Source organism: Pseudomonas sp. PDM22, assembly GCF_014851965.1.
Classification (GTDB): Bacteria; Pseudomonadota; Gammaproteobacteria; order Pseudomonadales; family Pseudomonadaceae; genus Pseudomonas.
The window spans coordinates 281,653-393,307 of the sequence record NZ_JACVAR010000003.1; the positions used below are offsets into that span (position 1 = coordinate 281,653).

The 111,655-nt window shown below is 66.2% G+C and carries 105 protein-coding genes, 1 tRNA gene and 1 other RNA gene (2 of these 107 running past the window's edge); 37 read left to right on the forward strand and 70 right to left on the reverse strand.

The genetic code is table 11. From position 1 onward, the window contains the following. Both gcvT and IB255_RS12200 read right to left on the reverse strand, forming a co-directional pair. Positions 1–875: the 5' portion of a glycine cleavage system aminomethyltransferase GcvT gene (gene gcvT / locus IB255_RS12195; protein ID WP_081519538.1), read on the reverse strand. It extends 208 nt beyond the left edge of the window; only the first 875 of its 1,083 coding nucleotides appear in the window; its start codon is at positions 873–875; the stop codon falls past the left edge of the window. 112 nt (positions 876–987) lie between these two features. Further along, positions 988–2,607, reverse strand: coding sequence for an ABC transporter permease (locus IB255_RS12200; RefSeq protein WP_192210419.1), 1,620 nt, complete (start codon positions 2,605–2,607; stop codon positions 988–990). Between the two features lie 173 nt (positions 2,608–2,780). Between IB255_RS12200 and IB255_RS12205 the strand changes: the two genes are divergently transcribed. Continuing rightward, a complete protein-coding gene (locus IB255_RS12205) occupies positions 2,781–3,119 on the forward strand; it encodes a hypothetical protein (RefSeq protein WP_081519536.1) in 339 nt (112 codons plus the stop codon). A 15-nt stretch (positions 3,120–3,134) separates the two neighbouring features. On the opposite strand, the gene IB255_RS12210 is transcribed toward IB255_RS12205, so the two are convergent. The 6 genes from IB255_RS12210 to IB255_RS12235 form a co-directional block, all read right to left on the reverse strand. After that, positions 3,135–4,136, reverse strand: coding sequence for an extracellular solute-binding protein (locus tag IB255_RS12210; RefSeq protein ID WP_192210420.1), 1,002 nt, complete (start codon positions 4,134–4,136; stop codon positions 3,135–3,137). Between the two features lie 120 nt (positions 4,137–4,256). Further along, positions 4,257–5,474, reverse strand: a complete 1,218-nt coding sequence (locus tag IB255_RS12215; RefSeq protein ID WP_151189021.1) for a 2-octaprenyl-3-methyl-6-methoxy-1,4-benzoquinol hydroxylase — start codon at positions 5,472–5,474, stop codon at positions 4,257–4,259. A gap of 50 nt (positions 5,475–5,524) precedes the next feature. Next, entirely contained in the window at positions 5,525–6,007 is a 483-nt protein-coding gene (locus IB255_RS12220; RefSeq protein WP_081519533.1) for a DUF4442 domain-containing protein, read from the reverse strand. Positions 6,008–6,011: 4 nt separating this feature from the next. Then, entirely contained in the window at positions 6,012–7,196 is a 1,185-nt protein-coding gene (gene ubiH, locus IB255_RS12225) for a 2-octaprenyl-6-methoxyphenyl hydroxylase (RefSeq protein ID WP_192210421.1), read from the reverse strand. Position 7,197: 1 nt separating this feature from the next. After that, a complete protein-coding gene (gene pepP / locus IB255_RS12230; RefSeq protein WP_081519531.1) occupies positions 7,198–8,532 on the reverse strand; it encodes a Xaa-Pro aminopeptidase in 1,335 nt (444 codons plus the stop codon). 8 nt (positions 8,533–8,540) lie between these two features. Next, positions 8,541–9,095: a UPF0149 family protein gene (locus IB255_RS12235; protein WP_081519530.1), complete on the reverse strand. Its 555-nt coding sequence runs from the start codon at positions 9,093–9,095 to the stop codon at positions 8,541–8,543. A gap of 182 nt (positions 9,096–9,277) precedes the next feature. On the opposite strand from IB255_RS12235, the gene IB255_RS12240 reads away from it, so the two are divergent. The 4 genes from IB255_RS12240 to IB255_RS12255 all read left to right on the forward strand — a co-directional run bounded on the left by IB255_RS12240 (position 9,278) and on the right by IB255_RS12255 (position 10,662). Continuing rightward, positions 9,278–9,487 (forward strand): TIGR02449 family protein, encoded by a 210-nt coding sequence (locus tag IB255_RS12240; RefSeq protein ID WP_017521390.1) that lies wholly within the window; start codon positions 9,278–9,280, stop codon positions 9,485–9,487. After that, complete coding sequence (locus IB255_RS12245) at positions 9,484–9,813, forward strand: cell division protein ZapA (RefSeq protein WP_045213134.1); 330 nt, start codon at positions 9,484–9,486, stop codon at positions 9,811–9,813. Before IB255_RS12240 ends, IB255_RS12245 begins: the two co-directional genes overlap by 4 nt. Before the next feature lie 31 nt (positions 9,814–9,844). After that, positions 9,845–10,023, forward strand: a non-coding RNA gene (gene ssrS / locus IB255_RS12250) — 6S RNA. A gap of 9 nt (positions 10,024–10,032) precedes the next feature. Next, positions 10,033–10,662: a 5-formyltetrahydrofolate cyclo-ligase gene (locus IB255_RS12255; RefSeq protein WP_081519528.1), complete on the forward strand. Its 630-nt coding sequence runs from the start codon at positions 10,033–10,035 to the stop codon at positions 10,660–10,662. Positions 10,663–10,686: 24 nt separating this feature from the next. Here the strand turns inward: IB255_RS12255 and IB255_RS30940 are convergent, their stop codons facing one another. Next, positions 10,687–10,821, reverse strand: coding sequence for a hypothetical protein (locus IB255_RS30940; protein WP_128082560.1), 135 nt, complete (start codon positions 10,819–10,821; stop codon positions 10,687–10,689). Positions 10,822–11,144: 323 nt separating this feature from the next. Between IB255_RS30940 and IB255_RS12260 the strand changes: the two genes are divergently transcribed. Beyond that, positions 11,145–11,606: an EVE domain-containing protein gene (locus IB255_RS12260; RefSeq protein ID WP_138519763.1), complete on the forward strand. Its 462-nt coding sequence runs from the start codon at positions 11,145–11,147 to the stop codon at positions 11,604–11,606. A gap of 44 nt (positions 11,607–11,650) precedes the next feature. After that, entirely contained in the window at positions 11,651–13,510 is a 1,860-nt protein-coding gene (locus IB255_RS12265) for a diguanylate cyclase (RefSeq protein WP_081519526.1), read from the forward strand. A gap of 40 nt (positions 13,511–13,550) precedes the next feature. On the opposite strand, the gene IB255_RS12270 is transcribed toward IB255_RS12265, so the two are convergent. From IB255_RS12270 to IB255_RS12285, 4 genes are all read right to left on the reverse strand, one after another. Beyond that, the gene (locus tag IB255_RS12270) at positions 13,551–14,675 is read right to left on the reverse strand and encodes an ABC transporter permease (RefSeq protein ID WP_192210422.1); all 1,125 of its coding nucleotides are present in this window, start codon (positions 14,673–14,675) and stop codon (positions 13,551–13,553) included. A 1-nt stretch (position 14,676) separates the two neighbouring features. After that, positions 14,677–17,412 (reverse strand): ribosome-associated ATPase/putative transporter RbbA, encoded by a 2,736-nt coding sequence (gene rbbA / locus IB255_RS12275; RefSeq protein WP_192210423.1) that lies wholly within the window; start codon positions 17,410–17,412, stop codon positions 14,677–14,679. After that, on the reverse strand, positions 17,409–18,482 hold the full coding sequence (locus IB255_RS12280; RefSeq protein ID WP_192210424.1) for an HlyD family secretion protein: 1,074 nt from the start codon (positions 18,480–18,482) through the stop codon (positions 17,409–17,411). The genes rbbA and IB255_RS12280 overlap by 4 nt, the downstream gene beginning before the upstream one ends. A 220-nt stretch (positions 18,483–18,702) precedes the next feature. Continuing rightward, the gene (locus tag IB255_RS12285; RefSeq protein ID WP_081519522.1) at positions 18,703–19,116 is read right to left on the reverse strand and encodes a flagellar basal body-associated protein FliL; all 414 of its coding nucleotides are present in this window, start codon (positions 19,114–19,116) and stop codon (positions 18,703–18,705) included. A gap of 162 nt (positions 19,117–19,278) precedes the next feature. Between IB255_RS12285 and IB255_RS12290 the strand changes: the two genes are divergently transcribed. Further along, positions 19,279–20,256, forward strand: a complete 978-nt coding sequence (locus IB255_RS12290; protein WP_081519521.1) for an NADPH:quinone oxidoreductase family protein — start codon at positions 19,279–19,281, stop codon at positions 20,254–20,256. A gap of 310 nt (positions 20,257–20,566) precedes the next feature. Here the strand turns inward: IB255_RS12290 and IB255_RS12295 are convergent, their stop codons facing one another. The 7 genes from IB255_RS12295 to IB255_RS12325 all read right to left on the reverse strand — a co-directional run bounded on the left by IB255_RS12295 (position 20,567) and on the right by IB255_RS12325 (position 29,020). Further along, entirely contained in the window at positions 20,567–22,090 is a 1,524-nt protein-coding gene (locus tag IB255_RS12295; protein WP_192210425.1) for a malonate--CoA ligase, read from the reverse strand. A gap of 9 nt (positions 22,091–22,099) precedes the next feature. Further along, positions 22,100–23,434 carry a malonyl-CoA decarboxylase gene (locus tag IB255_RS12300; RefSeq protein ID WP_151189013.1) on the reverse strand — a complete coding sequence of 445 codons (1,335 nt, stop codon included), beginning with the start codon at positions 23,432–23,434 and terminating at the stop codon, positions 22,100–22,102. 29 nt (positions 23,435–23,463) lie between these two features. Continuing rightward, entirely contained in the window at positions 23,464–24,924 is a 1,461-nt protein-coding gene (locus IB255_RS12305) for an amidase (RefSeq protein WP_192210426.1), read from the reverse strand. Positions 24,925–25,100: 176 nt separating this feature from the next. Then, a complete protein-coding gene (locus tag IB255_RS12310) occupies positions 25,101–26,096 on the reverse strand; it encodes an extracellular solute-binding protein (RefSeq protein ID WP_412548121.1) in 996 nt (331 codons plus the stop codon). Between the two features lie 60 nt (positions 26,097–26,156). Further along, positions 26,157–26,963 (reverse strand): ABC transporter permease, encoded by an 807-nt coding sequence (locus IB255_RS12315; protein ID WP_177429495.1) that lies wholly within the window; start codon positions 26,961–26,963, stop codon positions 26,157–26,159. Further along, positions 26,963–27,889 carry an ABC transporter permease gene (locus IB255_RS12320; RefSeq protein WP_081519515.1) on the reverse strand — a complete coding sequence of 309 codons (927 nt, stop codon included), beginning with the start codon at positions 27,887–27,889 and terminating at the stop codon, positions 26,963–26,965. Before IB255_RS12320 ends, IB255_RS12315 begins: the two co-directional genes overlap by 1 nt. A gap of 12 nt (positions 27,890–27,901) precedes the next feature. Further along, positions 27,902–29,020: an ABC transporter ATP-binding protein gene (locus tag IB255_RS12325; protein WP_081519514.1), complete on the reverse strand. Its 1,119-nt coding sequence runs from the start codon at positions 29,018–29,020 to the stop codon at positions 27,902–27,904. Between the two features lie 233 nt (positions 29,021–29,253). Between IB255_RS12325 and IB255_RS12330 the strand changes: the two genes are divergently transcribed. Next, entirely contained in the window at positions 29,254–30,174 is a 921-nt protein-coding gene (locus tag IB255_RS12330; protein WP_081519513.1) for a LysR substrate-binding domain-containing protein, read from the forward strand. Between the two features lie 67 nt (positions 30,175–30,241). Here the strand turns inward: IB255_RS12330 and IB255_RS12335 are convergent, their stop codons facing one another. The 4 genes from IB255_RS12335 to trxA form a co-directional block, all read right to left on the reverse strand. Next, positions 30,242–31,210, reverse strand: a complete 969-nt coding sequence (locus IB255_RS12335; RefSeq protein ID WP_081519512.1) for a CDP-6-deoxy-delta-3,4-glucoseen reductase — start codon at positions 31,208–31,210, stop codon at positions 30,242–30,244. 110 nt (positions 31,211–31,320) lie between these two features. Beyond that, a complete protein-coding gene (gene ubiD / locus IB255_RS12340; RefSeq protein ID WP_081519511.1) occupies positions 31,321–32,787 on the reverse strand; it encodes a 4-hydroxy-3-polyprenylbenzoate decarboxylase in 1,467 nt (488 codons plus the stop codon). 105 nt (positions 32,788–32,892) lie between these two features. Beyond that, on the reverse strand, positions 32,893–34,155 hold the full coding sequence (rho, locus tag IB255_RS12345; protein WP_015475046.1) for a transcription termination factor Rho: 1,263 nt from the start codon (positions 34,153–34,155) through the stop codon (positions 32,893–32,895). Between the two features lie 238 nt (positions 34,156–34,393). After that, positions 34,394–34,720: a thioredoxin TrxA gene (gene trxA / locus IB255_RS12350; RefSeq protein ID WP_081519510.1), complete on the reverse strand. Its 327-nt coding sequence runs from the start codon at positions 34,718–34,720 to the stop codon at positions 34,394–34,396. 190 nt (positions 34,721–34,910) lie between these two features. On the opposite strand from trxA, the gene ppx reads away from it, so the two are divergent. Continuing rightward, on the forward strand, positions 34,911–36,413 hold the full coding sequence (ppx, locus tag IB255_RS12355; protein ID WP_081519509.1) for an exopolyphosphatase: 1,503 nt from the start codon (positions 34,911–34,913) through the stop codon (positions 36,411–36,413). A gap of 289 nt (positions 36,414–36,702) precedes the next feature. Here ppx and ppk1 read toward each other — a convergent pair whose 3' ends face one another. After that, positions 36,703–38,907 carry a polyphosphate kinase 1 gene (gene ppk1, locus IB255_RS12360; RefSeq protein ID WP_081519508.1) on the reverse strand — a complete coding sequence of 735 codons (2,205 nt, stop codon included), beginning with the start codon at positions 38,905–38,907 and terminating at the stop codon, positions 36,703–36,705. 21 nt (positions 38,908–38,928) lie between these two features. Next, positions 38,929–39,951 carry a porphobilinogen synthase gene (gene hemB / locus IB255_RS12365; protein ID WP_081519507.1) on the reverse strand — a complete coding sequence of 341 codons (1,023 nt, stop codon included), beginning with the start codon at positions 39,949–39,951 and terminating at the stop codon, positions 38,929–38,931. A 233-nt stretch (positions 39,952–40,184) separates the two neighbouring features. Here hemB and IB255_RS12370 point away from each other — a divergent pair, with 233 nt between their 5' ends. Beyond that, on the forward strand, positions 40,185–40,745 hold the full coding sequence (locus tag IB255_RS12370) for a DedA family protein (RefSeq protein ID WP_026079304.1): 561 nt from the start codon (positions 40,185–40,187) through the stop codon (positions 40,743–40,745). Between the two features lie 13 nt (positions 40,746–40,758). Here IB255_RS12370 and IB255_RS12375 read toward each other — a convergent pair whose 3' ends face one another. Further along, positions 40,759–41,997: a sterol desaturase family protein gene (locus IB255_RS12375; protein WP_081519506.1), complete on the reverse strand. Its 1,239-nt coding sequence runs from the start codon at positions 41,995–41,997 to the stop codon at positions 40,759–40,761. Between the two features lie 139 nt (positions 41,998–42,136). On the opposite strand from IB255_RS12375, the gene elbB reads away from it, so the two are divergent. Beyond that, on the forward strand, positions 42,137–42,790 hold the full coding sequence (gene elbB, locus IB255_RS12380) for an isoprenoid biosynthesis glyoxalase ElbB (RefSeq protein WP_081519505.1): 654 nt from the start codon (positions 42,137–42,139) through the stop codon (positions 42,788–42,790). A 57-nt stretch (positions 42,791–42,847) separates the two neighbouring features. Here the strand turns inward: elbB and IB255_RS12385 are convergent, their stop codons facing one another. From IB255_RS12385 to IB255_RS12410, 6 genes are all read right to left on the reverse strand, one after another. Next, on the reverse strand, positions 42,848–43,318 hold the full coding sequence (locus tag IB255_RS12385) for a YaiI/YqxD family protein (RefSeq protein ID WP_081519504.1): 471 nt from the start codon (positions 43,316–43,318) through the stop codon (positions 42,848–42,850). A 74-nt stretch (positions 43,319–43,392) separates the two neighbouring features. After that, on the reverse strand, positions 43,393–45,294 hold the full coding sequence (locus IB255_RS12390; protein ID WP_081519503.1) for a cytochrome c/FTR1 family iron permease: 1,902 nt from the start codon (positions 45,292–45,294) through the stop codon (positions 43,393–43,395). Between the two features lie 128 nt (positions 45,295–45,422). Further along, a complete protein-coding gene (locus IB255_RS12395; RefSeq protein WP_081519502.1) occupies positions 45,423–46,052 on the reverse strand; it encodes a LysE family transporter in 630 nt (209 codons plus the stop codon). 169 nt (positions 46,053–46,221) lie between these two features. Beyond that, the gene (locus tag IB255_RS12400; protein ID WP_081519501.1) at positions 46,222–46,980 is read right to left on the reverse strand and encodes a TerC family protein; all 759 of its coding nucleotides are present in this window, start codon (positions 46,978–46,980) and stop codon (positions 46,222–46,224) included. A gap of 29 nt (positions 46,981–47,009) precedes the next feature. Then, positions 47,010–47,573: a mechanosensitive ion channel family protein gene (locus IB255_RS12405; RefSeq protein WP_081518722.1), complete on the reverse strand. Its 564-nt coding sequence runs from the start codon at positions 47,571–47,573 to the stop codon at positions 47,010–47,012. Then, complete coding sequence (locus tag IB255_RS12410; protein WP_081518723.1) at positions 47,573–49,483, reverse strand: ATP-binding cassette domain-containing protein; 1,911 nt, start codon at positions 49,481–49,483, stop codon at positions 47,573–47,575. The genes IB255_RS12405 and IB255_RS12410 overlap by 1 nt, the downstream gene beginning before the upstream one ends. Positions 49,484–49,530: 47 nt before the next feature. On the opposite strand from IB255_RS12410, the gene IB255_RS12415 reads away from it, so the two are divergent. Then, positions 49,531–49,995, forward strand: coding sequence for a TIGR02444 family protein (locus IB255_RS12415; RefSeq protein ID WP_081518724.1), 465 nt, complete (start codon positions 49,531–49,533; stop codon positions 49,993–49,995). Positions 49,996–49,998: 3 nt separating this feature from the next. On the opposite strand, the gene IB255_RS12420 is transcribed toward IB255_RS12415, so the two are convergent. The 3 genes from IB255_RS12420 to IB255_RS12430 all read right to left on the reverse strand — a co-directional run bounded on the left by IB255_RS12420 (position 49,999) and on the right by IB255_RS12430 (position 53,065). Next, positions 49,999–51,204, reverse strand: coding sequence for an AlgP family protein (locus IB255_RS12420; RefSeq protein WP_192210427.1), 1,206 nt, complete (start codon positions 51,202–51,204; stop codon positions 49,999–50,001). A 651-nt stretch (positions 51,205–51,855) separates the two neighbouring features. After that, a complete protein-coding gene (locus IB255_RS12425; RefSeq protein WP_081518726.1) occupies positions 51,856–52,323 on the reverse strand; it encodes an Rsd/AlgQ family anti-sigma factor in 468 nt (155 codons plus the stop codon). A gap of 256 nt (positions 52,324–52,579) precedes the next feature. Next, a complete protein-coding gene (locus IB255_RS12430; protein WP_151189002.1) occupies positions 52,580–53,065 on the reverse strand; it encodes a disulfide bond formation protein B in 486 nt (161 codons plus the stop codon). Between the two features lie 116 nt (positions 53,066–53,181). Here IB255_RS12430 and IB255_RS12435 point away from each other — a divergent pair, with 116 nt between their 5' ends. Continuing rightward, on the forward strand, positions 53,182–54,267 hold the full coding sequence (locus tag IB255_RS12435) for a PQQ-dependent sugar dehydrogenase (RefSeq protein WP_081518728.1): 1,086 nt from the start codon (positions 53,182–53,184) through the stop codon (positions 54,265–54,267). A gap of 48 nt (positions 54,268–54,315) precedes the next feature. Here the strand turns inward: IB255_RS12435 and IB255_RS12440 are convergent, their stop codons facing one another. From IB255_RS12440 to IB255_RS12465, 6 genes are all read right to left on the reverse strand, one after another. Beyond that, positions 54,316–55,548, reverse strand: coding sequence for a heme biosynthesis HemY N-terminal domain-containing protein (locus IB255_RS12440; RefSeq protein WP_081518729.1), 1,233 nt, complete (start codon positions 55,546–55,548; stop codon positions 54,316–54,318). Continuing rightward, a complete protein-coding gene (locus tag IB255_RS12445) occupies positions 55,545–56,657 on the reverse strand; it encodes a uroporphyrinogen-III C-methyltransferase (protein WP_081518730.1) in 1,113 nt (370 codons plus the stop codon). The genes IB255_RS12440 and IB255_RS12445 overlap by 4 nt, the downstream gene beginning before the upstream one ends. Before the next feature lie 27 nt (positions 56,658–56,684). Next, the gene (locus tag IB255_RS12450; protein ID WP_192210428.1) at positions 56,685–57,443 is read right to left on the reverse strand and encodes a uroporphyrinogen-III synthase; all 759 of its coding nucleotides are present in this window, start codon (positions 57,441–57,443) and stop codon (positions 56,685–56,687) included. Then, positions 57,440–58,378, reverse strand: a complete 939-nt coding sequence (gene hemC / locus IB255_RS12455; RefSeq protein WP_081518732.1) for a hydroxymethylbilane synthase — start codon at positions 58,376–58,378, stop codon at positions 57,440–57,442. Before hemC ends, IB255_RS12450 begins: the two co-directional genes overlap by 4 nt. Positions 58,379–58,491: 113 nt before the next feature. After that, positions 58,492–59,238, reverse strand: a complete 747-nt coding sequence (gene algR / locus IB255_RS12460) for an alginate biosynthesis regulator AlgR (RefSeq protein WP_017521347.1) — start codon at positions 59,236–59,238, stop codon at positions 58,492–58,494. 4 nt (positions 59,239–59,242) lie between these two features. Beyond that, the gene (locus IB255_RS12465; protein ID WP_081518733.1) at positions 59,243–60,313 is read right to left on the reverse strand and encodes a sensor histidine kinase; all 1,071 of its coding nucleotides are present in this window, start codon (positions 60,311–60,313) and stop codon (positions 59,243–59,245) included. A gap of 232 nt (positions 60,314–60,545) precedes the next feature. Between IB255_RS12465 and argH the strand changes: the two genes are divergently transcribed. Both argH and IB255_RS12475 read left to right on the forward strand, forming a co-directional pair. After that, positions 60,546–61,940, forward strand: a complete 1,395-nt coding sequence (gene argH / locus IB255_RS12470) for an argininosuccinate lyase (RefSeq protein WP_081518734.1) — start codon at positions 60,546–60,548, stop codon at positions 61,938–61,940. 12 nt (positions 61,941–61,952) lie between these two features. Continuing rightward, complete coding sequence (locus IB255_RS12475; protein ID WP_081518735.1) at positions 61,953–62,666, forward strand: hypothetical protein; 714 nt, start codon at positions 61,953–61,955, stop codon at positions 62,664–62,666. 4 nt (positions 62,667–62,670) lie between these two features. Here the strand turns inward: IB255_RS12475 and IB255_RS12480 are convergent, their stop codons facing one another. The 3 genes from IB255_RS12480 to gabD form a co-directional block, all read right to left on the reverse strand. Beyond that, a complete protein-coding gene (locus IB255_RS12480) occupies positions 62,671–63,867 on the reverse strand; it encodes an HDOD domain-containing protein (protein ID WP_081518736.1) in 1,197 nt (398 codons plus the stop codon). A gap of 258 nt (positions 63,868–64,125) precedes the next feature. After that, entirely contained in the window at positions 64,126–65,406 is a 1,281-nt protein-coding gene (gabT, locus tag IB255_RS12485) for a 4-aminobutyrate--2-oxoglutarate transaminase (protein ID WP_045213232.1), read from the reverse strand. A gap of 201 nt (positions 65,407–65,607) precedes the next feature. Further along, positions 65,608–67,059 carry an NADP-dependent succinate-semialdehyde dehydrogenase gene (gene gabD / locus IB255_RS12490; protein WP_081518737.1) on the reverse strand — a complete coding sequence of 484 codons (1,452 nt, stop codon included), beginning with the start codon at positions 67,057–67,059 and terminating at the stop codon, positions 65,608–65,610. Positions 67,060–67,716: 657 nt separating this feature from the next. Here gabD and IB255_RS12495 point away from each other — a divergent pair. The 5 genes from IB255_RS12495 (at position 67,717) to IB255_RS12515 (ending at position 71,204) form a co-directional block, all read left to right on the forward strand. Continuing rightward, positions 67,717–67,793: transfer RNA gene (locus IB255_RS12495), tRNA-Arg, on the forward strand. 203 nt (positions 67,794–67,996) lie between these two features. Next, positions 67,997–68,590: a hypothetical protein gene (locus tag IB255_RS12500; RefSeq protein ID WP_081518738.1), complete on the forward strand. Its 594-nt coding sequence runs from the start codon at positions 67,997–67,999 to the stop codon at positions 68,588–68,590. A gap of 284 nt (positions 68,591–68,874) precedes the next feature. After that, positions 68,875–70,113, forward strand: a complete 1,239-nt coding sequence (locus tag IB255_RS12505; RefSeq protein WP_081518739.1) for a metal-dependent hydrolase family protein — start codon at positions 68,875–68,877, stop codon at positions 70,111–70,113. Positions 70,114–70,150: 37 nt separating this feature from the next. Further along, a complete protein-coding gene (locus IB255_RS12510) occupies positions 70,151–70,735 on the forward strand; it encodes a MarC family protein (RefSeq protein ID WP_081518740.1) in 585 nt (194 codons plus the stop codon). Positions 70,736–70,769: 34 nt separating this feature from the next. Further along, complete coding sequence (locus IB255_RS12515) at positions 70,770–71,204, forward strand: MarR family winged helix-turn-helix transcriptional regulator (protein ID WP_081518741.1); 435 nt, start codon at positions 70,770–70,772, stop codon at positions 71,202–71,204. 67 nt (positions 71,205–71,271) lie between these two features. Here the strand turns inward: IB255_RS12515 and IB255_RS12520 are convergent, their stop codons facing one another. Both IB255_RS12520 and IB255_RS12525 read right to left on the reverse strand, forming a co-directional pair. Next, positions 71,272–71,997, reverse strand: coding sequence for a hypothetical protein (locus tag IB255_RS12520; RefSeq protein ID WP_081518742.1), 726 nt, complete (start codon positions 71,995–71,997; stop codon positions 71,272–71,274). 78 nt (positions 71,998–72,075) lie between these two features. Beyond that, entirely contained in the window at positions 72,076–72,261 is a 186-nt protein-coding gene (locus tag IB255_RS12525) for a hypothetical protein (RefSeq protein WP_081518743.1), read from the reverse strand. Between the two features lie 176 nt (positions 72,262–72,437). Between IB255_RS12525 and IB255_RS12530 the strand changes: the two genes are divergently transcribed. Next, the gene (locus tag IB255_RS12530; RefSeq protein ID WP_081518744.1) at positions 72,438–72,872 is read left to right on the forward strand and encodes a CBS domain-containing protein; all 435 of its coding nucleotides are present in this window, start codon (positions 72,438–72,440) and stop codon (positions 72,870–72,872) included. 16 nt (positions 72,873–72,888) lie between these two features. Here IB255_RS12530 and IB255_RS12535 read toward each other — a convergent pair whose 3' ends face one another. Then, on the reverse strand, positions 72,889–73,626 hold the full coding sequence (locus IB255_RS12535) for a metallophosphoesterase (protein WP_081518745.1): 738 nt from the start codon (positions 73,624–73,626) through the stop codon (positions 72,889–72,891). Between the two features lie 365 nt (positions 73,627–73,991). Here IB255_RS12535 and IB255_RS12540 point away from each other — a divergent pair, with 365 nt between their 5' ends. After that, entirely contained in the window at positions 73,992–76,208 is a 2,217-nt protein-coding gene (locus IB255_RS12540; protein ID WP_081518746.1) for a TonB-dependent receptor, read from the forward strand. Positions 76,209–76,222: 14 nt separating this feature from the next. Next, positions 76,223–77,299: an ABC transporter substrate-binding protein gene (locus tag IB255_RS12545; RefSeq protein WP_081518747.1), complete on the forward strand. Its 1,077-nt coding sequence runs from the start codon at positions 76,223–76,225 to the stop codon at positions 77,297–77,299. A 395-nt stretch (positions 77,300–77,694) separates the two neighbouring features. Here the strand turns inward: IB255_RS12545 and IB255_RS12550 are convergent, their stop codons facing one another. Continuing rightward, positions 77,695–78,426: a class II aldolase/adducin family protein gene (locus tag IB255_RS12550; RefSeq protein WP_081518748.1), complete on the reverse strand. Its 732-nt coding sequence runs from the start codon at positions 78,424–78,426 to the stop codon at positions 77,695–77,697. A 339-nt stretch (positions 78,427–78,765) separates the two neighbouring features. On the opposite strand from IB255_RS12550, the gene IB255_RS12555 reads away from it, so the two are divergent. The 7 genes from IB255_RS12555 (at position 78,766) to IB255_RS12585 (ending at position 85,688) form a co-directional block, all read left to right on the forward strand. Next, a complete protein-coding gene (locus IB255_RS12555) occupies positions 78,766–79,920 on the forward strand; it encodes an LLM class flavin-dependent oxidoreductase (RefSeq protein WP_081518749.1) in 1,155 nt (384 codons plus the stop codon). A 17-nt stretch (positions 79,921–79,937) separates the two neighbouring features. Continuing rightward, entirely contained in the window at positions 79,938–80,993 is a 1,056-nt protein-coding gene (locus tag IB255_RS12560; protein WP_192210429.1) for an ABC transporter substrate-binding protein, read from the forward strand. Positions 80,994–81,078: 85 nt separating this feature from the next. Next, positions 81,079–82,134 carry an ABC transporter substrate-binding protein gene (locus tag IB255_RS12565; RefSeq protein WP_081518751.1) on the forward strand — a complete coding sequence of 352 codons (1,056 nt, stop codon included), beginning with the start codon at positions 81,079–81,081 and terminating at the stop codon, positions 82,132–82,134. After that, on the forward strand, positions 82,121–83,332 hold the full coding sequence (locus IB255_RS12570) for an MFS transporter (RefSeq protein ID WP_192210430.1): 1,212 nt from the start codon (positions 82,121–82,123) through the stop codon (positions 83,330–83,332). Before IB255_RS12565 ends, IB255_RS12570 begins: the two co-directional genes overlap by 14 nt. Positions 83,333–83,335: 3 nt before the next feature. Next, positions 83,336–84,094, forward strand: a complete 759-nt coding sequence (locus IB255_RS12575) for an ABC transporter permease (RefSeq protein WP_192210431.1) — start codon at positions 83,336–83,338, stop codon at positions 84,092–84,094. Next, positions 84,091–84,852, forward strand: coding sequence for an ABC transporter permease (locus tag IB255_RS12580; protein ID WP_192210432.1), 762 nt, complete (start codon positions 84,091–84,093; stop codon positions 84,850–84,852). The genes IB255_RS12575 and IB255_RS12580 overlap by 4 nt, the downstream gene beginning before the upstream one ends. Before the next feature lie 41 nt (positions 84,853–84,893). Continuing rightward, the gene (locus IB255_RS12585; protein ID WP_151188984.1) at positions 84,894–85,688 is read left to right on the forward strand and encodes an ABC transporter ATP-binding protein; all 795 of its coding nucleotides are present in this window, start codon (positions 84,894–84,896) and stop codon (positions 85,686–85,688) included. A gap of 468 nt (positions 85,689–86,156) precedes the next feature. Here IB255_RS12585 and IB255_RS12590 read toward each other — a convergent pair whose 3' ends face one another. After that, on the reverse strand, positions 86,157–87,815 hold the full coding sequence (locus IB255_RS12590) for a SulP family inorganic anion transporter (RefSeq protein ID WP_192210433.1): 1,659 nt from the start codon (positions 87,813–87,815) through the stop codon (positions 86,157–86,159). A gap of 472 nt (positions 87,816–88,287) precedes the next feature. Between IB255_RS12590 and IB255_RS12595 the strand changes: the two genes are divergently transcribed. Continuing rightward, entirely contained in the window at positions 88,288–88,659 is a 372-nt protein-coding gene (locus tag IB255_RS12595; protein ID WP_081518756.1) for a multidrug/spermidine efflux SMR transporter subunit MdtJ, read from the forward strand. Then, positions 88,653–88,982, forward strand: coding sequence for a multidrug/spermidine efflux SMR transporter subunit MdtI (gene mdtI, locus IB255_RS12600; protein ID WP_024766311.1), 330 nt, complete (start codon positions 88,653–88,655; stop codon positions 88,980–88,982). The genes IB255_RS12595 and mdtI overlap by 7 nt, the downstream gene beginning before the upstream one ends. 163 nt (positions 88,983–89,145) lie before the next feature. Here mdtI and IB255_RS12605 read toward each other — a convergent pair whose 3' ends face one another. The 12 genes from IB255_RS12605 to flgB form a co-directional block, all read right to left on the reverse strand. After that, complete coding sequence (locus IB255_RS12605) at positions 89,146–90,192, reverse strand: hypothetical protein (protein WP_081518757.1); 1,047 nt, start codon at positions 90,190–90,192, stop codon at positions 89,146–89,148. Positions 90,193–90,333: 141 nt separating this feature from the next. Then, positions 90,334–91,248 carry a flagellar hook-associated protein FlgL gene (gene flgL / locus IB255_RS12610; RefSeq protein WP_081518758.1) on the reverse strand — a complete coding sequence of 305 codons (915 nt, stop codon included), beginning with the start codon at positions 91,246–91,248 and terminating at the stop codon, positions 90,334–90,336. Positions 91,249–91,271: 23 nt separating this feature from the next. Continuing rightward, complete coding sequence (gene flgK / locus IB255_RS12615) at positions 91,272–92,639, reverse strand: flagellar hook-associated protein FlgK (protein ID WP_081518759.1); 1,368 nt, start codon at positions 92,637–92,639, stop codon at positions 91,272–91,274. After that, positions 92,636–93,676: a lytic transglycosylase domain-containing protein gene (locus tag IB255_RS12620; protein WP_151188982.1), complete on the reverse strand. Its 1,041-nt coding sequence runs from the start codon at positions 93,674–93,676 to the stop codon at positions 92,636–92,638. Before IB255_RS12620 ends, flgK begins: the two co-directional genes overlap by 4 nt. A 266-nt stretch (positions 93,677–93,942) precedes the next feature. Next, on the reverse strand, positions 93,943–95,046 hold the full coding sequence (locus tag IB255_RS12625; RefSeq protein ID WP_081518761.1) for a flagellar basal body P-ring protein FlgI: 1,104 nt from the start codon (positions 95,044–95,046) through the stop codon (positions 93,943–93,945). A gap of 30 nt (positions 95,047–95,076) precedes the next feature. Next, on the reverse strand, positions 95,077–95,739 hold the full coding sequence (flgH, locus tag IB255_RS12630; RefSeq protein WP_192210434.1) for a flagellar basal body L-ring protein FlgH: 663 nt from the start codon (positions 95,737–95,739) through the stop codon (positions 95,077–95,079). Between the two features lie 2 nt (positions 95,740–95,741). Further along, positions 95,742–96,527, reverse strand: a complete 786-nt coding sequence (gene flgG, locus IB255_RS12635) for a flagellar basal-body rod protein FlgG (protein WP_081518763.1) — start codon at positions 96,525–96,527, stop codon at positions 95,742–95,744. Between the two features lie 27 nt (positions 96,528–96,554). Beyond that, positions 96,555–97,283, reverse strand: a complete 729-nt coding sequence (gene flgF, locus IB255_RS12640) for a flagellar basal-body rod protein FlgF (protein WP_151188981.1) — start codon at positions 97,281–97,283, stop codon at positions 96,555–96,557. Positions 97,284–97,292: 9 nt separating this feature from the next. Beyond that, positions 97,293–98,480 (reverse strand): flagellar hook protein FlgE, encoded by a 1,188-nt coding sequence (flgE, locus tag IB255_RS12645; protein ID WP_192210435.1) that lies wholly within the window; start codon positions 98,478–98,480, stop codon positions 97,293–97,295. 36 nt (positions 98,481–98,516) lie between these two features. After that, positions 98,517–99,185 carry a flagellar hook capping FlgD N-terminal domain-containing protein gene (locus IB255_RS12650; RefSeq protein ID WP_081518766.1) on the reverse strand — a complete coding sequence of 223 codons (669 nt, stop codon included), beginning with the start codon at positions 99,183–99,185 and terminating at the stop codon, positions 98,517–98,519. Further along, on the reverse strand, positions 99,185–99,613 hold the full coding sequence (gene flgC / locus IB255_RS12655) for a flagellar basal body rod protein FlgC (RefSeq protein WP_081518767.1): 429 nt from the start codon (positions 99,611–99,613) through the stop codon (positions 99,185–99,187). Before flgC ends, IB255_RS12650 begins: the two co-directional genes overlap by 1 nt. Positions 99,614–99,617: 4 nt before the next feature. After that, positions 99,618–99,983, reverse strand: coding sequence for a flagellar basal body rod protein FlgB (gene flgB / locus IB255_RS12660; protein ID WP_081518768.1), 366 nt, complete (start codon positions 99,981–99,983; stop codon positions 99,618–99,620). Between the two features lie 86 nt (positions 99,984–100,069). On the opposite strand from flgB, the gene flgA reads away from it, so the two are divergent. Then, positions 100,070–100,867: a flagellar basal body P-ring formation chaperone FlgA gene (flgA, locus tag IB255_RS12665; protein ID WP_168190521.1), complete on the forward strand. Its 798-nt coding sequence runs from the start codon at positions 100,070–100,072 to the stop codon at positions 100,865–100,867. 56 nt (positions 100,868–100,923) lie between these two features. Here flgA and IB255_RS12670 read toward each other — a convergent pair whose 3' ends face one another. The 7 genes from IB255_RS12670 to IB255_RS12700 all read right to left on the reverse strand — a co-directional run bounded on the left by IB255_RS12670 (position 100,924) and on the right by IB255_RS12700 (position 107,971). Then, positions 100,924–101,985, reverse strand: coding sequence for an ATP-grasp domain-containing protein (locus IB255_RS12670; RefSeq protein ID WP_192210436.1), 1,062 nt, complete (start codon positions 101,983–101,985; stop codon positions 100,924–100,926). Positions 101,986–102,172: 187 nt separating this feature from the next. Further along, positions 102,173–103,102 (reverse strand): phosphatidate cytidylyltransferase, encoded by a 930-nt coding sequence (locus IB255_RS12675; protein ID WP_081518771.1) that lies wholly within the window; start codon positions 103,100–103,102, stop codon positions 102,173–102,175. A gap of 1 nt (position 103,103) precedes the next feature. Beyond that, on the reverse strand, positions 103,104–103,733 hold the full coding sequence (locus IB255_RS12680; RefSeq protein ID WP_081518772.1) for a lysophospholipid acyltransferase family protein: 630 nt from the start codon (positions 103,731–103,733) through the stop codon (positions 103,104–103,106). Between the two features lie 14 nt (positions 103,734–103,747). Beyond that, complete coding sequence (locus IB255_RS12685) at positions 103,748–104,194, reverse strand: hypothetical protein (RefSeq protein ID WP_081518773.1); 447 nt, start codon at positions 104,192–104,194, stop codon at positions 103,748–103,750. Beyond that, entirely contained in the window at positions 104,184–105,524 is a 1,341-nt protein-coding gene (locus IB255_RS12690) for a phosphatase PAP2/dual specificity phosphatase family protein (protein WP_081519172.1), read from the reverse strand. Before IB255_RS12690 ends, IB255_RS12685 begins: the two co-directional genes overlap by 11 nt. Positions 105,525–105,532: 8 nt before the next feature. Next, positions 105,533–107,290, reverse strand: coding sequence for a bifunctional alpha/beta hydrolase/class I SAM-dependent methyltransferase (locus IB255_RS12695; protein WP_081518774.1), 1,758 nt, complete (start codon positions 107,288–107,290; stop codon positions 105,533–105,535). Positions 107,291–107,353: 63 nt separating this feature from the next. After that, positions 107,354–107,971 (reverse strand): CDP-alcohol phosphatidyltransferase family protein, encoded by a 618-nt coding sequence (locus tag IB255_RS12700; protein ID WP_081518775.1) that lies wholly within the window; start codon positions 107,969–107,971, stop codon positions 107,354–107,356. A gap of 306 nt (positions 107,972–108,277) precedes the next feature. Between IB255_RS12700 and lafA the strand changes: the two genes are divergently transcribed. From lafA to IB255_RS12715, 3 genes are all read left to right on the forward strand, one after another. Beyond that, the gene (lafA, locus tag IB255_RS12705; protein ID WP_081518776.1) at positions 108,278–109,117 is read left to right on the forward strand and encodes a lateral flagellin LafA; all 840 of its coding nucleotides are present in this window, start codon (positions 108,278–108,280) and stop codon (positions 109,115–109,117) included. A gap of 292 nt (positions 109,118–109,409) precedes the next feature. Beyond that, the gene (locus IB255_RS12710) at positions 109,410–110,249 is read left to right on the forward strand and encodes a winged helix-turn-helix domain-containing protein (protein ID WP_168190522.1); all 840 of its coding nucleotides are present in this window, start codon (positions 109,410–109,412) and stop codon (positions 110,247–110,249) included. Next, on the forward strand, positions 110,237–110,725 hold the full coding sequence (locus IB255_RS12715) for a hypothetical protein (protein WP_139791590.1): 489 nt from the start codon (positions 110,237–110,239) through the stop codon (positions 110,723–110,725). The genes IB255_RS12710 and IB255_RS12715 overlap by 13 nt, the downstream gene beginning before the upstream one ends. A 6-nt stretch (positions 110,726–110,731) precedes the next feature. On the opposite strand, the gene IB255_RS12720 is transcribed toward IB255_RS12715, so the two are convergent. Next, positions 110,732–111,655: the 3' portion of an OmpA family protein gene (locus tag IB255_RS12720; protein WP_081518778.1), read on the reverse strand. It continues 120 nt past the right edge of the window; 924 of the gene's 1,044 nt are visible here — the last part of the coding sequence; its start codon lies off the right edge, out of view; it ends in the stop codon at positions 110,732–110,734.

The following is a 111,655-nucleotide window of genomic DNA, read 5'->3' on the forward strand; positions in this document are numbered from 1 at the left end:
AGCACGCCGCGCTCCTCCAGCACCAGGCCGACCAGCTTGGGCGCATCACCGGCAGCCTTCTGCGCTTCCAGGGCCTTGCGGCCGATGAAGTCGCGGTCTTCGGGGTCCCAGGCAATGGTCCAGCCCATGTTGGCGGCCAGCGGGGTGACGTCTTCGTCCATGTCCTGGCCGTAGAGGTTCATCCCGGCTTCCAGGCGCAGGGTATCGCGTGCGCCCAGGCCCGCCGGGGAGATACCGGCGCCGACCAGGTCGTTGAGGAAGCCTTGCGCCTCAACGGCCGGCAGCATGATTTCCAGGCCGTCTTCGCCGGTATAGCCGGTGCGGGCGATGAACCAGTCACCGTCGGCCTTGCCCTGGAAGGGCTTGAGTTCGCGGATCAGCGCGGCGCGCGAGGGGGTGACCAGTTCGGCGGTCTTGTCGCGGGCGTTGGGGCCCTGCACGGCGAGCATCGCGAGGTCCGCGCGCTCGGTCAGGGTGACGTCGAAGCCTTCGGTGTGGGCCTGCATCCAGGCCATGTCCTTGTCGCGGGTGGAGGCGTTGACCACCACGCGATAACCGTACACGCCGAGGTAGACGATCAGGTCGTCGACCACCCCGCCGCGTTCGTTGAGCATGCCGCTGTACAGCGCCTTGCCCGGAACCTGAAGTCGTTCGACGTCGTTGGCCAGGAGTCGCTGCAGGTATTCCTTGGCCTGCGGACCGGTGACGTCCACCACGGTCATGTGGGAAACGTCGAACACGCCGCAATCGCGACGTACCTGGTGGTGCTCTTCGACTTGCGAACCGTAGTGCAACGGCATGTCCCAACCGCCGAAATCGACGATCTTGGCGCCGAGGGCGACGTGCAAATCATAGAGCGGCGTGCGCTGTCCCATGGGTGTTCTCCTTCCGGGCGAGGCGGGTGCGGAGCGCGAGTACGGCCCGCACGAAACGCGCGCATTGTAGTCGCATGGCAGGACTCTGGACAGCTTGTCCGACGGCCGATTCTCAGGGCCGCGAAGAACCGCTCTGGCGCGCGGAGCGACGGATCAGGCCGATCACCGGGAACAGGCCAACCAGCACCAGCGTCAGCGCAGGCAGCGCGGCGCGCGCCCACTCGCCCTCGCTGGTCATCTCGAAGACGCGCACGGCCAGGGTGTCCCAGCCGAACGGGCGCATGAGCAAGGTCGCCGGCATCTCCTTGAGCACGTCGACGAACACCAGCAGCGCGGCGCTCAGCGCACCCGGCAGCAGCAGCGGCAGATAGACGCGCAGGAACAGGCCGGCGCCGCCGACACCCAGGCTGCGGGACGCTTCCGGTAGCGACGGGCGAATCCTGGCGAGCGCGCCTTCCAGCGGGTTGTAGGCCACCGCCATGAAACGGATCAGGTAGGCCACCAGCAACGCCCCGAGACTGCCCAGCAGCAGCGGCTTGCCGGCACCGCCCAGGGCGCCGGAGAGCGGGATCACCGCGTGAGTGTCCAGCCAGCTGAAGGCCAGCATGATCGCCACCGCCAGCACCGAGCCGGGCAGCGCATAGCCGAGGTTGGAAATACCCACCGCCGAGCGCACCGCCGGCGTCGGCGACAGGCGCCGGGCGAAAGCCAGCAGCAGCGCCACGGCCACCGTCAGCACCGCCGCGAAGCCGCCCAGGTAGAGGCTGTGCAGGATCAGGCCCCAGTAGCGCTCATCGAGGTCGAAGCGGCCCTTCTGCCAGACCCAGACCACCAGCTGCAGCACCGGGATGACGAAGGCGCAGGCGAACACCAGCAGGCACCAGGCGCTGGCGGCGAACGCCTTCCAGCCGTGCAGCCTGTAAAGCGCCGCGCCGCGCGGACGCTCGTTGGGCACGCCGCTGCGGCCACGGCTGTAGCGCTCGCCGAGCAGCACCAGCATGACGAACAGCAACAGCAGGCTGGCCAGCTGGGTGGCGCTGGAGAGACTGTAGAAGCCGTACCAGGTCTTGTAGACAGCAGTGGTGAAGGTATCGAAGTTGAACACCGAGACGGTGCCGAAATCCGCCAGGGTCTCCATGATCGCCAGCGCCAGCCCAGCGCCGATGGCCGGCCGGGCCATCGGCAGGGCGACGCGCCAGAAGGCCGCCAGCGGCGACGACCCGAGCACCCGCGCCGCTTCCATGAGCCCGCGTCCCTGGGCGAGGAAGGCGGTTCGCGCGAGCAGGTAGACATACGGATAGAAGACCAGCACCAGCACCGTGATCACGCCGCCGGTGGAGCGTACGCGCGGCAGCCGCAGGCCGCTGCCGAACCACTCGCGCAGCAGCGTCTGCACGGGGCCGGAGAAGTCCAGCAGACCGACGAAGACAAACGCCAGCACATAGGCAGGCACCGCGAAGGGCAACATCAGCGCCCAGTCCAGCCAGCGCCGGCCGGGGAATTCGCAGAGGCTGGTGAGCCAGGCCAGGCTGACGCCCAGCACGGTCACGCCAACGCCCACGCCGGCCACCAGCACCAGGGTATTGCCCAGCAGGCGCGTCATCTGGGTTTCCCACAGGTGCGACCAGATTTCGCGGTCGATCTGGGCCCAGCTCAGCAGCAGGACGCTGATGGGCAGCAGGACCAGGGCGGCGACGGCGAAAGTGATGGGGTACCAGCGGTTGGCGCGCATGCGTTGGGTGTTTCCAGAACATCAGGGGGTCGTGGGAAGTGCCGCCGGGCTGCCGTCGGAAATTTCCCTCATTGAAATCGAATTCGCCCGATCCTCACCTGGCAGGGATAAAGCGCAAGGTACAGCGGTCGAATCGGCCACTCTGCCACCGCCGTCCCCAAGGAAAAAGTCCCATGTCGTCACTCTGCCGCCTGTCCGGCCTGCTGCTGTTGCCGCTCTGCAGCCTGGCCCTGGCCGACGAACCCACCCCTGTCGAATCCTGCCTGGCCATGGCCATCGGCAAGGTCGCCGCGGACCCGCAGCTGCAGGAGCGCTGGCAGCAGACCTGGATCGAGCCGGGCTCGATCCGCGAGGAAGCCTATGAAGGCTCGGTCGACGGTCAGACGGCGAGCAAGCGGCTGGTCGCGCAACTGCGTCGGGGCGAGCAGTCCGACGGCGAATTCATCTGCCTGCTGAGCGGTGAGGGCAAGGCACTCTCCGTCAGCCATTCGGACGATGCCGGCGCCCGTTGAGGCGCCGGATTCCGGTCAGTTCCAGCCGGCGCGATCCATCAGCTTGATCGCTTCGGCCTGACGCTTGCCGGCGATTTCCACCGGGATGCTGTCGGCCTTGAACTCACCCCAGGCCGCCACTTCCTGCGACGGCGCCACTTTCGGGTTGGCCGGGAATTCCTGGTTGATGCCGGCGAACAGCGACTGGGCGTCCGGCCCGGTCATCCACTCCACCAGCTTCTTCGCGGCTTCCGGGTGCGGCGCATGCTTGGTCAGGCCGATGCCCGACAGGTTGACGTGCACGCCACGGTCGCCCTGGTTCGGCCAGAACAGCTTCACCGGCAGCTGCGGATAGTCCTTGTGCATACGGCCGTAGTAGTAGGTGTTGACGATGCCGACGTCGCACTGGCCGGCGGCGATGGCCTGCAGCAGCGCGTTGTCGTCGGAGAACACGTCGGTCGCCAGGTTGTTCACCCAGCCCTTGAGGATTTCCTCGGTCTTTTCGGCGCCATGGGTCTCGATCAGGGTCGCGGTCAACGACTGGTTGTAGACCTTCTTCGCGGTGCGCAGGCACAGGCGGCCTTCCCACTTCGCATCGGCCAGCTCTTCGTAGGTCGACAGTTCCTCGGGCTTCACCCGCTGGGTCGAATAGGCGATGGTCCGTGCGCGCAGCGACAGGCCGGTCCAGCTGTCGGTGCCGGAGCGATACTGCGGAGGGATGTTGGCATCCAGGGTCGGCGAATCGAAAGGCTGCAGGATGCCCATCTTCTCGGCCTGCCAGAGGTTCCCGGCATCCACGGTGAGCAGCAGGTCGGCCGGGGTATTGGCGCCTTCGGCCTTGATCCGCGCCATCAGCGGCGCTTCCTTGTCAGTGATGAACTTGATCTTCACCCCGGTCTTCTCGGTGTAGGCGTCGAACACCGGCTTGATCAGCTCGTCGATGCGCGAGGAGTAGACCACCACTTCGTCGGCGGCCTGGGCGGTGCTACCGAGGGCGGCCAGCAGGAGGGTGGCGAGAAGACCTTTGCGCGCGAGCATGGGCGTGTCCTTTACGGGAAAGATATCCCTCAAATGATAAGGAACCTCATTTGCTAACGAGCCGCGCGTTTGTGTCGGGGTGTTTCGATGGGGTGCGGTTTGGGGTCGCGGGCGCCCTGATCACACCCGCGCCAGATTCGGCAAGTCCCCCGACAGCCCCAGCGCCTGGCGCACGAACACGCCCTTGGCCTCATGGTGCTTGTCCACCAGGCGCAGCCCGGCGTTGCGCAACCAGCGCACCGCCAGCGGGTCGGCCTGGAACAGGCGCTGGAAGCCTTCCATCGCCGCCATCATCGCCAGGTTGTGCGGCATACGGCGACGTTCGTAGCGGCTCAGCACACGTTCCTCGGCAATGTTCTCGCCACGGGCGTGGGCATGCTCGATCACCTCGGCGAGCACCGCGGCGTCCAGGAAGCCCAGGTTCACGCCCTGCCCGGCCAGCGGGTGGATGGTGTGCGCGGCGTCGCCGATCAGCACCAGCCCCGGCTCCACGTAGCGCTTGGCGTGGCGCTGGCGCAGCGGGATGCACAGGCGGCGGTCGGCATGCTCGATGGCGCCCAGGCGCTGCTCGAAGGCGAGGCCCAGAGCCTTGCAGAAGCCTTCGTCGTCCAGCGCCATGAGCTTTTCCGCCTGCTCCGGGGTGGTCGACCAGACGATCGAGCACCAGTGTGCGTCGCCTTCCTTCGCCAGCGGCAGGAAGGCCAGCGGGCCGTCGTCGGTGAAACGCTGCCAGGCGGTGGCCTGGTGCGGCTTCTCGCAGCGCACGCTGGTGACGATGGCGTGGTGCAGGTAATCCCACTCGCGGGTGGCGCAGCCGGCCAGGCGGCGTACCGCGGAGTTGGCGCCGTCGGCGGCGACTACCAGGGGTGTACGGATTTCGCGGCCGTCGGAAAGGCTCAGCAGCCAGTCGTCGCCGGAGTGGCGCAGCTGCTCCAGGCGCGCATTGGGCAGCAGGCCGAGGGCGGAGTCATGCAGACGCTCCAGCAGGGCGTCCTGTACCACGCGGTTTTCGACGATGTGGCCGAGCATCTCGGCATGCACGCTGGCGGCGCTGAAGTGGATCTGCCCGGTCCCCGAGCCGTCCCACACCTGCATCTCGCAGTAGGGCTCGGCGCGCCGTGCGGCGATGCCGTCCCAGGCGTGCAGGCGCTGGAGGATGCGCCGGCTGGCCTCGGACAGCGCACTGACGCGCGGTTCGAAGGGCGCTTCGCGGTCGAACGGCTTGACGCTCAGCGGCGAGCCGTCCAGCAGCAGGATATCCAGCCCGCTGCCTTCCAGGGCCAGGGCCAGCGCGCTGCCGACCATTCCCGCCCCGACGATAACCAGATCCGCGTGCATGTGCGTTCCTTCTTCAGCGGCCCGCGCAGCACCTGCGCGGGCATCGAAATTCAAGCGGCCTGCCGCGCGCGCGGCTTGAGCCGGACGTACAGGGTCTTCTGCACCCGCGCCACCAGAGTGCCTTCGCCGTCACGCACTTCGGCGTGCAGGCGCGGCAGGTATTTCTCGCCCGTGGCGGTCTGCTCGCGGATGTCGTCAAGCAGGTGCTGGTCGATACGGAAATCGGCATACACCGGCCCTTTGCCGGGGCTGACGAATTCGATGTTGGCCGCCTTGTCCCAGACGATGTAGTCGCGCCCCAGGTTCTCCATCAGCATCAGCATGAAGAACGGGTCGGTCATGCTGTACAGGCTGCCGCCGAACTGCGTGCCGACGTAATTGCGGTTGAACAGGTTCAGGCCCATCTTCACGCGGATCTCGCGGAAATCCGCGCTGATGTGGCGCACTCGCACTCCGGCGCCGAGGTAAGGCGGGTAGAGGTTCAGGCCGATGCGCAGCAGGCGGGCGCGGTGCGGACTCTTGCGTGCTTGCATCGACTCAGACCGGTCGGGCGCCCAGGCCCATGGCCTGGCGGGCGAACCAGCGCTTGGCCGGTGGCAGCAGGTCGAGGCCGAGCAGGCCGATGTTGCGGCCGGTGGCCAGCAACGGCTGGGCATTGGAGAACAGGCGGGTGACGCGGTCGGAGAAACCGACAGTCATCTGCTGGTCCAGGCGCTGGCCATCCAGGTAGCGCTGCAGCACGGCGAAATCGCCCGGCGCGGCTTCTTCCTGCAACAGGCAATCGCCCAGGGCCTTGGCATCGCGCAGCGACAGGTTGAAGCCCTGCCCGGCAATCGGATGCAGGCTGTGGGCGGCGTTGCCCAGCACGACGAGGTGCGGGCGAATCTGCTCGTCGGCCTCGGTCAGGCTCAGCGGGTAGCCATAGCGCACGCCAACCTGGCGCAAGGTGCCCAGGCGATAGCCAAAGGCGTCCTGCAGTTCGGCCAGGAAGGCCGCGTCGGACAGCTCGCGCAGGCGCTCGGCGTCACTGCCGTTGCGGGTCCAGACCAGCGCGCAGCGGTTTTCCGGTAGCGGCAGCAGGGCCAGCGGGCCGTTTTCGGTGAAGCGTTCGAAGGCCTGCCCGCGATGGGCCTCGGACGGGCTGATGTTGGCGATCAGCGCGGTCTGCCCGTAGGACGAGGAGCGCACGTTGATGCCCAGCTGCTCGCGCAGCCCGGAGCGGCCGCCGTCGGCCAGCACGGCGAGGTCGCAGTCGAGCTGCGAGTCGTCGTCCAGGGTCAGGCGGTAGCCGTTGCCCAGTGCATCCATCCGGCGCACTTCGGCCGGGCAGCGCCAGCTAACCACTTCCGGATCGAGCGCATGCCACAGGCACTGGCCGAGCCAGGCGTTCTCCACCACGTAGCCGAGAGCGGGAACGCCCTCTTCCACCGCCGTCAGGCGCGCGGCGCCGAAGCGGCCGCGGTCGGAGACGTGGATCTGGGTGATGGGTTCGGCGCGCTGCGATATCTGTTGCCAGAGCCCCAGGCGCTCGTAGATCTGTCGGCTGCCGAAGGACAGCGCCGAGGAACGCGCGTCATAGCTGGGCTGATAGGCATCGCCGGGGGCGAAGGGCTCGATCAGCACGATCTGCCAGCCGCGCGCGCGGGCGCCGGCCTGGAGGATCAGCGCAAGGCTTGCGCCGACGAGTCCGCCACCGATGATGGCCAGTTGCGTACGTTGCATGTCAGGCGGCCTGGGCCTTGGCCTCGGCCATCAGCGCTTCGATCTCGGCGACGGTTTTCGGCACGCCATTGGTCAGCACTTCGCAGCCGGTCTTGGTCACGACCACATCGTCCTCGATGCGCACGCCGATGCCGCGCCACTTCTTCGGCACGTCGGTGTTGTCCGGGGAGATGTAGATGCCCGGCTCGACGGTCATCGCCATGCCCGGTTCGAGCACGCGCCATTCGCCGCCGACGCGGTACTCGCCGACATCGTGCACGTCCATGCCCAGCCAGTGGCCGGCACGGTGCATGTAGAAGGCCTTGTAGGCTTCGCGCTCGATCAGCTCGTCGACGTCGCCCTTGAGCAGGCCCAGCTCCACCAGGCCAGCGGTGATGACCCGCACGGTGGCCTCGTGGGCTTCGTTCCAGTGGCGGCCCGGAGCGATGTAGTCGAAGGCCGCCATGTTGGCATCCAGCACCAGCTGGTAGATGGCCTTCTGCTCGGGGCTGAAGGTGCCGCTGGCGGGGAAGGTGCGGGTGATGTCGCTGGCGTAGCAGTCGATCTCGCAGCCGGCGTCAATCAGGATCAGGTCGCCGTCCTTGATCTGCGCGTCATTCTCCCGGTAGTGCAGGATGCAGGCGTTGCGGCCGGTGGCGACGATGGAGCCGTAGGCCGGCATCTTCGCGCCGCCCAGGCGGAAGGCGTATTCCAGTTCTGCTTCCAGGTGGAACTCGTAGAGGCCCGGACGGCAGGCCTGCATGGCGCGGATGTGCGCACCGGCGGAGACTTCCGCGGCATAGCGCATCACCTTCACCTCGCCGGCGCTCTTGTACAGGCGCTGGTCGTGCAGCAGGTGGTCGAGGGCGACGAACTCGTTCGGCGGCTGCGCACCCTGGCGCGCCTTGGAGCGGATCACGTTGATCCAGTCCATCAGCCGGCGGTCGAATTCCTGGTTGGCGCCCAGCGCGTAGTACACGCGGTCGCGGCCCTCGATCAGGCCGGGAAGGATGTCGTCGATATCGCCGATGGGGAAGGCGTCGTCGGCGCCGAAGGTGCCGATGGCACCGTCCTGGCCGGCGCGCAGGCCGTCCCAGAGTTCACGCTCCGGATCGCGCTCGCGGCAGAACAGCACGTACTCGCCATGCTCGCGGCCGGGGATCAGCGCCATCACCGCTTCCGGCTCGGGGAAGCCGGTGAGGTACTGGAAATCGCTGTCCTGGCGGTAGACGTGCTCGACGTCGCGGTTGCGGATGTACATCGGCGCCGCCGGGAGAATGGCGATGCTGTTGGGTTCCATCTGCGCCATCAGCGCCTTGCGACGACGGGCGTATTCCGACTTGGCGATACGGATCATGCGCGACCTCAATGCAGGGAGGGTTTCTCGGCCGGTGCCGGCACCTTGCCGAATTCGGAGAACAGCAGTAGCGGGGCGACGCGCAGGTACTCCTGCACTTCCATGTAGTCGGCCTCGCCGTCTTCGGATTCTTCCAGCTGGCCGCCGACCTGGGCGATGGCGGCGATGTCCTGCAGCACTTCGTCGGCTTCGTCGGACAGGCTGGGGGAACGCAGCGCCAGGCCGAAGCCGGCGAGGAAGCCCTGGCACCACTGGCCCAGGGCCACGGCGCGCTCGGCCAGCGGCGCATCGTCATTGGGCAGCATCAGCACCACGGCCATCTCGCCCTGGCTGAAATCCTGCTGGACCATGCCCAGCAGGCCGCCCAAGGCCGCGCCCAGGCGCTCGCCCGGCTCGCCGCCGAGAAGTTCACCGGCGGCCTGCAGCCATTCGCCCTGGTCGAAACCAGACCCGGCGCAGACGCGGCCGAGCAGGTGGCCGTGCAGTTCGGCGGGGGAAATGGGCAGGGCGGCCTCGGCGAGCAGGGCGGCGAAGGCGGTATAGGCGGAGCTGGAAGTGGACATGATCGAACCCGGGTGACGGCTAGGCGCCATCAGGCGCCGCGCATAGAATATGGTCCGTTATCCTAGCACCGGCGCACACCGCAAGACCATGTGACGACGCGCCGGGCAGCCGTGCGTTGACCCACCCCCACGGCAGTCCTATATAGTTCTCGATTACTTAAGCAACTCCCAAGCGAGAGCCCATGGAAGACGCCGACCTGCACGCGCTGATCGCCAAGTTCGACCTGCTGCTCCAGCGCCTGGAACAGCTAAAGGCCGAGAACCGGCTGCTGCGGGCGAACGAGAAAAGCTGGCGGGAAGAACGCGCCCATCTGATCGAGAAGAACGATTTGGCTCGGCAGAAGGTCGAAGCGATGATTTTGCGTCTTAAAGCCCTGGAGCAGGACTCATGAGCCAGTCGAATACCCTGAACGTCCAAATCCTCGACAAGGAGTACTGCATCGCGTGCCCTGCGGACGAGCGCGTCAACCTGGAAAGCGCCGCGCGCTATCTGGACAGCAAGATGCGCGAGATCCGTTCCAGCGGCAAAGTGATCGGTGCCGACCGTGTCGCGGTGATGGCGGCCCTGAACATCACCCACGACCTGCTGCACAAGCAGGAGCGCGTGGAGCACGACAGCGGCTCCACCCGTGAGCGCGTGCGCGAACTGCTCGAGCGCGTGGATCGCGCCCTGACCACAGACACCCCTACCACCGATAAAGACCAGGGTGAAGTCTGACCAGGGAAATTTCCTTGGGGTATAATCGCCTCGCTCCCTGGTGTGTTTGCCAGTCGGTGATGTCCCTGAGCCGATAATTGCAACAACGGGGGTTGCCAGTTGGGCTGGTGTGCATGTCCGCACGACGGAAAGCCTTAAAGCCTACTGCAACCACCACCTTGAACTCTCGGGTTCAAGGGCTAACCCGACAGCGGCATGTCCGGGGAGCTTTACCCTTCCATGATTCACTCCGATGGTCTTTCCCGCCCTGCCCTGCGCCGCCAGCTGCGCCAGGCCAGACGCGCGCTCACTCCCCTTCAGCAACGCCTCGCCGCCCAGGCCCTGTATCGCCAGCTCGCGCAGCACCCGCTGTTCCGCCGGGCGAAGCATATCGCCCTGTACCTGCCGGCTGACGGCGAAATCGACCCGCGCCCGCTGATGAAGGCTGCGCAGAAGCGCGGCAAGGCGACCTACCTGCCGGTGCTCTCCGACTGGCCGCGCACGCACATGACCTTTCAGCAGGTAGGCATCGGCGAGCGCTGGGTACGCAACCGCTTCAACATCGCCGAACCGCAGGCCGACCGCGGGCGCCAGCGCCCTGCCTGGGCGCTGGACCTGCTGCTGCTACCGCTGGTCGGTTTTGACCCGCAGGGCGGCCGCCTGGGGATGGGCAAGGGGTTCTACGACCGGACCCTGGCCTACCTGGGCATGCGCAAAAATTGGCAGAAACCGACGCTATTGGGCCTGGCGCACGAGTGCCAGAAGGTCGACAAGCTGGAACTGGCGAGCTGGGATGTGCCGCTGATGGGCATAGTGACGGACGGCGGCTGGTATGGCCGTCTCGCGACGGCATCGCGTTCCTTGCGATAACCGTGGCGGCAGCAATCCCCTGGATCAGGGCTGCTGGGTGACCTGCACCGGGGCGTTGCCCTGGCGTTGTTCCCACAGGCTCTGGGTGTAACCGGTAGTGACGACACCCAGACCGAAAAGTATTACCAACACCCACAAAAGATCAGGCTTGCGTTTCATCGATTGCCTCCCCCTTCCAGGCAAACTGTCAACGATGGCCGGCGGTGGTTTTTTTATCCGTCCGGCAGGCCAAGCTAAAAACGGCGGCATTCTCCGACAATGAAAAGCTTCTCGCAATTCTGACGCCAACCGATCGTCGGAGGAGCAGTCGCCCCCAAAACTTCCGGCACTTTCAGGCAATGTTCATGCCGGTATTCCTACATCTTCTTCCTACAATTTGTTTCCGGCGAGCCGGCAGCTTGTCGCAGGGAAACGCCTACCCGCCTACCCTTAGCCAAATCAGAAAAGATCATTACCCGCCACGCACAAGGAGACCCTCGCGGATGGCACGCGCTTACTGGCTGATGAAATCCGAGCCCGACGAACTCTCGATCCACGACCTGCAGCGCCTGAAAACCGCGCGCTGGGACGGCGTGCGCAATTACCAGGCACGCAACTTCATGCGCAGCATGCAGCCGGGCGACCTGTTCTTCTTCTACCACTCCAGTTGCCCCGAGCCGGGCATCGCCGGCATCGCGCAGATCGACGGCGAGCCCTACCCCGACCCGACCGCGCTCGACCCGAAAAGCCACTATCACGACCCCAAGGCCAGCGACGAGAAGAACCCCTGGACGGCCCGCGACGTGAGCTTCGTCGAGGCCTTTCGCTCGGTGCTGCCGCTGGGCACGCTCAAGGCGCAGGCTGGATTGGAAGAATTGCCCCTGGTGCAAAAGGGCAGCCGCCTGTCGGTGATGCCGGTCACTGCCGAACAGTGGGCGATCGTCGTCGGCCTGGCGCACAAGTAGAGGCACTGTGCTATTAGGTTACTGAAGCCCCCGGAATTCGCCGCATGCACCGCCTTCAGTCCTCACTAGCTTCCTACCTCGGGCTTGGCGGTCTGCTCTGCGTGCTCCTGCTTGCCAGTGCCTGGCTGGGTGAAGAACTGGCGAGCAGCGAGCGGCAGCGCGTACAGGAGCGCCTGACCTACCAGGGGCGCAGCCTCGCGCACCAGCTGGAAGCCAACCTCCACGAGCAGGTCCAGGGCCTGGACCTGCTCGCCCAGCTGTGGACCCACCACGGCCGCATGCCCCGCGCGGAATGGGAGCTGGACGCGCGCTTCTACGTGCGCAGCTTCCCCGGCTACCAGTCGATCCAGTGGGCCGACCCGGAGCTGCGCATCCGCTGGCTGGAACCCCTGCAGGGCAACGAGGCGGCGCTGAACTTCCGGCTTTCCCCGCAGCACCCCAACTACGCGACGGCGATGTCCGCCCGCGACAGCGGCAAGCCACGCCTGAGCGACAGCGTGGAGCTGGTCCAGGGCGGGCGCGGCTTCGTGCTCTACACCCCGGTTTACCTGCGCGATGCCAACAACCAGCTGCAGTTCGACGGCTTCATGCAGGGCGTCTTCCGCGTCGGCCCGCTGATGGACAACCTGCTCAGGCAGGCGGACAACCACCTGTTCAGCGTGCGCCTGCTGGAGCACGGCCGGCCACTCTACGTGCGCGACCAGCCCGCCGGCGATGCCGAACAGACCCTGCAGGTGCCGCTACGACTGCTCAACAACCGCAGCTTCGAGCTGGAGCTCAGCCCCACTCCGGCTCTCGTGCAATCACTGTCCACGCCGTTGCCGATGGTGGTGTTCGGCAGCGGCGTGGCCATCAGCCTGCTGCTGGTGGCGGCGCTGTTCCTCGCCCGCGAGAACGCCCGCCGAGCCACCGCGCTGAGCGCCAGCAACCAGTTGCTCAGCCAGGAAGCGGAGCAACGCCAGTCGGTGGAAGCACATCTGCGCGACAGCCGCGAACGGCTACAACTGGCGCTGGACCTCACCGACTCCAGCCGTGACGCGCTGTTCATCTTCGACCTGCAACAGCGCGAGCTGCTGCACATGAACCGCGCCACTTACAACGGCCTGGGCTACAGTGCCGAGGAGTTCCGCCACCTGCTGCGCGATGACCCGGAGCGGCTGATCCCCGGCTTCCACGCCTGGCTCCAGCTGGTGCAGCAGGCGCATCGGTTGAACCTGTCGATGATCTTCCAGCGCGAGATGCAGCGCCGCGACGGCAGCCTGCAGCCGGCGGAGATCAATACCCAGCTGATCCACCAGGGCGACCGCGACTACCTGATCGCCGTGGCCCGCGACAACAGCGAGCGCCTGCAACTGGAAGCGCAGCTGCACAAGCTCTCGCAGCAGGACGGCCTCACCGGCCTGTTCAACCGCCGCTATTTCGACCGCCAGCTGCAGAGCGAATGGCGCCGCCTGCGCCGCGCCGACGCGCCGCTGGCGGTACTGATGCTCGACGTCGACCATTTCAAGCGCTTCAACGACTGCCTCGGCCACCTGGCCGGCGACGACGCACTGCGGCGCCTCGCCAGTTGCCTGCAGGAATGCCTGCAACGCGAAGGCGATGTGGCTTGCCGGTATGGTGGCGAAGAGTTCGTCATCATCCTCACCGACACCGGGCTGGAAGGCGCCAGTCATGTCGCCGCGCGCGTCCACCAGCGCGTGGCCCAGATGGGCATCGCGCACCCGTCCGCTGAGCTGGGACGACTGACCGTGAGTATCGGCCTGGCCATCGCCACGCCGGGGCAGGACGCCGAGCCGGATCAGCTGATCGCCCAGGCTGACCAGGCGCTCTACGCGGCCAAGCACAAGGGCCGCAACCAGACGTGCGTGTGGCCGGTGGATATGGCCGAGCGCACGCTTTCCTGACCCCTCAGGCCCGGCATGGACTCTCCACTGTAGGAGCGTGTCAGGCCATCTGCCCGATGGTCCGACGGAAGCGCCAGAGCGCGCCGAAGAAGAAAGCCGCACCGATCCCGACGATGGCCAGCAATTGCGGCCAGACGATCGACAGGTCCGCGCCGCGATAGAGGATCGCCTGGGCCAGGCTGACGAAGTGCGTGGTCGGCGCTGCCAGCATGATGTTCTGCACCAGCTCCGGCATGCTCTCGCGCGGCGTGGTGCCGCCGGAAAGAATCTGCAGCGGCATCAGGGTGAGGATCACCAGCAACCCAAGTTGCGGCATCGAGCGGGCCACGGTGCCGATGAAGATGCCCATGGAGGTGGTGGCGAACAGGTGCAGCGCCGCGCCCAGCAGGAACAGCCCCACCGAACCGCTGATCGGAACGTCCAGCCAGCCGCGCACCACCAGTTGCAGCGAGATCGCCGCCGCCACCAGCACCACGGTGCCCATGGACCAGACCTTGGCCATCATGATCTCGAACGCGGTCAGCGGCATCACCAGCAGGTGTTCCACCGTGCCGTGCTCGCGCTCGCGGATCAGCGCGGCGCCGGTGAGGATGATCGACAGCATGGTGATCTGGTTGATCACCTCCATCACCGCGCCGAACCAGGCCTGGGTCAGGTTCGGGTTGAATTCCATACGCACCGCCAGCTCCGCCGGCATAGCCGCCTCGGCGCGGTAACGGCTGACGAATTCACTGACCTCGGTGCCGACGATGTTCTGGATGTAGCCGGCGCCGGAGAAGGCCTGACCGGTCTGCGTAGCATCGACGTTGACCTGGATCGCCGGCTGCCGCCCGGCCAGCACGTCGCGCTGGAAGTCCGGCGGGATGTCCAGGGTGAAGGTGTACAGGCCGACGTCCATGCCGCGGTCCATCTGCGCGTGGCCGATCATTTCCGGCACCCGGAAATACGGCGGCTGGAAGGCGTTGACGATGCGCGAGGAGAGCTGCGACTGGTCCTCGTCGACGATGGCGATCGGCGCGTGGTGCAGGGTTTCCGGCACGCCGGTGGCCGAGCTGTAGACGCCCAGGGTGAAGGCCCAGGCAATCAGGATCAGCATTGCGTAGTCGCGGCCCAGGCTGCGGAATTCCTTGATGCCGAGGTTGAAGATGTTCGCCAGCTTGTTCATCTCAGACCTCCTGCTTCTTCAGGCAGGCCACGCTGAGCAGCGTCAGCACCACCACCATCGCCAGCAACGGCAGGTAGTAGACCCACAGGTCGGCAAAACCCAGCGCCTTGGAGAAGGCGCCTCGGCTGACGATCAGGAAGTGCGAGGTCGGGTAGAGCTGGCCGATCACCGCTGCCGCACCTTCGAGCGACGACACCGGATGGATCAGCCCGGAGAACTGGATCGCCGGGATCATGGTGGCGATCGCGGTACCGAACACCGCAGCGATCTGGCTCTTCATGAAGGTCGAGAGCAACAGGCCGAGGCCGGTGCTGGTCACCACGTAGAGGAACGCACCGATCAGCAGCGCCAGGAAACTGCCCTTGAGCGGCACCTGGAACAGCAGCACGGCCATGGCCAGCATCAGCACGAAGTTGATCATGCCCATGCCGATGTAGGGCAGCTGCTTGCCGAGCAGGAACTCCAGGCGCGTGACCGGGGTGACGTAGAGGTTGGTGATCGAGCCCAGCTCCTTCTCGCGCACCACGCCCAGGGCGGTAAGCATCGCCGGAATCATGATCAGCAGCAGCGGGATCACCGCCGGCACCATGGCCTTGAGGCTCTCCACGTCCGGGTTGTAGCGGAAGCGCACCTCGGTGCTCGCCGCCGCGCTGGCGGCGCTGCTGCCACTCTGCCGCGCGAGGTCGGCCAGGTAGCTGGCGTGCAGCCCCTGCACATAGCCGAGCACGGTGTTGGCGCGGGTCGGCATGGCGCCGTCGATCCACACGCCTATGGCCGGGTCGGCGCCGCGCTTCAAGTCACGGCCGAAATTCGGTGGGATCTCCACGGCCAGGCTGATGTCACCGCTGCGCAGGCGCCGCTCCAGCTCCTCGGGGTTCTGGATCGGCGCCTTCTCGATGAAGTAGCGCGAGCCGGAAATGTTCAGCGCATAGGCCTGGCTGGTGGTGGTCTGGTCGCGGTCGAGCACCGCGTAGCTGAGGTCCTCGACGTCCATGTTGATGCCGTAGCCGATGATGAACATCAGCAGCGCCGTGCCCACCAGCGCCAGGGTCAGGCGGATCGGGTCGCGGCGCAGTTCCATGGCCTCGCGGCGTGCATAGCTGAACAGGCGCAACCAGCTGAAGCGGTCGCTGCCCTTGTAGCGGGCGGACTCGGCGGGCTGCTCGGGAGCCGGCGTGGCGTCGGCCACCGGAGCGCTGCCGGCGGCCTCTTCCAGGTAGGCGATGAAGGTGGCTTCCAGGGTCGGCAGGCCACGCTTGTCGATCAAGCCCTGCGGTGTATCGCTGTCGAGCACCTTGCCGGCATGCATCAGCGAGATGCGGTCGCAGCGCTCGGCCTCGTTCATGAAGTGGGTGGAGATGAAGATGGTCACGCCGTCGTTGCGCGACAGCTCCACCATCAGCTCCCAGAAACCGTCGCGGGCCACCGGGTCGACGCCCGAGGTGGGCTCGTCGAGGATCAGGATTTCCGGTTTGTGGATCACCGCCACGGCCAGCGACAGGCGCTGGCGGATACCCAGCGGCAGGCTGTCGGGCAGCTCGCCCTTGACCTTGCCCAGGTCGAAGCGCTGGAGCATCTCCTCGACGCGCGGGCCGATCTGCTCATGCGGGATGTGAAACAGCTTGGCGTGCAGTTCGAGGTTCTGCAGCACCGTCAGCTCGGCGTACAGCGAGAAGGCCTGGGACATGTAGCCGACGCGCCGACGGGTCTCCATGTCATTGGCGTTCACCGGCTGGCCGAACAGCGCGCAGGTACCCTCGCTGGCGGGCAGCAGGCCGGTGAGCATCTTCATGGTGGTGGACTTGCCGCAGCCGTTGGAGCCGAGGAAGCCGAAGATTTCCCCGCGCTCGATGCGGAAGCTGACGCGGTCCACCGCGACGAAATCGCCGAAGCGGCAGGTCAGCCCCTCGGCCTCGATGGCGATCTGCGGCGCGCCGTCAGGCTGCGGCCGCGGTGGAATCACCAGCTTGTGGTGACCGGCGCGCTTGCTCTCGGGCAACAACGCGATGAAGGCTTCTTCGAGATTCTGCGTACCGGTGTGCGCGCGCAATTCGGCGGGCGTGCCAGTGGCGAGCACCTTGCCGTCGTCCATCGCCACCAGGTGGTCGAAACGCTCGGCCTCCTCCATGTAGGCGGTAGCCACCAGTACGCTCATGCCTTCGCGGCCAGTGCGGATGCGCGCGATCAGCTCCCAGAACTGGTTGCGCGACAGCGGGTCGACGCCGGTGGTGGGCTCGTCGAGGATCAGCAGGTCAGGGTCGTGGATCAACGCGCAGCACAGCCCGAGCTTCTGCTTCATGCCGCCGGAGAGCTTGCCCGCCGGGCGCTCGGCGAAGGGCGCAAGGCCGGTGCTGTGCAGCAGGTCGGCGATGCGCCGCTCGCGCTCGGCCTTGTCGTGGCCGAACAGGCGGCCGAAGAAATCGACGTTCTCGAACACCGAGAGCGTCGGATAGAGGTTCTTGCCCAGGCCCTGCGGCATGTAGGCGATGCGCGGGCACACGGCGCGGCGGTGGCGCGCATCGCGCATGTCGCCGCCGAGCACCTGGATTTCGCCGTCCTGCATCTTCCGCGCACCGGCCAGCAGCGCCAGCAGGCTGGACTTGCCGACGCCGTCCGGGCCGATCAGGCCGACCATGCGGTTGGCCGGGATTTCCAGGGTGACGTCGTCCACTGCGCGGGTCTCGCCGTAGCGCAGCGAGACGCCAGCCAGACGGGCCACGCAGTCGGCGGCGTTCATTGCGGGACCTTGATCTGCAGCTCAGCCGGCCACTGCACCTGCGGGTCGAGACGCAGGTAGGCCATGCCCGGCACGCCGGTCTTCACGTAGGTGATGTACTTCTCCAGCAGGCCCGGATCGAGGCGCGCCTTGACCCGGAACATCAGCTTTTCGCGCTCGTTGGCGGTCTCCACGGTCTTGGGCGTGAACTGCGCGACGCTGGCGACGTAGGACACCTTGGCCGGGATCACGTACTCGGGCACGGCGTCGATCACCAGGTGCACTTCCTGGCCCAGAGCGACCTTGCCGGCCTGGCCCGAGGGCAGGAAGAAGGTCATGTAGACGTCGGCCAGGTCGACCATGTTGAGCAGCTTGCCGCCGGCCGCCAGCACTTCGCCCGGCTGTGCCACGCGGTACTGCACGCGGCCGTTGCGCGGGGCCTTGAGCAGGCTGTCGTCGATGTCCGCCTGCAGGCGCACGGTGCTCGCGGTGGCGGCCTCGATGGCCGACTGCGCCTCGATCACCTGGGAGCGCGCGGCAGAGATGCCGGCCTGCGCCGAGACCACCTGCGAGCGAGCCGCGGCCAGCGCCGCCTGGGCGCTCTGCAGGGTGGCGCGGTCGTCATCCAGTTGCTGCTGCGGCAGGGCGTTGCGTTTGACCAGCTGTTCGGTGCGGGTGAAGCGCTTCTGCGCGGCGGTCAGTTCCGCCTGGCGTTGCGCGACTATCGCTTCGGCGGTGGACTTCTCGCTGGTGCGCTGGGCCACCAGGGACTCGGCGGTGAGCTGGGCGTTCTGCGCCCGCCGCACTTCCGCCTGGGCCTGTGCGAGCTGGGCCTGGAGCACCTGGGTGTCCATCTTCGCCACCACGTCGCCGGCCTTCACGAAGTCGCCTTCGTCCACCAGGATTTCCGCCACGCGGCCGGGCAGCTTGGTGGCCACGTCGACTTCGGTGGCCTCGATGCGCCCATTGCCACTGGCGAAACCTTCGGGCAGCCCCGTCGGCTTGAACGTCTGCCAGGCCAGCGCGGCGAGCACGGCCAACACGAGCACCGCGATACCGCGGGTGCGCCAGCTTTTTGCCTTTCCTGTCATCCGATTTCCCCTTTGTCCAGGCGCTCGAATTCGAGCGGATCATGAGGGGATGTTCGGCGACCAGCGGTAAACGGGGTTTGATTCAGGTCAGGCGTGCGCCGGAAATTTCCTACGCACCTTGGGAGGCGGGGCTTTCAGCCCGGCATTGCGGCGAGCAGCCGCAGCCGGGTGTCGCTTGGCCTGCATGAGGCGCTCTCATGCAGGCGCAGCCCGGAGGGGATCAGGGCTGGACGATCAGGTTGTTGAACAGCAGGTCGTCCACCAGCGGCTTGCCTTCCTCCTGCTGGAGGGCGGTCTGCACCTGCTTGAGGGCTTCCTGGCGCAGTTTCTCCTTGCCGTCGACGCTGCCGAGGGAGTCGTCGGTCTGCTGGGCGAACAGCATAACCAACTGGTTGCGGATCAGCGGCTCGTGGTGTTCGACCTTCTCGGAGGCCTCCTTGCCGGTGACCTTCAGCGCGATGTCGGCCTTGAAGTACTTCAGGCGCGGACCGCTGCCATAGTTGCCCACCAGCGCCGGGGTAAGGTCGATGAACACGGGCTTGTTGGCGTCTTCCGGCTTGGCTTCCTCGGATTCGGAAGCCATGACGAAGGTACTGAAGGAAAAGGCCAGCAACAGGGCGAGGAAAGCTCTCAAGGCGATGTCTCCGGATTCGATGGGCAAAGGATAGCCACACTCGCGCCGCCGCCCAAGCTATATCGGGGCATAAGCCCAGGCCATGGTGATTTGCCCCCTGTGCCCGCGCTCCTACACTGGCCCTCTACTCACAAATAAGAACCTCCAACGGAGTACGTCCTCATGAAAGCCGTGCTGTGCAAAGCCTTCGGCCCCGCCGAAACCCTGGTGCTGGAAGACATCGCCAGCCCCGAGCCGAAGAAGAACGAAGTCCTGCTGCAGGTCCATGCCGCCGGGGTGAACTTCCCCGACACCCTGATCATCGAGGGCAAGTACCAGTTCAAGCCGCCCTTCCCGTTCTCCCCGGGTGGCGAGGCGGCCGGCGTGGTCGGCGCGGTCGGTGAGAAAGTCAGCCATGTGAAACCCGGCGACCGCGTGATGGCGCTGACCGGCTGGGGCAGCTTCGCCGAGGAAGTGGCGGTGCCCGGCTACAGCGTGATGCCGATTCCCGACGGCATGGACTTCGCCAGCGCCGCCGCCTTCGGCATGACCTACGGCACCTCCATGCACGCGCTCAAACAGCGCGCCAACCTGCAGCCGGGCGAGACCCTGCTGGTGCTCGGCGCCTCCGGCGGCGTGGGCCTGGCCGCCGTTGAGATCGGCAAGGCCATGGGCGCCAAGGTCATCGCCGCCGCCAGCAGCGAAGCCAAGCTCGAAGTGGCCAAGGCCGCCGGCGCCGACGTGCTGATCAACTACAGCGAAGGCAGCCTGAAGGACAAGCTCAAGGAACTCACCGGCGGCCAGGGCGTGGACGTGATCTACGACCCGGTGGGCGGCGACCTGTTCGAGGAAGCCTTCCGCTCCATCGCCTGGAACGGCCGCATGCTGGTGGTCGGCTTCGCCAGCGGCACCATCCCGTCGCTGCCAGCCAACCTCACCCTGCTCAAGGGCGCCTCGCTGGTCGGCGTGTTCTGGGGCTCCTTCGCCCAGCGCCAGCCGCAGGACAACGCAGCGAACTTCCAGCAGCTGTTCGCCTGGTTCGCCGAAGGCAAGATCAAGCCGCTGGTGTCCCAGACCTACCCGCTGGAACAGGCGGCCGACGCGATCAACCACCTCGGCCAGCGCAAGGCGGTCGGCAAGGTGGTGGTGACTGTTCGCTGATTGCTTGCCGCGACATGAAAAAGCCCCGCTGATGCGGGGCTTTTTCATTCCGGCGCAGACCTGCAGGTGCGCGCCATGCGCGCGATCGCGGGCATGGCCCACTCCTACAAGGGGATACCGGCGTTGAGCTGTTCGCGAGCGCCGTAGAGTCTGCCGGGAGGCACGACGTAGGATGGCGTGGAGCGCAGCGATACCCATCAACGCATGCGCACCGGGCGGCATGGGTATCGCTGCGCTCCACCCATCCTACGCAAGAACGCCCTGCGCGCGATCGCAGGCATGGCCTGCTCCTACAGAGCGGCTTCTGCGATCAGGAATACAACGCCTTGAACTGCTCGCGCAGCACATTCTTCTGCACCTTGCCCATCACGTTGCGCGGCAGCGCGTCGACCACCATCACCCGCTTGGGCTGCTTGAAGCGCGCCAGCTTGCCGTCCAGCGCGGCAAGCACCTGCGCCTCGCTCGGCGCCTGGCCCGTGCTGGCCACCAGCACGGCGGTCACACCCTCGCCGAAGTCCGGGTGCGGCACGCCGATCACCGCCGATTCGGCCACGCCGGGCAAGGTGTCGAGGATTTCCTCCAGCTCCTTGGGGTACACGTTGAAGCCGCCGCTGATGATCATGTCCTTGTTGCGGCCGACGATCTGTACGTAGCCGCGGTCATCGATGAAGCCGATGTCGCCGGTCATGAAGAAGCCGTCCGCGCGCAGTTCCTCGGCGGTCTTTTCCGGCATCCGCCAGTAGCCCTGGAACACGTTCGGCCCGCGCACTTCGATCATCCCCGGCTCGCCCTGGGGCAGCAGGCTCGGCTCGGCCTGGCCCGGATCGGTGATGCGCAACTCGACGCCCGGCAGCGGGAAGCCGACGGTGCCGGCGATGCGCTGGCCGTCCAGCGGGTTGGAGGTGTTCATGCCGGTCTCGGTCATGCCGTAGCGCTCGAGGATGGCCATGCCGGTGCGCTCGGAGAACGCCTTGTGGGTCTCGGCGGTGAGCGGCGCGGAGCCGGAGATGAACAGGCGCATGTGCGCCACCGCCTCGCGGGTCAGGCCGGGCTGGTCGAGCAGGCGCGTGTAGAAGGTCGGCACGCCCATCAGCAGGTTCACCTGGGGCAGCAGCTTGAGCATCTGCGCCGCGTCGAACTTGCTCAGGAAAAGCATCGAGCCGCCGGCCATCAGCAGGCTGTTGCAGGCCACGAACAGGCCGTGGATGTGGAAGATCGGCAGCGCATGGAGCAGCCAGTCCTCGCTGCTGATGTTCCAGTAGTCCACCAGCGCGCGGGCGTTGGAGACCAGGTTGCCGTGGCTGATCATCGCGCCCTTGGAACGCCCGGTGGTGCCGGAGGTGTAGAGGATCGCGGCGAGATCGGAAGCAGCACGCTCGACGTCGGCGAAGCGCCCCGGCTTGCCATGCACCTTGGCCATCAGCGAGCCGTCGCCGGCATCGCCGAGGGATTCCACGTGGGCCACGCCGCTGACTTTCGCCAGCTCCCGGGCCTGGGCCTCGAAGGCCGGCGCACAGACGAACAGCGAGGGCTCGGCATCATCGAGGAAGTAGCGCAGCTCCTCGCCGGTGTAGCCGCTGTTCAGCGGCAGGTAGACCGCGCCGACGCGCAGCACGGCGAGGTACAGCATCACCGTCTCGGGGCTCTTGTCGACCTGCACGGCGACGCGGTCGCCAGGCTGTACGCCGAGCTCCACCAGCGCGTGGGCGAACTGCGAGGTGCTGCGCAGCATGTCGGCGTAGCTGTAGCCGCCGCCATCCGGGGTGCGTATGAAGGGCTTGGAAAGGTCGCTGGGCAGGTGTTTGCCGACTTCGGCGAAAAGGCTCTGGTTCATGGTGAGGTCCTAGCGTTTTGTTTTCGCCGACAGGGTGGCCAGTTTGCGCACCTCGGGTGAGGCGGTGACCACGCCCTGGTTGGCGTAGGCTTCGTGGTTCTTTTCGATCTGGCGCAGTTCGTAGCGGTAATTGACCATCAGCCCGGCGGCCTGGCGCAGGCCGCTGGCGGAGAGGTCGCCGCGCCAGTTCAGACGCTCCAGGCGCGCGCCGTTGCCCAGGTGGAAGCGCGCCACCGGGTCCAGCGGGAAACCCGCGCCGTTGCGGGCATGCAGGAAGTATTCGGCGGCCAGCGCCAGCATCGGTTGCTCCGTGCGTGGCGGCGGCGCGGCGTCGGGCTTGAGTGCCTTGAGCAGCTCGGCGGCTGTCGCGCCCAGCTGCGGGTCCTCCCCCAGGCTGTCGAGCCAGCGGCGGAAGCCGGGCACCGGCGACAGGGTGACGAACTGGCGCAGGCCGGGAATCTCCCGCGCCAGCTCCTCCACCACCTGCTTGATCAGGAAGTTGCCGAAGGAGATGCCGCGCAGTCCGTCCTGGCAGTTGCTGATGGAATAGAACACCGCGGTATCGGGCTCGTCTGCCGACGCATCAGCCGGCTTGCCCTCCGGACTCTTTGTTTCCAGGATCTCTGCAATCGCGCCCGGCATGGCGCGGGTCAGCGCCACCTCAACGAAGATCAGCGGCTCGTCGGCCAGGGCCGGGTGGAAGAAGGCGAAGCAGCGGCGGTCGGACGGCTGCAGGCGGCTGCGCAGGTCATCCCAGTCCTTGATGGCGTGGACGGCCTCGTACCTGATGATCTTTTCCAGGATCGATGCTGGGGTCGACCAGTCGATGCGCCGCAGCACCAGGAAGCCGCGGTTGAACCAGGACGCCAGCAGGTGCTGCAGGTCGTGGTCCACGGCTGCCAGCTCCGGATTGGCTTTGAGCTCCTGCAACAGCAGGCGGCGCATGGCGATCAGCTCGGCGGTGCCGCCGGGTGCCTGGTTGAGGCGGCGGAACAGCTCCTGGCGCGGCGGTTCGCTGGCTTCGAACAATGCCGTGGTGTTGGCCGACGACGGTTCGTCGAGGTAGCGCTGGCAGGCTTGCGCCAGCGCATCGTGGGGTGGTGCGAAATCCTTCAGCAGGGTGTCGAAGAAGGCCTTCTGCTGGTCTTGCGGACAATCCCGGTAGGCGCACAGGACCTGCTGCGCCAGGGCCACGCCCGAGGCTTCGCCGTGGCTGGAGATCAGCTTGTGGCAAGCCTGCGCCAGCGCCTGGGCATTGCCCGGCGCCGGCTCGCGCGACTCGAGCAATTGCCGGCCGCGCTCGGTGATGCTTTGCAGCAGTTCCTGGAAGAAGCTGATATTCATGCGTCCCCCTCAGCTTGTGGATAACGGAGTTACACCCCCGCCAGCATGGGCGGCGGGCAGCGCTGATACCAGCGCGAGGCCTGCTCGTAGGCGTGGGCCAGTTGCAGCACGGCCATGTCGGCCTGGTGCCTGCCGACGATCTGGATACCCATGGGCAGGCCCTGCTCATTGAAGCCCACCGGCACGTTGACCGCCGGGCAACCGGACAGGGTGGCCGGGATCACCACTTCCATCCAGCGGTGGTAGGTGTCCATGGCCTTGCCGGCGATTTCCTTTGGCCAGTCCCAGGTCTTGTCGAACGGGAAGACCTGGGCGCTGGGCAGCAACAGGTAGTCGTAGCGCTCGAACAGTCGGCTGATCGCACGGTACCAGTCGCTGCGTGCGGCGGAGGCGCGGAACACGTCCATGGCGGAGAGTTTCAGGCCGTTCTCCACTTCCCAGATCGCCTCGGGCTTGAGCAGCTCGCGCTTGGCCGGGTCGGTGTAGGCCGCGCCGAGGGAGCCGGCGACCATCCAGTGGCGCAGGGTACGCCAGGTGTCCCAGAGGCGCTCGGGCGAGAAGCCCATGGCGGTCTCCTCGACGTGGCAGCCGATGGCTTCGAAGTCGGCGAAGGACTTGCGGCACAGCTCCAGCACGCCCTTCTCCATGGGCAGGTGGCCGCCCAGATCACCCAACCAGCCCAGGCGCGCGCCCTTGAAGTCGCGTTCCAGCCGGCCGGCGAACTGCTCGCCGCTCTCGGCGATGGACAGCGGCGCACGGGCATCGCCGCCGGCCTGTACCGACAGCAGCAGCGCCACGTCGCGGACGCTGCGGCCCATGGGACCTTCGTAGCCCATCTGGTCGATGAACAGGTCGGCGCTGTCGTCGAAGGGCACGCGGCCCTGGGACGGACGGAAACCGATGATGTTGTTGAAGGCCGCCGGGTTGCGCAGCGAGCCCATCATGTCGCTGCCGTCGGCCACCGGGACCATCTGCAGCGCCAGGGCCGCCGCTGCGCCACCGCTGCTGCCGCCGGCGGTGCGCTCGGGCGCGTAGGCGCAGCCGGTGGCACCGAAGATCGGGTTGTAGCTGTGGGAGCCGAGGCCGAATTCGGGGGTGTTGGTCTTGCCGATGATGATCGCGCCGGCCGCCTTGATGCGCTCGACCATGATGCCGTCGCGCTCGGGCAGGTAGTCGCGGAACAGCGGCGAGCCTAGGGTAGTGCGGATGCCCTGGGTCAGCGACAGGTCCTTCACCGCATGGGGCAGACCGTGCATCCAGCCACGGTATTCGCCACGGGCCAGGTCGGCGTCGCGCTGGTCGGCTTCGGCCAGCAGGAGATCGTCCGGCTGCTGGCTGACGATGGCGTTGACCGCCGGGTTGTAGCGCTCGATCTGCTCGAGGTGCGCCTGCATCACTTCACGGCAGGAAACTTCGCGCAGACGGATGCGCTGGGCCAGTTCGTGGGCCTGGAGCTGGACGAGTTCGTTTTGCTTGTTGTTCTGGCTCATGGAACGAGGCCTTTTTTCATCAGGATTTCCCGCAACGGGAAGGTTCGGTCGGGTTCAACGACCCCATCAGCGGATGGGGCTTGTAGCGAATATCGTGTTCGCCGGGCCGCACGCTGCCGGCACGTCCACGAAGGTGGACGCGAGCAGCGTCGGTCGGCGGCTTTCCCGGTCGGGGATCAGCGCATCAGGTTGGTCCAGATACGGTCGGCCAGGCGGATCGCGCCTTCGCCACAGGTCTTGCTGAACACCACCTTGGTGCCCTCGGGGATGTGCAGTTCCGGCGCATCCTTCAGGCTGGCATCGAGGAAAGGTTCAACGCCCTTGATCGGGCTCTGGTGCTTGAGGAAGTTCTGGGTCATCGCCGAGTTCTCCGGCTGGCTGAGGAAGGCGATGAACTTCTTCGCGTTCTCCGGGTGCTTGGCGCCGGCCGGGATCACCAGGTTGTCCACCCAGGCCATCACGCCCTCTTTCGGGTAGAGGTACTTCAGGCTGGACTTCATCTCACGCGCGCGCATCGACGAGCCGCCCCAGAACATCGACATGTCGACTTCGCCCGAGGCCAGGTTCTCGCGGATCGAACCGGCCTTGGAGCTGTAGGTCTTCACGAAGGGCTTCTGGGTCTTCAGCAGGGTCAGCACCTGTTGCATCTGCTTGGGGTCCTCGCTGCACAGCGGGATGCCCAGGTAGAGGCTGGCGGTGTCGATCACTTCGCTCGCCGAATCGAACATGTTGATCCTGCCCTGCAGCTCCGCCGGCGGGGTGAACAGCACCGAGTAGCTGTCGGCCGGGCCGCTGTACTTGGCGCTGTCCAGCACCACGCTGGTGGTGCCCCAGATGAAGGGCACGGCGTAGGCGCCTTCCGGGTCCCAGGTGGGCTTCTTCAGGTTGTCCTCAACGTTGGCGTAGTACGGCTGGCTGGCCGGGTCGAAGCGCTCCAGCAGCTTCTCCTGGATCAGGATCGGCACGAACTGGTGCGAGGGAATGGCCACGTCGTAGCCGGTGCCGCCCTGCTTGAGCTTGGCCAGCAGCGTTTCATTGGAGTCGTAGGAGTCCACGGTCACCTTGATGCCGGTTTCCTTCTCGAACTTCTCGAGGATCTGCGGGGTGAAATAGCCACTCCAGCTCACCACGTTCAGTTGTTCGGCGGCGTGCACGTTGGCCACCAGGCCCATGGCCAGCGAGGCCCCTACAGCAGCGATCAGTTTGCTCATCTTCTACTCCGGTATGTGGGCTCAGGCCTTCTTCTTGCCGAGCAGGTAGGACAGGGTTACGAACAGCACGGAAACGCCGAGGATCAGGGTCGACACCGCGTTCACATCGGGCGTCACGCCCATGCGCAGCAGGCCGAAGATGAAGATCGGCAAGGTGGTGGTGCCGGCCTGGGAGACCATCATCGAGATCACGAAGTTATCCAGCGAGACGATGAAGGCCAGCATCAGCCCGGAGAAGATCCCCGGCATCAGCAGCGGCAGGGTCACCTTGCGGAAGGTCCGCCAGGGGCCGGCGTAGAGGTCGGCGGCGGCCTGCTCCAGAGACAGGTCCATGTCGTTGAGGCGGGCACGGATCGGCAGGTAGGCGAACGGGATGCAGAACACCGTGTGGGCGATGATCAGGTTGCCGTAGCCCAGCGACAGGCCGAGGGTGGAGAACAGCGCCAGGGTGGCGACGCCAACGACGATCTCGGGCAGCACCAGCGGCAGCATGATCGCCCCCATGGACAGCCGCAGGCCCTTGAAATTGGCCCCGCGCGAGGTGCCCAGCGCGGCCAGGGTGGCAATCACCGTGGCAATCACGCTGGCGCAGACCGCGATCAGCAGGCTGTTGCCGGCGGCCTGGCGCAGCGCCTGGTTGGCAAAGGCGCTGCGGTACCAGTCGAGGCTGAAGCCGGTCCACACGGTGGCGGACTGGTTGGCGTTGAACGAGAGCACCACCAGCACCACGATGGGCGCGTAGAGGTACAGGTAGAACAGGAAGCTCAGTGCGCCGAAGCCACGGAAATCCTGCACACCCAGACGGCGTTTGGTCAGCAGCGAGAGCATCATTCACCTCCCCGGGCGATGCGCAGGCGCTCGGCGCGCATCGCGTAGAACATCAGCACCAGCATCACGGCTCCCATCAGCACCAGCGACAGCGCCGCGCCGAAGGGCCAGTTCCGCGAGTCGCTGAACTGCCGGAAGATCAGGTTGCCAAGCATCATCTTGGTGCCGCCGCCGAGCAGCTCGGGGGCGATCATCGCGCCCAGGCAGGGCACGAAGGTGAGGATGGCGCCGGCCAGGATGCCCGGACGGGCAATCGGCAGGACCACCTTGCGCAGGGTGCGGATGCGCCCGGCATAGAGGTCCTGGGCCGCTTCGAGCAGGCGCATGTCCATCTTCTCGAGGGTGGCGTAGATCGGCAGCACGACGAAGGGCGCGTAGGTGTAGACCAGGCCCAGCAGCACCGCGCCGTCGGTGTAGAGCAGGTTCAGCGGCTGGTGGATGATGCCGAGGCTCATCAGCGTGCCGTTGACCACGCCAGTGCCGCGCAGCAGCAGGATCCAGGCGTAGGTGCGGATCAGCAGGTTGGCCCAGAACGGCACGGTGATCAGGAAGATCAGCAGGCCGCGACGGTGCGCCGGCTGCATCGCCAGCCACACCGCCACCGGGAAGCCCACCAGCAGGGTGATGACGGTGGTCGCCGCAGCAATGCCGATGGAGCGCAGGGCGATCATCACGTAGGAGTCGGCGAAGGCCAGGCTGTCGTCGAGTTGGCGCTCGAACAGCAGCGAGACATAGGCGTCGATGCTGAAGTGCGGGTTCACCCCACCGTAGGGGTTGGCCTGCATCAGCGAGTAACCGACCACGATGAAGATCGGCACGATCAGGAACAGCCCGATGGAAACCAGCGCGGGCGACACGCCGAGGAAGCTGCGCAGCGCCTGGCGCCGCTCCAGCGAATTGCCAGCGGTTGTGGATAACCGGTTCATGCTCACCTCCGCTCAGTCCACCAGGACGCTGGCGCTGCCTTTTTCGAACAGCAGCCCGGCGCGTTGCCCGGCTGCCAGACGCCCGCGTTGCCCGGCGCTGTTGGGCGCACGAACTGTCAGGCGGGTGCCGTCGGCAAGGCTGACCTGGTACTGCAGGTCAGTGCCCAGGTAGATCTGCTGGACGACGGTGCAGGGCGTGGCGGACGGGGTGTCCTCGGCCACCAGCTGCAGGCGCTCGGGGCGGATAGACAGGGTGACTTCGGCGCCGACCTTCAGGCCTTCGCGGGCCGGAGCCTCGATCAGCTGGTCACCGGGGATGCGGTACTGCGCGCAATCACCGGCGAAGTTCTCGACCCGCGCCGGGAGGAAGTTGGTCTCGCCGATGAAGTCGGCGACGAAGCGGTTGCGCGGGTTTTCGTAGATGTCGTCCGGGCGGCCGACCTGCTGCACCTCGCCCTCGGAGAGCACGGCGATGCGGTCGGACATGGTCAGGGCTTCTTCCTGGTCATGGGTGACGAAGATGAAGGTGATACCGGTCTTGGCCTGGATCGCCTTGAGCTCTTCGCGCATGGCCTGGCGCAGCTTGAGGTCGAGTGCGGACAACGGCTCGTCGAGCAGCAGCACTTTCGGATGCGGCGCCAGAGCGCGGGCCAGGGCGACGCGCTGTTGCTGACCGCCGGAGAGCTGGGTCGGTTTGCGCTGGGCGAAGCGTTCCATCTGCACCAGGGCGAGCATCTCGCGGACGCGCTCAGCGACCTGCGCCTTGCTCATGCGCTGGCCCATCGGGTGGGACTCCAGGCCGAAGGCGAGGTTCTCGGCGATGGTCATGTGCGGGAACAGCGCGTAGTGCTGGAACACGGTGTTCACCGGGCGCTCGAAGGGCGGCCGGTCGGCGATGTTCTCGCCGTAGAGCTGGATTTCCCCGGAGGTGGGGAACTCGAAGCCGGCGATCATTCGCAGCAGGGTGGTCTTGCCGCAGCCCGAGGGACCCAGCAGGGTGAAGAATTCGTTGTCGCGGATGTCCAGGTCGACGCATTTCAGAGCGACGGGACCGCTCGCCGGGTCGCCGTAGACCTTGCGCACGGAGCGGATGGAGACCGCCGCCGTCTGCAGGCTGTGCAGGGCACTCATGGTGAAACCTCCGTACCTTCCCTTCCGCCACCAGCAGGCGGTCGGGGGATCTTGTAGTTGTTCTGGCAGGACTAGAGACGCTGGGGTGCAGCGCTGGTCTTGGGTCAGGCCCAAGTTGTGATGTTGTTGAGGCGGATATTCGAAGAAAGGTGGTTGAGCGGAAAGCTCAATTTTCTTACATTCGATATTAAATAATTTAACAGCTAAAAAGCTGATACCCCCGAGGCCTCGCCATGTCCATCCAGCGTCTTCCGCCGCTCAATGCCGTCCGCGCCTTCGAGGCCGCCGCCCGGCTGGGCAGCTATGTCGCCGCCTCGAAAGACCTGCATGTGACGCAGCCGGCCATCGGCCGTCACGTGAAGCTGCTGGAAGACTGGCTCGGCGTGCAGCTGTTCGAGCGCACCCCGCGCGGGGTGAGCCTGACGCCGGCCGGGCAGCGCTACTACGCGAAGATATCCACAGCCCTGCAGCAGATCGCCGACGCCGGCCACGAGCTGGCCCCCGGCGGCACCGCGCGCTGGCTGAAGATCCTGGTGGTGCCGGCCTTTGCCAAGCGCTGGTTGATGCCGCGCCTGGAAACCCTGCGCCAGCAGCGCCCCGGCCTGAAGGTAGCGGTGGAACCCAACCCGACTTTCACTGAAGTGGACGGCAAAAGCGCCGATCTGGGGATCGTCTACGGGCTTCCCGGCGTCTATCCGCAGTGCCACAGCACCCTGGTGCGACCGGCGGTTTTCCCGGTGTGCTCGCCCTCCTACCTCGAAGAACACGGCCCGCTGAGCAGCGTGCACGAGCTGGCGCAGCACAAGCTGATCCACGTCGACGACGGCGAATGGTGGAACCTCTGGCTGTCCACCATCGGGCTGGACCTGCGGGTGAACTCCGACGTGCTCTACGTCAGCAACGACCACGCGCTGTCCATGGCCGAGGCCGGCCACGGCATCGCCCTGGCCAACCTGGTGCTGGTGAAGCACCAGCTGGCCGCCGGCACGCTGGTGCGGCCGCTACCCGAGGAGGTGCCGCTGGAGAGCTACCAGCTGCTGCTGCCCACCGGCGCGGTGAGCGCCGATGTGGCCTGGTTCGAGGATTGGATTCGCGCGGCGTTGCAGGAAGAATTCTCGCCACATGCCACCCACGAGACTGAGTCGACTGAATAGCTAGGCGGAGTGCCGAAGACAGTGCGACTGGCACGGCGAGTCGCTCCAACGACGCTGGACAGTTGAATCAGCCTCGTGGGGCGTAGGCGAAGACGTCCGCACGCATCTGGTGCGGGTCCATGCCCGCCGCCACCAGCGCATCCAGGGTGCCGTAGACCATCGCCGGCGAGCCGCTGGCGTAGACACGCAGGCCGGACAGCTCGGCGAAGTCCTCGCACACAGCCTCATGCAGCAGGCCGCAGCGCCCCTGCCAGCCGCACAGGTCGCTGACGATCCTGTGCAGGTGCAGGTTGGGTACGCTTTCCCACTGCTCCCAGTGCGGCAGCTCGTAGAAGTCTTCCGGGCGGCGCACGCCCCAGTACAGGTGTACCGGGTGGGCGAAACCAGTCGCGCGGCAGAATTCGATCAGGCTGTGCATCTGCGCCATGCCGGTGCCGGCGGCGATCAGTACCAACGGGCCGTCCGGCAGGTCGGCCAGGTGCGCGTCGCCAAAGGGCATCTGCACGCGGGCGAAGCGATCGCGCTGCAACTGCGCCAGCAGGTCGATGGCGCTGTTTTCGCGGGCCAGGATATGCAGCTCCAGGTCACGCCCTTCCTGCGGCGCGGAGGCCAGGGAGAAGGCCGCCGGGTCGCTGCCCTCACGCTCGATCAGCACGTACTGCCCGGCGTGGTAGCGCGGCGGCTTGCCGGCCGGGGCACGCAGGCGCACGCGCCAGACGTCGCCGCCCACCGGCTCGCAGAGGCTCAGCTGGCAGGACAGCTTGCGCACCGGCAGCTCGCCGGGGGCCAGCACACCGTCCCAGTGCAGCACGCAGTCTTCCAGCGGCTCGGCCAGGCAGGTGAAGAGCTCGCCGTGGTCGCGCACCTCGCCGTCCTGGCGCACGCGGCCTTCCACCAGCAGCGCCGCACAGATATGGCAATTGCCGTTGCGGCAACTCTGCGGGCACTCGTAGCCCAGGCGCCGCGCACCGTCGAGGATACGTTCCCCGGGCCGCAGCTCAAGCTGGGCTCCGGAGGGTTGCAAGGTCACTTTCAAGCGCTGTTCTCGTTCTTCTGATTCTGTAGGAGCGGGCCATGCCCGCGAACCTTGGCCAATCTCGGCGTCAGGTCGCGGGCATGGCCCGCTCCTACAAGGTTACCCGCGCATCAATCGATGCCCAGGCTCGCCCAGATTTCGTCGACGCGGCGGGTCACCGCCGGGTCCTTCTCGATCACCCGCCCCCATTCGCGGCTGGTCTCGCCCGGCCACTTGTGGGTGGCATCCAAGCCCATCTTCGAGCCCAGGCCGGAGATCGGCGAGGCGAAGTCCAGGTAGTCGATCGGGGTGTTGTCGATCATCACCGTGTCACGCTTGGGGTCCATGCGCGTGGTGATGGCCCAGATCACGTCGTTCCAGTCGCGGGCGTTGATGTCGTCGTCGGTGACGATAACGAACTTGGTGTACATGAACTGTCGCAGGAACGACCAGACACCCAGCATCACGCGCTTGGCGTGGCCGGGGTACTGCTTCTTCATGGTCACCACCGCCATGCGGTAGGAGCAGCCTTCGGGCGGCAGGTAGAAGTCGGTGATCTCGGGGAACTGCTTCTGCAGGATCGGCACGAAGACTTCGTTCAGCGCCACGCCGAGGATCGCCGGCTCATCCGGCGGGCGGCCGGTGTAGGTGCTGTGGTAGATCGGTTTCTGCCGGCGGGTGATGCGCTCGACGGTGAACACCGGGAAGCGGTCCACCTCGTTGTAGTAGCCGGTGTGGTCGCCGTACGGGCCTTCATCGGCCATCTCGCCGGGATGGATCACCCCTTCGAGGACGATCTCGGCGCTGGCCGGCACCTGCAGGTCGTTGCCGATGCACTTGACCAGCTCGGTCTTGTGGCCGCGCAGCAGGCCGGCGAAGGCATATTCGGAGAGGTTGTCCGGCACCGGAGTGACGGCGCCGAGGATGGTCGCCGGGTCCGCGCCGAGGGCCACGGCCACCGGATAAGGTTGGCCGGGGTGCTTCTGGCACCACTCGCGGAAGTCCAGCGCACCGCCGCGGTGGCTGAGCCAGCGCATGATGACCTTGTTGCGGCCGATCACCTGCTGACGGTAGATGCCCAGGTTCTGCCGTTCCTTGTTCGGCCCGCGGGTGACCGTCAGGCCCCAGGTGATCAGCGGCGCGACGTCGCCGGGCCAGCAGGTCTGCACCGGCAGCTTCGACAGGTCGACGTCGTCGCCCTCCTCGATCACTTCCTGGCACGGCGCGTCCCGCAGGACCTTGGGCGCCATGTTGATGACCTTCTTGAAGATCGGCAGCTTGGACCAGGCGTCCTTCAGCCCCTTGGGCGGCTCGGGCTCCTTGAGGAAGGCCAGCAGCTTGCCGATCTCGCGCAGTTCGGAGACGTCCTCGGCGCCCATGCCCAGCGCCACGCGCTCGGGCGTGCCGAACAGGTTGCCGAGTACGGGGATGTCATAGCCGGTGGGCTTTTCGAACAGCAGGGCCGGGCCCTTGGCGCGCAGGGTGCGGTCGCACACCTCGGTCATTTCCAGCACCGGGGATACCGGCGCCTGGATGCGCTTGAGCTGTCCGCGCTGCTCCAGGGCAGCGATGAACTCGCGCAGGTCGCGATACTGCATGAGGATCTCGATGGCGGCAGGATGATGCGACAGTCTACCGCCTATCAGCGCCTTGCAGAAACACGAAGGCCGGGTTTCCCCGGCCTCGTTGGTCTCGCAGAGCGCTTACTTGCTGCGCTTCATGGAGTCGAAGAACTCGTCGTTGGTCTTCGTCTGGCGCAGCTTGTCGAGGAGGAATTCCACGGCGGCGATCTCGTCCATCGGGTGGAGGATCTTGCGCAGGATCCACATGCGCTGCAGCTCTTCCTCACCGGTGAGCAGCTCTTCGCGACGGGTGCCGGAGCGATTGATGTTGATCGCCGGGAACACGCGCTTTTCCGAGATGCGACGGTCGAGGATGAGTTCCGAGTTACCGGTACCCTTGAATTCCTCGTAGATCACTTCGTCCATCTTCGAGCCGGTTTCGATCAGCGCGGTGGCGAGGATGGTCAGCGAACCGCCTTCCTCGATGTTGCGCGCGGCGCCGAAGAAGCGCTTGGGCTTTTCCAGGGCATGGGCGTCGACACCACCGGTGAGCACCTTGCCGGAGCTGGGGATCACGGTGTTGTAGGCACGAGCCAGACGGGTGATGGAGTCCAGCAGGATGATCACGTCCTTCTTGTGCTCGACCAGGCGCTTGGCCTTCTCGATCACCATCTCGGCAACCTGCACGTGGCGGGTCGGCGGTTCGTCGAAGGTGGAGGCGACCACTTCGCCGCGCACGGTGCGCTGCATCTCGGTCACTTCTTCCGGGCGCTCGTCGATCAGCAGGACGATCAGGTGGCACTCGGGGTTGTTGCGGGTGATGTTCGAGGCGATGTTCTGCAGCATGATGGTCTTGCCCGCTTTCGGCGGGGCGACGATCAGGCCGCGCTGGCCCTTGCCGATCGGCGAACAGAGGTCGATCACACGGCCGGTGAGGTCCTCGGTGGAGCCGTTGCCGGCTTCCATGGTCAGGCGCTTGGTCGGGAACAGCGGCGTCAGGTTCTCGAAGAGAATCTTGTTCTTCGCGTTCTCCGGACGATCGAAGTTGATCGAGTCGACTTTCAGCAGGGCGAAGTAACGCTCGCCTTCCTTCGGCGGCCGAATCTTGCCGATGATGGTATCGCCCGTGCGCAGGTTGAAGCGACGGATCTGGCTGGGCGAGACGTAGATGTCGTCCGGGCCGGCCAGGTACGAGGAATCGGCGGAGCGCAGGAAGCCGAAGCCATCCTGGAGAATCTCCAGCACGCCGTCACCGGAGATTTCCTCACCGCTTTTCGCATGCTTCTTCAGCAGCGCGAAGATGATGTCCTGTTTGCGCGAACGGGCCATGTTTTCCAGGCCCATGGCATCGGACATTTCCAGCAATTCGGCAATCGGCTTTTGCTTGAGTTCGGTCAGATTCATAGAAGGGACGTAAATACGCTGAAAGGGGAAAAGGGAACAAGCGTGATGCTTGAAGAGCCGCGCCGTAGATGACGGACAGGATCGCTTGGAATTCGAATGGGAAGTGCGTCGGCGACGGCTTGCAGGGGACAACGAAATAATCGTTGTGCGCCCGAATTTAACACCCGAGTTTCGGAGCGTCTAGGGGCAATAACGAAAAAACCCCGCGCATTGGCGGGGTTTTTCGGGCTTCTTCGACTTAGATGTTGCTGTCGAGGAAGGCAGCCAGCTGCGACTTGGACAGTGCGCCGACCTTGGTCGCTTCGACGTTGCCGCCCTTGAACAGCATCAGGGTCGGAATGCCACGCACGCCGTACTTCGGCGGGGTGTCCTGGTTCTCGTCGATGTTCAGCTTGCAGACTTTCAGCTTGCCCTGATAGTCCTTGGCGATCTCGTCGAGTACCGGGGCGATCATCTTGCACGGGCCGCACCATTCGGCCCAGTAGTCGACCAGCACGGGACTATCGGACTTCAGTACGTCCTGCTCGAAGCTGGCATCGGTAACATTGACGATATGTTCGCTCATGTATTCTCTCCGTCAATCGGATGCGAAAAAGTGTCCGCCATCATATCCCGCCTCGGCCCACACCGAAAGGCACAGCCGATTGAGTGTATCTATCGCTGCCGCGGCGACTTCTGATCGGTGACAACCCCTTCATTGGCACTACCTGCCTAAAATGGCAGGATGTCTCCCGTATTTATCCGGACCCGCCCCTATGCCCCATACCCCTGCCAAGACCTTTCCGATGATCGCGGCCATTGACCTTGGCTCGAACAGTTTCCACATGGTCCTGGCGAAGGCCGATCACGGCGAGATCCGCATCCTCGAGCGATTGGGCGAGAAGGTCCAGCTGGCCGCGGGCATCGGCGAGGACCGCATGCTCACCGCGGAAGCCATGCAGCGCGGCTACGACTGCCTGAAGCAGTTCGCCCAGTTCATCAACGGCATGCCGCCGGGTTCGGTTCGAGTGGTGGGCACCAACGCCCTGCGCGAAGCGCGCAACCGTGCCGAATTCATCCGCGAAGCCGACCAGATCCTCGGCCACCCGGTGGAAGTCATCTCCGGCCGCGAAGAAGCGCGCCTGATCTATCTGGGCGTGTCCCACACCCTGCCGGACAACCCCGGCAAGCGCCTGGTGGTCGACATCGGCGGCGGCAGCACCGAGTTCATCATCGGCCAGCAGTTCGAATCGCAACTGCGCGAGAGCCTGCAGATGGGCTGCGTGAGCTTCACCCAGCGCTACTTCAAGGACGGCAAGATCACCCCGGCGCGCTACGCCCAGGCCTACACCTCGGCCCGCCTGGAGCTGATGAGCATCGAGAACAGCCTGCGCCGCCTGGGTTGGGACGAGGCCGTCGGCGCCTCCGGCACCATCCGTGCGATCTGCCTGGCGATCCAGGCCGGCGGCCACGGCAACGGCGAGATCAACCCCGAAGGCCTGGCCTGGCTCAAGCGCAAGATGTTCAAGCTGGGCGAGGTCGAGAAGCTCGACATCGACGGCATCAAGCCGGACCGCCGGCCGATCTTCCCGGCCGGCATGGCGATCCTCGAGGCCCTGTTCGACGCCCTCGAGCTGACCCGCATGACCCACTCCGAAGGCGCCCTGCGCGAAGGCGTGCTCTACGACCTGCTGGGCCGCCACCACCACGAGGACGTCCGCGAGCGCACCATCGGCGCACTCATGGAGCGCTACCACGTCGATCCGGAACAGGCCGCGCGCGTCGAGGCCAAGGCGCTGGAATCCCTGGACCAGGTTTCCAAGGCCTGGGACCTGAACGACGAGGGCCACCGCGAGCTGCTGATGTGGGCCGCGCGCGTCCACGAGCTGGGCCTGGACATCGCCCACTACCACTACCACAAGCACGGCGCCTACCTGCTGGAGCACTCGGACCTGGCCGGTTTCTCGCGCCTGGACCAGCTGACCCTGGCCCTGCTGGTGCGCGGCCACCGCCGCAACATCCCGGTGGACAAGTTCAACGAGCTGGGCGACGAGGGCGACAAGCTGATCCGCCTGTGCATCGTGCTGCGCTTCGCCATCCTCTTCCACCACATCCGTGGCACACAGGAAATGCCGGCCGTGGCCCTGAAGGCCTCCGGCAAGTCGCTGGACGTGCGCTTCCCGGACGGCTGGCTGGCCGCCAACCCGCTGACCCAGGCGGACTTCGAGCAGGAAGCCGAATGGCTCAAGCGCGTGGGCTATTCGCTCAGCGTGAGCTGATCTCCCCCGCAACAGACAAAGGCATGACCTGCAGGAGCGGGCCATGCCTGCGAAATCCCGTGCGGCGGAATCCGCTCTCCACGTTGACGATCGAGCGCGGCCCGCTCCTACAGTTTGAGTTCGGTGCCAGACGTAGGGCGCATAACCCGGAACGGGTTATCCGCCGCTTGCCTCGTGGCGGATAGCGCTTGCGCGTCATGCGCTCTACCAGAACCTCCGCTGCTCCTGCGAAAGCTCAGCCATGAAAAAGCCCTGCCAAGGCAGGGCTTCTTTATGCAACGACGGCGGATCAGCGAACGCTGATCACCGGCGTGCACAGGCGCTCCAGCAGGGTCGCCTGGGCGTTGCGGGCGTTCTGGTTGCCGCTGGGGCTCTGGCGCACGTAGCTGCCGTCGGACTGCAGCACCCAGGCCTGGGTGTTGTCGCTCAGGTAGGACTCCAGCTCCTTCTTCACACGCAGCACGAGCTTCTTGCCTTCCACCGGGAAGCAGGTCTCCACGCGCATGTCGAGGTTGCGCTCCATCCAGTCGGCGCTGGAGAGATAGAGCTTCTCCTCGCCGCCGTTGAGGAAGTAGTAGATCCGGCTGTGCTCCAGGAAGCGGCCGATGATCGAGCGCACCTGGATGTTGTGCGACACGCCCGGCACTCCCGGACGCAGGCAGCACATGCCGCGCACCACCAGGTCGATCTTCACGCCGGCCTGGCTGGCCTTGTACAGCGCGCGGATGACCTTGGCGTCGGTCAGCGAGTTGACCTTGGCCATGATGTGCGCCGGCTTGCCTTCGGCAGCCTGGGCGGCCTCACGGTTGATCATCTCCAGCAGGTTCTTCTTCAGGGTGAAGGGCGCGTGCAGGAGCTTCTTCATGCGCAGGGTCTTGCCCATGCCGATCAGCTGGTTGAACAGCTTGTGCAGGTCCTCGCAGAGCGCCACGTCGGCGGTCAGCAGGCTGTAGTCGGTGTACAGGCGGGCATTGCCGGCGTGGTAGTTGCCGGTGCCCAGGTGCGCATAACGGCGCAGCTCGCCGTCCTCGCGACGCAGGATGAGCATCATCTTGGCGTGGGTCTTGAAGCCGACCACGCCGTAGATCACCACCGCGCCGGCCTGCTGCAGGCGGCTGGCCAGTTGCAGGTTGGATTCTTCGTCGAAGCGCGCCCGCAGCTCGATCACCACGGTGACTTCCTTGCCGTTACGCGCGGCTTCCACCAGTGCGTCGACGATCTCCGAGTTGGCCCCGGAGCGGTACAGCGTCTGCTTGATCGCCAGCACGCTGGGGTCCTTGGCGGCCTGGCGCAACAGGTCGACCACCGGGGTGAAGGACTCGAACGGGTGCATCAGCAGCACGTCGAGCTTGCCCAGCACGTTGAACAGGTTTTCCTTCTTCTGCAGCAGCTTGGGGATCGCCGGGGTGAACGGCGGGGACTGCAGCTCCGGATGACTGGCCAGACCGGTGACGCTGAACAGGCGGGTCAGGTTGACCGGCCCGCTGACGCGGTACAGCTCGGTCTCGGACAGGCCGAACTGCTTGAGCAGGTAGTTGGACAGCGGCACCGGGCAGGTATCCACCACCTCCAGACGCACCGCATCGCCGTAGCGGCGCGAGAACAGCTCGCCACGCAGTGCGCGGGCCAGGTCCTCGACGTCCTCGGCATCCACCGAGAGGTCGGCGTTACGGGTCAGGCGGAACTGGTAGCAGCCCTTCACCTTCATGCCGTGGAACAGGTCGTCGGCGTGGGCGTGGATCATCGACGAGAGGAACACGTAGTTGTCGCCAGGACCGGCGACTTCTTCGGGCAGGCGGATGATCCGCGGCAGTGAGCGCGGCGCCGGGATGATCGCAAGGCCGGAGTCGCGGCCGAAGGCGTCCAGGCCTTCGAGCTCGACCATGAAGTTCAGGCTCTTGTTCACCAGCAGCGGGAACGGGTGGGTCGGGTCGAGGCCGATCGGGGTGACGATGGGCGCGATCTCGTCGCGGAAGAAGCGACGAACCCAGGCCTTGATCTTCGGCGTCCAGTAGCGGCGGCGGATGAAGCGGATGTCGTGCTTGGCCAGCTCCGGCAACAGGATGTCGTTGAGGATGCTGTACTGGCGGGCGACCTGCTCGTGCACCTGCTCGCTGATGCGCGCCAGCGCCTGGTGCGGCAACAGGCCGTCGGCGCCGGCCTGTTCACGGGCGAAGGTGATCTGCTTCTTCAGGCCGGCAACACGGATCTCGAAGAATTCGTCGAGGTTGCTGGAGAAGATCAGCAGGAACTTCAGGCGTTCCAGCAGCGGGTAGGACTCGTCCAGTGCCTGTTCCAGCACGCGGATGTTGAACTGCAGCTGCGAGAGCTCGCGATGAATATAGAGGGCACTGTCGTCCACGTTGATCGCGGGCACCGCCGGCTCGACGGGCGGCGGCGTCGCCTCGGCGACCTCCTCCACGACGACTTCGGTGATTTCAGCGGTGGTGTCAGCTTCGATAACTTCGGTTTCGCTAATGCCTTCGGTATTCATCGCTCGTCTCATCGACGGGGGTCAGCCCGCACTTTTGATTTTTTTCAATTGTTGCGCCGCGCGCTTGGCGAAGTAGGTCAGGATGCCATCTGCGCCCGCGCGTTTGAAGGCCAGCAGCGATTCGAGGATCACCGCATCGCTGAGCCAGCCGTTGTTGATCGCGGCCATGTGCATCGCGTACTCGCCGCTGACCTGGTAGACAAAGGTCGGCGCGCGGAATTCGTCCTTGGCCCGGCGAACGATGTCGAGATACGGCATGCCCGGCTTGACCATGATCATGTCGGCGCCCTCGGCGAGGTCAGCGTAGATCTCGTGCAGCGCTTCGTCGCTGTTGGCCGGGTCCATCTGGTAGGTGGCCTTGTTGCCCTTGCCCAGGTTGGCGGCGGAGCCGACGGCGTCGCGGAACGGGCCGTAGTAGGCACTGGCGTACTTGGCCGAGTAGGCCATGATGCGAGTGTTTATGTGGCCGGTGGATTCCAGGGCCTCGCGGATCGCGCCGATACGGCCGTCCATCATGTCCGAGGGAGCCACGACCTGGGCGCCGGCCTCGGCGTGGGAAAGCGCCTGCTTGACCAGCACATCAACGGAAATGTCGTTCAGGACGTAGCCGTCCTCGTCGAGGATGCCGTCCTGGCCGTGGCTGGTGAACGGGTCCAGCGCCACGTCGGTGATGATGCCCAGCTCCGGGAAGCGCTCGCGCAGGGCGCGGGTGGCGCGCTGGGCGATGCCGTCGGGATTGAAGGCTTCGGCGCCATCGAGGGATTTCTTCTCCAGCGGGGTTACCGGGAACAGCGCCAGCGCGGGGATGCCCAGCTCTACCAGCTCTTCGGCTTCCTTGAGCAGCAGGTCGATGGACATGCGCTCCACACCCGGCATCGAGGGCACCGCTTCACGCTGGTTCTTGCCGTCGAGGACGAACACCGGAAGGATCAGGTCGTTGGTGGTCAGGACGTTTTCGCGCACCAGACGGCGGGAAAATTCGTCACGACGGTTGCGACGCAGACGAGTGAAGGGGAAGGCACGATCGGCGGGAATGAAGCTCACGGCGTACTCCAGGGCCTGATACAGCAGGCACAGTCTGACAGTTATAGCCCTGAATTATGACCGATTGGTAACAACCGGTAACAGTGACCCTTGGTCGCGGCATCCTGCCGCAGCGGCAAGCCGCCGCTCTGCACCGGCACAGGCTTGTTCCAGGTCAGTTGTGCGGAGTGGGGTGCCTTCCCTGCGGACGACAACCGAGTTAGGCTTCGCGTTCATTTCGCTGCGTTGCCTCGATAATGCTCCAACAATTCCTGCAGGATTTCGGCTACTTCGCGCTGTTTCTCGGCACGTTCTTCGAGGGTGAGACCATTCTGGTCCTGGCCGGCTTCCTGGCATTCCGCGGCTACATGCAGCTGGAGTACGTCATCGCGGTGGCTTTCTTCGGCAGTTACGCCGGTGACCAGCTCTGGTATTTCCTCGGCCGCCGCCACGGTCGCAAGTTGCTTGCGCGCAAACCGCGCTGGCAGAAGATGGGCGACAAGGCCCTGGAACACGTACGCAAGCATCCCGACCTGTGGGTGCTGAGCTTCCGCTTCGTCTACGGCCTGCGCACCGTGATGCCGGTGGCCATCGGCCTGTCCGGCTACCCGCCGGCACGCTACCTGCTGCTCAACGGCATCGGCGCCATAGTCTGGGCCACTGTGCTGGGCAGCGCTGCCTTCTACTTCGGCAGCGTGCTGGAAGGCGTACTGGGCAACATCAAGAAGTACGAACTCATGGTCCTCGGTGGCCTCGTGGTGATCGGCCTGCTGTTCTGGCTGCGTCGCCGCTTCAAGGCCAGCAAGACCGACTGAGCACCCCGGCCGATCAGGCCACCTGCGGCAGGCGCTCGGCGCGCCGCAGGCCCAGCAGACCGATCAGGCTGAGCAGCGAATAGACCGCCAGCGCCCAGGGTGCCCACTGCGGCAGCTCGATCCCTCCCCATAGCACCATGGCCGCCACTGCCGGCACGTTCAGCGCCAATCGCAGCAGTTCCAGGCGCAGCGCCCAGCTACGGTTCTCCAGCCAGCAGCCGATGGCGTAGAGCCCGAAAGCCATCCAGCTCCAGCCAATCACCAGCGGCAGTACCTGCCAGTGCTCGCCGACACCCAGCAACCAGGTGCCGACCACCACATAAGTGGCGAACTGCAGCCCGGCGTACCACTGCCGGCCACGCGTCAGCGGCACCTCGAACTTGCGGAAGGACGCCAGGTCCGGCTTGGCCATGGGGTAGCGCTGGGCAACGTCCGCGGGACGCCAGCCGGTACGCATGAACCAGATGCGCAGCTTGTCCCAGGTACTGCCGGCGCGGCGCGCATCGTTCCACAGGTGCGCGTAGACCTGCAGGTTGGCCCAGAGCGGGTTCCAGCTGGCCAGCGGCACGGTCACGCCGAATACCACCGGCTCCTCGTCCAGCTCCTCCTGGAAGGTGCCGAACAGGCGGTCCCAGACGATGAACACGCCGCCGTAGTTGCGATCCATGTAGACCGGGTTCTGCGCGTGGTGCACGCGGTGGTTGGACGGGGTGATGAAGATCCACTCGAACCAGCCCAGCTTGGGGATGTGCCGGGTGTGCACCCAGAACTGGTAGAGCAGGTTCAGCGCGCCGACCGTGAGGAACACCAGCGGCGGCACGCCGGCGATGGCCATGGGCAGGTAGAAGATCCAGCCGAAGATGAAGCCGGTACTGGTCTGCCGCAGCGCGGTGGAGAGGTTGTAGTCCTCGCTCTGGTGGTGCACCGAGTGGGCAGCCCAGAGCACGTTGCGCTCGTGGCCCAGGCGGTGGTTCCAGTAGTAGCAGAAGTCGTAGAAGACGAAGGCGAACACCCAGACCCAGAGGTTCTGCGTGGACATCTCGAAAAGCGCCAGGTGCTGCCAGGCGATGGCGTAGGTGAGCACAGCCAGCCCCTTGGTCAGCAGGCCGCTGGTGGTGGACAGCACACCGGCGCTGAGGCTGTTCAGCGCGTCGCTCAGACGGTAGGTGCGCATGCCACGCCAGCGGTCGGCGAGCAACTCGATGGCAATCAGGAGGAAAAAGAAGGGTACGGCGAAGAGGATGTAGTTCATGGCGTGGCCGAGTCGTTATGCTTATGGGAAGGCCCAGATTCGTTGATCCTAGCCTCTACCTCCGCGCCGGCCCCGACCGCCGGCGCCAAGCCGGGCGGCATATCGCGACATGCCCGGCATCCTCGAACAGGAGCAGTCCATGCAGAAGAAAGTTGCCGTCATCCTCTCCGGCTGCGGCGTCTACGACGGCGCCGAGATCCACGAAAGCGTGATCACCCTGCTGCGTCTTTCCCAGCGCGGCGCCAAGGTGCAGTGCTTCGCCCCGAACATCGCCCAGCACCATGTGCTGAACCACCTCACCGGCGAGGAAATGGCCGAGAGCCGCAACGTGCTGGTGGAATCCGCGCGCATCGCCCGTGGCGAGGTGAAGGACGTGCGCGAAGCCAAGGTGGAAGATTTCGACGCACTGATCGTGCCCGGCGGCTTCGGCGCGGCGAAGAACCTCAGCGACTTCGCCTTCAAGGGCGACCAGTGCGAAGTACAGCCGGACGTACTGGCCCTGGCCAAGGCCTTCGCCGCGGCGAAGAAGCCGGTTGGCCTGCTCTGCATCGCCCCGGCCCTGGCCGCGCGCATCTATGGCGCAGGCGTGGAATGCACCATCGGCACCGACGAAGGCACCGCCCAGGCGCTGACCAGCATGGGCGCCAAGCACATCGACTGCGCCGTGGAAGACATCGTCGAGGACAAGGACCACAAGCTGGTCACCACCCCGGCCTACATGCTCGCGCAATCCATCGCCGAAGCCGCCAGCGGCATCAACAAGGCGGTCGACCGGGTGCTGGAGCTGGCCTGAGCGGTACGCTGAACGCAAAACGCCCGGCAATGCCGGGCGTTTTCGTTTTGTGCCAGATCAGCCCTTGCGGCTCTCCGCCTCGCGCAGCAGGCGCGTCAGCAGCCGGTCCAGGCCGTTGGCGAAGGCCTGGCGGTCCTTGTCGCCGTAGGGCGCCTGCCCTCCCCCCACCTGACCCTGTTCGCGCAGGTCGGTGAACAGGTTGCGCACGGCCAGGCGCTCGCCCATGTTCTTCTCGTCGAACTCGCGGCCACGCGGGTCCAGCGCATCGACGCCCTTCTTCACCAGCCGGTCGGCCAGCGGCACGTCGCTGCAGATCACCAGGTCGCCGGGCTCGGCCTGCTCCACCAGGTAATCGTCGGCGGCGTCCATCCCGCTGGGCACCACTATCAGGCTGACGCAGGCGAACGGCGGCTTGGCCACGGGCTGGCCGGCGACCATCACCACCTCGAGCTTGCGCTTGAGGGCGAACTTGGCCACCAGTTCCTTGGCCGCGCGCGGGCAGGCGTCGGCATCGATCCAGATACGCATAATCGGAAAACCAATCTCCAGAAAGCACGACGGCCAGTATCGCACTGGCCGTCGTGTATCGCTCAGCTATCGCCTCAGGACGAGGCGATCTCGGCGGCCTTGCGGCGCTCGGAGAAGTAGCTGCGTCCGTAGAGCACGGCCACCGCCACCAGCGCCACGGCCTGGGCCGACAGCGAGTAGGCGTCGGCCTTGATGCCGAGCCAGTCGAAGTCGAAGAAGGGCACCGGGCGGGTACCGATCACGCCGGCTTCCTGCAGGGCGACCACGCCGTGGCCGGCGAAGACCACCGACAGGGCGCACAGCAGCGCGGCGTTGACGGTGAAGAACAGCTTCAGCGGCAGCTTCGCCGAGCCACGCAGGATCACGAATGCGATGGCGATCAGGATCACCACGGCGGTGCCCGCACCAGCGATCACTGCGTTGTGACCGGCCGGGCCGGCCTGCAGCCAGAGGGTCTCGTAGAACAGGATGACCTCGAACAGCTCGCGGTAGACCGAGAAGAACGCCAGCACCGCGAAGCCGAAGCGGCCACCGCCGCCCACCAGGCTGCTGCGGATGTAGTCCTGCCAGGCGGCGGCGTGGCGGCGGTCGTGCATCCACACGCCGAGCCAGAGCACCATCACGCAGGCGAACAGCGAGGTGAAGCCTTCCATCAGCTCGCGCTGGGCACCGCCGATGTCGATGACGTAGGCGGCGACTGCCCAGGTAGCGAAGCCGGCAACGAAGGCCAGGCCCCAGCCGATGTGGACGCCGCGCACGGCCTTCTCCTGCCCGGTGTTGCGCAGGAAGGCGAGGATCGCGGCCAGCACCAGGATCGCTTCCACGCCTTCGCGCAGGAGGATCAGCAGGGCCGAGACGAAGCTGATGGAGGTGCTCAGCGAGTCGCCGCTCAGGGCCTTGGCGGCGTCCGCCAGCTTGGCCTTGGCCAGTGCCAGCTGCTGAGCCACTTCGGCTTCCGGCAGGCCGTCACGCAGCGCCTGACGGTAGGCCATCAGCTGCTTCTCGGTGGCCTTGCGCAGGTCGGCATCGACGTTGTCCAGCGAGCTTTCCACCAGCTCGAAGCCTTCCAGGTAGGCCGCCACGGACAGGTCGTAGGCCTGATCGTGGTCGCCGGAGCGGTACACGGCGAAGCTCTTGTCCAGGGTCGCGGAGGTGTAGTCGATCTGCTGCGCCGGACCACGGTGCTCCAGCGGCGGGTGGGCACGCAGGGCACGGAAGCTCTCGGCCGCCGCCTCGCCATCGCGCTCGGCGACATCGGCCGGGGTCTGGGTCGAGAGGGTCGCCAGCGGGTAGGCGTGGGCCGGATCGGCCTTGGCCTGACCGGCACTGAGGCCGGCGATATAGGACGCCAGGTCCCAGCGCTGACGCTCGTCGAGCTGGTCGGCGAAGGCCGGCATGTCGGTACCGGAAACGCCCAGGCCGATGACGTTGCGCAGGTCATACAGACTCAGCTGGTCGAGGCGCGCGCGGTCGGTCAGGTTGGCCGGGGGCGGCTCCAGGCCGATGCCCGCCGGTCCGTCGCCCTTGCCGGCGTCACCGTGGCAGATCGAGCACTGCTGGGTGTAGATCTCGGCGGCGCGAGTAGGGTCCGGGGTGATCGAAGGGGTCTGCACCACCTGGTAGATATCGGCGACGCGCGCCTCCAGATGACGGGCCTGCTGGGCGACCTGCTTGCCGGGGAGGCGCTGCTCGATGGCCTGCTTGAGGCTGGCGGCGTCCTTTTCCAGGTCGGCGCGTTCGGAGGCGGCCGGCAGGGTGACGATCAGCGCCTGCAGATTGCCGACGAACTCCAGCTGCTCCTTGTATTCGCTCTCGTCCACGACCTTGCCGTCAGTGACGGTGGCCGGGTAGTCGGCAGCGAGATAGCTGAGCAGGTGAAGGGCTTGGGAGGGGTCGACAGCCGTGTCGGCGTGAGCTCCAAGGCTGAAGAGACCGACCAGCGGCAACAGCCAGACGAAAAGTTTGGAGGGGCGCATACGGAAAGGTAAATGAGAATGAAAGAGGTTAAATTGTCACCTCAGGTTTCCGTCTATGCAAGGACAAATGTCCCGCAGAGTTGCGTCCGAAGCGCTCATGAGGGCGCTCCGGAGCCAGGAAATCCCCCTCAGGCCGGTGCGCGGCGCACGGTGGCGAGCAGTGCGGCAGCGCCTACGAAGAGGGTCGCGAAAGTCCGATTCATCACCCGCTGCTGGCGTTGCGAGCGCAGGGCGCGCAGTACGCGCGCGGCCAGGCCGGTGTAGCCGGCCATGACGATCAGGTCCACGGTGATCATGGTGACGCCCATGATCACGTACTGGATCGCCATCGGACGGTGCGGGTCGACGAATTGCGGCAGCACCGCGAGCATGAAGATCACCGCCTTGGGGTTGCTGGCGTTGACCAGGAAGCCACGCAGCACCAGGGTCAGCGGCCGGCCGATAGGGCGCTCGCCGCTCGCTGCCATCACCTGCGGGGCAGCGGTCCACTGGCGGTACGCGAGGTAGACCAGGTACACCACGCCGAACCACTTGATCGCACTGAACGCCACTGCCGAGGCCGAGAGCAGCGCGCCGACGCCTGCAGCGACGATCGCGATCTGCAGCGCCAGGCCGATCTGCAAGCCCAGGGCATTCCAGTAACCACGCCAGAAGCCGTATTGCAGCCCGCAGGACATCGAGGCAATGGCCCCGGCGCCGGGCGACAGGCTGATCACCCAGCAGGCGATGAAGAAGGCGAACCAGGTACTGGCGAGCATTGCTGACCTCACGGCGCCAGGCAGGCGCAATAATTTGTTACGGGAAGCCAGTGTGCCTCAGTCGCGCCGACTCGCCCAGCCTGGCCGACGAAGGTCGGATGACCGTCACCGGAGCGCCAAACAGAAAGCCCGGCACTGGGCCGGGCTTTTTCGTTTCACGACAGACCGATCAGCTCGGGATGTCCTTGCGCAGCTTCACCGGCTCCTCGCCCCGCTTGCGCGCCAGGGCGCCGCGCAGGCGGATGTTGATCGCCTCCACTGCCAGCGAGAAGGCCATGGCGAAGTACACGTAGCCCTTGGGCACGTGGATCTCGAAGGCTTCGGCGATCAGCACGGTGCCGACCACGATGAGGAACGACAGCGCGAGCATCTTCAGCGACGGGTGCTTCTCGATGAAGGCGCTGATGGTGCCGGCCGACAGCATCATCACCCCGACCGAGATGACGATGGCCGCGACCATCACCGGTACGTGCTGCACCAGGCCCACGGCGGTGATCACCGAGTCCAGCGAGAAGACGATGTCGATGATCGCGATCTGGATGATGATGCCCATGAAGCCGCGGGACTTGCCGCCTTGCTGGCCGCCCTCTTCCGCACCTTCGAGGCTGTGGAAGATTTCCATGGTGCTCTTGAACAGCAGGAACAGGCCACCGAAGAACAGGATCAGGTCGCGCCCGGAGATGCCGTGGTCGAACACCGTGAACAGGTCGGCCGTCAGGCGCATCACCCAGGTGATCGACAGCAGCAGCAGGATACGCGTGCCCATCGCCAGCGCCAGGCCGAAGAAACGCGCCTTGGGTTGCTGGGCGGGCGGCAGGCGGCCAACCAGGATCGAGATGAAGATGATGTTGTCGATGCCCAGTACGATTTCCAGGGCAGTCAGGGTCAGAAAGGCAACCCAGATCTCAGGGCTAGTGAGCCATTCCATAGTGGGGATGTCCGTTGGGGGTCAAGGGGTCAGGGGGTGGTGGGGAAATTCGGGCCGCGCCAGCGGCGGATGGCCTTCTGGAAGAACAGGTTGTTCGGCACTTGCAGCAGCGCGCCAGGGGTGCCGTCCTCGGCGACTTCCTCCAGGGTGGTGTAGAGCAGGTTGATTGCGATCACCCGGCCCTTCACGCCGGGCTTGTCGGCGGACTCGATGACTTCCACGCGATCGCCCAGGCGGAACGGGCCCATGGTGAAGATCATCAGCGCGCAGAACAGGTTGGAGAGCACGCTCCAGATGGCGAAGAAGGCCACCGCCGCAACGGCGGCGAAGCCGGTCAGCGCGGCCCAGAGCACATCGGCGGAAACGCCCAGGCGCTCCAGCACCAGCATTACCGCCGAGCCCATGATCAGCCAGCGCAGGCCGCCGCGCAGCGGCAGCAGCAGCTCCGGCGGCATCGGGTAGCGTTCACCCAGGCGACTGACGGCGCGCGTCACCACGCGCTGCACCAGCCACGCCAGCAGCAGGACGAGGATGATCTGCCCGCCGCGCAGCAGCGGTTCGCTCCACGCCACCAGCAGGTTCACATCGTCCATCACTCGCTGGCCTCGAGCTGGCGCTGCAGCTCTTCGAGGGTTTCCAGGGCCATCAGCCAGGACTCTTCCAGCTCGCTCTCGCGACCCTTCAGGGTCGCCTGGCGGGCCAGCAGATCGCGCAGTTCATCCTTGCGCGAAGACTCGTAGAGCGCGCTGTCGCCCAGGCGCTGCTCCAGCTCGGCGAGTTGCTCGTGGACCTTGCCCAGCTCCTTCTCCAGCTTGTCCGCCTCGCGCTTGTGCGGGGCGAGCTGCTGGCGCAGGGCCGCGGCGGCCTGGCGCTGGGCGCGCTTGTCAGTCTTGTCGCCAGCGGGAGCGGCGGGCGACGACGGCGCCTGCCGCGCGCGGAAATCCACCAGCCAGCGGGCGTAGTCTTCGAGATCGCCATCGAACTCCTGGATGCGCCCGTCGGCCACCAGCAGGAACTCGTCGGTGGTGCTCTTGAGCAGGTGCCGATCGTGCGACACCACCACCACGGCGCCGGAGAATTCCTGCAGCGCCAGGGTCAGCGCCAGGCGCATTTCCAGGTCGAGGTGGTTGGTCGGTTCGTCGAGCAGCAGCAGGTTGGGCTTCTGCCAGGCGATCAGTGCCAGGGCCAGGCGCGCCTTCTCGCCACCGGAGAAATTCAGCACCGGCTCGTCACAACGCTCGCCACGGAAGTCGAAACCGCCGAGGAAGTCACGCAGGGTCTGCTCGCGCTCGGCCGGCGCGATACGCGCCAGGTGCAGCAGCGGGCTGGCCTTGGGGTCCAGCGAGTCGAGCTGGTGCTGGGCGAAGTAGCCGATGGCGAGGTTCTCGCCACGGGCAAGCTCACCGGACAGCAGCGACAGGTCGCCGGACAGGGTCTTGATCAGGGTCGACTTGCCCGCACCGTTGGGGCCGAGAAGGCCGATGCGCGCGCCGGGCACCAGTTGCAGCTTGACCTTTTCCAGCACGGTCTTGTCGCCATAACCCAGGCGGGCTTCGGAGAGATTCAACAGCGGGCTGGAAATCTTGTCGGACTCGCGGAAGGCAAAGTCGAACGGCGAATCGACGTGGGCCGGCGCCAGTTCCTCCAGGCGCTCCAGCGCCTTGATCCGGCTCTGCGCCTGGCGGGCCTTGGTGGCCTGGGCGCGGAAGCGGGCGATGTACTTTTCCATGTGGGCGCGTTGCGCCTGCTGCTTCTCGTACGCCTGTTGCTGCTGGGCGAGGCGTTCGGCGCGGGTACGCTCGAAGGCCGAGTAGCCGCCACGGTACAGGGTCAGCTTGCGCTGTTCGAGGTGGGCAATGTTGTCCACCACGGCGTCGAGGAAGTCGCGGTCGTGGGAGATCAGCAGGAGCGTGCCCGGATAGCCCTTGAGCCACTCTTCCAGCCAGAGAATGGCGTCGAGGTCGAGGTGGTTGGTGGGCTCGTCGAGCAGCAGCAGTTCGGACGGGCACATCAGCGCCTGCGCCAGGTTCAGGCGCATCCGCCAGCCACCGGAGAAGTCACCGACACGGCGGTCCATCTGCTCGGAGGTAAAGCCCAGGCCGGCCAGCAGCTTGCGCGCGCGGGCGTCGGCGGTGTATCCGTCGGCGCTGTCCAGCTCGCTGTGCAAGCGCGCCAGGGCAGTGCCATCGTGGGCGTCTTCCGCCGCGGCGAGGTCCGCCTGGATCTTGCGCAGGTGCACGTCGCCGTCGAGCACGTAGTCGACGGCGAGGCGGTCGAGGGTATCGACCTCCTGGCGCATGTGCGCGATACGCCAGTCAGCGGGCAGGTAGCAGTCGCCGGCGTCCTGGCCGAGCTGGCCGCGCAGCAGGGCGAACAGGCTCGACTTGCCGGCGCCGTTGGCGCCGATCAGGCCGACTTTCTGTCCGGCGTGCAGGGTGAGTTCGGCACCTTCCAGCAAGCGCTGGGGGCCACGCTGTAGCGTAAGATTTTGTAGTCGAATCATGGCGGCGGAGTTTATCAGCTTCGCCTGGCAATCGCTGTGGGTGCTCTATGTCTGATGATGTCTGGTCGTATGCACTGAAACTCTACGCCCGCCCTGGGGTTGAGGCGGCTTGCCTGGTCCTGCAGGAAGGCGGCGCGGACGTCTGTCTGCTGCTCGCTGCGGCGTGGCTGGGCAGCACTGGAGTGGCCTTCGAAGCGTCGCGAATGAGCGAGCTGGAAAGCACGGCGCAGGGATGGCGCGAAGAGGTGGTTGTGCCTTTGCGTTCGCTACGTCAGCGCTGGCAGCAATCGGCGAAGCAGGATGCGCAGCTGGCGCCATTGCGCGAGCGAATCAAGCAGCTCGAACTGGAAGCGGAACAGGTGCTGCTGGGGAGACTGGAGACGGTGGCGCAGGATTGGCCACGGGGTGAAGCGGAGGACCTGGCACGCTGGCTGGAAGCCGCGGCAGGCGAAGCGGGCGGCTTGCGCCGCGATGCGCGGGAAACCCTGCGCACCGCGGCGAGCCTCTCCTGAGCCTTAGGAAGCGCTGGAGGAGTTGCTGCTGGCCGGAGCAGCCGGTGCCGGAGTGGCGCTGGCAACCGGGGTAGCGGCCGGAGTGCTCGGCTGGGCAGCCGGTGCGCTCGGGGCAGCCGGAGCGGCCGGTTTGGCAGCGACGGCAGGCTTGGCCGCAGCCGGTTTGGCTGCAGGCTTGGCGGCCGGTTTTGCGGCCGGCTTGGCTGCGGCTTTCACGGCCGGTTTGGCAGCCGGTTTAGCGGCGGGTTTGGCAGCCGGCTTGGCAGCGGCAGCGGGCTTCGCGGCAGGCTTGGCAGCCGGTTTGGCGGCAGCGGCAGGCTTGGCGGCAGCAGGCTTGGCGGCCGGCTTCGCGGCGGGTTTGGCAGCGGCTTTCGCAGCAGGCTTCGCAGCCGGTTTAGCGGCGGGCTTGGCGGCCGGTTTGGCGGCAGCGGCAGCAGGCTTGGCAGCGGGTTTGGCTGCCGGCTTGGCGGCGGCTTTCGCAGCAGGCTTCGCAGCCGGTTTAGCGGCAGGCTTGGCAGCGGCGGGCTTGGCTGCAGCAGTCTTGGCGGCCGGCTTGGCTGCAGGTTTTGCAGCGGGTTTTGCAGCGGGCTTGGCGGCAGCCTTGGCAGCCGGTTTGGCGGCGGGTTTGGCGGCCGGCTTGGCAGCAGCTTTCGCGGCAGCAGGCTTGGCAGCGGCAACCTTGGCGGCCGGCTTCGCAGCAGGCTTGGCGGCAGCTTTCACGGCGGGCTTGGCAGCCGGTTTGGCAGCGGGTTTAGCGGCCGGTCTGGCGGCAGCCTTGGCGACCGGCTTGGCAGCGGCGGCAGCCGGCTTGCGGGTAGCGAGGGATTTGCCAGCGGCTTCCTTCACCTTGGTCACGCCCTGGGCGAGCTTGAGGCTCTCCTGCACATCGCGCTTGAGGTTGGCGATGTAGGCACGGGTTTCAGTCTGGCGGGTCTTCAGAACATCCAGCACGCCATCGAGCTCAGCGATGCTCGACTTGGCCTTGGCCTGCGCCTTCGCCTTGCCGGCCTTGGTCGCGTCCTGCAGCTTGGTGCGTGCGTTGTGCAGCTTCTCCTGAGCCTTGCCGCGTTGTTTCTCGAGCTTGGCGAGCAGCTTTTCGGAATCGACGAGCGCCTGCTTGCAGGCACCTTCGAGGTGTTCGATCAGACTGTTGGACAACTGGTGCAGCAGGTGCAGAGGGGTAGTGACGGGTTTCTTGTTGGCCGACATGACGTGCCTCCTGGCGGACGTGGTTGCGCCCATACTAGCCCCGCTGATGGCCTCTCGCCAATGTCCCTATGGTGCTGCAGGCCGCAGCAGGCATTGGCTTCAGGGGTTTTCAGCAGTGCGCGAAGGCGCGTTTTTTCACTCCCTCAATGACGCTGGCCCACGCACTTGGTTCCGTTGGCGCAATCGGCCAGGCAGCGCAAACACCCGTGGCGCGGGCGTTTGAGGGTGAAAAATAAATTTTCAGAGCTGGCCGAAAACGCCCGTCGCAGAGCCTTTCGCGCAATACGCAGCAGTACTGAGCAAGGCGGACTGGCAGTCGTTCGAGGCGCGTCGGCACGACGCGAGAATCACCGTCGCAGCACTGTGGAAATGCTCTTGCGAGCACCCGCTCGCAGTCACCGTTGCGGCCCATTTTCAGCAGCGATTCATCCCGCGAAAAAGACGGCGAGAGCACCGCTGCAAGCTGCCGAACGGCGCGAGTTTTTCAGCGTTGCGCGCTCAGAGTGCGAGGCTCGAAACAGCGCGGACAGAGTCACACTCCTGCGTGACCTGAAGCTCCGTCCCCGATCGGCATGAACGCCACGAACCCGCCACAAACGAAAACGGCGCGAGTGCTTCAAGCGCTCGCGCCGTTGTCGGAGGTCCCTTCGCTCAGGCCGTAACGGCTTTCTGCTCGTGGGAGTTGTGCAGCACTTCGATCAGGCAGTCTTCCAGTTCGAAGCGTTCGTGCAGTTGCTGGCGCAGGTTTTTCAGTTCGCTGGTCAGGCAGGTGCCTTCACGGCAATCGCCGTTGTCGCAGCGGTCGTTGAAGTTGAGCGCGTTGGCGGTGATGGTTTCGAGGCGCGGGTAGATCTGCTTGGCCAGTTCCAGGCCGCGCGTATCACCGAAGGCCTGCGCCTCGTTCATCAGCTGTTCGTAGACTTCGAAGTGTCCCGCCGACACGTAGTCGAGCAGGAGCTGGCAGAAGCTCTGGAGGTTTTCGGCGTTGGTTTTCGGCGCCTGGACACCGTCCAGGGAATCGAATGCCCGGACCAACTCATGTCGATCCCGCAACCAGCGGTCGATCAGCTGGTGTACGCCTCCCCAACGTTCCTGGGCATTACGGCAGCTCTCGAGCATGTTGTCCTCACTTCCCTTTCGCCGTCCCGGCTAGGTCCGCCCCGGGACAATATTCTGTCGATTCTCGACGTCCGCGATGTATGAAGCTTGTTCGGCGGCGGCTTTCCGACGGAGTGGAAAACCAGAGTATGCCCGCCCGTTATCGCCTTCAAGACACCGGCAACGGGAAAATTCATACGAGCGTTTAATCGAGAGACCGCGACGCCTCTGGCCTGCGCCGAAGAGGCGCAGGCCATGGCAAATTGAGATGCGACGCTCAGCCGCGGCGGCGGAAGAACTGCACGATGGCGAACAGGGCGAAGCCGATGAAGGCCAGCAGGCTCCACTCCGCAATGCTCATGCCGAGCAGCGTCCAGGTGACTTCGGCGCAGTCGGCCGAACCGTGGAACATGGTGTAGAGGATCTGCGTGTAGGGCATGCTCTCGAGCATGAAATCCAGCGGCGGCAGGCAGGACGGCAGCTGGTCCGGCGGCAGGGTCTGCAGCCAGAGCTGACGGCCCGCGGTGCCGGCACCGCCCAGGGCACTGAGCAGGATCAGCAGCGAGTACACACGCGGGGCACGGCCGTGCAGCGCGGCGATCAGCGAGAACAGACCGCAGCCGGCGAAGAAGATGCGCTGCAGGATGCACAGCGGGCAGGGCTCCAGCCCAACCACGTACTGCAGGTAGAAGCCGGTGCCGAGCAAGGCGACACAGGCGAGGAAGGCAAGGAAGAACAGGGAACGAGGGCTGGCCAGGTTCATGGCGGCTCCGCTGAAAAGCGCTGTTGCACGAAAGGCCGCTACGGTAGTGGAAACACGGCGATCAGTTCAAGGCGAGTGTCTAGACTGGCCGTGGCACTCATCCGGGAATTCCTGCCATGCGTCGTCATTTCCTACTTTGCTCGCTGCTTTCCCTGACATCAGCACCGGCCATTGCCGCCATCGATCTCAGCCAGATCCGGGTCCCAGATGGTTTTCACATCAGCCTGCTCACCGACCAGGTGCCGGGCGCCCGCGCCATGGCCTGGGGCGACAAGGGTACGCTGTTCGTGGGCAGCCGGTCCGGCGACAAGGTCTATGCGGTGACGCCCGACGGTAAGGCCAGAAGCATCGGCGAGGGTTTGCAGATGCCCGTGGGCGTGACCTTCCATAAGGGCGACCTGTATGTGTCGTCGATCAACCGCATCGTCGTGCTGCGTGACATCGAAGCGCACCTCGACGCGCCTCCCAAGGCCGAGGAACTTCCGGCACAATTTCCGAAGGAGACGGCGCACGGTTGGAAATTCATCGCCTTCGGTCCGGACGACAAGCTCTACGTACCAGTCGGCGCCCCCTGCAACATCTGCCGCCCGGACCGCGAGCAGTACGCCAACCTGCAGCGCATGAACGCCGACGGCAGCGCGCGGGAAATAGTCGCCTACGGCATCCGCAACACGGTCGGCTTCACCTGGCATCCCCAGACGAAGCAGCTGTGGTTCACCGACAACGGACGCGACATGCTCGGAGACGACAAGCCCGATGACGAACTGAACAAGGTCAGCACGACGGGCGAGGACTTCGGCTATCCCGACTGCCACCAGGGCGACATCGCCGATCCCGAAGAGGGCAGGAAACCCTGCTCCGCCTTCACTCCGCCAGTGGCCAGGCTGGGCCCGCACGTGGCCGCACTGGGGCTGCGTTTCTATACCGGCGAGCAGTTCCCCGCCGAGTACCGCAACAACCTGTTCATCGCCGAGCATGGCTCGTGGAACCGCACGCAGAAGATCGGCTACCGCGTGGCGCGGATCGAGCTCAACGAGGACGGCACGCTGAAGCGCCAGAGCGTGTTCGCCGAAGGCTGGCTCGACAAGGACGGTCAAGTCCATGGACGGCCCGCCGATGTTCTGGTGGCGCCGGACGGTTCGCTGCTGGTCAGCGATGACCAGAACGGCGCGATCTACCGCATCCGCTACGGCAAACCCTGAACATGAAAACGGCGCCCTTGGGCGCCGTTTTCACTTCCAGCAACGCGATCAGGCGCGCACGGCCACCGGCAACGAAACCGGCGGCGCCAGCAGGCCAAGACCTTCCTGGAACAGCTGGTTGCTGCGCTCCACCTCACCCAGCTGCGCCAGCAGACGCGCCAGTTCGGCGCAGGTTTCCGCGCTGCGCTGGCGGGCCAGGCTGGCTTCCAGGTACTCGCGCGCCTTGCCCCACAGCTTGTTCTGCAGGCTCAGGCGGCCGAGGGTCAGCAGCAACTCCGGGTCGTCGCCATGCTGCTTCAGCCAGCCTTCGGCGGTCTTCAACTGGTGCGCACCATCGCGGCCACGGGCGCGGCCATAGAGGTGTACCAGGCGACTGTCGTAGCCTTCCTTGAGCGCCTTGCGCAGCACGTCCTCGGCCTCTTCCGGCGCGCCCAGGCGCAGCAGCTGTTCGGCGTAGGCGGCCACCAGCGGCGGCTGCGCGCGAAGGTTGGAGGGCACGTTCTGCCAGCGCTGGGTCAGCGGCTGCAGGCTGCTTTCGCCCTGGCCGAGGCCCTGCTCGCCCGCCTCGCCCAGCGCGGCCATCCAGGTGCGGCGCTCCAGGTCCGCCAGCTCGGCGTTCTGCAGCACACGCTCCTTGCGCAGCTCGGGCAGCAGCACGCACAGCGCCTGCCAGTCGTGGAGGCTGACATAGAGCTGCTGGAGCAGGCGCAGCACGGTCGGATGACGCGGGTGATCCTGATGCAGCTTGTCCAGCACCACGCGGGCGCGGGTGAAGTCGCCGCGGTTGATCAGCAGCTGGGCACGGGTCAGCCCCACCGCCAGCTCGGTGCCGGGCTCGCGCTCCTGGGCGCGGTCCAGCAGTTCGTCGCACTCTTCGGTCTTGCCCAGCTCATTGGCCGCGCGGGCGGCGCCCAGGTAATGCGGCAGCGGGCGATCGCTCAGCTCGGCGGCGCGACGCAGGTGACGCAGCGCCTGCGCCCAGTGGCCTTCGGCAAGATCACGCTGGCCGTGTTCCTCGGCCAGTTGCGAGCGACGGCGACGGTTGAAGCGCGACCAGGGATTCACCACGCGCCCGGACACGCCCAGCAGGCGCAACACCAGGCGCACGACGAGGTAGATCACCCAGAGCACCACCAGCAGCGCGAGGAAGGTCCACAGGCTGGATTCGTAACGGAAGCTCTTGTAGGCGATCAGCACGTAGCCGGACTGCTCGGCGATGGCCAGCCCGACCAGGGTGGCCGCCAGGACCACGGCGAGGATCAGGACATAGACGCGGCTCATGGCTGGGTCCCCGCGTCCGGCGCCACCGCCTCCTGCTGCTGCACCGCATTCTCGCGGCGCGACAGGTAGGCCTGCAGCGAACTCAGGGCCGGGCCGAGGTCCGGCGTCTGCACGGTGACGGCCTGACCGCTGAGCTCATCCAGTCGCGCAACCAGCGCGCGGCTGTCGGCGAGGTCGGCGTTGAAGAAGTCGCCGACTATCTGTTTGGCCTGCTTGAGCGCCTGCTCGTAGACGTCCTGCTTGCCGTTCAGGGCGGCCCACTGCGCCTGTTCCAGGGCAAGGCTCAGGGCGAGGCGGACGCGGTCGAGCTGCTGCCCGGAGAGCAGCGGGCGGATATCCTGCCCGGCATTGAAGTCGATACGCACGTATTGCGAGACGCGGTCCCACCACTCGCTCCAGCGGTCGTTGCCGTCGCTCCAGGCGGTGTTCGGCCCAGTGCCGGTCTCGGACGGCTTGAAAGCGGGGTTCAGCGGTTGCAGTTGCGCAGCCTGGTCGCGCAGCGCGCCCAACTGCAGGAACAGCCCGGTGCGGTCCGGACGCGGCAGCGCGCGCAGCGCTTCGAGGCTCTTGGCCAGTTGCGCCCGCGCGGCGAAGGCGCCCGGATCGTTGTTCACACGAAGGATGTCGTCGGCGCCCTGGACCAGTTCGGTGGCGCTGTCGATGTCCTGCAGCGCGGAGAGACGCAGCGCTGCCAGACGCAACAGATGCTCGGACTCAGCCAGGCGCCACTGCTGGCGACTCTGCCCCAGGACCTGCTTGACCTGCTTGGCCAGCTGCTGCTGGTCGCCCTGCAGCTCCACCACGAGGCGGCGGCGGGCTTCGAGCTCGTCGGCGTTGGGCAGGGTATCCAGACGCTTGTTCAGCTCCGCGTTGGCGTTCTGTACGCCCTGCGCCTGGGCGCGGGCATCTTCCAGTTGCGCGGCACGCTGCTGCTCGGCGCCCTTGAGCTGCTGGACCTGCCAGACACCCCAGCCACCGGCTGCGAGGCCGGCGGCGCCGACCAGCAGGGCCAGCAGGGCGATGCCCGTGCCGCCCTTGCGCGGGGCCGGCGCGGGGGCCGGACTGGACGATGTTGGTGAAGTCTCTTGGGGAGTGACGGCTTCGCTCACAGATCCATCCTTCGCTCGGAAATTGTTCTAGTCGGCGCTTCTCAACGCTTCCATTAATGCCGCCGGGCTTGCGCCCCGGCAATCGATTACTTGCAGCGCCCCCATCTCCCGCGCCTGCTCAGCCACCCGCGGGCTGGGCACGAACAACGGCATGGCACTGACTTGCGGCCAATCCGCCGCCGCCAGCTGGCGCAGGTGCTCGAGGCCCTGCCCACTACTGACCGCGATGGCGTTCAAACGCTCCCCCTGGATTCGCCGCAGCAGTTCGCCCGGAGGGTAAGCCGGCATTTCGCGCCGGTAGAGTTCCAGATAGTCGACCACCACGCCTTGGCCGCGCAGGCGCTCGGCGAGGAATTCTCGGCCACTCTCGCCGCGCATGATCAGCACCTTCGGATCATGCACCTGCAGGGCCTGCTCGAACTCCGGCAGGGCCAGCAGGGCTTCGCTGTCGTCGCCGTCCTGCGGGCAGACCACATCCAGACCGTAGTCTTCGAGGATAGCCGCCGTGGCGGCGCCGACGGTGAACCAGCGCTGGGTCAGCGGCGGCTGCGGCCAGTAGCGGTCGAGCCGCTCCAGGCCCAGGCGCGCCGCGGGCTTGCTGACCACGATAACCGCGCAGTAGCGGTCCAGGTCAAGGATCAGGCTGCGCTCGACGGGTGTCTCTTCGCGTGGCGTGATCGCCAGCAAAGGCAGGCAGTCGCCGTGGATGCCGTGTTCGGCGAGGGTAGCGGCGAGCGCCGCGCAATCCTCTTCGGGACGGGTCAGCAGCAGCCGCCAGCGGCTCACGGGTGACCGGCCTCGCCGTAGACTGCGTCGAGGATTTCCTGGGCGCCCTGGCCCAGCAGGTCTTCCGCGACCTTCACGCCGAGGGTTTCGGCGTCGGCGAAGGGCGCGCGAGCTTCGGCGCGCAGCAGTTCGGTGCCGTCGGGCTGGCCAACCAGGCCGCGCAGCCACAGCTGGTCGCCTTCGAGGATCGCGTAGCAGGCGATGGGCACCTGGCAGCCGCCATTGAGGCGCTTGTTCAGCGCGCGCTCGGCGGTGACGCGCAGGGCAGTCTCGCGGTGATGCAGCGGTTGCAGCAGGGCGTGGATTTCCGCGTCGGCGGTACGGCACTCGATACCCACTGCGCCCTGGCCGCCGGCCGGCAGGCTGGCCTCGACGCTGATCGAGGAACGGATGCGGTCTTCGAAACCGAGGCGGATCAGGCCGGCGGCAGCGAGGATGATCGCGTCGTACTCACCGGCGTCGAGTTTGGCCAGGCGGGTGTTGACGTTGCCGCGCAGGAAGCGGATCTGCAGGTCCGGGCGGCTGGCCAGCAGCTGGGCCTGGCGGCGCAGGCTGGAGGTGCCGACCACGCTACCGGCGGGCAGGTCATCGAGGCTTGCGTAGGTATTGGAGACGAAGGCGTCGCGCGGGTCTTCACGTTCGCAGATGCAGTACAGGCCCAGGCCTTCGGGGAAGTCCATCGGCACGTCCTTCATGGAGTGCACGGCGATGTCCGCTTCGTTCTCCAGCAGGGCGGTTTCCAGTTCCTTGACGAACAGGCCCTTGCCGCCGATTTTCGCCAGCGGCGCGTCCAGCAGCTTGTCGCCGCGGCTGGTCATCGGCAGGAGGGTCACGGTCAGGCCGGGGTGGGCCTGTTCCAGGCGGGCCTTGACGTATTCGGCCTGCCAGAGTGCCAGGGCGCTCTGGCGCGTGGCGATACGGATTTCGCGAGACATGGGCATTTCCAGGCAAAGGAAGCGTGCAAGAAAGTGCCCGCATGATAACAGCTCACGCAAACGAAAAGCCCGGGGGCCGCCCCCCGGGCTTCAGGCGCTGCGGCACTGTGTCGCTACAGGTTATGCATGAGTCGCCGGACACCAGCGACATGGCGGCGGCTGACGGTCAGCGCGTCGCCGTTGAGTCCTTTCAGGTACAGCTGGAAGTGCCCCAGCGGGGTGCGCTGCAGGCGCTCGATACGCTCGCGGGAGACCAGCGCGTTACGGTGGATGCGCACGAAGCGGTCACCGAACTCGTCCTCCAGCGCCTTCAGCGGTTCGTCCAGCAGCACTTCGCCGCCCGCGTGGCGCAGGGTCACGTACTTGTGGTCGGCGATGAAGAAGATCACGTCTTCCAGTGGAATCAGCTCGATCCCCTTGCGGGTCCGCGCGCTGATGTGGCTGCGCGGGCCGGGGCCACCGGCGGCCGGGGGCTTGGTCAGCGCCGCGAGCTGCACGCGGTTGGGCCGCGAGGCTTTCTTCAGGGCGTCGGCCAGGTCCTCGCTGCGGACCGGCTTGACCAGGTAGCCGACCGCACTGACCTGGAACGCCTCCAGGGCGAATTCATCATGGGCGGTACAGAAGATCACCGCCGGCGGGGCTTCACGCTCGCACAGCTTGGCGGCCACCTGAAGCCCGTCCAGGCCGGGCATGCGGATATCCAGCAGGACGATATCCGGCTTCAGGCTGTCGATCAGCGTCAGCGCTTCTTCGCCGTTGCTGGCGGATGGCTCGAGGACGCGATAGCCGTCCAGTTGCCCCACCAGCCGGGCCAGGCGCTCTCGCGCCAGGGGTTCGTCATCGACGATCAGGACATTCATAAGCTCAGGCTTCCTGCATGAGACGCGCACATGGATAGCGTAGACAGGTGAAGTGCCGTCCGTCACGGCGCTCGACGGTGAGACTAGCTTTTGGCCCGAAAAGTGCCGCAAGTCGCGCTGCAATATTCTGCAGGGCCTGCTTGGTCCCCTTCGTGGGCAGCGTCTCGGTCGATTCGTCGTACGGGTTGCTCACGCAGAGCTGGAACACACCGTCACGGTAGTCCGCCTCAACTTTCACCAGACCGCCTTCGATGCGCGGCTGGATGCCATAAATCAATGAGTTCTCGAGCAACGGCTGCAGTGTCAGCTGGGGAATCGGCACGCCGTCGGGCACGCCGCTCACCTGCCAGTCCATCTGCAACCGGTCGCCAAGACGGAACTGCTCAATGGAAAGATAGCGTCTGGCCAGCTCAAGTTCCTCTCCCCAGGAAATTAATGTTCCAGGTTTGGCCAGGCTGGCGCGAAAAAGGTCCGAAAGATTCAGCACCGCCAGCTCGGCCTTGCCCGGATCAATCTCGATCAGGCTGGCGATGCTGTTGAGGCTGTTGAACAGGAAGTGCGGACGGATCCTCGCCTGCAGCGATTCGATCCGCGCCCGCAACTCAGCCTGCTGCTGCCGTCGCCATTGGCTCTGGAGATAGAAATAGCGTAGCAACAGCGTGGACATGATGAGCGCAATCAATGCATGACGCAGATAGAGATTGACCTCGCCGGTGCGGCTCATGGGGCCGCCAAGGGAGAAATAATCCGCCACCCAGGTGCAGCCCAGCGTCAGCAGGACCACCAGCGCACAACTGAGCAGGCCGGAGAACCACGCCGGCCAGCGCGCCATGAACGGCCTTAGCTGGCACAACAGGCCGGCCGAGAGCAACACGATCCACTGCACGAACAGCGAGGACAGGGCCAGGCGCACCCAGTTGAAGCTGGGTGTCATCGGCTCGGCAAGCACCAGTACGAGCACCAGCAACTCGGCGAGCAGCACCAGGCTGAACAGCGCTTCGGGCTGGCAGAGTTCGGGAATGAAGTAGTCTTCGTTGGGCGCCGGCTTGTCGCCGGTCTTCGTCAGTCTGGGCATCGACGCAGTTTCCGTAAGCGCCTGCACGGCGGCAAGCGCCACGTGCGACCAAAAGCCAGGAATTGTCGGGCAGCGCAAAGATCGGCACGAGGCCCGCGACGATTCACCGCCACTCCCCCGCCGCAACCCGCCAAAGCGCCGCCGGTTTTGTCCTTCAGCCTGCTATTATCGTCGCACTTTGCCCTTCATGCAGGCCGCGCGCCGCGCCTGCCCGTTTCAGCGAGAGAGATCCATGAGCGTAGAGAAGACCAACCAGTCCTGGGGCGGCCGTTTCAGCGAGCCCGTCGATGCCTTTGTCGCCCGCTTCACCGCTTCCGTCGACTTCGACAAGCGCCTCTATCGCCACGACATCATGGGCTCCATGGCCCACGCCACCATGCTGGCCAAGGTCGGCGTGCTGAGCGACGCCGAGCGCGACACCATCATCGACGGCCTCAAGCAGATCCAGAGCGAGATCGAAGCCGGCACCTTCGACTGGCGCGTCGACCTGGAAGACGTGCACATGAACATCGAGGCGCGCCTGACCGACCGCATCGGCGTCACCGGCAAGAAACTGCACACCGGCCGTTCGCGCAACGACCAGGTCGCCACCGACATCCGCCTGTGGCTGCGTGACGAGATCGACCTGATCCTCGCCGAGATCACCCGCCTGCAGCAGGGCCTGCTGGGCCTGGCGGAAGCCGAGGCCGACACCATCATGCCCGGCTTCACCCACCTGCAGACCGCGCAGCCGGTGACCTTCGGCCACCACCTGCTGGCCTGGTTCGAAATGCTCAGCCGCGACTACGAGCGCCTGGTGGACTGCCGCAAGCGCGCCAACCGCATGCCCCTGGGCAGCGCCGCGCTGGCAGGCACCACCTACCCGATCGACCGGACCATCACCTGCGAACTGCTGGGATTCGAAGCGATCTCCGGCAACTCGCTGGACGGCGTGTCCGACCGTGACTTCGCCATCGAATTCTGCGCCGCCGCCTCGATCGCGATGATGCACCTGTCGCGCTACTCCGAAGAGCTGGTGCTCTGGACCAGCGCCCAGTTCCAGTTCATCGACCTGCCCGACCGCTTCTGCACCGGCTCCTCGATCATGCCGCAGAAGAAGAACCCGGACGTCCCGGAGCTGGTGCGTGGCAAGTCCGGCCGCGTGTTCGGCCACCTCGCCGGCCTGCTGACCCTGATGAAGGGCCAGCCGCTGGCCTACAACAAGGACAACCAGGAAGACAAGGAACCGCTGTTCGACGCCGCCGACACCCTGCGCGACAGCCTGCGCGCCTTCGCCGACATGGTTCCGGCGATCAAGCCCAAGCGCGAGATCATGCGCGAAGCGGCCCGCCGCGGCTTCTCCACCGCCACTGACCTCGCCGACTACCTGGTGCGCCGTGGCCTGCCGTTCCGTGACTGCCACGAGATCGTCGGCCACGCCGTGAAGTACGGCGTAGACAGCGGCAAGGACCTGGCCGAGATGAGCCTGGACGAGCTGCGTCAGTTCAGCGACCAGATCGACGACGACGTGTTCGCCGTGCTGACCCTGGAAGGCTCGGTGAACGCCCGCGACCACATCGGCGGCACCGCGCCGAATCAGGTTCGCGCCGCCGTCGCTCGCGGCCGGGAACTGCTGGCCACGCGCTGAGCACAGCGGCTCATGCACTACTGGAACCAGGAAAACTTCGAAGGACTGGAGCGGCTCGCCGATGAACTGGCGAGCCTGCCCGGCCTGCAGGCGCTGGCGGATTACGCCCGCGCCCGCAGTCGAGGCGTGCGTCGCGAGGCGTTTGCCGCCCTCGAAGGGTTCCTGCGCAATGCCCCTGCCCTCGACACTCTGCCAGCCCGCGAACTGAGCCTGCAGATACTCACGCTGCACAGCCAGACCCGCGAAGCCCACCAGTTCCTTGCCCAGCCGCTGCTCGCGCGCTTCCTGGTCCCGACACTGCAAGCCTGGATCGCCAGCGCACCGACGGCGCACGCGCCGCTGCGCTGGCTGGGGCTGCTGCAGAACGATGGCGATCTCCTGCGCCGGGCGCTGGCGGTGGGTCCGGACGATGTCGCTGTCCGCTACCGATTGATCGATTTTGCCCTGGGCGCCGCGGACTACGCGATGCACCATCTGGACGAGGGCTTCTTCATCGGTGAGCCGGCCAGTGCGCGCGAAGCGCTGGAGCGGGTGGCGCAACTCATCGCCGAGGCGCCGGACGCCAGCCCGTTCGCCCGACCCGCCAAGGAAGCCGTGCAGCTATCGGCGATGCTGGATGACTGGCAGGCCTACTCGGCACAGCCCGAAGGCGACTTCGCCACCTGGTGCGCCGAGCGGCAACGACCCTACGCCTGGGCGAAGAAGTACTACTACACCTCGTCCTGAGCGCTCAGGTCCGCCCCAGATAGCCCAGCTGCGCCGGCGTCAGTTGCAGCATGCGCGCGGCCTTGTGGTCCTTGAGCCTGGGCAGCTCCTCTTCCGGCAGACGCGCCGCACTGGCGGCAAGATTGACGATCAACGCCTCACGACTGAACACGCCATTGTCGATGGCGTAGGCGGCGGCGATCAGGTTGCGCAGCTCCAGGGGCAGGCGCCAGCGGGTGCGCAAGGCAGAGCCGAAGCTCGCACCATGCTCCTTCAGGGCCTTGTCCACGTCCGCCTCGCCCAGTTCACCACCCGCGCTGTGCCAGTCCTGCAGGCTGCGCAGCAGTGCCAGATCGCCCAGGCAGTGCAGTAACCCGGCGGTAAAGCAGCGATCGGCATCGGCGCCGAGGGACTCGGCCAGTGCGAAGGCGGCGTCGGCGGTATGCCGGGAAAGCTCCCAGAAGCGCTCGGCTCGCTCCTTGAGCAGCGGGTCATCGAGCGTCGCAGCGCGCTGCAGCGCCACGGCCAGCATCAGGTTCAGCGCCTGCGCCACGCCCAGGCGCGACAGCGCCTGCATCAGCGTCTGGCAGGGCATGCCGACGTGCCGCGCGGCACTGTTGGCGGCGGAGATCAGGCAGGCGGTGATCTGTGGATCGTGGCCGAACTCCTGTTCGAGCATCTCCAGGTTGATGTCGCTGGCTTCCATGCAGCGATTCACCGCTGCACCGACCTCGCCCATCAGCGGCGCACCTTCAGTGGCGTCGCGCTCGGTCTGCAGGAAGCGCTCCAGCGACAGGCTCTGCTCCAGGGTCGGCAGCTCGCAGACGACGTTTTCCCCCGGCGCCAGCAGCAGCGAACGCAAGCGTTCGCGCAGGTTCTCGGCATTGAAGGGCTTGACCAGGTAGGCCGTAGGCGCCAGCGGCAAGGCAGCGCGCACGCTGGCGGCATCGGCCTTGGAGCTGATCAGGATGAAGGGCTGGGCAACCGGCCCGCGGCGGCGCATGCGCACATGGCGCAGCAGTTCCAGGCCGTCGCTGCCGGGCAGCTCGCGCTCGGCCAGGATCAGGGCGAAGGGATGCCGGCGACAGGCCTCGATGGCCGTATCACCGTCCTCGCAGAACTCGACGGTCGCGTCGCAGCGCACGCTCAGCACCAGCTGGCCGAGCAGCTCGCGGCTCCAGGGGTCGCTGGCAGCGACCAGCACACCGGGAGAAACGCTCATGGATCGCACCTCGTTCGGGACAGATGCCGTCGCGGGCGGAAACAACCGATCCTGAGCCTTCCCTGCCGCGTGCCCGGTCCTTCGGATGCCGCCGGCCAACGGCCTTCGGATACTGCGCAGCGTAGTCCAAAGCCCACGAGCTTTCCCATGCGCGCCATCAACTTCGGCGCACAATTCACACAAACAAACACAGAAAGAGCACCCATAAAAAAGGCCCGCTTGCGCGGGCCTTCTTTTGAACCGTTAGAGCGGGAAGGCTCAGGCCAGTTCGTCGAAGCACTCGGCCAGGATGGCCAGGCCTTTTTCCAGCTGCGCGTCAGGGATGGTGACGGGCATCAGGAAGCGGATCACGTTGTAGTAGGTACCGCAGGAGAGCAGGATCAGACCTTTCTCACGGGCACGAACCACGATCTTGCTGACCAGTTCAGCGGCCGGCTTGTTGTGATCACCGCCTTCGAACAGCTCGATGGCGATCATCGAACCCAGGCCGCGAACGTCGCCGATGACCTTGTGCTTGGCCTGGATGTCGCGCAGACCCGCCTTCAGGCTCTCGCCAACGGCTTGCGAACGCTCCAGCAGCTTCTCTTCGTCGAACACTTTCAGCACGGCCAGGGCCGCGGCGCAAGCGATCGGGCTACCGGCGTAGGTGCCGCCCAGGCCGCCGGGAGCGATGGCGTCCATGATTTCGGCTTTGCCGGAAACACCGGAGATCGGGAAACCACCGCCAACGGACTTGGCGAAGGTGGTCAGGTCCGGAACGATGCCCAGTTGCTCGGTGGCGAAGAAGGTGCCGGTACGGCCAGCGCCAGTCTGTACTTCGTCAGCGATCAGCAGGATGCCGTGCTCGTCGCACAGGGCGCGCAGGCGCTGCATGAAGGCCTTGGAGTTGACGTAGAAGCCACCTTCGCCCTGAACCGGCTCGATGATGATGGCAGCAATGTCACGCGGCTGGGCGTCGTTCTTGAAGATGCGCTCGATGCTGGCGATCGACTCGTCTTCGCTCACGCCGTGCAGTTCGCACGGAGCCAGGGCGCGGAAGATGCCGCCCGGCATCAGGCCCATGCCAGCGGAGTACGGAACGACCTTGCCGGTCAGGCCCAGGGTCATCATGGTACGGCCGTGGTAGGCGCCGGTGAAGGCGATCACGCCAGCGCGGCCGGTGGCGGCACGGGCGATCTTGACGGCGTTTTCAACGGCTTCGGAGCCGGAGGTGACCAGCAGGGTCTTCTTCGGGAAGTTGCCCGGAACGCGCTTGGCGATCTCTTCGGCCAGCTCGATGTAGGGCTCGTACGCCAGCACCTGGAAGCAGGTGTGGGTCAGCTTGGTCAGTTGCTCCTGAACGGCGGCAACCACTTTCGGGTGCAGGTGACCGGTGTTCAGAACGGCAATGCCGCCGGCGAAGTCGATGTACTCACGACCTTCGACGTCCCACACGGTGGAGTTCTCGGCGCGCTCGGCGACGACCGGGTGGATCTGGCCTACACCGCGCGGTACGGCGGCCTGACGACGTTGCAGCAGGGATTCGTTGGTTTTGCTCATAGCTTCCTCAGTGGCCGCTCATCGGGCGACCGGATCAAAGGATGAAAGCGGGGAGAAGCCACACACGACAGCATACGATGATCGACTGTCGTGGCACTTGCGGCCCGCCGGACGGGTTGTCCGGTGCTACCACCGGAAAACGCCGACGCGAAGGTGGCTGTCAGCTCTTGCCTGCCACCCCGCGCCCACGGAAAAAACGGATCAGATACCGCCGAGGCAGAGGTATTTGACTTCGAGGTAGTCCTCGATGCCGTACTTCGAACCTTCGCGGCCCAGGCCGGAGGCCTTGATGCCACCGAACGGCGCCACTTCGTTGGAGATCAGGCCGGTGTTGATACCCACCATGCCGTATTCCAGCTGCTCGGCGACGCGGAACACGCGGGCCAGGTCACGGGCGTAGAAGTAGGAAGCCAGGCCGAACTCGGTGTCGTTGGACATGGCGATGACTTCAGCCTCGTCCTTGAAGCGGAACACCGGCGCCAGCGGGCCGAAGGTCTCGTCCTTGGACACCAGGGCGGACTTGGGTACGTCGACCAGGATGGTCGGCTCGAAGAAGGTGCCACCCAGGGCGTGCGGCTTGCCGCCGGTGAGGACCTTGGCGCCCTTGGAAACGGCGTCGGCGATGTGCTCTTCGACCTTGGCGACAGCCTTGGAATCGATCAGCGGGCCGGTGGTGATGCCCTGCTCCAGGCCGTTGCCGATGTTCAGCTTGGCCACGGCGACCTTCAGCTTCTCGACGAAGGCATCGTACACGCCGTCCTGTACGTACAGGCGGTTGGCGCAGACGCAGGTCTGGCCGTTGTTGCGGTACTTGGAGATCAGCGCGCCTTCGACGGCGGCGTCCAGGTCGGCATCGTCGAACACGATGAACGGAGCGTTGCCGCCCAGTTCCAGGGACACTTTCTTGATGTCCTTGGCGCATTCGGCCATCAGCTGGCGACCGATCTCGGTGGAGCCGGTGAAGGTCAGCTTGCGCACGATCGGGTTGCTGGTCAGCTCACCGCCGACTTCGCCGGCGCTGCCGGTAACGACGCTGAACACGCCCTTCGGAATGCCGGCGCGCTCGGCCAGCTCGGCCAGGGCCAGGGCGGAGTACGGGGTCTGCGAAGCAGGCTTGAGCACCATGGTGCAGCCAGCGGCCAGAGCCGGGCCGGCTTTACGGGTGATCATCGCGGACGGGAAGTTCCACGGGGTGATGGCCGCGGTGACGCCGATCGGCTGCTTGATCACGATGATGCGCTTGTCGGGCTGGTGGCCCGGAATGGTGTCGCCGTAGATGCGCTTGGCTTCTTCGCCGAACCACTCGAGGAAGGAGGCGGCGTAGGCGATCTCGCCCTTGGCTTCGGCCAGCGGCTTGCCCTGCTCGATGGTCATCAGGCGGGCCAGGTCGTCCTGGTTGGCGATCATCAGGTCGAACCACTTGCGCAGCTTGTTGGCGCGCTCTTTCGCGGTCAGCGCACGCCAGGCCGGCAGGGCCTTGTCGGCAGCTTCGATGGCACGACGGGTTTCGTCGGCGCCCATCTTCGGCACGGTGCCGATGATCTCATTGGTAGCCGGGTTGTTCACGTTGATGGTCTTGCCGTTGTCGGCGTCGACCCAGGAACCGTCAATGTAAGCCTGTTGGCGGAACAGCTTGGCATCATTGAGTTGCATGACCTGTCTCCTTTCGAGGAAAGCCTGTGGACGGCGGGTCTACCTCGAGTCCCCGCCTGCCTTGTTGTCTGGATGGGAGAGACCGCAGTCTCTGCCGTTCATTCACCCCGGCCGATCAGTATCGACGCTGGAGGCGAATGGCGCCTCAGCTTGGAGGCGACGCCAGGCGAACGGCTCTTAGTTCGCTCGGCATGCGGACACGGAAAAACGCAGGCCGGGGTCATTGCCCGGTCTGGTTGAACTCGTTCACGCACAGATTCCCGGGCTCGGCCCAGGAGTACGACTGCCCTACAACCTTCCGGTACGCTGATCGACGGAAGCCGCACGGAGACCTGTCACAAGGGACATGCGGTGGGTGCAACGGAAGACTGTCATCCCGCAGGCTGATGGCCGGCTGGTGTGATGCCAATGCTCCGGTCTCCTGTTGTTGTGATGGGGAGGCGTTTGAAATCTCAAACGAATCCTAGGGCCCCCGACTGCAAAGGGCAATAGCTCGTTCGACAAAACCAACGAAGGTATCCGCTCACCGAGGGTTTTCGGAGGTTTTCTACCGACAAGCGGCTGTTTTCGTTCGATATCATGAACGAGCGTACCCGCATTGGACGCCTGCACGGGAGATGCGTATGATTGCCGCCTGCCGCGCCAGCCGCGGCATACGCACCAGTAGCTCAGCTGGATAGAGTACTGCCCTCCGAAGGCAGGGGTCGTGGGTTCGAATCCCGCCTGGTGCGCCATATCCCTTTGTTTCGAACTGCTTCAGGCAGTCTGCGAAACCGCCTGAAAAGCCCGCCCTGAGCGGGCTTTCCTGTTTCTGGTGGCCGGCGCCGCGCAAGCCAGGCTTTCAGGCCGGGAAGACCCTCGACGCCCGACGATTCCTCTTCGCCACCAGAGGCTGTATAAGCCTTGCGCCATCGCGCGCGAAAAGGACAAACCGCCCATGCTCCGGCTTCTGCTGCCCGCCCTGCTCCTGGCCCTTGCCGGGTGCGCCACCAAACCGCCGGCGAACCCCGAGAACCTCTGCGAGATCTTCCGCGAAAAGCCGAAATGGCACGAAGCGGCGCTGCAGGTGCAGAAGCGTTGGGGCGGGACCGTCCAGGTGCCCATGGCGATGATGTACCAGGAGTCTTCCTTCCGGCACGACGCCCTGCCTCCGCGTTACTACTTCCTCGGTTTCATCCCCTGGGGCCGGGTCAGTTCCGCCTATGGCTACGCCCAGGCCAAGGACGAGACGTGGGCGGACTACAAGAAGGAAGCCGGCGGCTGGGGCGCCGACCGCGACGATTTCGCCGACGCGCTGGATTTCATGGGCTGGTACATGAACAAGACCTACAGCGTGAATCGCGTCTCCAAGTGGGACGCCTACGGCCAGTACCTGAACTATCACGAAGGCTGGGGCGGTTATCGCCAGCGCAGCTACGACGCCAAGCCGTGGCTGAAGACGGTGTCGCAGAAGGTCCAGGCGCGCGCCTACCTGTACGGCGCCCAGTACAAGAGCTGCGAGCAGGAACTGTCGGGCGGAGGCTGGTTCTAGCCGCTCGCCCCTCGGTTACCCCAACGCGACGCAGACGAGGAAGGCCCGCTCAGGCGGGCTTTTTCATGTCCGCCACAAAAGTTGCGCGACGTCACACAAAGCGCGGCGCTCGTCTGTTCCGGCAGACCTCCGCAGCTTCCATAGCCTCTCTCGGATCAATGAGTTAGCCGGCAAGCCCGGCACCTTGAGATCATTCTCATGGCTATTTAGAACGCATTGCTTTCAATTTTCCTCGAGCGTAGGTTTTCAAGCCGTAGTACTGGAGAACTCACGAAGAGGTAGTCATGAACATTCTTCTGAAGAACGCCCAGGTATTCGACGGCAAGCACCCAAGCCTGCGCAAAAGCGACATTCTCGTCGGCGGGTCAAAGATCCTTTCCCTCCATGAAGCCCACCAACCCGCCCCTCAGGACACCCTCACCATCGACCTGAAGGGCAAGTTCCTGATGCCCGGACTGATCGACGCCCATGTCCATATCACCGCCAGCCAGGTGGACCTGAACCAGGAGACCGAATTACCTGGCTACATCTATGCACGCAGCTTCAGCTTCCTCGCCAGCATGCTCGATCGCGGCTTCACCTCCGTGCGCGACGCCGGGGGCGCCGACGCGGGCATCAAGCGCGCCATCGAAGACCAGGTGATTCGCGGGCCGCGCCTGTTCATGAGTTGTCGGGCCCTGAGCCAGACCGGCGGGCACGGCGACTTCCGCCATCCGTCCAGCCCGATGATCACCTGTGCCTGCAGCCTGCGTACTGGTTCCACCATCTCGGTCATCGCCGACGGCCTCAGTGCCGTGCGCAAGGCCGTGCGCGAGCAGTTCCGCATGGGCGCCTCGCAGATCAAGGTCATGGCTGGCGGCGGCATCGCCTCACCGAATGATCGGATCGAGAACCTGCAGTATTCCGAAGCCGAACTATCGGTGATCGTCGACGAGGCCGAGCGCTACAACAGCTACGTCATGGCCCATGCCTACTCACCGGCCGCCATCATCCGCTGCGTGCGCTGCGGGGTCCGCTCCATCGAACACGGCAATCTGCTCAATGCCGAGGCTGCCCAGGTCATGCACGAGCACGACGCGTTTCTGGTGCCGACGCTGTCGATCTACAACGCTTTCATCCTGAACGCTGGCAACCCGGCGGCGGGCATCCCCGACTCGGTGCTGATCAAGCTGAAAGACGTGCAGAGCCAGGCGCTGGAGTCCGTGCGCGTGGCTCGTCGCTACGGCGTGAAGATCGGCCTGGGCACCGACCTGCTGGGCGAGTTCCACAACTGCCAGACCGATGAATTCAAACTCCGGGCCCAGGTCGATACCCCCTTCGACGTCCTGCAATCGGCGACGCGGGTGAACGCCGAACTGCTCAATCTGCAGGACCAGCTCGGCGTGGTCGCACCGGGCGCCCTGGCGGACCTGATCGTACTGGACCAGGACCCGCTGCAGGATCTCTCCGTCTTCGATGCCGCGGGCACTCATGTGCAGATGGTCATCAAGAACGGCGAAATCCTGAAGAACCAGTTGCACTGACCGGCAGCTCAATCCGCCTCGATAGCGAGCCCCCGCCATGTTTCGTAACTACCTGGTGAGCCTGAGTGGCATTGCCATCATCATCAATCCGTTGACGATGTTTTCCATCTTCACGTCCTACACGCAGGGCATGCCCGCTGACGATATAAGCCGTACCGGAAAGAAAACCACGCTGGCAGTCGCCATTACACTGCTGATCTGCATCTGGTTCGGTATGGAGCTGTTTCGTCTGCTCGGGATCACCCTCGCCTCACTGCAGGTTGCGGGCGGGCTATCGCTATTGATCTCCTGCCTGCAGGGGCTCAACGATCCATCGGACAGCGCACGGCGCCCGAGCAGCAATATCGCCGTCGTGCCGCTGTGCATTCCCGTCATCGCCGGGCCGGCCGCCATCTCGGTGGTCATCAGGCTCACCAGCGAGACCGCCAGCCCTATCTCGGTCAGCCTGGCTGCCTTGACCGTCACAGCGGTGCTGGGTAGCTTGTTTCACTTCAGCGTCCCGGTATCGAAGTGGCTGGGTGAACAGGCCATGAGCGCGATCAAGCAGATTTCCTACCTGGTTCTTGCCTGCATCGGCGCAACGCTCTTCATCACCGGAGTGCAAACCATGATCGGCAGATAGCGGCGCCAAGAGAGTCTGCATCAAGAGAACCTGCATGAAGGAAAGAGAACTCACTCAACTCACCGAGTTACTGAGAACCAACCATGCACTCTGGCAGAAGTATCTTGAGCCGATCATCAACAGCGTCGGCATCACCTTCGTTGATCGCCTCATTCTCGATAATCTTCGCGAAGATGGGTTCGCCACCAAGAACGACCTGGCGAACCAGCTGGGCATGCCCCACCAGAACCTGACGCGATCACTGGCGCGCCTGGAGCAGAGCGGCCTCATCGTCATCCAGAAGAGGACCGGCCCGGACCTGCGGCAGATCTACCTGTCACTGACGCGGCAGGGCAAGCTGATCAACGACAAGATCAACGGCGACATCAACCTCGCCTGGCAGCAGGTTTGCCGCAACATTCCCGAGCAGGAACTGCTGAGCTTCATGTCGATTCTCTACCGGATGAACAGCAACCTGCTCGACCTCTGACGCCTGGGCGGCCCCGTCTGGCATAGGCCCGCCCTCGAGCGGGTCTTTCGCTATCCGACCGGGCGCTTCAGTGCCCCATGATCCGCCGGTACTCGTCGCGGTATTCCTCGTACGGCAGGTTGCGCCGTTGCAGCTCCATCAGCTGCTGCTCCTGGCTCAGTGGGCGGGAGACGTGGGCGACGGTTTCCGCCGCGGTAGGCGAGACCGGCGGTGGCACCGCCTCGGGCGGCTGCGCTGGCGTGGTGGCAGGCAGTGGCGCCGGCAGGCTGCGGGACGGTCGCGCAACCAGCAGGGCGCTGGTGATCTCGTCGACTATCTGTTCGGACACCGCACTGACTTCGGAGGAGCCCATCGAGGTGAACAGGTCGCCGTCGGCTTCGCTTTCATAGCGGCGCGAAGCGAGCAGCTGGCCGGTCAGGCCGTCGTGGTAGCGCACGGTGGAGGTGATCCACTCCTCGTCGCCACTGCCGGGACGGTTGTTGGCGTTGTGGCCGGCGCCGACCTCGATCACCACCAGGGTGGACAGGGTATCGGTGGCCCTCGGTTCGCCGTCCTGCTCGGTGAGCTGGTAATCGGCCGATCCCGCCTCGTCGCGCAGCGCTTCGCGCCAGCTGGCCTTCAGCGCGCCCCAGCGCGGGTTGGCCGCCACGGTGGCGTCGGGCTGGAAGTTCACCACCATCACGTGGCGGGTGTCGCGGTAGAGGGAAATGGGCGCGGTGCGGTCATCCCGGCGGACGTCCGAGGAACATCCACAGAGCAGGGAAACGGCCAGGGCGAGCGTGACGTTGCGCATGGTGCATTCTCTATTATTGTCTGGCCAGCATTCTGCCAGCCAATCATGACGCCCGGATATCGTCCGAAGGTCAGCCCACTACCAATCCTCTTCATCGTCGAGGCCCGGCTGGTATTCCTCCACTTCCTCGTCATCCTCCTCATGATCGCCGGGCGGGTCCTCGAAGAACGCCGCATCCTCCTCCAGCAGGCCGTCGAGGTCGTCGTCGAGGTCCAGCAGGTGGTCGTGTTCGGGCTCGTGGAGGTCGAGGTCTTCGTCAGTCATGGCCGGTCTTTCGTGGGGGGAAACAGGGAAGGGAATCACAGTATAAGTCGCCCCGCGGGAGGATGACGCTCCCGTGACGGCGGACGGCGCTTTCCGGCCTTGCCGGATCGCGATTCGTCCACGATTCTCTATGGACCACGGGCATCGCGCCGTGCGACGACGAACAGGGGGTAGGAATGAAGACTGTGGCTCAGCTGTTGAACGCCAAGGCGGACCAGCAGGTTTACACCATCGCCCCGGATGCGCTGGTGATCGATGCACTGCGCCTGATGGCGGAGAAGAACCTCGGCGGCCTGCCGGTGGTGGAAGCCAACCAACTGGTCGGCTTCTTCAGTGAGCGCGACTACGCCCGGCGCCTGGCGCTCAAGGGGCGCAACTCGGAAGACACGCCGATCAGCGCGGTGATGACCGCACCGGTAATCACCGTGGACACCCACCTGAACGTCGACAAGTGCATGGGCATCATGACCGAGCGCCACCTGCGCCACCTGCCGGTGGTGGAGAACGGCGAGCTGCTGGGGCTGCTGTCCATCGGCGACCTGGTGAAGGCCGCCATCGCCGAACAGGCCGAGCTGATCCAGCAACTGGAACAGTACATCCGCGGCGAGTGATCGCCCCGGCGGTCGCTCAGCGCGCGGCCGCCGTTTCCACCTTGCCGCTGTGCATGTCGACGAGGCTCAGGCAGCCGTCTGAGTAGCCGCTGCCCGTGTCGATGTAGTGGGTGTTGCCCAGTGGGCGTACGGCGTTCTGCGCGGTGTGGCCGACGTACAGGCGCTCCAGCCCGGCAATGACCGTGGCGTCTTCCTTCTCGATCCGCGTGCGTGCCCACATCGCGAGGCCGACGGCGTTGCGCCGGGCGGTTTCACCCAGCTCGCCGGCCAGCGCGGCGACGCCGCTGTCCCAGTCGGGGAAGGCCGGTGAGACCGGCGCCTCGGCATGCACGATGCCGACGCGACGACCTTCCCCCAGTTCGACTTCGATCACCAGCGGCAATTGCTGCAGGCGCCGGGCAATGCGCTCGCGGGTCACCGGCGTGAGCTTGTAGAGCCAGGTGCCGCCATTGCGGAAGTGCAGGTCGCGGTCATCGCCGGCCAGGACCACGTCGATCACCAGTTGCTCGTGATTGCCGCGCACCGAGGCGAACCAGGGCTTGGCCAGCCAGTCGAGCACCTGCGGCGAATATGGCCCGCGATCCACCAGGTCGCCGGCGGCGAACAGGCGGTCGGCGGCCGGATCGAATCCGACCTCGTCGAGCAGGCGCTGCAGCAGTTCGAAATGGCCGTGCACATCCCCCACCACGAAATCGCGGCCACGCAGATTGCGCGGGAAGCGTTGCAGGGGCTGCTCCGGCAAGAGCGTATTCATTACCAACTCCAGGGCTTTCAAGCGACCAGCTTACCAGCTGCACATTGCGTTCCAGCGGCACTGCGACGAAAGCCGCGCCGCTCTGTCCGGCGACTGCTGCCTTGCTGCTGCCCAGGCAGCGACAGCCCAGCATGGACTGCTTCTGCAGCAGCACAGCGTGCGCAGGCTTCCCTGAAAATCCTTTGATATCAGCAACTTAAAATTGACCCGGAAAGCGGTACGGATGTTGCGATGGCCCCGGCAAGCCTTCCGGCCTTCATCACGCGTGAGCCAGCACAAGAGCAACGCAACAACCGCTTCATGCCTTGCGGCGACGACCGAGCACCAAAGAGCCAGCCGTCCTTTCGCCGCCCCCTGGGGACACCATGTTCAAACGCAGCACCCTTTCCCTTGCCATCCTGGCGAGCCTGGCCAGCGTCGTCGCCCATGCCGCCGACAGCGAGTCGCCGAAAACCGAAGAAACCAGCGCCGCACCGACCCTCGGCAAGGTGGTGGTCACCGCGCAGAAGCGCGAGGAGTCGGTACAGGAAGTGCCGGCACCGATCACCGTGCTCAGCGGCGAGAAGATCCGCGACGCCTCCCTGCAATCGGCCAGCGAGGTCACCCGCTACACCCCCAACGCCTCCGCCGGTACCACCGACGGGCACGGTCGCCCGCGCTGGTGGATTCGCGGCCTGGGCACCGGCGACCAGGGCGCCAACACGGTCAGCCCGATCGGCATCTACGTCGACGACGTGTACATCGCCAACATCAGCGCCACCGGCTTCCCGTTGTTCGACCAGGAGCGTGTGGAAGTGCTGCGCGGGCCGCAGGGCACCCTGTGGGGCAAGAACACCACGGGCGGCGCGATCAACTTCATCTCGCGCAAGCCGACCTTCAGCCCCGAGGGCTACTTCAAGGTCGACCTGGGCAACTACGCCAACCGCATCGTCGAAGGCGCGGTGAGCGACGCGCTGGTGGATGACAAGCTGGCCGGCCGCCTGTCCTTCCACCACCAGGGCCGCGACGGCTATACCGAGAACGAGAACGACGGCAACGACCAGGGCGCGCTGGAAGACGACGCCGTACGCCTGCAACTGGCCGCGCGGGTGAACGACAACCTCGACGCCAACCTCAACGTCCACGCCCGCCATTACCACGACACCGCCAGCTACAACACCGTGAGCTACGGCACCCGCCCGGACGGCACCAACCAGTTCGGCTATTCCATCGACCCGAAACTGGGCAAGGCCAACTTCAACGCCAAGTACCAGGCCGAGATCGACCAGGCCGGCAGTAACCTCAACCTGGTCTGGCAACTGGGCGACCTCGAACTGACCTCCATTACCGCCTTCGAGCACTTCACCCGCGACGGCTGGACCGACAGCGACAACACCCCGCTGGAACTGCAGCGCAGCTACAGCTATGCCGACAGCCAGCAGTGGTCGCAGGAGCTGCGCCTGGCCTCGCCGCGCAGCGACCGGCTGAACTGGGTACTGGGCTTCCACTACTTCAACGAAGACCTGGAATCGAAGAACGCCAACGCGGCGCTGCCCAACGCCTATATCCCCAGCTACTACAACAACGTCAGCTACGACCAGAAGACCGAGAGCTACGCCATCTTCGGCAGCACCACCTACAACTTCACCGACGACTTCAGCGTCACCGCCGGCCTGCGCTGGACCCGCGAGACCAAGGACATCGACCTCGCGCGCCTGGTCAACCGGGGCGCCGCCAGCTTCGGCGACGGCCACTGGTGGCAGCCGGGCAACGTCGACTCGCCGCTGATCGTCAACGCCACCCAGGACGAGAGCAACACCTGGAGCGACTACAGCTGGGACCTGACGCCCGAGTACCGGATTTCCGATAACGCCCGTGCCTACTTCCGCTACGCTCGCGGCTTCCGCTCCGGCGGCTACAACGCCGGCGTCACCAGCCAGGCCACGGTGGCCAAGGTCGATCCGGAATACCTCACTTCCTACGAGCTGGGCCTGAAGTCGGAATGGTTCGACGGCCGCCTGAACGCCAACGCCAGCGTCTTCTACTACGACTACGAGGACATCCAGCTCAACATCGTCACCGCAGTGAACAACCAGACCGTCTCGCGCCTGGCCAACGGCGCCCAGGGAGAGGCCTACGGCGCCGAGTTCGAACTCGAAGCCATCCCCGTGCAGAACCTGCACCTGAACCTAGGCCTGGGCCTGCTGCACACCGAGTTCACCGACTACACCTCGGGCAACGACGACTATTCCGGCAACCACTTCGTCCGCGCGCCCAGCGTCTCGGCGGTGATCGGCGCCGACTACCGCATCCCGCTCAACGTCGGCGGCGCAGTGGTGCTGGGCACCGACTGGAACACCCGCAGCCGCCAGTACTTCTTCACCAACGACCAGAGCGCCAACATGCGCACCGGCGGCTACACCCTGGGCAACGCGCGGGTGACCTACGAGCTGCCGGGCGAGACCACGCGCATCACCGCCTATGTGAACAACCTCACCGACAAGGAATACCGCAACCACACCCTGCCCACGGGCTACCAGACCGCCGCCGTCATGTACGGCGACCCGCGCACCTTCGGCGTCTCGGTCACCACCGACTTCTGAGCGAGGTAATCCCCATGAACCTTCTGCATCGCGCGCTGCGCCGGCTGCTGCCGGCCGCCGCCGTGCTGCTCGCAGGCCACGCCCTGGCCGCCGAGCAGCCAACCACCCTGCGCATCGCCACGGTGGCCTACGCCAATGCCGGGCAAATCACCTTCAACGGCCCGTCCTACGTGATCGACCGCGACAAATGGCTGGAACAGCAACTGGCCCAGCGCGGCATCAAGCTGGAGTGGGTGCCCGCCGCCACCGGCTCGGTGGGCACCTTCGTCAACGAGGAGTTCGCCAACAGGCGCATCGACTTCGCCTTCTACGGCGACCTGCCGTCGATCATCGCCAACGCCTCGGGCGTGCAGACCCAGCTGATCGTCCCCGGCGGCATCGGCAACAACGTCTACCTGGTGGTGCCGCCAGGCTCCACGGCGAAATCCATCGGCGACCTCAAGGGCAAGCGCATCGCCCTGCACCGCGGTCGGCCGTGGGAGTTGTCGTTCGCCAAGCTGCTGGACGCCAACCACCTGGGCTTCGACGACTTCCGCATCTTCAACCTCAACCCGCAGGCTGGCGCCGCCGCGCTGAGTGCCGGGCGGGTGGATGCCTTCTTCACCCTGAGCGATGCCTTCCTGCTGGAAGACAAACAGGTCGGCCGCATCATCTGGTCGAGCAAGGAGGCCCCGGCGGACTGGAAGATGCGCGCCGAGGTCTGGGGCGCGAAGGACTTCGTGAAAGACCATCCCGACCTCACCCAGCTGGTGGTGGACGCCTACCTGAAAGCCGCGTGGTGGGTCTCCCAGGACGCCAACCAGGCCGAGTACCAGCAAGCCCAGACCCGCTCCGGCGTGCCGCTGAGCGTGCTGCAGCGCGAGGTCTCCGGCGAGCCCTGGTCAGCGCACTTCTCCCCGCTCTACGACGACGCCCTGCGTCAGCACTACACCGACGGCATTGCCTACAGCCTGAAGGCGAAGCTGATCCGCAACGAGGTGAAGGTGGAAGACCTGCTGGAGCCGAAGTTCGTCGAGCAGGGCTTGAAGAACCTGCAGCTGGATAGCTTCTGGCAGCGCAGCGCCGGCCCTTCTGTCGCCGCCAAGCCTTGATCTGAGCGCAGGAGCGGACTCTGTCCGCGATAGCTTGCCGGCGGCTGGGAGCGGGCCTGTTGCACATCGCGGACCGAGTCCGCTCCTACGCCATCAAAGTGCTACGGAGCGACCTGTAGGAACGGGCCATGCCCGCGACCCGCCGGCAGGGCCGGCGCTCAACCAACATGCACATGCCATCGGCGCATACCTGCCATCCCGCCTTCCGCCGCTTGGGATTTCGCGGGCATGGCCCGCTCCTACAGGGGCATCTGCCATCGCTATTGCTCGCGAACAAACCCCGCTGCGGGGGCGGCTCGCGAGCAAGGACTGGGCGTCCCCTCGGTCCTACGAAAAGCGCAGTCCGCGCCCACAAAAAAGCCCTCGCAAGAGGGCTTTTTCATGCCGGGCAGAAATCAGGCCGCCGCGCCCAGCAGCTTCTGGCCCTGTTCCCAGAGGCCGGTCATCTTCCACTGCTGTTCCAGCACGCCGGGGCCGAATTCCTGGGAGCCACCGAGGCTTTCGGCGAGGCCCTGGAAGTAGGCGCCTTCCTCCAGCAGCAGGATCAGCTTGGACGCCTTGATCAGGTCGTCGCCCCAGAAGGTCGCGCCGCCGTTGGCTTCGAGGATGGCCGGGGTGTGCGGGTTCTCCGCGAGCCTGTCGAGGATGAACAGCGGTTCGGGCTGGCGGCGGTCGATGTAGATCGGCAGCTCGCGGGCCAGGGTCACGCGCTGGGAGGCGGCATAACGGATCGGCAGCACGCGGTGCGCACTGGCCCAGCCGCCGAGGTAGGCGGTATGCACATGGATCACCACGTTCACTTCCGGGCGCGCCTGGAAGATTGCCGCGTAGCGCTTGCCGTTGCCGCCTGCACCACGGCCGCTGAGCGGGGTCGCGCCGGGGATGCTTTCGTCGAGGATCACTTCGCCGTCGTAGGTAGCCACCACCGCGCGGATTTCCTGGTCATCAGCCCAGGGGTTCGGCGCGTGGACGGCGATCACCTTGTCGCTGTCAGGCACGCGCACGTAGGCCTGGTAGGTGTTGGTGGCGGTGAGGGTGCGGCTCTCCTTGAGCACGCGGAAGGCCTTGGCGAAGTCGCGGCGGACCTGTTCGAGCTGGCTGGCGAGTTGCGGGTCGAGGGTGGACATGAAGTGCCTCCTGGCAGTCGGGGATGGATGAACCGCGTGGCGGTGTTCCACTAACTGAGCAGGACTTGTGCCACTAAAAAATATCAATACAAATCAATTAGTTGAATGAACAGAAAGCCAACAAACGGGCACCAACCCTGGCGAAACGGGCGAAATTGCTGCCCGCCCAGCATCCCCTGCTGACCCACTGCTGCTGTACAGACAAACGCCCTGCTGCCACAGCAGCACGCCCGCCTGAAAGCCCCGCCTCGCCTGGCCTGCAGGCTTTGGGCACAGCCCTTGCTCAAGACCCTGTACGAGCAGCACGACGCTGCCCCCGCCAAGCAAAGGAGCATGGTCATGAGCACCGAATTCTTCTGGCGACTGCCGCTGGGCAGCGACGGTCCCTATCTCGCCTCGGACAAGAACAACCGCGGCAGCCACATCGAGCGCCCCGGCAACATCGCCCCGGGTCGCCTGCCCAACGGCGAGCCGGACGGCTTCACCTACATCGACTACATCGCCCAGGTGGCCAAGGCCGCCGAGATCGCCGGCTTCGAGGGCGCGCTGCTGCCCACCGGGCCGGAGCCGTGGATCGCCGCTGCCGCCCTGGCCCGCGAGACCCGCCGGATCAAGTTCCTGATCGCCTTCCAGGCCGCCTGGACCCTGCCGGCCTACGCGGCGCAGCAGGCGGCAATCCTCCAGCACCTGTCCCGCGACCGCCTGGAGTGGAACATCATCACCGGCGGCAACCCCGCCAGCCAGCGCGCCAACGGCGACTTCCTCGACCACGACAAGCGCTACCAGCGCACCGGCGAGTTCCTCGACATCATCGACGGCCTGTGGAAGAACGAGCAGTTCTCCTACCAGGGCGACATCTACCAGCTGGAGAACGGCTCGCTGCCGATCGCGCTGCGCAACGTGCGCAAGCCCGGCGTGTATTTCTCCGGCTTCTCGGACCCGGCGCTGGACGTTGCGGCGAAGCACGCCGACGTCTACCTCAACTGGGCCGAACCCATCGACAAGCTCAAGCCGCATCTGGAGCGGGTGCGCGAGCTGGCCGACAAGCAGGGCCGCGAGATCCGCTTCGGCATCCGCATCGACCTGTTCGCCCGCGAGACCGAAGAGGCCGCCTGGAGCGAACTGCGCCGCCAGTACGAGCGCATCGATGCGCGCACCAGCGCCTTCATCAAGAACTTCGCCACCGGCTCGGACTCCGTCGGCGCCGCGCGGCAAACCGCCTACCACCAGAACGTCGAACGCTTCGACGACCTGATCCTCGGCCCCAACCTCTGGGCCGGCTTCGGCAAGGCCAAGCCGGGGCCGACCATCGGCCTGGTGGGCAGCCACGAGAACGTCGCCGAACGCCTCGCCGAATACCGCGACGCCGGCTTCTCCACCTTCATCCTCGCCGGCAACCCGCACCTGGAAGAAGCCCTGCGCATCGGCCAGGAAGTCCTGCCGCTGGTGCAGGGCAAACGCGCCGACGTCCACGCACTCAAGGCCCGCGCCTGAGCCACAAGGAGCTGAACATGTCCCGTCCCCTCGATACCCTCTGGTACACCCGCTGCCCGGTGCCCACCGGCCTCGGCATCGCCGTGCAGAAAGGCTGGCTGGAAGAATCCCTCGCCGAGCAGGGCACGCAGATCAAGTCGCTGCGCGAGTCCGCCGACCAGGCGGTGCGCGAGTCGCACTTCGATCACACCCTGCAGAACTCGGTACGCCACGGCGGCAACATCCCGGCCATCTGGGCCCGCGCCAGCGGCCGCGAAACCCGCGTGATCGGCCTGTCCTGGGCCGACGAGGCGCAGCTGATCCTGACCACCGCCGAGAGCGGCATCCGCACCGTGCGCGACCTCAAGGGCCGGCGCTTCGGCCTGCCGGACTGGAGCGGTGCGCAGATCGACTTCACCCGCGCCCAGGCCATTCGCGGCCTGGAAAACGCCCTGCGCCTGGAAGGCCTGGAAGTGCGCGACCTGGAGCTGGTGGACTTCGGCCTGAAGGGCACCTTCAGCGACGAAGCGCCGGGCAACATCGTCGGCATCACCGGCCACGGCGGCAGCCGTCGGCGCAGCCAGAACCCGGAACTGGTCGGGCTGTTACGGGGCGAGGTCGATGCGATCTTCCTCAAGGGCGCCCACGCCGTACAGCTGGCGCAGCAGTTCGGCCTGCACACGGTGATCGACACCGGCGCCCACCCGGAGCCGCTGATCCGCGCCAACAACGGCACGCCGCGCACCCTGAGCGTCGACCTCAACCTGCTGGAGCAACACCCCGACGCCGCCACCGCGATCCTCGCCTCGGTACTGCGTGCCGAGGACTGGGCGCACCAGCATCCGGACGACACCCGCCGCTACCTGGCGCGGGAAACCAACAGCAGCGAGTTCTGGGTCGCCACCGCCTACGGCGAGGATGCCCACCTGCGCCTGCGCACCAACCTCGACGAAGGCTCGATCCTCGCCCTGCAGGACTTCACCGACTTCCTGCAGCGCTGGAACTTCATCCCGGCGCGCTTCGACGTGCGCGAATGGATCGACCCGCGCCCGCTGGAAGCCCTGCGCAGTCGCCTTGCACAAAAGACCGGCTGAGCAACGTCACGAGGGCGATTCCCTCTGTTTCCCGACCCGGCCCCCGCGCGACGACGCGGGGGCTTTCATCCCCCGACGGACACCCATGAGCACACCGCTGGAAACCCTCTGGTACACCCACAGCCCCGTTCCCACGGGCCTCGGCATCGCCGTCGAATCCGGGCGCCTGGCCCAGGCCTTCCGCCCGTTCGGCACGCGCATCCAGTCGCTGCGCGAGTCGTCCGAACGCGAGGTGCGCGAGGCGCACTTCGACCATCACCTGCCCTACTCCGTGCGCCACGGCGGCAACATCCCGGCCATCTGGGCCCGCGCCAGCGGCGCGCGCACGCGGGTGGTCGGGCTGTCGTGGAGCGACGAGGTGCAGCTCATCGTCAGCGCCCCGGACAGCGGCGTGCGCAGCATCCGCGACCTGCGCCACCGGCGCTTCGGCCTGCCGAAGTGGGCCAACGTGCAGATCGACTTCACTCGCGCCCAGTCACTGCGTGGCCTGGAAAACGCCCTGCGCCTGGAGGGCCTGGAGGTTCGCGACGTCGAGCTGGTGGACTACCCCTACGGCGGCACCTTCAGCGACGACCCGGTGCGCCACGTGTTCGGCGCCCAGGTGGCGCTCAAGGGCAACCGCGTGGTGCAGCGCAACAACGAGCTGATCGGCCTGCTGCGCGGCGACATCGACGCCATCTTCCTCAAGGGCGCCCACGGTCTGCAGCTGGCCCACGAGTTCGGCCTGCACGTGGTCATGGACGTCGGCTCGCACCCCGAGCCGCTGGTGCGCTCGAACATCGGCACGCCGCGCACCCTGACCGTCGACCAGCAACTGCTGGACGAACACTTCGATGCCGCCGTGCTGGTGCTCGACACCGTGCTGCGCGCCGAGCAATGGGCCTGGGCGCACCCCGAAGAAACCCGTCGCTTCCTCGCCCGCGAGCTGAACACCAGCGAGTTCTGGGTCGCCAGCGCCTATGGCGAAGACGCCCACCTGCGCCTGCAGACCAACCTGGCAGAGCGCTCGGTCAATGCCCTGCGCGACCTCACCGCCTTCCTGCAGCGCTGGGCATTCATCGGTAAAGACTTCAGCGTCGACGACTGGATCGACCCACGCCCGCTGGAAGCCCTGCTGGGGAAGATCGATGTCGCCATCTAGCCCGGCGCGGCCCGCCGCCTTCCTGCTCAACTTCATGCTGCTGGCGGCGTTCAGCGGCGCCACCATCGGCATGGCGAAGATCGTCACCACGCTGTACGCCATCAGCATCGGCGCCAATGCCATGCAGATCGGCATCATCTCGGCCATGGAAGCGCTCGGCATGGTGATCCTCACCCTGCCCGCCGGCTTCGTCATCGCCCGCTTCGGCGCGCGCCGCGTGTACTTTCTCGCCAGCCTCGGGCCGATGCTGCTGAACCTGGCCATCCCACTGTTCGGCGGGTGGCTGTGGCTGGCCTGTGCGCGGCTGCTGATCGGCCTGTGCATCCCCTTCCGCATCGTCGCCATGAACAGCGCCTTCCTGCGCCAGCTCAAGCGCATCGGCAACGACAAGGCCGGCTGGTACCGCGGCTCGCTGACTTTGGGGATGGGCCTGCTCGGCCCGCTGCTGGGCAACTGGCTGAGCGGCGCGGCGAGCTTCACCTGGGGCTTTGCCGCCATCGGCCTGTGCTTCGGCCTGATGGCTTTCTACAGCCTGGGTTTCTGGGAAGGCGAGGCACCCGCCGAGGACCTGCCCGTGGCCGCCGCCACCGGCGGGCTGCTGCAACAGGTCAGCGCCATGCTGGCCAATGTCGAGATCGCCGAGAGCTGCCTGATTGAGCTGCTCAGCGCCGCCACCAGCGCGCTGTTCGGCACCTTCATCCTGCTGCTGGCGATGGACGTCGCCGGCCTGTCGCAAAGCCAGGCGGTGAGCCTGGTGATGATCCAGGGCCTGGCCTCGGTGCTCGGGCTGTTCGGCTTCGGCTACCTGATCGAACGCAGCGGCCGGCGTCTGGCCTACGTCGGCAGCCTCAGCGCAGCGCTGGCCGCACTGTTGCTGCTCGGCGTCGCCCGCGATTACTGGCTGCTCGCGCTGGGCGGCGTGCTGCTCAGCGCTGCGGCGGCACTCATCCACCTGGTGAACATGGCCCAGCTGGGCGAGCACGCCATGGACAAGAGCAAGATTTCCGGCCTGTTCAACCTCGCGTCCATGTCCGGCAGTTTTTCCGGCGCGCTGCTGGGCGGGGCGATCAGCCACTTCGTCGGGCTGGGCAACCTGTTCCTCTGCTGGATTCCCCTGGTACTGCTGGCCGCGCTGTTCTGCTGGCAACGCAAGCAGCGCCGCCAGAGCGCCGGGCCATTGCTCGGGCAGGAGGGCTGAGACATGCGCCGAACATTCGATCGTCTGAGCTGGTTCGCCTCGCCGCTGCTCCTGCTGCTGGCCTGGTTCGCCGTCGCCCGCGCCGGCTGGTTTCCGCCGCAACTGCTGGTGCCGCCGGCGGAAGTCTGGGCCAGCTTCCAGGACCTGCTGGCCAGCGGCGAGCTGCACGAGCACGTGGTGAACAGCCTGTCGCGCCTGGCCATCGGTTTCTCCATCGGCGCCGTCGGCGGGCTGCTGCTGGGCACCGCCATGGCGCTGTCGAAGACCGTGGAGGCCTACTGCGCGCCGCTGTTCCACACCCTGCGCCAGGTACCGTCGATCGCGCTGATCCCGATGTTCATCCTGTTCTTCGGCGTGGAAGAGACCTTCAAGATCCTGATCGTCACCAAGGCCGCTTTCTTCCCCGTGGCGCTGGCCGCCAGCGAAGGCGTGAAGGGCATTCCGCGCGGCTACTTCGAGGTCGCCAGCGTGTACCGCCTTCCGCTGTGGAGCCTGCTGCGCGACGTTGCCTTCCCCGCCGCCGCGCCGCCCATTGTCACCGGCCTGCGCATCAGCCTGAGCCGCGCCTGGATGGTGCTGGTGGCCGCCGAACTGCTCGCCGCCGACAGCGGCCTGGGGCAGATGATCGAGCTGAGCCGGCAGATGCTGCGCATCGACATCGTGATGGTCGGCGTAGTGGTCACCGGGGCCATCGGCTTCGTCCTCGACTTCGCCTTCCGCCTGCTGGAGAAGCGCTTGCTGCGCTGGAGACCGACGCCATGATCCGCATTCTCAAGAGCCTTCGCGGGCTGGTCCTGCCGGCGCTGCTGATCGCCGCCTGGCACTGGCAGTCACAGCAGGGCGCCAGCGCGGCCTATGCCTTCGTACCGCTGGAGCGCATCGGCGCCGGCTTCGTCGAGCTGATCAGGACCGGCGAGCTGTGGCTGAGCGTCGCCGCCAGCCTGCAACGCACCTGCCTCGGCCTGCTGCTGGGCGTGCTTGCCGGCTTCGCACTGGGCGCCGGCATGGCGCTGTCGCGGCCGCTCGAGCGGCTGTTCGCACCCCTCTACCACACCATCCGCCAGGTGCCGATCCTCGGCCTGATCCCGCTGATCGCCCTGTGGTTCGGCAGCGGCGAGCCGTCCAAGGTGCTGATCGTCAGCCTCGCCGCCTTCTACCCGATGACGCTGAACGCCTTCGAAGGCTTCCGCGACGTGGAGAAGCGTTACCGCGAAGTCGGCCGCCTGTATGCCTTCGGCCCCTGGCAGCAGTTCCGCGAAGTGCTGCTGCCCGGCGCGCTGCCCAGCCTGAGCAACGGCGTCCTGCACGCGCTGGCCTTCGCCTGGGTCAGCTCGGTGGGGTGCGAGCTGTTCCTCTCGACCGGCATGGGCCTGGGCAACCTGATGATGAACGCCGAGACCGGCTCGCGCATGGAGATCGTGGTGATCGGCGTGCTCAGCATCGGCCTGCTCGGCTACGCCATGAACCAGCTGTTCGCCCGCGCCGCGCGCCACCTGCTGCGCTGGCGCAACCTGCGCTAGCTCTTTCCAGATTCGGCCTATTCGTTATGAGTGCCCAGACCATGAACGCGATCCTCGATCCCGCCCTCCTTCCGGCCCAGCAGGCGCAACCCGGCGCGCTGGCCATCCAGGGCCTGAGCAAGGCCTATTCCATCGACGGCCGCAGCCTGCCGGTGCTGGAGAACATCGACCTGGCGGTGCGCCCCGGCGAGTTCGTCAGCATCGTCGGCGCCAGCGGCTGCGGCAAATCCTCGCTGCTGCGCCTGATTGTCGGCCTGGAGAACGACTACAGCGGGCGCATCCTCCTCGACGGCCAGGCCGTGACCGGCACCGGCCTGGAGCGCGGCATCGTGTTCCAGGACCACCGCCTGTTCCCGTGGAAGACGGTGGAAGAGAACGTCGCCCTGGCGCTGAAGCAGCAGAAACTCAGCCGCGCCGAGAAGCGCGAACGGGTGGCCGAGCACCTGGAGCTGGTAGGCCTGACCGGCTTCGAGCAGGCCTATCCGCACCAGCTCTCCGGCGGCATGGCGCAGCGCGCCGCCATCGCCCGCGCGCTGATCACCCGGCCCAAGGTGCTGCTGCTGGACGAGCCCTTCGGCGCCCTCGACGCTCTCACCCGCGTGCGCCTGCAGCATGAGTTGCAGCGCATCTGGGTGCAGCAGCGCAGCACCATGATCATGGTCACCCACGACGTGGAAGAGGCGCTGTACCTGGGCGACCGGGTGATCGTCATGGACGCGCGGCCGGGGCGGATTCGCCATGAGGTGCGGGTGGATCTGCCGCATCCGCGTGAGCGTGGGCATGCGTTGCTGGCGAAGTTGAAGGAAGAGCTTCTGGCGGAGCTGATGCAAGGGTGATCCGCCCTACGGAATCACCGGGCGCCAAGGGAGCGCCAAGGTAGGATGGCGTGGAGCGCAGCGATACCCATCATTCCTGCGCCCCAACAGCATGGGTATCGCAGGCTCCACCCATCCTACGTCCGTGTTTCGCCGGCAACTTCAGCGCTCGCCGTTGTATAACGCCTGGGGCGTTCCCCGCCCTACGGAATCACCGAGCGCCAAGGGAGCGTCAATGCAGGATGGCGTGGAGCGCAGCGATACCCATCATTCCTGCGTCCCAACAGCATGGGTATCGCAAGCTCCACCCATCCTACGCCCGTGTTTCACCGGCAACTTCCGCGCTCGCAGTCGTATAACGCCTGGGGCGTTCCCCGCCCTACGGAATCACCGGGCGCCAAGGGAGCGTCAACGTAGGATGGCGTGGAGCGCAGCGATACCCATCATTCCTGCGCCGCAACAGCATGGGTATCGCAGGCTCCACCCATCCTACGTCCGTGTTTCGCCGGCAACTTCAGCGCTGGCAGCGGAAAGCGCTGCGGGAAAATCCGGGTGATACCCCGTGCCGATCTCCTCCAGCACGCCCGCCTTGAGCAGCTTGCCGAGCACCCGCGCATTGGCCTCGCACAGGCGCACCTCGATGCCGCGTCGCTGCAACTGCTCGATCACTTCCTGCAGGGTCTGCAGGCCGGTGATGTCCATGAACGGCACATGGCGCAGGCGGATGATCAGCACCTTCGGGTCGGTGTGGGTCTTGGCCAGGGCGCGCTCGAAGGTTTCCGCCGCACCGAAGAACAGCGGCCCCTCGATGCTGTACACCAGCACGCCGGGCGGCAGCTCGCCGAGGCCGCGGCCGCGCAGTTCCACTTCCAGTTCGGGGCCGTCGTCGGCGTGTACTTCCACCGAGGAAGCCATGCGCCGCAGGAAGTGCAGCATGGCGAGGATCACGCCGATGTTCACCGCGATCACCAGGTCGCTGAACACGGTGAGCAGGAAGGTCACCAGCAGGATGGCCACATCCGCGCGCGGCGCGCGCTTGAGCATGAACAGGAAGTGCCGCGCCTCGCTCATGTTCCAGGCCACCACGAAGAGGATCGCCGCCAGCGCGCAGAGCGGGATGTTCGAGGCCAGCGGCGCGAGGAACAGCAGGATCAGCACCAGGGTCGCCGCGTGGGTGACGCCGGCCAGCGGGCTGTTGCCGCCGTTGCGGATGTTGGTCGCAGTACGCGCGATGGCCCCGGTGGCGGCAATGCCGCCGAACAGCGGGGTGACCAGGTTGGCGATGCCCTGGCCGATCAGCTCCTGGTTGGAGTCGTGGCGGGTGCCGGCCATGCCGTCGGCGACCACCGCCGAGAGCAGCGACTCGATGGCGCCGAGCATGGCGATGGCGAAGGCCGGGCCGATCAGTTCGAGCACCCGCGGCAGGGTCACCTCCGGCAGGCTGAAGCTCGGCAGGCCCTGGGGAATACCACCGAAGGCGCTGCCGATGGTGGCGACGCCCTCGAAGTGGAACAGCGACTGGATGGCCGTCACCACCACCATCGCCACCAGCGGGCCGGGCACCCGGCGCAGCGCGGCGATGCGTGGGGTGAACAGCACCAGCGCCAGGCTCTGCAGCGCCAGCACAGTTGTCGCCAGGTGCAGTTGCGGCAACGCCTGGATCAGGTGCCAGAGCTTCTGGTGGAAGTGCTCGCCGGTCACCGCCGGCAGGCCGAAGAAGTCCTTCCACTGGCCGACCCAGATGATCACCCCGATGCCGGCGGTGAAGCCGACGATCACCGGCGCGGGGATGAAGCGGATGATGCTGCCCAGGCGGCTGACGCCCAACAGCACGAGGATCGCGCCGGCCATCAGCGTGGCGATCTGCAGGCCATCCACGCCGTACTTGGCGGTGACGCCGGCGAGGATGACGATGAAGGCACCGGTGGGGCCGGCGATCTGCACGCGACTGCCGCCCAGCAGCGAGACCAGCACGCCGGCGAAGATCGCCGTGTAGATGCCCTGCTCCGGCTTCACCCCGCTGGCGATGGCGAAGGCCATGGCCAGCGGCAGCGCGACCACCCCGACTATGACCCCGGCCACCAGGTTGCGCGTCCAGTGCTCACGGCCGAAGAGTCCGGCCTTCCAGGCTTCTCGCAGGGCGATCATCGCAGTCTCCGACGGGATATCGATGGTGGATGCTAACAGGCCGCACGCCAAAACGGCCCGGCGCAGGTCATGGCTGTGGCGCGCTGTCGCAGGCGAAGCAAGGTGAACAAAATATTGCACAACCCTGGTGGAGCGCAGGGTCCAGCGGGGTTCGCAGGCGCCATTTCATGGGCATTCATGACGTAAATCAACCGGGTCGATTTGCCAGTGAAGCGAAAAATGGGCACAATATGTTCATTATGTTGAACATCAAGGCTCTACCTCTCCCCACTTCCCGCCTGGTTTCGCGCGAGCGTCACTGGACCGGCGACCTCTAGCTCCTCCCTTCGGCAACCACCTTCTGGTGGCGCCAAGCGCGGTGAACACTCACAGGTGATTCCCGCCCGAGTCGGCACCACCGAACCCGAACCGAAACCGCCGCAAGGATGCTCTTAGCGAGACTGCGCGCGGCTGCCCGTGGGAGGGCTTTACCATGCGTTCCTGGATCTATCTGCTAGCCGCCATCGGCTTCGAAGTCGTTGGCACCACCTCGATGAAATTCACCCACACGCTGTTCCCGGTTGCCGGGCTGCTGCTGATGTACGTGATGATCGGCCTGTCGTACTACTTCCTGTCGCTGGCCATCAAGCGCGTGCCGGTCGGCGTGGCCTACGCCCTGTGGGAAGGCATCGGCATCGTGCTGATCACCCTGGTTAGCGCCTTCTTCCTCGGCGAGCACCTGAGCCTGGACAAGGCCCTGGGCCTGGCCGTGATGATTGCCGGCATCCTGCTGGTGAAATCCGGTACCCGTACCGGCCGTCATGAAGAGCGCCGTGAACTGAATGGGGAGGCCGTGACATGCTGAACCATGACCTGATTCCGATGGCCTGGCTGGGCCTGGCCATCGTCCTGGAAGTGATCGCCAACCTGCTGCTCAAGTACTCCGACGGCTTCCGCAAGCGCCTGATCGGCGCAGCCTCGATCCTCTGCGTGCTGGGCGCGTTCACCGCGCTCGCCCAGGCGGTACGCGGCATCGAACTGTCGGTGGCCTACGCCATCTGGGGCGGATTCGGCATCCTCGCCACCGTCGCCATGGGCTGGGCGCTGTTCGGTCAGCGTCTGGTCTGGCGCGGCTGGGTCGGCCTGGCGATGCTCGTGCTGGGCATGGGCCTGCTGAAGCTGGCCTGATCACTGAGAGAAACGAAAAAGGCGGAGCTGGGCTCCGCCTTTTTCATGCCTGGGAATTGGCTGCCGTGCGGTTCGCGGGCATGGCCCGCTCCTACAAAACCGATGCTCCCTGTAGGAGCGGGGCATGCCCGCGACCGGCGTCCGCAGGACGCCCTTCGATCCATCAGGCCAGCAGGCTGACCACCGCGAAGCGACTCAGGTTGGCCTGGGCCACCACCGTCTGCGCCGCCGCGCTGTAGTGCGTGGCGCTGCGCCCCATGCGGTCGAGCATGGAAGCGGCGAAGGTGTGCGCCCACTCGCGTTCGTCCTCGCTGGCGTGGCGGTCGAGGAAGTCGCGGATGTCGTCCTGGCGATGACGCAGCTGGTCGCGCAGGCCGCCAATGCGATCCAGCGCCGACACCACCGAATCGAGCAACTGGCGCTGCTCACGGAAGGCATCGGTCTTGATCTCGGTGGGGAACGCCAGCAGCCCCTCTTCCTGGCTTTTCAGCCGGGTGTTCTTGCCCTTGGCGAACAGCTTGCCCTCGCCCTGCACCGCCAACTGGCCCTTGAGCTGTTGCCAGTCGGCCTCGGGGGCGGAGAACTTCAGCGCGCCATCGCTATCGAGTTCGGCGCGAATGCCGGCCTGGCCGAGCGTGGCGTTGAAGCGGCGCAGCACCTGCTCGGTGCTCATGCCATCGTCCAGCACCACCGCCGCCGGTTCCGCGAGCTGGCGCCCAGCGCTGAACAGCAGGGTTTCCTTGCCCGAGCGCTGGATGTCCTGCACCGACTCCAGGCCTTCGAGGCTGAAGCGGCTGCGCACCGGCTCGTTGAGGCGCAGGCGGAAATTGGCGTCGAGGCTGCCGTCCGAACGCTGGGCGCGCTGCTCCAGCAGTTCGTTGACCTGCCGCGTGGCCTGGCGCACGCCTTCGCGGTCCTGGGACTGCGGCGCGCTGAGTTCGCGGCTGAGGTTGAGCTTGAGACCGCCGAGGCGGTCCTGCAGGTCGCCCAGGTAGCTGTCGGCCGACTGCATGGAGGACAACTGCTGGTTGAGCTGCAGGTTGAAGCTGCCGCTCTTCTGCGCGCCCCGCGCCATCTGCGCGGCGTTTTCACTTTTCTCTTCGTTCTTGCGCAGGGTGTTCTGCCGCTCGCCGGTGGAGGGCAGGATGACGTCGCGGCGGGCGCTGGGATCGAAGACGGCGGCGGCCGGCAGTTGCTTGATGACCTTCATGGTGACCTCTGCACCGGATGTGCTTCCGCCCGGCACTGGGGCCGGGCGGAGGCGGGATAAAAAGTAGGGGAACCGGGCGCTGCGCCGCCGATTGGCGTCCAGACCTCCTTGCGGCGCGGCCCGGCTCCCCTACGAAGAAACTTACAGGCGGCTGAACAGCGACAGGTCGTTGAGCTTCAGGTAGGTCTTCTGCGTGGCCTGCAGCGCCAGCTGGTAGGTGTTCAGGTCGATGCTCGCGCCGGCGTAGTCCAGCTGCGACAGCTCGCCGTTGATCTTCTGGTTCACCAGCGACACCTCCTCGTTGCTCGAGTTGAGCATGGTCAGGGTGTTCTGCCGCCCGCCCAGCTCGGTGATGGCGCCGAGCACACCGTCGTGGGCGCTGTCGAGGCCGTCGATGGTCGCGGCGATCTGCGCCTGCACCGTCGGGTCGGTGGTATCCAGGGCCGGGTCCTTGAGCATCTTCACCGTGGCGTGGAGCTGGTTGAGGAAGTCCATGCTGCTGCCGAACATGCCCAGCGCGGTGACGTTCTCTTCCACCTGGACGCCGTTGGCCACGGCCGCCTGGCGCGACTTGTCGTTGCCGGTGGCGACGTAGGTGTCGGTCAGCGGTTCGTAGGTCACCGCCGCGGTGTCGCTCAGGGTGCCGGAAAACAGGTAGCGGCCCTCTTCATCACGCACGTTGACGAAGCTGACGATGGTCTTCTCGATGCTCTCCAGCTCGCCCGCCATGGCGTTCAGGTCCTTGGGCGTGTTCGAGCCGTTGGCCGCCCAGAGCAGCAGGTCGCGCACGTTGAGCATGGAGTCCGAGGTGGCCTGCAGGTTGGCTTCCTGGGTGGAGAGGTTGCCCGAGACGTTGCTGATGTTGGTGCGGTACTGCGCCAGGCTCGCTTCCTCGCGCTGGATGCGCAGCATGCGCACGCTGGCGATGGGGTCGTCGGAGGGCTGGAGGATGCGCTGGCCGGTGGACATCTGCTGCATCAGCTTGCCCAGGGAAGCCGAGTTGCTGTTCATCGAACCGCTCATCAGCGCGGTGATCTGTGCGTTGGTAATGCGCATGGTGCTGTCCTTCGCAATGGCCCTTAGAAAGCCGCGAGCATCGAGTCGAACAGCTCCTTGGCGGTGCTGATGACTTTCATGTTGGCCTGGTAGGCCTGCTGGTAGGTGATCAGGTTGACCGCCTCTTCATCCAGGCTCACTGCACTGACGCTGTCGCGCTGGGCCTGGGCCTGGGTGGCCACGGTGGTGGCGGTCTTCTGGTCGGCCTGGTTCTGCCGGCTGGCGCTGGCGACCTTGCCGAGCAGGCCGGCGAAGGCGTCGTTGAGGGTGACCTGGCTGCCGCCAACGGTGATGCTCTGGCCCTTGAGTTCCAGCAGGTCCAGCAGGTTCCTGTTGTTGCCGCTCTCGCCGGCGGTGTCCGACAGCGCCAGCTCCTCGGGCTTGAGGCCGTTCACGCTGAGCATCGCCGTGGTGCTGCCGGCGTTGTAGCTGAGCAGCGCCTGACCGGGGTTGCCATTGAGGTCGAAGCCATTGGCCAGGGTGTCGTTGACCAGTTGGGCGAACTGCCCGGCCATTTCGTGCAGGGCAGTCTGGTTCGGCCGCAGGGTGTCGTACTCGGTGTCGTACAGCGCGCCCAGCGAACCGCCCATGCCGTCCTGGGTCAGCGGGAAGCTGGTACCGGCGAAGGTCAGGGCGATTTCCTGCTCGCCCGAGGAAGTGCGGCTGATCGCCAGTTGCCCGGCGGAGTTGCCGGCCACCAGCGGCTGGCCGTTGGCGAGGGAGACGGTGAGCGAGCCGTCGGCCACTTCGTTGACGCGGATCGAGGCGTACCTGGAGAGGTCCTGCACCAGGCTCTCGCGGTGGTCGCGCAGCGCGGTGGTGTCGCCGCCGGAAGAGCCGACTTCGACGATCTGCTTGTTCAGCGCGGCGAGGTTGGCGGTCAGCCCGTTGATCTCGCCGACCATGGAGCCGCGCTGCTCCTGCAGGGCGCGCAGCTGGCTGTCGATGTTGCCGGACAGGCCATTGAAGCGCTGGGCGAGGTTCCTGGTCTCGTTGACGATCTGCTGGCGCAGGGCGACCGAGCCGGGCGTGGCGGTGGCCTCGCTGAGCGCGGCGAAGAAGTTGTCCAGGCCGACGCTGATGCTCGAGCCTTCGCCACCCATCAGGCCTTCCAGCGCGGACAGGTACTGCTGGCCGCTGTCGTAGTAGCTCTGCTCGGTGGTGGCGCGCCACAGCTGCTGGTTCTGGAAGTCGTTGGCCATCCGGCGGATGCTGGTCACCGTCACGCCGCCGCCGACGTTCAGGCCACCCTCGCCGGCCAGCGACGCGAGCACCGGGCTCAGCCGGCTGAAACCGGGAGTGTTGGCGTTGGCGACGTTCTGGCCGGAGGTGGCCAGGGCGATCTGCGCCGCGCGCAGGCCGCTGTAGCCGATCTGGCTCAACATACTCAAGAGGCATTCTCCTTCGACTCGAGGCGGATCGGCTGGGCAAACGCCGCCGAGGCCGGTCGGGAAACAAATTCGGGCTGTTGTCCCTGATAGGCGACGTAATCACTGTGGCGCTTAAATCCTTCCTGCGGCGCGTGCTTCAAGCCGCTCTCCGGCGACAGGCCGCTGCCGGGGATGCGCGCCGGCGCCTGGGCCTCGCGCACGCGACGGAGCACGCCGAGGGTGTAGTCGCGGGTCTCCTCAAAGGGGATGCTGCGCACCCAGTCGGCCATGCCGATCTGTCCGCTGCGCGGATCGCCGTTGTTCTTCAGCCACTCATCGACCTTGCCGGGGCCGGCGTTGTACGCGGCCAGGGCGAGCACGTGCTGGCCGTCGTACCGGTCGAGCATCTTGCCCAGGTAGGCGCTGCCCAGGGCCTTGTTGTAGGCCGGGTCGCTGGTCAGGCGCTGCTCGTCGTAGGGCAAGCCCAGCTCGCCGGCAACTTCGCGGGCGGTGTCGGGCATCAGCTGCATCAGGCCACGCGCGCCCTTGGGCGAGACGGCGGCGGCGTTGCCGCCGGACTCCTGGCCGATCACGCTGTCCACCAGAGTACGGAAGCCCGCCGTGCCCTGCTGCCAGGCGTGGGCGAGACGGTCCACGCCACGCTGCCAGGTGTCCACCAGCGGGTTGCGGCTGGACACCGACGGTCGGCGCAGCGCTTCGCCGCTGTCGGCGAGCGCCACCGGCTCGGTGGTGTCGGCAGGCTCGGCAGAGAGCTGGCGCACCAGCAGGTCGGCGATGCCGGTCTGCTTGCGCGAGGCCAGGTGCTCGGCCAGCGCTTCGTCGTAGAAGTCGCGCATCGTATCGAGGTCGCGGCTGCGCAGCGGGCTGCCGGCGGAGAGCACGTCGCCGGCCTTGCGCATCTGCTTGAGGATCTGTTGCAGGAACATCGCCTCGAACTGTTCGGAGGCCGCCTGCAACTGCTCGCGGCGGACCTGCTCGGGCGACTCGCCGGGCTGGCCGCTGGGGACGATGGGACGGTTGAGCGAGGTGATGCTCATGGGGCTGATGCTCTTTCGACGAGGTCGCGACGGCGCCGCATTTTGCGCAGGGCTAGGCGCGAATCGTGTGGTTTGGTCATTCCAAATGAACGATGAGTAACGACGCTCTGCGCAAAATGCGGCCCGTCCCTCCGGGTTGCGCGGCAAATCACGCCATGCGTCGTTGCGGGGCTAGCCAAGGGAGCGACCATTGCCGTCGCCCCGCGTCTAGCCTGGCGTGATTTGACGCGGCAACGCGACTCTCGGCGAAAGAGCATCAACCCCATTTAGATGACCACCAGCTCGGCATTCAGCGCACCGGCCTGCTCCAGCGCCTGGAGAATGCTCATCACGTCATCCGGCGTCGCGCCCAGGCTGTTCACCGTGTTGATGATGCTTTCCAGGCTGGTGCCCTCGGGCCACTTGAACATCGGTTTCTTGTCCTGGCTGACCGAGACGTCCGACTGCGGGGTGACCGCCGTGGTGCCGTTGGAGAACGGACCCGGCTGGCTGACCTGGGGGTTCTCGCTGATGGTCACGGTGAGCGAGCCGTGGGCGACCGCGGCGGCTTTGACGCGCACGCCCTGGCCGACCACCACGGTGCCGGTGCGGCTGTTGAACACCACCTTGGGCCGGGTGCGGCCTTCCTGCACTTCCATGCCTTCGAGCATGGCCATGAAGCTGGTGCGCTGGGCCAGGCTGACCGGGGCGCGGACGGACACCTTGGTGCCGTCCAGCGCGGTGGCGGTGCCGGAGCCGAAGCGCTCGTTGACTGCATTCATCACCTGGGTGGCGGTCTGGAAACTCGGCTTGCGCACATTGAGCATCACGTCCGGGCGCTGGGCGAAATCGCTGGGAATCATCCGTTCGATGGTCGCGCCGTTGGGAATCAGGCCGCTGTTGGCGCTGTTGATCGACACGCTGGAGCCGCTCTGGCCCTGCGCATGCAGGCCGCCGACCACCAGGTTGCCCTGGGCCAGCGCGTAGACTTCGCCGTCCACGCCCTGCAGCGGCGTCATCAGCAGCAGGCCGCCGCGCAGGCTCTTGGCGTCGCCCAGCGAGGACACGGTGACGTCGATGGTCTGCCCGGCGCTGTAGGACGGCGGCACGCTGGCGGTGACGCTCACCGCGGCGACGTTCTTCAGCTTCGGGTCGACGTTCGGCGGCAGGTTCACGCCGAACTGCTTGAGCATGTTGGCCACCGACTGGTTGGTGAATTTCACCTGGTTCTTGTCGCCAGTGCCGTCCAGGCCGACGACGAGGCCGTAGCCGATCAGCTGGTTCTCGCGCACACCTTCGATGTCCACCAGGTCGAGCAGCGGAATGGCCAGCGCCTCGGCCTGCCAGAACAAACAGGCGCTCGCCAGCAGGCGGGCAAGGGTTCTACACATAAGCGTTCTACGCATGGAAGGCTCGCCTGCTTACATCGGGAACAGCGGATGGGTGAAGAAGCGCGTCAGCCAGCCGGCCGAGTTGCTGTCGTTGAGCACGCCGCGCCCGGCGTAGGAAATCTTGGCGTTGGCGACGTTCTGCGAGGACACCTGGTTGGAACGGTTGATGTCGTCGATACGCACCAGCCCCGTGAGGCGGATGAACTCGTCGCCCTGGTTCAGGCGCAGGGATTTTTCACCCTTCACCAGCAGCACGCCGCCGGGCAGCACCTTGTGCACGGTCACCGCAATGGAGCCGGAGAGGGTGTTCTGCTGTGAGCTTTTCGCCGAGCCGGTGAAATCGCGGTTGGCCGTGGCAGATGTTTCCAGGCCGCCGTACTCCTTGGTCAGGATGGTCGGCACTGGCACATCCAGGCTGGACTGCTTGCCGAAGCTGGTGCCCGCGCTCTTGCTCGACTGGGTGGACTCGCTGAGCACCACGGTGACGATGTCGCCGACGCCGATCGCGCGCTTGTCGCGCAGCAGCGAACCGCCGTAGCCGGAACGGAACAGCCCGCCGCTGGTGGTCGGCGGTTGGCTGTAGTCCAGCTCCGGGGGCTGGTAGGCCGAGGAATCCTCGTCCGGCAGCATCTCGTCGAAGCTCTGGCATCCGGCGAGCAGCGCCAGGGCGAGCAGCAGGGCAAGGCGCGTCATGGTCAGACCGTCTGGTTGAGGAACTGCTGCATGCCCGACGCGGCGTCGAGCACCTTGGCGTTGGCCTCGTAGGCGCGCTGGATGGCGATCATGTTCACCATCGCTTCCACCACCTGCACGTTGGAGCCTTCCAGCACGCCCTGCTTGAGGTTGCCCAGGCCTTCCTCGCCCGGCGTGCCTTCCTGCGGCTCGCCGCTGGCGGCGGTTTCCTTGTAGAGGTTGCCGCCGAGGGCTTCCAGGCCCGCCGGGTTGGTGAAGCTGACCAGGGTGATCTGGCCCAGCTCGGTGGGCAGGGTCTCGCCCGGCAGCACGGCGGTGACGATGCCGTCGCTGCCGACGGTGAAGCGGCTGGCGCCAGCCGGTACTTCGATGTTCGGTGTCAGCGGCAGGCCCTGGGCGTTGACCACGATGCCTTCATTGTTCAGCTGCAGCTGGCCGTTCTCGGTGTAGTAGGTGTCGCCGTTGGGCGCCTCGACCTGGAAGAAGCCGCTGCCGACGATGGCCAGGTCCATGGGCTGGCCGGTGGTCTGCATGCTGCCTTCGGTAAACACCTTCTGCGTGCCGACGACGCGCACGCCGCTGCCCAGCTGGATGCCCGAGGGCACGGTGTTGACCTGGTCAGCCTGGGCGCCGGGTTGCAGCTGCACCTGGTAGAACAGGTCCTCGAAGACCGCGCGGTCGCTCTTGAAGCCGACGGTGTTCACGTTGGCCAGGTTGTTGGCCACGGTGGACATCGCGGTGTCCTGGGCTGCCAGGCCGGTCTTGCTGACCCAAAGTGCCGAACTCATGTTGTGCTCCTGTCTGCGCGCCGCGGGTTAGCCGCCACGGATCATGCGGTCGCCGGCCTCGGCAAGATCCGAGGCGGCCTTCATCATCTTCACCTGGGCCTCGAACCGCCGGTTCAGGCTCATGGTCCCCACCAGCTGGTCGATGGCCGAGACGTTGCTTTGCTCCAGGTGTCCGGAGACCAGCCGCACGTCCTCGCTGGCGGCGACGTTCTGGCCGTCCTTGCTCACCAGCAGGCCCTGGGCGTTCTTCACCAGGGAGGCAGCCGGGGCGTCCACCAGCTTGAGGCGGTCGACGTCGGTCATCATGAAGTCGCCGCGCGGCATCACCGAGATGGTGCCGTCGCTGCCGATGGCGATGGCGTCGTACTCGGGCAGGGTGATCGGCCCGCCTTCGCCGAGCACGGCGCGGCCGTTGATCATCAGCTGGCGGTCAGCGTCGATCTCGAGGTTACCCTGGCGCGTGTACGCCTCGCCGTTGCCGCTCTGCACGGCGAACAGGCCCTGGCCCTGGATGGCGACATCGAGGTCGCGCCCGGTAGCCATCAGGGTGCCGGCGCTCATGTCCACACCGCTGCTCTCGATGCGCGCGAGGTGGCGGCTGTCATAGCCGGCGCCACTCACATCGACGGCGGTGGCGTGCTCCAGGTCGGCGCGAAAACCGGGGGTGTTGACGTTGGCGAGGTTGTTCGCGCGCACATCCAGCGCCGCCATGCTGCGGCTGGCGGCGGTCATTGCGGTGTAGCCGAGGCGATCCATGACGAGTCCTTAGATGGCCGAGAACAGGACCTGGGTGAGTTCCTTGTCGGTGGTCATCACCTTGGTGTTCGCCTGGTAGTTGCGCTGGCCTTCCATGAGGCCCACCAGTTGCTGGGTGATGTCGACGTTGGAACCTTCCAGGTTGCCCGCCGACAGCGAGCCGAACTGGCCGATGCCGGGCACGCCGATCAGCGGGGCGCCGGAGGCGGAGGTCTCGGTCCAGGCGGTGCCGCTCTGGTTCTGCAGGCCGCCGCTGTTGATGAAGTTGGCCAGGGCGACCTGGCCCTGCAGCATGCGCTGGCCGTTGCTGTAGTTGACGTAGACCTTGCCGTCGTTCTCCACCGCGATGCCGGTCTGCTCGCCGGCGGCGTAGCCGGTGGTGCGGTTGGTGGTGACGACGAAGTCCGAGCCGTACTGACTGGTGCCGGTGTAGTCCAGCGAGATGTTCATCGGGTCGACGCCGGGCAGGGTGAAGCCCACCGGCACCGAAGCGATCGGCGAGGACAGCGAGCCGTCCGGGGCGAAGGTCAGCGACTGGGTGGCGCCGACAGCGTTGCCATCCACCGCGTAATGCGCATCCCAGGTGTTGGTGCCGGTCAGCACGAAGTACTGGGTCAGGGTGTGCTCCTTGCCCTGGGAGTCGTAGACCTTGCTGGTGTAGGTGGAGTTGTAGGTCTCCACCTTCTGCGGGTCGAACGGCGAGACGGTCGGTACTGTCTCGTTGGAGTCGAGGTTGGCGACGAACTCCAGCTTGTCGGTGGCCTTGGCCGGCAGGTTGGCGGTCTTCACCTGCAGGTCGGAGACGGTGCCCACCAGCAGGTTGCCGGCGGCGTCGGTCGGGTAGCCCTGCAGGCGCTGGCCGGTGGCGTTGATCAGGTAGTTGGCGTTGTCCTGGCTGAACACGCCGGCGCGGGTGTACTGGGTGTCGCCGTTGCCGCTCTTGACCACGAAGAAGCCGCCGCCGGAGATGGCGAGGTCGAGCGCGCGGTTGGTCGACACCAGCGAACCGCCCTGGCTGATGCTCTGGGTGGTGCCGGCGACTTCCACGCCCATGCCCTTGCCGTCGGCGTAGACGCTGCCGAACTCGGTGCGCGAGGACTTGAAGCCCACGGTGCCGGAGTTGGCGATGTTGTTGCTGATGGTGTCCAGTTGCTGGGTGACGGCGTTCAGGCCGGTCAGGGCGATGTTGAAGCTCATGGCGTTATCTCATCCTAAGAGGGGGGAAGCAGGCGCTCAGGCGGCCTGGCCCTGACTGAATTCGACGATCTTGTAGAAGGGCACCGAACCTGCGCCCTCGACTTCCAGCACCGGGCCATCGGCGCTGACGCGGACGTTGTGCACCAGGCCGGACACCTCGATGCCCGGCGTCTCGCCGCTCTCGGTCTTCACCGCCAGGCTGTACTTGCCGGGCTTCAGGCCAAGCGCCTGCGGGTCCACGCTGAAGGGCACGGCACCGGCTTCCTGCGGGCCGAGGGTGATGTCGGTGCGCACGCCGTTGGCATCGGTGAGCTGCAGCACGGTGGTGGCCGAGGCGTGCTCCAGGGTGATCTGTCCGCTGACCTCGTCGCCGTCCAGCTGCAGGCTGTCGGCGCTGACCTTCACTTCCTGGCCGACGAGACCTGCGGCAGTGAGGGTCTGCAGGTTGTCCATCAGCACCAGGTTGTTCTGCTGCAGGGTGGTCATGTTCTGCATGCTCTTGACCTGCGCCATGGCCGAGTACTGGTTGATGAACTCGGTGCTGTCCACCGGCTTGGTCGGGTCCTGGTATTGCACCTGGGCGACCAGCAGGGTGATGAAGCTGTTCTCCATGTCGGTCAGTTCGCCGAGGTTGACCGCCTGTTTGGGCGTGTCGGTCGAGGTGCCGCTGGTGGTGGTGCCGGTGTCGTTGTTGACCGTGCTCATCAGGCGTCTCCCAGTTTCAGCAGGCTGGACTGCATGCTCTTCACACGGTTGAGCACTTCCACGCCGGTCTCGAAGCTGCGGGTGGCGGACATCATGTCGGTCATCTCTTCGATCTCGTTGACGTCGGGGTAGTAGACGTAGCCGGTGGCGTCGGCCAGCGGGCTGCCCGGCTCGTAGCGGCGCTGCGGCGAGCGGCCGGAAGTCACCACGTCGAGCACCTGCACGTGGGCGCCGCCCATGCCAGCGCCACGGGTGAGCTGGTCGTTCTCGTAGACGGCGGCGAACATCGGCTTGCGCGCCTGGTACACGGCGTCTGGGCTGTTGGCGGCGGAGTCGGCGTTGGCAAGGTTGCTCGCCACGGTGTTCAGGCGCACGGTCTGCGCGTTCATCGACGAGCCGGCGATGCGGTAGATGGAGTCGAATGCCATGGCGTCAGCGTCCTTCGATGGCCTGCTTGAGGCCGCGGAATTTCATGGTCAGGAAGGTCAGGCTGGTCTGGAAATCCATCGCGTTGCGCGAGAACTCCGCCTGCTCGGTGGACAGCTCCACGCTGTTGCCGTCCTGGGAAGGCTGGTTGGGGATGCGGTACTTCAGGTCAGGGCGCGCGGCGCTGGTGCTCGCCAGCAGCACGCTGGAGCTGTCCTGGCGCTGCATCTCGGCGGCGAAGTCGATGTCCCGCGCCTTGAAGCCGGGGGTGTCTTCGTTGGCCAGGTTGGAGGCCAGGATTTCGCTGCGCTGCATGTGCAGCGAGAGGGCTCTCTCGTGGATACCCAGGGTCTCGTCAAACCGTATACTCATTCGCGCAACCCGCTCTCGTCGTTCGGCCATCTTTCGGTGTGCGCAGCGACAGAGCACAAAGCATGCCCACCCCGGAATATCGCTTCATGTCGTTGATTTACAAGGCTTTACGCGCGACGCGAAACAGCGCGTGCAACGCGGCTTTTCCGCTTTCGACGCGCCGCGCGGCGGGATGCGGAAAGGCTCTTTCCGCCTGCTTCCTCCTGCTGCTTCCCGCCCTGGCACAAGCCCAGGATGCGCGCGCGCAACTCGACGCTGCCGCGCAGCAGCAGGTCGCTGCCGAGCTGAAGGAAGCCGCGCGCAAGGCCGGCTGGAAAGGCATGACTTTCACCGTGAACAACAACCTGCCCAACAGCCTGGGCAAGCTCGCCGCCTGCCCCGGCGGCCCGCAGCTGCGTGCGCTCGAAGCGCCTGCCGCGGTCAGCGCGCGACGGCGTTTCGAAGCCTCCTGCAAAGGGCAGTCCGGCTGGCCGGTGACCTTCATCAGCCAGCCCACGGTGTACCTGCCGACCGTGGTCGCCAGCGGCGAGATCGCGCGCGGCCAGACGCTGGACGCGGCGCAACTCAAGCTCGCGCCGGTGGAGCTCGGCAAGAGCTCGCGGGGTTACTTCACCGATATCGCCGAGGTGGCCGGCAAGACGGCCCGCCGCCGCATTCGCGCCGACCAGCCGCTGACGCCGGCACTGCTCGATGGAGCAATGCTGGTGCGGCGCGGCCAGCAGGTGAAGATCGTCGCCAGCCAGGACGGCATCCAGGCCAGCGCCGTCGGCGAGGCGCTGGCCAACGGCAAGCAGGACGAAGTGATCCGCGTGAAGAACCTGCGCAGCCAGAAGATCATCGAGGCGAAGGTGACGGCGTCAGGCGAGGTGAGCAGCATCTTCTGATGCTGCACCCGCTCACTGCCGCCCCCCTGTAGGACGGTCGCGGGCAAGGCCCGCTCCTACAGTGATGCGCTGCGGTCACCGCGGCCCAGCGAGCCCGGCAGCGCGACGATGGCTTCGGGCGCAGCAGCCGGCGCGGCAAACGTGGTCACCTCCACCAGCCGCCGCGCGTGGATGCTCGGCGCCGGCAGCACCGGCGCATCCAGCGGCGCCTCGCGGAAGCAGCGCAGGTGGTTGGCGACCATGTCGTAGCCGGACAGGTGGCTGAAGGCGATCCCGCCGGAGAAGCGCGGGTTGACGTCCATCAGCAGCGCCTCGCCGTCCTGCACCAGGAACTCCATGTTGATGCAGCCGTTCACATCCAGCACACGGGCGACCTGTCCGGCCATCTCGAGCAGTTGCGGATCGGCCAGCATGCGCACGGTCAGGCCCGCGCCAGTCGGCGTACGCACCAGCTCCTGGCGCGCCATGGCCGCCCAGTCGCCGCTGCACCGCTGGCGCACCACGTCCACCACGCAGACCTCACCCGGCAGCAGTGGCTGCACGATGTAGTCGCGGTCCGAGAAACGCTTGCGCACGTAGTGCAGGAAATCCGCGTCGCGCACCTGCATCAGCCCTTCGCAGTTACGCCCGTCGCGCGGCTTGGCGATCAGCGGCAGGTCCAGCCCCGGTACGGGCAGGTCTTTCAGGCGCCAGGTGGGAATGGTGCGGATCAGCGCATCGTTGCGGAAGGCCTGGTGCACCAGCCACTTGTCGCGGGCGACGCGAATGGTCTCCAGCGGCTGCATGCACAGCGTGATGCCGCGTTCGGCGAACGCCTCGTGGTGCTGCGCAAAGGCATCGACCTCGGGGTCGATCAGCGGCACCACATGGGTCACCTGCTCGGCTTCGCAGATCCTGAGGATGCGCTCCACATACTCGGTAACATTTCTCGCCGCCGGAACTCGATGGAAGGTATCCAGCAAGGCGGAGGTAGTGCACCAGTCGCGGGGTTGGGTATTGGTCCCCACCACCCGCGCGCCCCAGTGCTCGCGCAGCGATGAGATCACCGATTCGGCGGAGTAGGAGCCGATGGCGGTGACCAGGCAGGTAAACCGGAAACCACCCGCCGGGCCGTTCAAGACGCAGCCCCGCCGGTGATTTGCGGAAAGAGAGTGCTCATTGCTTCATGGCCCCGTGAAGATTCGACTGCTTACGCCCAAACACTCCGTTGCCGTACGACATTCCCGAAGGAATAGAGCAAGCGTAGCCGCGAACCGGCGCTCCGGAGTGGTTACCCCGGAGCGCCTGGGGGATTTCCGACGGGGGTCAGGTCCACCAGTAGCGGACGAAATGGAAGAACACCGGCGCGGCGAAACACACCGAGTCCAGGCGGTCGAGCATGCCGCCGTGGCCTTCGATCATGTGGCCCCAGTCCTTCACCCCACGGTCGCGCTTGATCGCCGACATCACCAGCCCGCCGAAGAAACCGAGGATGTTGATCATCAGGGCGATCAGCAGCGCCTGCCAGAAGCTGAAGGGCGTGATCCACCACAGTGCGCCGCCGATCAGCGTGGCCAGCGTCACGCCGCCGATGAAGCCTTCCAGGGTCTTGGATGGCGACAGGTTCGGCGCGATCTTGCGCTTGCCCATGAGCTTGCCGCAGACGTACTGCAACACGTCGGACAGCTGCACGACGATGACCAGGAAGGCGATCAGCAGCAGGTTGCGCCCTTCGTAGCCGGCGATCTCCAGGGTCAGCAGCGCCGGCACGTGGGAGATGCAGAACACCGCCAGCATCAGCGCCCACTGCACCTTCGAGGCGCGCTCGAGGAAGTGCTTGGAGTCACCGCCCAGCGAGGCGAGGATCGGCAGCAGCAGGAACACATAGACCGGGATGAAGATGGAGAACAGCCCGTACCAGCCGATGCCGATCAGCAGGTACTGCATCGGCAGCACGAAGTAGAAGGCCGCCACCAGCGCCGGATAGTCGCTGCGCCGGGTCGGCATCAGGGTGAGGAATTCGCGCAGGGCGTAGAACGACACCCCGTAGAACAGCAGGATCACCGCCCAGTGGCCGAGGGCGAAGGCGCAGCCGATCACCGCGACCATCACCCACCAGGCGTTGATCCGCGCGTTGAGGTTGTCGATCACCGCGTGCGGTCCGGGCGGCGCTTTCCAGCGCAGCACCGCGCCGACCAGCGAGGCGAGGACGAGGATGGCGCCGATACCACCGAAGAGCAGCCAGGTCTGGTTCATCTCAGCGACCCTCCGGCGCGGCGAGCTTGAGCAACGCTTCGCGGGCGCGTTCGAGGAAGGCGTCCTTGGCCTCGCCCTCCTCCACCGCCAGCGGTGCGCCGAAGCTCAGGGTGCACAGCAGCGGCAAGGGCAGCGCGCGCCCCTTGGGCATCACGCGGTTGAGGTTGTCCAGCCACACCGGCACCAGTTCCACCTGCGGATGGGCCCTGGACAGGTGATAGATGCCGCTCTTGAAGGGCAGCAGGCGCACATCTTCGTCGAGGTTGCGGGTGCCTTCGGGGAAGAGGATCAGCGAGTCGCCGTCGGCCAGGGCGCGCTCCACCGGCTCCAGCGGGTTGCCGCCCTCGGCGCCGCGCGTGCGGTCGATCAGCACGCCGTGGAACACGCGGTTGATGATGAAGCCACGCAGGCCGCCCTTGCCCCAGTAGTCCATGCCTGCCACCGGCCGCGTGCGCGAGCGCAGCTCCGGCGGCAGCGAGGCCCAGAGCAGGACGAAATCGCCATGGCTGCTGTGGTTGGCGTAGTAGATGCGCTGTGCCGGGATCGGCGTGGTGCCGATCCACAGGCTGCGCAGGCCGGTCACCGCACGGGCGCCGGCGATGATGGCGTAGGCGCAGAGTCGTTCCAGCATTGCGGGTACGTTCCTCAGGATTGGAAAGTCAGGGTGATCAGGCACAGCAGCGCAATGAGCCACTGGGCGGCGCAGAGCTGCACCTGCCGGCGCAACAGGGCGAGCGCGCCACGGCTGCGCTCGCTCCAGGGACGGCCGGTCTTGTCCGCCGACACACCGGCGTAGGTCGCCAGGGCGTCGTCCAGCTGCCGGGTTTTCTCCGCCAGCGCCTCTCCGGCGTTGGCCATGGCTTCGAACAGGTCGGCGTCCAGTGCCACACGCATGGCATAGAACTTCTGCACCAGCCCGAGCAGCACCAGCAACGCCATGCTCAGGCTGAACGCCAGGGTGGCGCTGGCCATCAGCACGCCGTAGAAACCCAGGGCCAGCGCCAGCACGGTAAGCGCCGAGGACAGGCCATTGAGACTGCTGCCACGGCGCAGCAGGCTGGCCACCAGGATCAGGGCTGGATCAACCGACATGACTCACCTCCTGTGACAGGTTCGGCTGGCCGGCGATCTGCGCCAGCACCGCCAGTTGTTCGGCCTTGAGCACCACCTGCGGACGCGCGTGACGAACCTGCGCCAGCGCATCCTCGAGCGTGGCCGCACGGCCGGAAATCAGCAGCCAGGCCGCCACCAGCGTGGCGCTGCGCGAGTAGCCCAGCGCACAACAGACCAGCACCGGGCCTTCGGCGTGCATTCGCTGGATCAGCTCCGCGCCTTGCCGGCACTGCGCGACGCTGGGCGCTACCAGGTCGAGCAGCGGCAGGCACTCGTAGCGCCGGCTCAGCGCAGTGCAGGGCAGCTCGGCGCACAGGTCGAGGATCGCCAGGCTCGGCAGATGCCGGGGCTGGTACCAGTCCGGCAAGCGCCCGAGCCAGAGGCCCGGCAACACTTCATCCGGCTGCGGATGGCGGCGCGTCCACCAGCGCGCATTGAACCACGCGCCCAGCCAGTAGGGCGCCAGCAGCCAGGAGACCGCCACCGAATGGCGACCGTCCAGGCGCTTCTGGAAGCCCACCGTGCCGATCGCCAGGTAGCACAACGCGACCAGCGCCAGGGATACCGCCGGCCAGCACAGCCAGAGCCACAGGCCGCCGCCGGCCAGCGCCAGCCCCAGACAGAGCAACGCGCCGACGCCGTAGAGGGCCGCCAGCCGGCGCCGCTGCGGGTCGCCGCTGAGGCTCCACGCCTGCAGCGGCGAGCGAACCTCCCGTGGCCACAGCCAGACGCAGAAGAAGCCCAGCAGCGCACCGGTCGGCACATCGATGAAATGGTGTTGCCAGGTGGTCAGCACCGACAGCCCGATCAGCGCGAACCAGCCGTGCAGCAACCAGCGCCATGCGCCGCTGGCATAACGACCGTAGGCGACCCAGAGGATCACCAGCAGGGCGATATGCAGTGAAGGCGCCTGGTTGAAGGGCTTGTCGAACCCCATCAACAGGTCGAACAGCGCACCGAAGACGCCCTCCAGCATCGGTCGCTCGAAGCTGAAGCGCAGCGGGAACAGCAGAAAACAGGTCACCGCGACAACCTGCGCGGTGAGCAGGCGCAGGGCATGGCAGTCCAGCCCGCGGCGGGTACGCGGCAGCAGGAAGGACAGCCCGTACAGCAGGTCGATCGACCAGTACGGGATGATCGTCCAGGGCCACAGCGGCGTGCCGCGCTCCCAGTCGAACACCAGCACGCCGACCGATTCGCGCTGCCCCGCCACCCAGTTGGCGAAGCCATAGCTGAGGAAGAAGAACGGCCCAAGGAACAGCAGCCAGATCACCGCCCTCCGCAGGACACCCGGGTCGCGCGCCGGCATCGACGCCATCAGCTGCGCTCCCGGCGGGCCAGGGAGACGGTGAAGATGCCGTCCTCGTCGATGCGCTGGGCCAGCTTGCGGAAGCCGGCGGCGGCCACCAGCTGGTCCATCTCCCCTTGCGTACGGCGGCGCATCACCCAGGCCTGCCCGGCGCGGTGGCTGGTGAGGGCACGGGCGATCAGCTCCAGCTGCGGGTGCCAGGGCTGGCCGGTGTAGATCAGGTAGCCGCCCTCCTCCACCGCCTCGCCCAGCCCGGCCAGCGAACCGCTGACCATGGTGTTGTCGGCGAACAATTCATAGAGACCGGAGACCACCGCCAGCGTCGGTTTCGGCTCGACGGCGGCAAGGTCGGCGCCATCGAAGGCGTCGCCCTGTACGAAGCGGGCGCGTTCCTTCAGGCCCAGGCGCTCGATCAGCGCCGAGCCCTCGCGCACGTTCAGCTCGCTGTAGTCGCGCAGCAGCACGCTTTCGGGCAGCGCCTCGGGGCCCTGCAGTGCTTCGAGGATGTAGCGCCCGTGGCCGGCGGCGATGTCGAGGATGCGGACCTCGCGGCCCTGCTCGCGCAGGCTGGCCATCGCCAGGCGCAGCAGCTCCTCGATGTTCACCTTGCGCTGGCGGATGCCGCGCCAGCCGGCGGACTCCAGGTAGGTGCGATCGATCATCCGGCCCACCGGCCCCGCCCCGGCAGGCTGGTTGCGGTAGACGTAGTCCAGGGTGCTGCCGGAGTCGAAGCCGGTCTGGAAGCCGAGGTTGATACCGTCGGACAGCAGACGGCCGAGGCGCATGTTGGCGCGGGTCGCACGCCAGTAGAGATCGCGGATCGACCAGGCGGGCAGCGGCGTCGCCAGTGCTTCCGCTTCGGCGCAGGTGTAGCCGAAGCGGTCGGCGTCGCGCAGGTCGGCGCGCTCGGGCTGGCGGGCGAAGCACTCGAGGATGAAGCGCCGCGCGCGGGTGGTCGCCTGCTCGCGGTTCAGCTCGCCGAGGGTGTCGTGGAAGAAGCCGGGCAGGATGTGCAGTTCCTTGCGCGCCGTGCCGAGGTTGTCGAAGAAGCGCTGCTGCGGCTTGCGGTGCACCACGAAGTCGGAACCGGAGATCAGCACTTGCGTCGGCACCTGGATCGCCTGCGCATCGGCCACCACGCGGTCGGCCGCTTCGTACAGGCCCAGCAGTACATTCACCGAGATGGCCTTGGCGATCAGCGGGTCGCTGTCATAGGAGGCGATGCGCTCGGGGTCGTGGGTGAGGAATTTCGCCTTCACATAGCTGTTGACGAAGAAGTTGCCGCGCCACCAGCGCGCCAGCTTCAGGCCCGGCCGGGCGAAAGGCACGTAGAGCTTGACCTTGAACGCCGGCGAGGCGAGCACCAGGCTGCGGATCGGCGGCGCGTAGTCGTGCACCCAGGTCGAGGCGACCACCGCGCCGACACTCTGCGCCACCACCGCCATGTCGCTGATGGCGATGCCGTAGGTCGAGGCGATGTGCTCGACGAAGGTCTGCACGTCACGCACGCTGGTGCCGAAACTCGGGCTGTCGCCACGCGCGCCGGGCGACTGGCCGTGGCCGCGGGCATCCCAGGCGAAGACGTCGAAGCCGGGCAGGTCGAGTTCGTCGGCCAGGTGGCCGATGCGCCCGGAATGCTCATGGCCGCGATGGAACAGCAACACCGCGCGGCGCGTCGCGTCGCTGCCGGCAGCGGCCGGCCAGTGGCGGTAGAACAGCTCGACGCCGTCATGGGTAACGAAGTGGTGATTCGAAGACTCGCGCATAACTTCCTCTGTTCGATGGCTTGCGGGACTGTCCAGTCCCCGTCCTGACAGGCGGGCCTCGGCTCAGGCCTGCGATTCCTTCTGCTCGGCCAGCCCCTGGCGCACCCGGTTGACGATAGTCAGCACCAGCAGCAGTGCCAGCAGCACCAGCAGCGGGTTCAGCCAGACCAGCGGCAACTGCCCGGCGGCCACGGCCGCGCCGAAAACGCCGAAGCACAGTGCGCGGTCGCTCTTGCCCATGGGCCCGTCGTAGCGCCGCGAAGCACCCACCATCACCCCGAGCACGCCGGCGTACTCGCTGATCACCGCGAGCAGGACCACCAGCACCACCAGCGCCGGGCTCACGCCCGGCAGCAGGGCGAATGGCAGGTACAGCGCGCTGTCGGCAATCACGTCGGTGAGTTCGTTGAGGTAGGCGCCCAGCTTCGACTGCTGGCCGAACTCGCGGGCGAGCATGCCGTCCATGGCGTTGAGCGCCATGCGCAGGAACATCCACAGGGGGATCAGCAGGAATATCCAGGCGTGGCCGGCCAGCAGCGCGACCGTGAGCGCCACCAGCAGCGAAATGCCGCAGGCAGCCAGTGTCACCTGGTTGGCGGTGACGCCGCGCTCGTACAGGCGGGTGACCAGGGGGCGGAGCAGGTTCTGGAAACGGGACTTGAGCTGGTAGACGGAGATCATGAGGTTCCTTTCTCACAGTTCGCAACGAGGGATTCGGTCGAACGATCCACAGCCTTGTGGACCCGAGGAGCTTAGCTGCACCCCGGCACCTGGGCTGTCAGATATGTCTCAACAACATAGATGACCGATCCTGAGCCAAAGGACACATGCTGTAGGCCATCGATACCCGCGCGGCGCTGGCCGGTATCGTCGGAATCCCCGCGCCAAATTTTTTTCATCCGCCCTTAATCCTCCCCTGCGAGCTGTCGCCTTACCTCTTCAGCAGGCACAACGCCGGCTTCATTCAGCTCATACAGGAAGTCCACCATGGCCTTGTCGATTCAAACCAACTACTCCTCCCTGATCACCCAGACCAGCCTGAGCAAGACCAACGGCCAGCTGGCTACTTCGCAGCAGCGCCTGGGCACCGGCCTGCGCATCAACTCCGCCGCCGACGACGCCGCCGGCCTGCAGATCGCCACCCGCCTGAATGCCCAGACCCGCGGCATGAACATGGCCATGCGCAACACCAGCGATGCCGTCTCCATGCTGCAGACCGGCGAAGGCGCATTCAGCGAAGCCACCGACATCCTGCAGCGCATGAAGGACCTGGCCACCCAGTCCGCCAACGGCACCAACTCCGACAAGGACCTGGACGCCCTGAAGTCCGAGTTCGACGAGCTGGGCAAAGAGCTGACCAACATCGTCACCAACACCAAGTACGCTGGCGACAGCCTGTTCGGTACCGGTGGCAAGCTGGCGGCCGACATCAAGTTCCAGATCGGCTCCGACTCCGCTGAAGTGATGACCGTTGCCGCTGCCGACACCGACATCGCCGCCACCGTCACCGCGCTGGGCACCACCGTCCAGGCTCTGGACCCGAAAGCCGGCGCCGCTGCCGCCATCGACGGTCTGAACGACGCCCTGGACCAGGTCGGCAAGACCCGCGCTGCCTTCGGTGCCGCGATCAACCGTCTGGGCCACACCTCCAACAACCTGGCCAACATGAAGGACAACACCGACATGGCCAAGGGCCGCATCATGGACGCCGATTTCGCCAGCGAAACCGCCAACATGACCAAGAGCTCCATGCTGATGCAGTCCGGCATCTCCATGCTCAAGCAAGCTGGCCAGATGCCCAGCATGATCATGGGCCTGCTGGGCTAAACCCCGGCCAGCGCGAGGCGCCCCCCGCCTCGCGCGCCCTGATCCGCCATCGCCCCGCCCCGGCGGGGCGTTGTGCTGTCTGCGGGTACGCTGACAGACGGCGTTGCGACCACCGGTCGCGGCGCAGCCCCTCTGCGCCAGTGGTTTCGAGGCTTGTGTGAAAATTGCAAGCACGAGTGTGCAAAATTCAGAACTTGCACCCACATTTTTCTGACGTCAAAATAATGCCTCTGCCTCCATGGACAAATGGAGTTTCCCCGCGACCGTCAAGGGAGCGGCTCGCAAGGGCAAAATGAACACACTCACTTCCACGCCAGCGGACAGTCGGCCGATCGCCTGCCTGACCCTCCGTACCGGGCGTTCCGATTGCGTCGCGCAGTTCTATCCCGCGCTCTATCAACTCGACCTCGACCGTGACGGCCAGGTGGAGCGCATCGACCTGGGCTTTTCCGGCAGCCGCGTGCTCGAACGCCTGCTGCAGAGCCCGGGCGACGTGGTGGCGCGCGATGAACTGCTGACCCATGCGTGGTCCGACCGGGTGGTCGGCCAGGGCAGCCTGAACCAGCAGATCTACACCCTGCGCCAGGTGCTGGCGGACGAGAAGCAGCGGCAGATCATCCAGACGCTGCCGCGTCGTGGCTACATGTTCAACCCGCAGTACCTGATCGGCCAGGCCAGCGAGCCGGACGCGGAAATCACCGACGCCACCCCGGAAGTCATTCCGCTGGAAGAGCTCGTTCCCGTCCCCGGGCTGCGACCGCCGAATCTGCGGCGCCTGAAACTCGCCGCCGCCAGCCTCTGCATCCTCGGCCTGCTGGTCCTCTCCGGTGCCTTCTACTACACCCAGGTTCGCAGCCCGGTCCTCACCGCCGAACAGAACCTCGGCTCCCTGCAGATCACCTACGTCGAAGACAACGAACAGGACCTGCAGCGGTTGATCAGCAACACCCGCCCCCTGGCCCATCAACTGGCCGACCTGGCCAGCCGCCCCATCGGCCTCATGCTGCACATGACCTCGGGCTTCTACGAACTGGTCTGCGTGCAACCCGAAGGCAATTCCAACTGGCTGCTGATCCATGAAAGCCAGGTCGCCCGGATTCCCCAGGAGCAGCTGCGCAAGTGCCTGAACTGAATCTACGCCGCCAGGTCGGCGCGGCCCGCCGCTGCCTGGTGATCTCGCTGTTCGGCGTGATCTGCCTGACCCTGGCGCTGGGCATGCTGTGGAAGCACGCCCACAACACCTCGGCCATCGACGGCCGCTACGCCTCCTCCGGGCAGGTGGTGCTGGGCAATGGCAAGGTGCTGGAGATCGCCCAGACCACCATGTTCCACGAGGGGCGCTTCTACTCGATGATCCAGCAGGACGCCAACATCCTCGAAGTCTCGGGCCTGGTCGGCAACGACCTGGGCGGGCGCTTCCAGTTGCAGGTGGAGGAGAACAGCATCAGCAACCTGCAGGCCGACAGTGGCCTGGACAGCGAGCTGATCTTCAACCTGCTCTACGGCCGCCAGCGCGGCGCCCGCATCACCCTCGAACCCCTGGGCGGCTGCCTTTATGGCATTGAAACCCGCCAGGTGTTCTGTCCGCGCCAACTGCGCAATCGCTGACTCTTCTCAGAGCTTCAATGTCGGCTCCGCCGCCCTGGAGGGAGCCGTTGCTTCGAGCGCCGCTGAAGCCGGCGGCTGCGGCTGCGGCTGCGGCTGCGGCTGCGGCTGCGGCTCGATGAGCTTCGCGCCTGACTCCGAGTAGTGCACCTGGGCATAGCTCTCGCCGAAGATCTCGCGGTACAGGCTCTCCGCGCGCTGGGTCAGCAGGAGGATTTCGATGCGCCGGTTGGCGCCGTTCTCCGGGTCCTCCGGGCGCAGCGGCATGACGTCGGCCTGGGCCGCCACCTGCAACACATGCGCGGCCGGCAGGCCGCTGTCGACCATCACGTTGCGCGCGCGCAGGGCGCGGTCGCCGGAGAGGTTCCAGTTGTTGTAGCCATCCGGCCGACGGTACTGCACGGCATCGGTGTGGCCACTGAGGATCAGCTTGTTCTGCACCTTGACCAGCACGCCGGACAGCGCGCCGAGCAGGGTCTGGAAGTGCGGGTCGAGGGTGGCCTGGCCGCGGGCGAACATGAAGCGCTGCTGGTCGTCCTTGATCAGGATGCGCAGCCCCTGCGGCACCACCGTCACTTCGATGTTGGCCAGCGCGTCGACCTTGCCGGACACCTCGCGGATCAGTTCGGCCAGCTCGCGCAGGTCCTCGTTGCTGTCGTACTGACGACCTTCGCCGTCCTGCTGCACGCTGGAATCCTTCGCCTGCTCGCCGGCCTTGCCCTGTTTGCCGGCGTCGAGCGCAAGCTGCGGCGCGGGCTTCTCCGGCGTCTTGATCGGCTGCGGCATGCCGTCCAGCTCGACGGGAGTGCGGCTGGCGCCGTCGAACACGCCGGCACCGCCATCGACCACCGGGTTGGCATCCTGGTCGCCCACCGCCACCGGTTGCGGCTCGGTCTGCGGGTGGACGATCCACAGCACCATGAACAGCGCCAT

What these genes read in the sequence shown, in the direction of transcription:
- rbbA (WP_192210423.1), bottom strand. Translation starts at nt 17,412, where the DNA reads ATGAACGCCGCCGACTGCGTGGCCCGTCTGGCTGGCGTCTCGCTGCGC.
- IB255_RS12415 (WP_081518724.1), top strand. Translation starts at nt 49,531, where the DNA reads ATGTCTGATGATGTCTGGTCGTATGCACTGAAACTCTACGCCCGCCCT.
- IB255_RS12525 (WP_081518743.1), bottom strand. Translation starts at nt 72,261, where the DNA reads ATGACTGACGAAGACCTCGACCTCCACGAGCCCGAACACGACCACCTG.
- IB255_RS12515 (WP_081518741.1), top strand. Translation starts at nt 70,770, where the DNA reads ATGAAGGAAAGAGAACTCACTCAACTCACCGAGTTACTGAGAACCAAC.
- IB255_RS12260 (WP_138519763.1), top strand. Translation starts at nt 11,145, where the DNA reads ATGGCACGCGCTTACTGGCTGATGAAATCCGAGCCCGACGAACTCTCG.
- IB255_RS12390 (WP_081519503.1), bottom strand. Translation starts at nt 45,294, where the DNA reads ATGCGCCCCTCCAAACTTTTCGTCTGGCTGTTGCCGCTGGTCGGTCTC.
- IB255_RS12475 (WP_081518735.1), top strand. Translation starts at nt 61,953, where the DNA reads ATGCACTACTGGAACCAGGAAAACTTCGAAGGACTGGAGCGGCTCGCC.
- IB255_RS12685 (WP_081518773.1), bottom strand. Translation starts at nt 104,194, where the DNA reads ATGTCGGTTGATCCAGCCCTGATCCTGGTGGCCAGCCTGCTGCGCCGT.
- flgF (WP_151188981.1), bottom strand. Translation starts at nt 97,283, where the DNA reads ATGGATCGCCTCGGCTACACCGCAATGACCGCCGCCAGCCGCAGCATG.
- IB255_RS12700 (WP_081518775.1), bottom strand. Translation starts at nt 107,971, where the DNA reads ATGATCTCCGTCTACCAGCTCAAGTCCCGTTTCCAGAACCTGCTCCGC.
- IB255_RS12280 (WP_192210424.1), bottom strand. Translation starts at nt 18,482, where the DNA reads ATGACAGGAAAGGCAAAAAGCTGGCGCACCCGCGGTATCGCGGTGCTC.
- flgB (WP_081518768.1), bottom strand. Translation starts at nt 99,983, where the DNA reads ATGAGTATACGGTTTGACGAGACCCTGGGTATCCACGAGAGAGCCCTC.
- hemC (WP_081518732.1), bottom strand. Translation starts at nt 58,378, where the DNA reads ATGTCTCGCGAAATCCGTATCGCCACGCGCCAGAGCGCCCTGGCACTC.
- IB255_RS12330 (WP_081519513.1), top strand. Translation starts at nt 29,254, where the DNA reads ATGTCCATCCAGCGTCTTCCGCCGCTCAATGCCGTCCGCGCCTTCGAG.
- IB255_RS12505 (WP_081518739.1), top strand. Translation starts at nt 68,875, where the DNA reads ATGAACATTCTTCTGAAGAACGCCCAGGTATTCGACGGCAAGCACCCA.
- gabD (WP_081518737.1), bottom strand. Translation starts at nt 67,059, where the DNA reads ATGCAACTCAATGATGCCAAGCTGTTCCGCCAACAGGCTTACATTGAC.
- IB255_RS12555 (WP_081518749.1), top strand. Translation starts at nt 78,766, where the DNA reads ATGAGCACCGAATTCTTCTGGCGACTGCCGCTGGGCAGCGACGGTCCC.
- IB255_RS12440 (WP_081518729.1), bottom strand. Translation starts at nt 55,548, where the DNA reads ATGAGCCGCGTCTATGTCCTGATCCTCGCCGTGGTCCTGGCGGCCACC.
- IB255_RS12295 (WP_192210425.1), bottom strand. Translation starts at nt 22,090, where the DNA reads ATGAACCAGAGCCTTTTCGCCGAAGTCGGCAAACACCTGCCCAGCGAC.
- IB255_RS12430 (WP_151189002.1), bottom strand. Translation starts at nt 53,065, where the DNA reads ATGAACCTGGCCAGCCCTCGTTCCCTGTTCTTCCTTGCCTTCCTCGCC.
- IB255_RS12270 (WP_192210422.1), bottom strand. Translation starts at nt 14,675, where the DNA reads ATGAACAAGCTGGCGAACATCTTCAACCTCGGCATCAAGGAATTCCGC.
- IB255_RS12500 (WP_081518738.1), top strand. Translation starts at nt 67,997, where the DNA reads ATGCTCCGGCTTCTGCTGCCCGCCCTGCTCCTGGCCCTTGCCGGGTGC.
- IB255_RS12545 (WP_081518747.1), top strand. Translation starts at nt 76,223, where the DNA reads ATGAACCTTCTGCATCGCGCGCTGCGCCGGCTGCTGCCGGCCGCCGCC.
- IB255_RS12395 (WP_081519502.1), bottom strand. Translation starts at nt 46,052, where the DNA reads ATGCTCGCCAGTACCTGGTTCGCCTTCTTCATCGCCTGCTGGGTGATC.
- flgE (WP_192210435.1), bottom strand. Translation starts at nt 98,480, where the DNA reads ATGAGCTTCAACATCGCCCTGACCGGCCTGAACGCCGTCACCCAGCAA.
- flgA (WP_168190521.1), top strand. Translation starts at nt 100,070, where the DNA reads ATGTCGTTGATTTACAAGGCTTTACGCGCGACGCGAAACAGCGCGTGC.
- IB255_RS12590 (WP_192210433.1), bottom strand. Translation starts at nt 87,815, where the DNA reads ATGATCGCCCTGCGAGAAGCCTGGAAGGCCGGACTCTTCGGCCGTGAG.
- IB255_RS12540 (WP_081518746.1), top strand. Translation starts at nt 73,992, where the DNA reads ATGTTCAAACGCAGCACCCTTTCCCTTGCCATCCTGGCGAGCCTGGCC.
- IB255_RS12300 (WP_151189013.1), bottom strand. Translation starts at nt 23,434, where the DNA reads ATGAATATCAGCTTCTTCCAGGAACTGCTGCAAAGCATCACCGAGCGC.
- IB255_RS12245 (WP_045213134.1), top strand. Translation starts at nt 9,484, where the DNA reads ATGAGCCAGTCGAATACCCTGAACGTCCAAATCCTCGACAAGGAGTAC.
- IB255_RS12200 (WP_192210419.1), bottom strand. Translation starts at nt 2,607, where the DNA reads ATGCGCGCCAACCGCTGGTACCCCATCACTTTCGCCGTCGCCGCCCTG.
- IB255_RS12325 (WP_081519514.1), bottom strand. Translation starts at nt 29,020, where the DNA reads ATGAGTGCCCTGCACAGCCTGCAGACGGCGGCGGTCTCCATCCGCTCC.
- IB255_RS12305 (WP_192210426.1), bottom strand. Translation starts at nt 24,924, where the DNA reads ATGAGCCAGAACAACAAGCAAAACGAACTCGTCCAGCTCCAGGCCCAC.
- IB255_RS12520 (WP_081518742.1), bottom strand. Translation starts at nt 71,997, where the DNA reads ATGCGCAACGTCACGCTCGCCCTGGCCGTTTCCCTGCTCTGTGGATGT.
- IB255_RS12510 (WP_081518740.1), top strand. Translation starts at nt 70,151, where the DNA reads ATGTTTCGTAACTACCTGGTGAGCCTGAGTGGCATTGCCATCATCATC.
- IB255_RS12405 (WP_081518722.1), bottom strand. Translation starts at nt 47,573, where the DNA reads ATGGACGATGTGAACCTGCTGGTGGCGTGGAGCGAACCGCTGCTGCGC.
- IB255_RS12480 (WP_081518736.1), bottom strand. Translation starts at nt 63,867, where the DNA reads ATGAGCGTTTCTCCCGGTGTGCTGGTCGCTGCCAGCGACCCCTGGAGC.
- flgC (WP_081518767.1), bottom strand. Translation starts at nt 99,613, where the DNA reads ATGGCATTCGACTCCATCTACCGCATCGCCGGCTCGTCGATGAACGCG.
- IB255_RS12625 (WP_081518761.1), bottom strand. Translation starts at nt 95,046, where the DNA reads ATGTGTAGAACCCTTGCCCGCCTGCTGGCGAGCGCCTGTTTGTTCTGG.
- IB255_RS12675 (WP_081518771.1), bottom strand. Translation starts at nt 103,102, where the DNA reads ATGAACCAGACCTGGCTGCTCTTCGGTGGTATCGGCGCCATCCTCGTC.
- lafA (WP_081518776.1), top strand. Translation starts at nt 108,278, where the DNA reads ATGGCCTTGTCGATTCAAACCAACTACTCCTCCCTGATCACCCAGACC.
- IB255_RS12530 (WP_081518744.1), top strand. Translation starts at nt 72,438, where the DNA reads ATGAAGACTGTGGCTCAGCTGTTGAACGCCAAGGCGGACCAGCAGGTT.
- ppx (WP_081519509.1), top strand. Translation starts at nt 34,911, where the DNA reads ATGCCCCATACCCCTGCCAAGACCTTTCCGATGATCGCGGCCATTGAC.
- IB255_RS12425 (WP_081518726.1), bottom strand. Translation starts at nt 52,323, where the DNA reads ATGCTCGAGAGCTGCCGTAATGCCCAGGAACGTTGGGGAGGCGTACAC.
- IB255_RS12210 (WP_192210420.1), bottom strand. Translation starts at nt 4,136, where the DNA reads ATGCTCGCGCGCAAAGGTCTTCTCGCCACCCTCCTGCTGGCCGCCCTC.
- IB255_RS12265 (WP_081519526.1), top strand. Translation starts at nt 11,651, where the DNA reads ATGCACCGCCTTCAGTCCTCACTAGCTTCCTACCTCGGGCTTGGCGGT.
- IB255_RS30940 (WP_128082560.1), bottom strand. Translation starts at nt 10,821, where the DNA reads ATGAAACGCAAGCCTGATCTTTTGTGGGTGTTGGTAATACTTTTCGGT.
- IB255_RS12410 (WP_081518723.1), bottom strand. Translation starts at nt 49,483, where the DNA reads ATGATTCGACTACAAAATCTTACGCTACAGCGTGGCCCCCAGCGCTTG.
- algR (WP_017521347.1), bottom strand. Translation starts at nt 59,238, where the DNA reads ATGAATGTCCTGATCGTCGATGACGAACCCCTGGCGCGAGAGCGCCTG.
- IB255_RS12565 (WP_081518751.1), top strand. Translation starts at nt 81,079, where the DNA reads ATGAGCACACCGCTGGAAACCCTCTGGTACACCCACAGCCCCGTTCCC.
- IB255_RS12240 (WP_017521390.1), top strand. Translation starts at nt 9,278, where the DNA reads ATGGAAGACGCCGACCTGCACGCGCTGATCGCCAAGTTCGACCTGCTG.
- IB255_RS12605 (WP_081518757.1), bottom strand. Translation starts at nt 90,192, where the DNA reads ATGAAGGTCATCAAGCAACTGCCGGCCGCCGCCGTCTTCGATCCCAGC.
- IB255_RS12215 (WP_151189021.1), bottom strand. Translation starts at nt 5,474, where the DNA reads ATGCACGCGGATCTGGTTATCGTCGGGGCGGGAATGGTCGGCAGCGCG.
- mdtI (WP_024766311.1), top strand. Translation starts at nt 88,653, where the DNA reads ATGCTGAACCATGACCTGATTCCGATGGCCTGGCTGGGCCTGGCCATC.
- IB255_RS12595 (WP_081518756.1), top strand. Translation starts at nt 88,288, where the DNA reads ATGCGTTCCTGGATCTATCTGCTAGCCGCCATCGGCTTCGAAGTCGTT.
- IB255_RS12400 (WP_081519501.1), bottom strand. Translation starts at nt 46,980, where the DNA reads ATGGAATGGCTCACTAGCCCTGAGATCTGGGTTGCCTTTCTGACCCTG.
- IB255_RS12695 (WP_081518774.1), bottom strand. Translation starts at nt 107,290, where the DNA reads ATGCGCGAGTCTTCGAATCACCACTTCGTTACCCATGACGGCGTCGAG.
- flgH (WP_192210434.1), bottom strand. Translation starts at nt 95,739, where the DNA reads ATGACGCGCCTTGCCCTGCTGCTCGCCCTGGCGCTGCTCGCCGGATGC.
- gabT (WP_045213232.1), bottom strand. Translation starts at nt 65,406, where the DNA reads ATGAGCAAAACCAACGAATCCCTGCTGCAACGTCGTCAGGCCGCCGTA.
- ubiH (WP_192210421.1), bottom strand. Translation starts at nt 7,196, where the DNA reads ATGCAACGTACGCAACTGGCCATCATCGGTGGCGGACTCGTCGGCGCA.
- flgL (WP_081518758.1), bottom strand. Translation starts at nt 91,248, where the DNA reads ATGCGCATTACCAACGCACAGATCACCGCGCTGATGAGCGGTTCGATG.
- IB255_RS12320 (WP_081519515.1), bottom strand. Translation starts at nt 27,889, where the DNA reads ATGAACCGGTTATCCACAACCGCTGGCAATTCGCTGGAGCGGCGCCAG.
- ppk1 (WP_081519508.1), bottom strand. Translation starts at nt 38,907, where the DNA reads ATGAATACCGAAGGCATTAGCGAAACCGAAGTTATCGAAGCTGACACC.
- IB255_RS12205 (WP_081519536.1), top strand. Translation starts at nt 2,781, where the DNA reads ATGTCGTCACTCTGCCGCCTGTCCGGCCTGCTGCTGTTGCCGCTCTGC.
- IB255_RS12290 (WP_081519521.1), top strand. Translation starts at nt 19,279, where the DNA reads ATGAAAGCCGTGCTGTGCAAAGCCTTCGGCCCCGCCGAAACCCTGGTG.
- IB255_RS12620 (WP_151188982.1), bottom strand. Translation starts at nt 93,676, where the DNA reads ATGAGCATCACCTCGCTCAACCGTCCCATCGTCCCCAGCGGCCAGCCC.
- IB255_RS12385 (WP_081519504.1), bottom strand. Translation starts at nt 43,318, where the DNA reads ATGCGTATCTGGATCGATGCCGACGCCTGCCCGCGCGCGGCCAAGGAA.
- trxA (WP_081519510.1), bottom strand. Translation starts at nt 34,720, where the DNA reads ATGAGCGAACATATCGTCAATGTTACCGATGCCAGCTTCGAGCAGGAC.
- flgG (WP_081518763.1), bottom strand. Translation starts at nt 96,527, where the DNA reads ATGAGTTCGGCACTTTGGGTCAGCAAGACCGGCCTGGCAGCCCAGGAC.
- IB255_RS12420 (WP_192210427.1), bottom strand. Translation starts at nt 51,204, where the DNA reads ATGTCGGCCAACAAGAAACCCGTCACTACCCCTCTGCACCTGCTGCAC.
- IB255_RS12680 (WP_081518772.1), bottom strand. Translation starts at nt 103,733, where the DNA reads ATGCTGGAACGACTCTGCGCCTACGCCATCATCGCCGGCGCCCGTGCG.
- rho (WP_015475046.1), bottom strand. Translation starts at nt 34,155, where the DNA reads ATGAATCTGACCGAACTCAAGCAAAAGCCGATTGCCGAATTGCTGGAA.
- IB255_RS12650 (WP_081518766.1), bottom strand. Translation starts at nt 99,185, where the DNA reads ATGAGCACGGTCAACAACGACACCGGCACCACCACCAGCGGCACCTCG.
- IB255_RS12560 (WP_192210429.1), top strand. Translation starts at nt 79,938, where the DNA reads ATGTCCCGTCCCCTCGATACCCTCTGGTACACCCGCTGCCCGGTGCCC.
- IB255_RS12710 (WP_168190522.1), top strand. Translation starts at nt 109,410, where the DNA reads ATGAACACACTCACTTCCACGCCAGCGGACAGTCGGCCGATCGCCTGC.
- IB255_RS12535 (WP_081518745.1), bottom strand. Translation starts at nt 73,626, where the DNA reads ATGAATACGCTCTTGCCGGAGCAGCCCCTGCAACGCTTCCCGCGCAAT.
- IB255_RS12375 (WP_081519506.1), bottom strand. Translation starts at nt 41,997, where the DNA reads ATGAACTACATCCTCTTCGCCGTACCCTTCTTTTTCCTCCTGATTGCC.
- IB255_RS12570 (WP_192210430.1), top strand. Translation starts at nt 82,121, where the DNA reads ATGTCGCCATCTAGCCCGGCGCGGCCCGCCGCCTTCCTGCTCAACTTC.
- IB255_RS12690 (WP_081519172.1), bottom strand. Translation starts at nt 105,524, where the DNA reads ATGCCGGCGCGCGACCCGGGTGTCCTGCGGAGGGCGGTGATCTGGCTG.
- IB255_RS12220 (WP_081519533.1), bottom strand. Translation starts at nt 6,007, where the DNA reads ATGCAAGCACGCAAGAGTCCGCACCGCGCCCGCCTGCTGCGCATCGGC.
- IB255_RS12465 (WP_081518733.1), bottom strand. Translation starts at nt 60,313, where the DNA reads ATGCCCAGACTGACGAAGACCGGCGACAAGCCGGCGCCCAACGAAGAC.
- IB255_RS12235 (WP_081519530.1), bottom strand. Translation starts at nt 9,095, where the DNA reads ATGTCCACTTCCAGCTCCGCCTATACCGCCTTCGCCGCCCTGCTCGCC.
- IB255_RS12435 (WP_081518728.1), top strand. Translation starts at nt 53,182, where the DNA reads ATGCGTCGTCATTTCCTACTTTGCTCGCTGCTTTCCCTGACATCAGCA.
- IB255_RS12315 (WP_177429495.1), bottom strand. Translation starts at nt 26,963, where the DNA reads ATGCTCTCGCTGCTGACCAAACGCCGTCTGGGTGTGCAGGATTTCCGT.
- ubiD (WP_081519511.1), bottom strand. Translation starts at nt 32,787, where the DNA reads ATGCAGTATCGCGACCTGCGCGAGTTCATCGCTGCCCTGGAGCAGCGC.
- elbB (WP_081519505.1), top strand. Translation starts at nt 42,137, where the DNA reads ATGCAGAAGAAAGTTGCCGTCATCCTCTCCGGCTGCGGCGTCTACGAC.
- IB255_RS12550 (WP_081518748.1), bottom strand. Translation starts at nt 78,426, where the DNA reads ATGTCCACCCTCGACCCGCAACTCGCCAGCCAGCTCGAACAGGTCCGC.
- IB255_RS12585 (WP_151188984.1), top strand. Translation starts at nt 84,894, where the DNA reads ATGAACGCGATCCTCGATCCCGCCCTCCTTCCGGCCCAGCAGGCGCAA.
- IB255_RS12575 (WP_192210431.1), top strand. Translation starts at nt 83,336, where the DNA reads ATGCGCCGAACATTCGATCGTCTGAGCTGGTTCGCCTCGCCGCTGCTC.
- IB255_RS12255 (WP_081519528.1), top strand. Translation starts at nt 10,033, where the DNA reads ATGATTCACTCCGATGGTCTTTCCCGCCCTGCCCTGCGCCGCCAGCTG.
- IB255_RS12310 (WP_412548121.1), bottom strand. Translation starts at nt 26,096, where the DNA reads ATGGGCCTGGTGGCCAACGTGCACGCCGCCGAACAACTGAACGTGGTG.
- argH (WP_081518734.1), top strand. Translation starts at nt 60,546, where the DNA reads ATGAGCGTAGAGAAGACCAACCAGTCCTGGGGCGGCCGTTTCAGCGAG.
- pepP (WP_081519531.1), bottom strand. Translation starts at nt 8,532, where the DNA reads ATGATCCGTATCGCCAAGTCGGAATACGCCCGTCGTCGCAAGGCGCTG.
- IB255_RS12580 (WP_192210432.1), top strand. Translation starts at nt 84,091, where the DNA reads ATGATCCGCATTCTCAAGAGCCTTCGCGGGCTGGTCCTGCCGGCGCTG.